This is a genomic window from Nocardiopsis alba (assembly GCF_000710955.1).
Taxonomy (GTDB): Bacteria; Actinomycetota; Actinomycetes; order Streptosporangiales; family Streptosporangiaceae; genus Nocardiopsis; species Nocardiopsis alba.
On record NZ_BAZE01000016.1, the window covers coordinates 1 to 115343 of the forward strand.

General features: G+C 70.5%; 96 protein-coding genes, 3 pseudogenes and 1 riboswitch (1 of these 100 running past the window's edge). Of the genes and pseudogenes, 38 read left to right on the forward strand and 61 right to left on the reverse strand.

Going from position 1 to position 115343, the window contains the following annotated elements:
* The 5 genes from TR33_RS23595 to nrfD all read left to right on the forward strand — a co-directional run.
* On the forward strand, positions 1–639 hold a 639-nt coding region (locus TR33_RS23595), incomplete at its 5' end, for an IS30 family transposase (RefSeq protein ID WP_042285619.1).
* 299 nt (positions 640–938) lie between these two features.
* Positions 939–1202 carry a PLDc N-terminal domain-containing protein gene (locus tag TR33_RS23600; RefSeq protein ID WP_014911446.1) on the forward strand — a complete coding sequence of 88 codons (264 nt, stop codon included), beginning with the start codon at positions 939–941 and terminating at the stop codon, positions 1200–1202.
* A gap of 193 nt (positions 1203–1395) precedes the next feature.
* A complete protein-coding gene (gene fdh / locus TR33_RS23605; protein WP_026125122.1) occupies positions 1396–4644 on the forward strand; it encodes a formate dehydrogenase in 3249 nt (1082 codons plus the stop codon).
* A 3-nt stretch (positions 4645–4647) separates the two neighbouring features.
* Entirely contained in the window at positions 4648–5532 is an 885-nt protein-coding gene (locus tag TR33_RS23610; protein ID WP_014913288.1) for a 4Fe-4S dicluster domain-containing protein, read from the forward strand.
* On the forward strand, positions 5529–6596 hold the full coding sequence (gene nrfD, locus TR33_RS23615; protein WP_042285621.1) for an NrfD/PsrC family molybdoenzyme membrane anchor subunit: 1068 nt from the start codon (positions 5529–5531) through the stop codon (positions 6594–6596). The genes TR33_RS23610 and nrfD overlap by 4 nt, the downstream gene beginning before the upstream one ends.
* Positions 6597–6650: 54 nt before the next feature.
* Here the strand turns inward: nrfD and TR33_RS23620 are convergent, their stop codons facing one another.
* From TR33_RS23620 to TR33_RS23630, 3 genes are all read right to left on the reverse strand, one after another.
* A complete protein-coding gene (locus tag TR33_RS23620) occupies positions 6651–8459 on the reverse strand; it encodes a thiamine pyrophosphate-requiring protein (RefSeq protein ID WP_017535222.1) in 1809 nt (602 codons plus the stop codon).
* A 39-nt stretch (positions 8460–8498) separates the two neighbouring features.
* Positions 8499–9683, reverse strand: a complete 1185-nt coding sequence (locus TR33_RS23625) for an alcohol dehydrogenase catalytic domain-containing protein (RefSeq protein WP_017535221.1) — start codon at positions 9681–9683, stop codon at positions 8499–8501.
* Between the two features lie 135 nt (positions 9684–9818).
* The gene (locus tag TR33_RS23630) at positions 9819–11909 is read right to left on the reverse strand and encodes a catalase (protein ID WP_042285623.1); all 2091 of its coding nucleotides are present in this window, start codon (positions 11907–11909) and stop codon (positions 9819–9821) included.
* A gap of 366 nt (positions 11910–12275) precedes the next feature.
* Between TR33_RS23630 and TR33_RS23635 the strand changes: the two genes are divergently transcribed.
* Positions 12276–13106, forward strand: coding sequence for a sigma-70 family RNA polymerase sigma factor (locus TR33_RS23635; RefSeq protein WP_042285707.1), 831 nt, complete (start codon positions 12276–12278; stop codon positions 13104–13106).
* 58 nt (positions 13107–13164) lie between these two features.
* Here TR33_RS23635 and TR33_RS23640 read toward each other — a convergent pair whose 3' ends face one another.
* Positions 13165–14127: a threonine ammonia-lyase gene (locus TR33_RS23640; RefSeq protein ID WP_042285625.1), complete on the reverse strand. Its 963-nt coding sequence runs from the start codon at positions 14125–14127 to the stop codon at positions 13165–13167.
* A 50-nt stretch (positions 14128–14177) separates the two neighbouring features.
* On the opposite strand from TR33_RS23640, the gene TR33_RS23645 reads away from it, so the two are divergent.
* The 4 genes from TR33_RS23645 (at position 14178) to TR33_RS23660 (ending at position 18284) form a co-directional block, all read left to right on the forward strand.
* The gene (locus TR33_RS23645; RefSeq protein WP_017535217.1) at positions 14178–14771 is read left to right on the forward strand and encodes a flavin reductase family protein; all 594 of its coding nucleotides are present in this window, start codon (positions 14178–14180) and stop codon (positions 14769–14771) included.
* 98 nt (positions 14772–14869) lie between these two features.
* Positions 14870–15050: riboswitch (cobalamin riboswitch) on the forward strand.
* 25 nt (positions 15051–15075) lie between these two features.
* On the forward strand, positions 15076–16122 hold the full coding sequence (locus tag TR33_RS23650) for an ABC transporter substrate-binding protein (RefSeq protein WP_017535216.1): 1047 nt from the start codon (positions 15076–15078) through the stop codon (positions 16120–16122).
* A gap of 6 nt (positions 16123–16128) precedes the next feature.
* Positions 16129–17226, forward strand: coding sequence for a FecCD family ABC transporter permease (locus TR33_RS23655; RefSeq protein ID WP_042285628.1), 1098 nt, complete (start codon positions 16129–16131; stop codon positions 17224–17226).
* On the forward strand, positions 17223–18284 hold the full coding sequence (locus TR33_RS23660) for a FecCD family ABC transporter permease (RefSeq protein WP_014910299.1): 1062 nt from the start codon (positions 17223–17225) through the stop codon (positions 18282–18284). The genes TR33_RS23655 and TR33_RS23660 overlap by 4 nt, the downstream gene beginning before the upstream one ends.
* A 55-nt stretch (positions 18285–18339) precedes the next feature.
* Here the strand turns inward: TR33_RS23660 and TR33_RS23665 are convergent, their stop codons facing one another.
* From TR33_RS23665 to TR33_RS23710, 10 genes and pseudogenes are all read right to left on the reverse strand, one after another.
* On the reverse strand, positions 18340–19008 hold the full coding sequence (locus TR33_RS23665) for a maleylpyruvate isomerase family mycothiol-dependent enzyme (protein WP_041562037.1): 669 nt from the start codon (positions 19006–19008) through the stop codon (positions 18340–18342).
* A 76-nt stretch (positions 19009–19084) separates the two neighbouring features.
* Positions 19085–19744: pseudogene (locus TR33_RS23670) on the reverse strand (lytic polysaccharide monooxygenase auxiliary activity family 9 protein); the annotation flags it as partial.
* An 85-nt stretch (positions 19745–19829) separates the two neighbouring features.
* Entirely contained in the window at positions 19830–20831 is a 1002-nt protein-coding gene (locus TR33_RS23675; protein ID WP_017535212.1) for a glycoside hydrolase family 5 protein, read from the reverse strand.
* Between the two features lie 79 nt (positions 20832–20910).
* Positions 20911–22293: a glycoside hydrolase family 6 protein gene (locus TR33_RS23680; RefSeq protein ID WP_017535211.1), complete on the reverse strand. Its 1383-nt coding sequence runs from the start codon at positions 22291–22293 to the stop codon at positions 20911–20913.
* A gap of 340 nt (positions 22294–22633) precedes the next feature.
* Positions 22634–23446, reverse strand: coding sequence for an IclR family transcriptional regulator (locus TR33_RS23685; protein WP_017535210.1), 813 nt, complete (start codon positions 23444–23446; stop codon positions 22634–22636).
* A 5-nt stretch (positions 23447–23451) separates the two neighbouring features.
* Positions 23452–24291 carry a carbohydrate ABC transporter permease gene (locus TR33_RS23690; protein ID WP_017535209.1) on the reverse strand — a complete coding sequence of 280 codons (840 nt, stop codon included), beginning with the start codon at positions 24289–24291 and terminating at the stop codon, positions 23452–23454.
* Positions 24288–25157, reverse strand: coding sequence for a carbohydrate ABC transporter permease (locus tag TR33_RS23695; RefSeq protein ID WP_014910452.1), 870 nt, complete (start codon positions 25155–25157; stop codon positions 24288–24290). Before TR33_RS23695 ends, TR33_RS23690 begins: the two co-directional genes overlap by 4 nt.
* A gap of 104 nt (positions 25158–25261) precedes the next feature.
* Positions 25262–26560: an extracellular solute-binding protein gene (locus TR33_RS23700; RefSeq protein WP_042285633.1), complete on the reverse strand. Its 1299-nt coding sequence runs from the start codon at positions 26558–26560 to the stop codon at positions 25262–25264.
* Between the two features lie 162 nt (positions 26561–26722).
* On the reverse strand, positions 26723–27340 hold the full coding sequence (locus TR33_RS23705) for an FMN reductase (protein WP_014911478.1): 618 nt from the start codon (positions 27338–27340) through the stop codon (positions 26723–26725).
* Positions 27337–28440: an LLM class flavin-dependent oxidoreductase gene (locus TR33_RS23710; RefSeq protein WP_014911891.1), complete on the reverse strand. Its 1104-nt coding sequence runs from the start codon at positions 28438–28440 to the stop codon at positions 27337–27339. Before TR33_RS23710 ends, TR33_RS23705 begins: the two co-directional genes overlap by 4 nt.
* Positions 28441–28701: 261 nt before the next feature.
* On the opposite strand from TR33_RS23710, the gene TR33_RS23715 reads away from it, so the two are divergent.
* A complete protein-coding gene (locus TR33_RS23715) occupies positions 28702–28917 on the forward strand; it encodes a hypothetical protein (protein WP_014909645.1) in 216 nt (71 codons plus the stop codon).
* A 99-nt stretch (positions 28918–29016) separates the two neighbouring features.
* Here the strand turns inward: TR33_RS23715 and TR33_RS27320 are convergent.
* Both TR33_RS27320 and TR33_RS23725 read right to left on the reverse strand, forming a co-directional pair.
* Positions 29017–29444 (reverse strand): annotated as a pseudogene (locus tag TR33_RS27320) (ADP-ribosylation/crystallin J1).
* A 724-nt stretch (positions 29445–30168) separates the two neighbouring features.
* The gene (locus tag TR33_RS23725; RefSeq protein ID WP_042285635.1) at positions 30169–32517 is read right to left on the reverse strand and encodes a serine/threonine-protein kinase; all 2349 of its coding nucleotides are present in this window, start codon (positions 32515–32517) and stop codon (positions 30169–30171) included.
* Between the two features lie 147 nt (positions 32518–32664).
* On the opposite strand from TR33_RS23725, the gene TR33_RS23730 reads away from it, so the two are divergent.
* Together TR33_RS23730 and TR33_RS23735 are read left to right on the forward strand one after the other, a co-directional pair.
* A complete protein-coding gene (locus TR33_RS23730) occupies positions 32665–33696 on the forward strand; it encodes a LacI family DNA-binding transcriptional regulator (protein ID WP_042285637.1) in 1032 nt (343 codons plus the stop codon).
* A 267-nt stretch (positions 33697–33963) separates the two neighbouring features.
* A complete protein-coding gene (locus TR33_RS23735; RefSeq protein WP_042285640.1) occupies positions 33964–35151 on the forward strand; it encodes an MFS transporter in 1188 nt (395 codons plus the stop codon).
* Positions 35152–35220: 69 nt separating this feature from the next.
* Here the strand turns inward: TR33_RS23735 and paaI are convergent, their stop codons facing one another.
* The 10 genes from paaI to TR33_RS23785 form a co-directional block, all read right to left on the reverse strand.
* Positions 35221–35640 carry a hydroxyphenylacetyl-CoA thioesterase PaaI gene (gene paaI, locus TR33_RS23740; protein WP_042285643.1) on the reverse strand — a complete coding sequence of 140 codons (420 nt, stop codon included), beginning with the start codon at positions 35638–35640 and terminating at the stop codon, positions 35221–35223.
* Positions 35637–36740, reverse strand: coding sequence for a 1,2-phenylacetyl-CoA epoxidase subunit PaaE (gene paaE, locus TR33_RS23745; protein ID WP_042285645.1), 1104 nt, complete (start codon positions 36738–36740; stop codon positions 35637–35639). Before paaE ends, paaI begins: the two co-directional genes overlap by 4 nt.
* Positions 36741–36742: 2 nt before the next feature.
* A complete protein-coding gene (gene paaD / locus TR33_RS23750; RefSeq protein WP_042285646.1) occupies positions 36743–37264 on the reverse strand; it encodes a 1,2-phenylacetyl-CoA epoxidase subunit PaaD in 522 nt (173 codons plus the stop codon).
* Positions 37258–38136, reverse strand: coding sequence for a 1,2-phenylacetyl-CoA epoxidase subunit PaaC (gene paaC, locus TR33_RS23755; protein ID WP_042285649.1), 879 nt, complete (start codon positions 38134–38136; stop codon positions 37258–37260). The genes paaD and paaC overlap by 7 nt, the downstream gene beginning before the upstream one ends.
* Before the next feature lie 23 nt (positions 38137–38159).
* Complete coding sequence (gene paaB / locus TR33_RS23760) at positions 38160–38468, reverse strand: 1,2-phenylacetyl-CoA epoxidase subunit PaaB (RefSeq protein WP_014909376.1); 309 nt, start codon at positions 38466–38468, stop codon at positions 38160–38162.
* Complete coding sequence (gene paaA / locus TR33_RS23765; protein ID WP_017535197.1) at positions 38465–39439, reverse strand: 1,2-phenylacetyl-CoA epoxidase subunit PaaA; 975 nt, start codon at positions 39437–39439, stop codon at positions 38465–38467. The genes paaB and paaA overlap by 4 nt, the downstream gene beginning before the upstream one ends.
* Before the next feature lie 164 nt (positions 39440–39603).
* The gene (locus TR33_RS23770) at positions 39604–40392 is read right to left on the reverse strand and encodes an enoyl-CoA hydratase/isomerase family protein (RefSeq protein WP_017535196.1); all 789 of its coding nucleotides are present in this window, start codon (positions 40390–40392) and stop codon (positions 39604–39606) included.
* A complete protein-coding gene (locus TR33_RS23775) occupies positions 40389–41276 on the reverse strand; it encodes a 3-hydroxyacyl-CoA dehydrogenase family protein (protein ID WP_017535195.1) in 888 nt (295 codons plus the stop codon). Before TR33_RS23775 ends, TR33_RS23770 begins: the two co-directional genes overlap by 4 nt.
* The gene (locus TR33_RS23780; RefSeq protein ID WP_014912975.1) at positions 41273–42016 is read right to left on the reverse strand and encodes an enoyl-CoA hydratase/isomerase family protein; all 744 of its coding nucleotides are present in this window, start codon (positions 42014–42016) and stop codon (positions 41273–41275) included. The genes TR33_RS23775 and TR33_RS23780 overlap by 4 nt, the downstream gene beginning before the upstream one ends.
* A gap of 26 nt (positions 42017–42042) precedes the next feature.
* Positions 42043–43278 carry a thiolase family protein gene (locus TR33_RS23785; RefSeq protein ID WP_017535194.1) on the reverse strand — a complete coding sequence of 412 codons (1236 nt, stop codon included), beginning with the start codon at positions 43276–43278 and terminating at the stop codon, positions 42043–42045.
* A 243-nt stretch (positions 43279–43521) separates the two neighbouring features.
* Here TR33_RS23785 and paaK point away from each other — a divergent pair, with 243 nt between their 5' ends.
* On the forward strand, positions 43522–44880 hold the full coding sequence (gene paaK / locus TR33_RS23790) for a phenylacetate--CoA ligase PaaK (protein ID WP_042285651.1): 1359 nt from the start codon (positions 43522–43524) through the stop codon (positions 44878–44880).
* Between the two features lie 57 nt (positions 44881–44937).
* On the opposite strand, the gene TR33_RS23795 is transcribed toward paaK, so the two are convergent.
* Positions 44938–45717, reverse strand: a complete 780-nt coding sequence (locus tag TR33_RS23795) for an AraC family transcriptional regulator (protein ID WP_042285652.1) — start codon at positions 45715–45717, stop codon at positions 44938–44940.
* A gap of 92 nt (positions 45718–45809) precedes the next feature.
* Between TR33_RS23795 and TR33_RS23800 the strand changes: the two genes are divergently transcribed.
* The gene (locus tag TR33_RS23800) at positions 45810–46616 is read left to right on the forward strand and encodes a sulfite exporter TauE/SafE family protein (RefSeq protein ID WP_042285654.1); all 807 of its coding nucleotides are present in this window, start codon (positions 45810–45812) and stop codon (positions 46614–46616) included.
* Here the strand turns inward: TR33_RS23800 and TR33_RS23805 are convergent.
* On the reverse strand, positions 46568–48040 hold the full coding sequence (locus TR33_RS23805; protein ID WP_042285656.1) for a serine hydrolase domain-containing protein: 1473 nt from the start codon (positions 48038–48040) through the stop codon (positions 46568–46570). The genes TR33_RS23800 and TR33_RS23805 overlap by 49 nt on opposite strands.
* A 239-nt stretch (positions 48041–48279) precedes the next feature.
* Between TR33_RS23805 and TR33_RS23810 the strand changes: the two genes are divergently transcribed.
* Both TR33_RS23810 and TR33_RS23815 read left to right on the forward strand, forming a co-directional pair.
* Positions 48280–49932 carry an amidohydrolase gene (locus TR33_RS23810; protein ID WP_017535190.1) on the forward strand — a complete coding sequence of 551 codons (1653 nt, stop codon included), beginning with the start codon at positions 48280–48282 and terminating at the stop codon, positions 49930–49932.
* A gap of 68 nt (positions 49933–50000) precedes the next feature.
* Positions 50001–51332 carry an MFS transporter gene (locus TR33_RS23815; protein WP_014909458.1) on the forward strand — a complete coding sequence of 444 codons (1332 nt, stop codon included), beginning with the start codon at positions 50001–50003 and terminating at the stop codon, positions 51330–51332.
* 75 nt (positions 51333–51407) lie between these two features.
* Here the strand turns inward: TR33_RS23815 and TR33_RS23820 are convergent, their stop codons facing one another.
* On the reverse strand, positions 51408–52715 hold the full coding sequence (locus tag TR33_RS23820) for a M20 family metallo-hydrolase (RefSeq protein WP_042285658.1): 1308 nt from the start codon (positions 52713–52715) through the stop codon (positions 51408–51410).
* Between the two features lie 233 nt (positions 52716–52948).
* Between TR33_RS23820 and TR33_RS23825 the strand changes: the two genes are divergently transcribed.
* From TR33_RS23825 to TR33_RS23835, 3 genes are all read left to right on the forward strand, one after another.
* A complete protein-coding gene (locus tag TR33_RS23825; protein WP_017535188.1) occupies positions 52949–54100 on the forward strand; it encodes a helix-turn-helix domain-containing protein in 1152 nt (383 codons plus the stop codon).
* Between the two features lie 95 nt (positions 54101–54195).
* Positions 54196–54969, forward strand: coding sequence for a nucleotidyltransferase domain-containing protein (locus TR33_RS23830; protein WP_014911295.1), 774 nt, complete (start codon positions 54196–54198; stop codon positions 54967–54969).
* A 997-nt stretch (positions 54970–55966) separates the two neighbouring features.
* Complete coding sequence (locus TR33_RS23835; protein ID WP_014910801.1) at positions 55967–56194, forward strand: hypothetical protein; 228 nt, start codon at positions 55967–55969, stop codon at positions 56192–56194.
* A gap of 7 nt (positions 56195–56201) precedes the next feature.
* Here the strand turns inward: TR33_RS23835 and TR33_RS23840 are convergent, their stop codons facing one another.
* Positions 56202–56768, reverse strand: coding sequence for a TetR/AcrR family transcriptional regulator (locus TR33_RS23840; protein ID WP_042285660.1), 567 nt, complete (start codon positions 56766–56768; stop codon positions 56202–56204).
* A gap of 362 nt (positions 56769–57130) precedes the next feature.
* On the opposite strand from TR33_RS23840, the gene TR33_RS23845 reads away from it, so the two are divergent.
* The gene (locus TR33_RS23845; protein ID WP_042285662.1) at positions 57131–58681 is read left to right on the forward strand and encodes a hypothetical protein; all 1551 of its coding nucleotides are present in this window, start codon (positions 57131–57133) and stop codon (positions 58679–58681) included.
* Positions 58682–58687: 6 nt separating this feature from the next.
* Here the strand turns inward: TR33_RS23845 and TR33_RS23850 are convergent, their stop codons facing one another.
* The 4 genes from TR33_RS23850 to TR33_RS23865 all read right to left on the reverse strand — a co-directional run bounded on the left by TR33_RS23850 (position 58688) and on the right by TR33_RS23865 (position 63483).
* Positions 58688–59773 (reverse strand): magnesium and cobalt transport protein CorA, encoded by a 1086-nt coding sequence (locus TR33_RS23850; RefSeq protein WP_017535185.1) that lies wholly within the window; start codon positions 59771–59773, stop codon positions 58688–58690.
* A gap of 71 nt (positions 59774–59844) precedes the next feature.
* Positions 59845–60492, reverse strand: a complete 648-nt coding sequence (locus TR33_RS23855; RefSeq protein WP_042285663.1) for an alpha-ketoglutarate-dependent dioxygenase AlkB family protein — start codon at positions 60490–60492, stop codon at positions 59845–59847.
* Between the two features lie 48 nt (positions 60493–60540).
* Positions 60541–62337, reverse strand: coding sequence for a hypothetical protein (locus tag TR33_RS23860; RefSeq protein ID WP_042285665.1), 1797 nt, complete (start codon positions 62335–62337; stop codon positions 60541–60543).
* A gap of 135 nt (positions 62338–62472) precedes the next feature.
* On the reverse strand, positions 62473–63483 hold the full coding sequence (locus tag TR33_RS23865) for an EamA family transporter (RefSeq protein WP_017535182.1): 1011 nt from the start codon (positions 63481–63483) through the stop codon (positions 62473–62475).
* 71 nt (positions 63484–63554) lie between these two features.
* On the opposite strand from TR33_RS23865, the gene TR33_RS23870 reads away from it, so the two are divergent.
* Positions 63555–64475: a LysR family transcriptional regulator gene (locus TR33_RS23870; RefSeq protein WP_017535181.1), complete on the forward strand. Its 921-nt coding sequence runs from the start codon at positions 63555–63557 to the stop codon at positions 64473–64475.
* 7 nt (positions 64476–64482) lie between these two features.
* Here the strand turns inward: TR33_RS23870 and TR33_RS23875 are convergent, their stop codons facing one another.
* Positions 64483–65412, reverse strand: a complete 930-nt coding sequence (locus tag TR33_RS23875) for a LysR family transcriptional regulator (RefSeq protein ID WP_014911988.1) — start codon at positions 65410–65412, stop codon at positions 64483–64485.
* Between the two features lie 315 nt (positions 65413–65727).
* On the opposite strand from TR33_RS23875, the gene TR33_RS23880 reads away from it, so the two are divergent.
* The 3 genes from TR33_RS23880 (at position 65728) to TR33_RS23890 (ending at position 69787) form a co-directional block, all read left to right on the forward strand.
* Positions 65728–66270, forward strand: coding sequence for a GNAT family N-acetyltransferase (locus tag TR33_RS23880; RefSeq protein WP_014912202.1), 543 nt, complete (start codon positions 65728–65730; stop codon positions 66268–66270).
* A gap of 134 nt (positions 66271–66404) precedes the next feature.
* Positions 66405–67613 (forward strand): coiled-coil domain-containing protein, encoded by a 1209-nt coding sequence (locus TR33_RS23885; RefSeq protein ID WP_042285668.1) that lies wholly within the window; start codon positions 66405–66407, stop codon positions 67611–67613.
* A 95-nt stretch (positions 67614–67708) separates the two neighbouring features.
* Entirely contained in the window at positions 67709–69787 is a 2079-nt protein-coding gene (locus TR33_RS23890) for an FUSC family protein (RefSeq protein ID WP_081536584.1), read from the forward strand.
* 58 nt (positions 69788–69845) lie between these two features.
* Here the strand turns inward: TR33_RS23890 and TR33_RS23895 are convergent, their stop codons facing one another.
* Complete coding sequence (locus TR33_RS23895; protein WP_042285670.1) at positions 69846–70499, reverse strand: cyclase family protein; 654 nt, start codon at positions 70497–70499, stop codon at positions 69846–69848.
* A gap of 234 nt (positions 70500–70733) precedes the next feature.
* Here TR33_RS23895 and TR33_RS23900 point away from each other — a divergent pair, with 234 nt between their 5' ends.
* The 3 genes from TR33_RS23900 (at position 70734) to TR33_RS27325 (ending at position 76434) form a co-directional block, all read left to right on the forward strand.
* Entirely contained in the window at positions 70734–71417 is a 684-nt protein-coding gene (locus TR33_RS23900) for a lysophospholipid acyltransferase family protein (RefSeq protein WP_014911110.1), read from the forward strand.
* Between the two features lie 282 nt (positions 71418–71699).
* Positions 71700–73046 (forward strand): FAD-dependent oxidoreductase, encoded by a 1347-nt coding sequence (locus TR33_RS23905; protein ID WP_017535178.1) that lies wholly within the window; start codon positions 71700–71702, stop codon positions 73044–73046.
* 385 nt (positions 73047–73431) lie between these two features.
* Entirely contained in the window at positions 73432–76434 is a 3003-nt protein-coding gene (locus tag TR33_RS27325) for a penicillin-binding transpeptidase domain-containing protein (protein ID WP_017535177.1), read from the forward strand.
* Positions 76435–76562: 128 nt separating this feature from the next.
* On the opposite strand, the gene TR33_RS23915 is transcribed toward TR33_RS27325, so the two are convergent.
* The 6 genes from TR33_RS23915 to TR33_RS23940 all read right to left on the reverse strand — a co-directional run bounded on the left by TR33_RS23915 (position 76563) and on the right by TR33_RS23940 (position 82018).
* Positions 76563–76907, reverse strand: coding sequence for a DUF3040 domain-containing protein (locus tag TR33_RS23915; RefSeq protein ID WP_042285672.1), 345 nt, complete (start codon positions 76905–76907; stop codon positions 76563–76565).
* A gap of 185 nt (positions 76908–77092) precedes the next feature.
* Positions 77093–78193, reverse strand: coding sequence for an ABC transporter ATP-binding protein (locus TR33_RS23920; protein WP_042285674.1), 1101 nt, complete (start codon positions 78191–78193; stop codon positions 77093–77095).
* Positions 78193–79017 carry an ABC transporter permease gene (locus TR33_RS23925; RefSeq protein WP_042285675.1) on the reverse strand — a complete coding sequence of 275 codons (825 nt, stop codon included), beginning with the start codon at positions 79015–79017 and terminating at the stop codon, positions 78193–78195. The genes TR33_RS23920 and TR33_RS23925 overlap by 1 nt, the downstream gene beginning before the upstream one ends.
* Entirely contained in the window at positions 79014–79835 is an 822-nt protein-coding gene (modA, locus tag TR33_RS23930) for a molybdate ABC transporter substrate-binding protein (protein ID WP_042285677.1), read from the reverse strand. The genes TR33_RS23925 and modA overlap by 4 nt, the downstream gene beginning before the upstream one ends.
* The gene (locus TR33_RS23935; RefSeq protein ID WP_014908847.1) at positions 79828–80229 is read right to left on the reverse strand and encodes a TOBE domain-containing protein; all 402 of its coding nucleotides are present in this window, start codon (positions 80227–80229) and stop codon (positions 79828–79830) included. The genes modA and TR33_RS23935 overlap by 8 nt, the downstream gene beginning before the upstream one ends.
* 157 nt (positions 80230–80386) lie before the next feature.
* On the reverse strand, positions 80387–82018 hold the full coding sequence (locus TR33_RS23940) for a glycoside hydrolase family 10-like protein (protein WP_042285679.1): 1632 nt from the start codon (positions 82016–82018) through the stop codon (positions 80387–80389).
* Positions 82019–82310: 292 nt separating this feature from the next.
* Here TR33_RS23940 and TR33_RS23945 point away from each other — a divergent pair, with 292 nt between their 5' ends.
* The gene (locus TR33_RS23945) at positions 82311–83594 is read left to right on the forward strand and encodes an isochorismate synthase (protein WP_042285681.1); all 1284 of its coding nucleotides are present in this window, start codon (positions 82311–82313) and stop codon (positions 83592–83594) included.
* Positions 83595–83653: 59 nt separating this feature from the next.
* Positions 83654–84103 carry a GNAT family N-acetyltransferase gene (locus tag TR33_RS23950; protein WP_014908975.1) on the forward strand — a complete coding sequence of 150 codons (450 nt, stop codon included), beginning with the start codon at positions 83654–83656 and terminating at the stop codon, positions 84101–84103.
* Between the two features lie 83 nt (positions 84104–84186).
* Here TR33_RS23950 and TR33_RS23955 read toward each other — a convergent pair whose 3' ends face one another.
* Both TR33_RS23955 and TR33_RS23960 read right to left on the reverse strand, forming a co-directional pair.
* Positions 84187–86211 carry a PhoX family protein gene (locus tag TR33_RS23955; RefSeq protein WP_026125114.1) on the reverse strand — a complete coding sequence of 675 codons (2025 nt, stop codon included), beginning with the start codon at positions 86209–86211 and terminating at the stop codon, positions 84187–84189.
* Between the two features lie 365 nt (positions 86212–86576).
* A complete protein-coding gene (locus tag TR33_RS23960; RefSeq protein ID WP_017535171.1) occupies positions 86577–87050 on the reverse strand; it encodes an NUDIX hydrolase in 474 nt (157 codons plus the stop codon).
* A gap of 172 nt (positions 87051–87222) precedes the next feature.
* On the opposite strand from TR33_RS23960, the gene TR33_RS23965 reads away from it, so the two are divergent.
* Positions 87223–87840, forward strand: coding sequence for a Uma2 family endonuclease (locus TR33_RS23965; RefSeq protein WP_026125113.1), 618 nt, complete (start codon positions 87223–87225; stop codon positions 87838–87840).
* 82 nt (positions 87841–87922) lie between these two features.
* Here the strand turns inward: TR33_RS23965 and menD are convergent, their stop codons facing one another.
* From menD to menB, 3 genes are all read right to left on the reverse strand, one after another.
* Positions 87923–89644: a 2-succinyl-5-enolpyruvyl-6-hydroxy-3-cyclohexene-1-carboxylic-acid synthase gene (gene menD, locus TR33_RS23970; protein ID WP_042285683.1), complete on the reverse strand. Its 1722-nt coding sequence runs from the start codon at positions 89642–89644 to the stop codon at positions 87923–87925.
* A 248-nt stretch (positions 89645–89892) separates the two neighbouring features.
* Positions 89893–90864: an o-succinylbenzoate synthase gene (locus tag TR33_RS23975; protein WP_042285685.1), complete on the reverse strand. Its 972-nt coding sequence runs from the start codon at positions 90862–90864 to the stop codon at positions 89893–89895.
* Complete coding sequence (menB, locus tag TR33_RS23980) at positions 90861–91700, reverse strand: 1,4-dihydroxy-2-naphthoyl-CoA synthase (RefSeq protein ID WP_017535168.1); 840 nt, start codon at positions 91698–91700, stop codon at positions 90861–90863. The genes TR33_RS23975 and menB overlap by 4 nt, the downstream gene beginning before the upstream one ends.
* Before the next feature lie 231 nt (positions 91701–91931).
* Here menB and TR33_RS23985 point away from each other — a divergent pair, with 231 nt between their 5' ends.
* From TR33_RS23985 to TR33_RS23995, 3 genes are all read left to right on the forward strand, one after another.
* Complete coding sequence (locus TR33_RS23985) at positions 91932–93185, forward strand: AMP-binding protein (protein ID WP_017535167.1); 1254 nt, start codon at positions 91932–91934, stop codon at positions 93183–93185.
* A gap of 602 nt (positions 93186–93787) precedes the next feature.
* Positions 93788–95200 carry an RNA polymerase sigma factor gene (locus TR33_RS23990; RefSeq protein ID WP_014908454.1) on the forward strand — a complete coding sequence of 471 codons (1413 nt, stop codon included), beginning with the start codon at positions 93788–93790 and terminating at the stop codon, positions 95198–95200.
* A 159-nt stretch (positions 95201–95359) separates the two neighbouring features.
* The gene (locus TR33_RS23995; protein WP_017535166.1) at positions 95360–95710 is read left to right on the forward strand and encodes a hypothetical protein; all 351 of its coding nucleotides are present in this window, start codon (positions 95360–95362) and stop codon (positions 95708–95710) included.
* Between the two features lie 74 nt (positions 95711–95784).
* On the opposite strand, the gene TR33_RS24000 is transcribed toward TR33_RS23995, so the two are convergent.
* The 3 genes from TR33_RS24000 to TR33_RS24010 form a co-directional block, all read right to left on the reverse strand.
* The gene (locus TR33_RS24000; RefSeq protein WP_017535165.1) at positions 95785–96201 is read right to left on the reverse strand and encodes a hypothetical protein; all 417 of its coding nucleotides are present in this window, start codon (positions 96199–96201) and stop codon (positions 95785–95787) included.
* A 723-nt stretch (positions 96202–96924) separates the two neighbouring features.
* Positions 96925–97287 carry a GntR family transcriptional regulator gene (locus TR33_RS24005; RefSeq protein WP_014913277.1) on the reverse strand — a complete coding sequence of 121 codons (363 nt, stop codon included), beginning with the start codon at positions 97285–97287 and terminating at the stop codon, positions 96925–96927.
* A 151-nt stretch (positions 97288–97438) separates the two neighbouring features.
* Positions 97439–97825 carry a hypothetical protein gene (locus TR33_RS24010; RefSeq protein ID WP_014912269.1) on the reverse strand — a complete coding sequence of 129 codons (387 nt, stop codon included), beginning with the start codon at positions 97823–97825 and terminating at the stop codon, positions 97439–97441.
* 191 nt (positions 97826–98016) lie between these two features.
* On the opposite strand from TR33_RS24010, the gene TR33_RS24015 reads away from it, so the two are divergent.
* Positions 98017–98646, forward strand: coding sequence for a TetR/AcrR family transcriptional regulator (locus TR33_RS24015; RefSeq protein WP_014911139.1), 630 nt, complete (start codon positions 98017–98019; stop codon positions 98644–98646).
* Between the two features lie 9 nt (positions 98647–98655).
* Here the strand turns inward: TR33_RS24015 and TR33_RS24020 are convergent, their stop codons facing one another.
* The 6 genes from TR33_RS24020 to TR33_RS24050 form a co-directional block, all read right to left on the reverse strand.
* Entirely contained in the window at positions 98656–100440 is a 1785-nt protein-coding gene (locus TR33_RS24020; RefSeq protein WP_042285687.1) for an ABC transporter ATP-binding protein, read from the reverse strand.
* Positions 100441–100455: 15 nt separating this feature from the next.
* Positions 100456–101469, reverse strand: coding sequence for an ABC transporter permease (locus TR33_RS24025; protein ID WP_014911492.1), 1014 nt, complete (start codon positions 101467–101469; stop codon positions 100456–100458).
* A gap of 251 nt (positions 101470–101720) precedes the next feature.
* Complete coding sequence (locus TR33_RS24035) at positions 101721–102578, reverse strand: carbohydrate ABC transporter permease (protein WP_376736990.1); 858 nt, start codon at positions 102576–102578, stop codon at positions 101721–101723.
* Between the two features lie 23 nt (positions 102579–102601).
* On the reverse strand, positions 102602–103558 hold the full coding sequence (locus tag TR33_RS24040; RefSeq protein WP_014911424.1) for a carbohydrate ABC transporter permease: 957 nt from the start codon (positions 103556–103558) through the stop codon (positions 102602–102604).
* Positions 103555–104889, reverse strand: a complete 1335-nt coding sequence (locus TR33_RS24045) for an ABC transporter substrate-binding protein (protein WP_017535770.1) — start codon at positions 104887–104889, stop codon at positions 103555–103557. The genes TR33_RS24040 and TR33_RS24045 overlap by 4 nt, the downstream gene beginning before the upstream one ends.
* A gap of 43 nt (positions 104890–104932) precedes the next feature.
* Positions 104933–105934, reverse strand: coding sequence for a zinc-dependent alcohol dehydrogenase family protein (locus TR33_RS24050; RefSeq protein ID WP_042285690.1), 1002 nt, complete (start codon positions 105932–105934; stop codon positions 104933–104935).
* Positions 105935–106116: 182 nt separating this feature from the next.
* On the opposite strand from TR33_RS24050, the gene TR33_RS24055 reads away from it, so the two are divergent.
* Positions 106117–107055 (forward strand): sugar-binding transcriptional regulator, encoded by a 939-nt coding sequence (locus tag TR33_RS24055; RefSeq protein ID WP_017535768.1) that lies wholly within the window; start codon positions 106117–106119, stop codon positions 107053–107055.
* A gap of 72 nt (positions 107056–107127) precedes the next feature.
* Here TR33_RS24055 and TR33_RS24060 read toward each other — a convergent pair.
* A pseudogene (locus TR33_RS24060) lies at positions 107128–107589 on the reverse strand (N-acetylmuramoyl-L-alanine amidase); the annotation flags it as partial.
* A gap of 599 nt (positions 107590–108188) precedes the next feature.
* Here TR33_RS24060 and TR33_RS24065 point away from each other — a divergent pair.
* Positions 108189–108665: a dihydrofolate reductase family protein gene (locus TR33_RS24065; protein WP_084570324.1), complete on the forward strand. Its 477-nt coding sequence runs from the start codon at positions 108189–108191 to the stop codon at positions 108663–108665.
* 61 nt (positions 108666–108726) lie between these two features.
* Here TR33_RS24065 and TR33_RS24070 read toward each other — a convergent pair whose 3' ends face one another.
* The 4 genes from TR33_RS24070 to TR33_RS24085 all read right to left on the reverse strand — a co-directional run bounded on the left by TR33_RS24070 (position 108727) and on the right by TR33_RS24085 (position 114461).
* Positions 108727–110535, reverse strand: a complete 1809-nt coding sequence (locus TR33_RS24070) for an ABC transporter substrate-binding protein (RefSeq protein WP_042285710.1) — start codon at positions 110533–110535, stop codon at positions 108727–108729.
* Positions 110536–110621: 86 nt separating this feature from the next.
* On the reverse strand, positions 110622–111647 hold the full coding sequence (locus TR33_RS24075; RefSeq protein WP_017535764.1) for an ABC transporter permease: 1026 nt from the start codon (positions 111645–111647) through the stop codon (positions 110622–110624).
* Between the two features lie 227 nt (positions 111648–111874).
* Positions 111875–113074: an amidohydrolase gene (locus TR33_RS24080; RefSeq protein WP_014910599.1), complete on the reverse strand. Its 1200-nt coding sequence runs from the start codon at positions 113072–113074 to the stop codon at positions 111875–111877.
* Positions 113075–113099: 25 nt separating this feature from the next.
* Positions 113100–114461 carry a DUF3100 domain-containing protein gene (locus tag TR33_RS24085; RefSeq protein ID WP_042285693.1) on the reverse strand — a complete coding sequence of 454 codons (1362 nt, stop codon included), beginning with the start codon at positions 114459–114461 and terminating at the stop codon, positions 113100–113102.
* 184 nt (positions 114462–114645) lie between these two features.
* Here TR33_RS24085 and TR33_RS24090 point away from each other — a divergent pair, with 184 nt between their 5' ends.
* Positions 114646–115343, forward strand: partial view of a chlorohydrolase family protein gene (locus TR33_RS24090; RefSeq protein WP_042285695.1) — the beginning only. 763 nt of this gene lie beyond the right edge of the window; only the first 698 of its 1461 coding nucleotides appear in the window; it begins with the start codon at positions 114646–114648; the stop codon falls past the right edge of the window.

Genomic DNA, 115343 nt, shown 5'->3' on the forward strand with positions numbered 1-115343 from the left:
GCCCTCTACATCCAGGGCCGCGGCCAACTGCGCCGCGACCTGGCCAAGCTGCTGCGCACCGGACGCACGATGCGCCGGCCCCAACGCCAGTCCACCCGGCGCCAGAAGAGGTTCACCGCACCGATGGTGATGATCAGCGAGCGCCCGCCCGAGGCCGCCGACCGGGCGGTGCCCGGCCATTGGGAAGGGGACCTGATCATCGGCAAGGCCCACAAGTCCGCGATCGGCACCCTGGTGGAGCGCTCCACCAGGTTCGTCACCCTGGTCCACCTGCCCCGGGGCTATCATCCCGAGCAGTTCCGCGACGCTCTGGTCCAGGTCGTGAGCGACCTGCCCGCTCAGTTGCGCAGGTCGCTGACCTGGGACCAGGGCTCGGAGATGGCCCGCCACGCGGAGTTCACCACCGCGACCGACATCCCGGTCTATTTCTGCGACCCGGCCAGCCCTTGGCAGCGTGGCTCCAACGAGAACACCAACGGCCTGCTGCGCCAGTACTTCCCCAAGGGCACGGACCTGGCGGCCCACTCCCGCGAGGACCTGGACGCGGTGGCCGCCGAGCTCAACTCCCGCCCACGCAAAACGCTCGGCTGGGAAACCCCAGCCGAGCGTCTGGCTAAGCTGCTCTCGGCGAGCAACTGACCTCACGTGTTGCGACGACTCCTAGAATCCGCCTTCGGCCCAGGGGGTCGTCCATTCGGACGACCCGACCCCACCTCCCGCGACCTGGAGCGTTCTCCCAGCTCAGCCGAAGGGCATCGACGAAAGTCGGCCCCTCCCCTCGACCATGGAGACGCGCCCGCCCGCCCGGCCGCCTTCGAAGGAGTGCGCGCATGGGGTCCCGCAGGCGGATGTGGCGGAGGGTGACGCGAACCTAACGTGGTCCACGTACCCGGCGGCCGAGATACGGACCGCCGATCGAACGGAGAAGGACCCCGAACATGACGACGGTCGTGAACATGCTGAGCGGCGCCACCGACGAGACCCTGATCGCCATCGTGCTGGGCGCTCTGGTGGTCCTGGGCTTCCTCGCGGTGGTCGGACTGGTCGTCGCCGCGGTCTTCAGCATCCTCTTCTCTCAGCTGGACGGGGGCATGAAGATCGTCTGGCTGATCCTGGTCATCCTCGCACCGGTGATCGGCGCGCTCCTGTGGTTCCTCATCGGCCGCAGTCGGAGCCGGAGCCGCCCCGCCTACTACCGCTGACCTCCCCCTCCCCTGAGCGGGGGCACGGCACGCCGAACGAGCGGCGGTCGGGACGATCCACGAGGATCGGCCGACCGCCGCTCGGCGTTTTCCCGTGCAAAGCTCCCCTTTCTGACGCACGGTGGAGATCCGTGCCCTGATCCGATCGGGGTGCGAACACATCGAGGGCCCGCGCGGGTCCGGGGGGTGTTCCATGAGTGTGTGGACGTGGCTCGCTTCGTGGCCGGTGTTGCGTCAGGCCACCGGTGAGGACAGAACGGGCCGGGGGGCGGCCGTCAGGTCGGAGGAGACCGAACGAAAACGCCCTCGTATCGCGGACGCCGACCGGGTGGTGAAGTCGGTCTGTCCCTACTGCGCGGTGGGCTGCGGGCAGAACGTCTACGTCCGCGACGAGAAGGTGATCCAGATCGAGGGGGACCCCGACTCCCCCATCAGTCGGGGTCGGCTGTGCCCCAAGGGGTCGGCGAGCCTCCAGCTGACCACGGGCCCGGCCCGCCGGGACCGGGTCCTGTACCGCCCGCCCCACGGCACCGACTGGGAGGAACTGGACCTGGAGACCGCCATGGACATGGTGGCCGACCGGGTCCTGCGCACCCGCGAGGAGACCTGGGAGGAGGAGTACGCCGGTCGGCGTGTGGCCCGCACCCTCGGCCTGGCCTCCCTGGGCGGCGCGACCCTCGACAACGAGGAGAACTACCTCATCAAGAAGCTCCTCACCGCCCTGGGCGTGGTCCAGGTGGAGAACCAGGCGCGGGTGTGCCACAGCTCCACGGTGGCGGGCCTGGGGACCTCCTTCGGTCGGGGCGGGGCGACCATGTTCCTCCAGGATCTCCAGAACTCCGACTGCATCGTGATCGAGGGCTCCAACTTCGCCGAGGCGCACCCGGTGGGGTTCCAGTGGGTGATGGAGGCCAAGGCGCGCGGGGCGGTGGTCATCCACGTCGACCCGCGCTTCAGCCGTACCAGCGCCCTGGCCGACCTGCACGTGCCCATTCGGGCCGGTACCGACATCGCCTTCCTCGGCGCGATCATCAACCACGTCCTCACCGAGGAGAAGTACTTCCACGACTACGTGCTGGAGTACACCAACGCGGCGACCATCATCGAGGAGGACTTCCGGGACACCGAGGACCTGGACGGGGTCTTCTCCGGATTCTCCGAGAAGGACCGCTCCTACGACGTCTCCTCCTGGGGGTACGAGAACGTGCGGGTGGCGGCCGCGGCCGGCGACCGCTCCCATCACGTCTGGGAGGGGGACGAACCCGCCGTCGGCCACGCGGGCCGGCCCGAACAGCACGGATCCGGCGGGGCCGTCCTGCACGAGGGGGCCCGCCAGGACCGTACCCTCACCGACCCGCGCTGCGTCTTCCAGATCCTCAAACGCCACTACTCCCGCTACACCCCGGAGATGGTGGAGGAGGTGTGCGGCATCCCCCGGGACGTGTTCCTGCGGGTGTGCGAGCACCTCACGGAGAACTCCGGCCCCGACCGCACCAGCGCCTTCTGCTACGCGGTGGGCTGGACCCAGCACACCGTCGGCTCCCAGTACATCCGCACCGCCTCCATCCTCCAACTGCTTCTGGGCAACATCGGCAGGCCCGGAGGCGGGATCCAGGCCCTGCGCGGCCATGCCAGCATCCAGGGTTCCAGCGACGTGCCGACCCTGTTCGACCTGTTGCCCGGCTATCTGCCCATGCCGCACGCCTACGAGGAGGAGACCCTCGACGACTACATCAGCGCGGCCGGCTACCCGCACAAGGGTTTCTGGGCGGGCATGAAGTCCTACACCGTCAGTCTGCTCAAGGCCTGGTGGGGCGAGCACGCCACCGCCGAGAACGACTTCTGTTTCGGCCACCTGCCCCGGCTGACCGGCTCCCACAGCACCTACGACACCGTCATGGCGCAGATCGAGGGCGCCTGCAAGGGGTACTTCCTCATGGGGGAGAACCCCGCCGTGGGTTCGGCCAACAGTCGGGCCCAGCGCTTCGGGATGGCGAACCTGGACTGGCTGGTGGTACGCGACTTCTCCCTCATCGAGAGCGCCACCTGGTGGAAGGACGGACCGGAGATCGAGTCCGGGGAGATGCGCACCGAGGACATCGGAACGGAGGTGTTCTTCTTTCCGGCCGCCGCGCACACCGAGAAGTCCGGCACCTTCACCAACACCAACCGCACGCTCCAGTGGCACGACCGCGCGGTGCTCCCCTCCGGGGACCGGCGCAGTGACCTGTGGTTCATGTACCACCTGGGGCTGCTGATCCGTGGCCGGCTGGCCGACTCCGAGGACCCCAAGGACCGGCCGGTCCTCGATCTGACCTGGGACTATCCCTTGGAGGAGGGCGACGAGCCCAGCGCCGAGGCGATCCTGCGCGAGATCAACGGCCACGACGCCGACGGGCGCCCGCTGAGCGGCTACACCCGGTTGAAGGACGACGGCTCCACGAGCTGCGGCTGCTGGATCTACTGCGGGGTCTTCCGGGACGGGGTCAACCAGGCCGCGCGCAAGAGACCCGGGAACGAACAGGACTGGATCGCCGCCGAGTGGGCCTGGTCCTGGCCGGACAACCGCCGGATCCTGTACAACCGGGCCTCCGCCGATCCCGAGGGACGACCCTGGAGCGACCGCAAGGCGCTGATCTGGTGGGACGAGGACAGCGGACGCTGGACCGGCTACGACGTGGCCGACTTCGAACCGGACAAGGCACCCGGCCACCGGCCCTCCGAGGAGGCCCGGGGCGTGGAGGCGCTCAGTGGGGTGGACCCGTTCATCATGCAGGCCGACGGCAAGGGGTGGCTGTTCGCCCCGGCCGGGCTCAACGACGGTCCGATGCCCACGCACTACGAGCCGCAGGACACACCGTTCGACAACCCGCTGTACGGGCGCAGGAGCAACCCCACCAGACTGCTCTACCCGCACGAGCTCAACCGCTACCACCCTGCGCCGAACACGCCCGGGGCGCTGGTGTACCCGTACGTGGTGACCACCTACCGGTTGACCGAGCACTTCACCGCGGGCGGTATGAGCCGTTGGACCCCGTACCTGGCCGAACTCCAGCCGGAGTTCTTCTGCGAGGTCGGCCCGGAGCTGGCCGAGGAGCGGGAGCTAGAGCACGGAGGGTGGGCCACCATCGTCACGGCGCGCAACGCCATCGAGGCCCGGGTCCTGGTCACCGACCGCATGCGGCCGCTGCGCATCCAGGGCAGGACCGTGCACCAGATCGGCATGCCCTACCACTGGGGGCCCAACGGCTACTCGACCGGTGACGCCGCCAACGAGCTGATGTCCATCGCGCTGGACCCGAACGTGCACATCCAGGAGGTCAAGGCACTGACCGCCGACATCCGGCCCGGACGACGACCGAGGGGCCCGGATCGGGTCGCTCTGGTCGAGGAGTACCGGCGCAGGGCCGGGGTCACCGAGCGGACCGGAACGGAGGGCTGAGCGATGACGACGGACGAACGGCCGCCGCGCAAGGGGTTCTTCACCGACACCAGCGTGTGCATCGGCTGCAAGGCCTGCGAGGTGGCCTGCAAGGAGTGGAACTCCGTGCCCGAGGACGGGCTCGACTTCCTGGCCTCCTCCTTCGACAACAGTGGGCGCCTGAGCGCCGACACCTGGCGTCACGTGGCCTTCATCGAGCAGCGCGCCCCGTTGGGGCATCAGGACTCCGGGGTGGGGCGACCCGAGGGCACGGCCGGCCCGGTGGACCTGGGCATGCCGGCCTTCGAGCCGCCGGGGGCGGGCGAGGGCGGCGGGCAGGGCGACTTCCGCTGGTTGATGTCCTCGGACGTGTGCAAGCACTGCACGCACGCCGCCTGTCTGGACGTATGCCCCACCGGCGCGCTCTTTCGGACCGAGTTCGACACCGTGGTGGTGCAGGACGACATCTGCAACGGGTGCGGCTACTGCGTTCCGGCCTGCCCTTACGGGGTGATCGACCGCCGCGAGGTCGACGGGCGGGCCTGGAAGTGCACCCTGTGCTACGACCGGATCGGCGACGGCCTCGAACCGGCCTGTGCCAAGGCCTGCCCCACCGACTCCATCCAGTTCGGCGACGTGGACGAGTTGCGCGAGCGGGCGAAGCGCCGTGTGGAGGACCTACACGAGGCGGGAGTGTCCTCGGCCCGGCTGTACGGGGAGGATCCCGAGGACGGCGTGGGCGGCGCGGGGGCGTTCTTCCTGCTCCTGGACGAGCCCGAGGTGTACGGTCTGCCGCCGGACCCGGTGGTGACCACGAGGGACCTGCCGTCGATGTGGCGGCACGCCGGCGCGGCCGCGGCGGTGCTGTTGGCGGGCGCGGCCGTCGCGTTCGCGGGGAGGCGTTCATGAGCAATCCGGACCGTACCGGCGAGGGCGCGGGCGAGGCGGGGCACGAGGCGATCACCGGATCCGTCGACGCGCTCCCCGAAGGACGGCGCGGCGGCCGTCGGGGGCGACGGCGTCGGGGCGAGGAGACCCGCGTACCCGACGCGGAGTTCCGCTCCTATCACGGCCGTCCGGTGCTCAACCAGATCGTGTGGGAGGCCCGCGACATCGGCGGCTACCTGTTCCTGGGCGGTCTGGCCGGGGCCTCGTCCGTGCTGGCGGCGGGGGCGCAGCTCACGGGCCGCCCGGCCCTGGCGCGTCCGCTCAAGTACACCGCGCTGGCCGCGATCTCCGGGTCGACTGCGGCGCTCATCCACGACCTGGGACGTCCCGAACGGTTCCTCAACATGCTGCGGGTGTTCAAACCGACCTCGCCGATGAGCATGGGCACGTGGATCCTGATGTGCTACGGCCCCCTGGCCGGAGCCGCGGCGGTGACCGAGGCCACCGGATGGTTCCCCCGGCTGGGGAGTGCCGCCACGATCGGCGCCGGTCTGACCGGTCCTCTGGTGGCCACCTACACGGCGCCGCTCATCTGCGACACCGCGGTGCCCGCCTGGCACGAGGGGTATCGGCAGATGCCCTTCGTGTTCGCCTCCTCGGCGGCGGCCGCCGCCGGCGGTATGGGGCTGGTGGCCGCCCCGATCGAACAGAGCGGCCCCGCCCGTCGGGCCGCGGTCTGCGGCGCCTTGGGCGAGGTCGCGACGTCCACGTTCATGGAGCGCCGTATGGGCTTGGCCGGCGAACCCTACGAGCGCGGCCGCGCCGGGGCGCTGACCCGGGCCGCCAAGGCGCTCTCCCTGGCGGGGGCGGTCGGCGCGGTCCTGGGGCGTCGGAGCCGCGCGGTGTCGGCCCTGAGCGGTGCCGCGCTGGTGGCGGGATCGGCCCTGACCAGGGCGGGGATCTTCCAGGCGGGGGTGCAGTCGGCGGCCGATCCCAAGTACACCGTGGTCCCGCAGCGGCGCCGGTTGGAGGAGCGCGCGGCCGAGGAGGCCCGCGAACCGGTCGGAGCGGGCACCTCCGGATGAGGTCCGCCCCCGCGTCCTTCGAGAAGGGCGCGGGGGCGGTGTCCGTTCGATCCCCTAACGACCGTGGGGAAGGAACTCCTGGAGCTTGGTGGCCAGCCCGCGGGCGGCCACGCCCCTGGCCTCGGGGTCTCCCGACAGGAGCGCCTTCACGGTGTCGGAGACCTGTTCCCACTCGGCCTGGGGCGGGATCGGCGGCACGTTCCCGTCACAGTGCACGTCGATGACCACCGGCCCCTGCGCCTCCAGCGCCCGGTCCCAGGCGGGACCGACCTCGTCGGGCCGTTCCACCGTGATCCCCACCAGCCCCACGGACTCGGCGAAGGCCGCGTACGACATGTCGGGCAGGTCCTGCGAGTAGGGCGTCTTGGGAGAGCCGCCCATCGCGCGCAACTCCCAGGTGACCTGGTTGAGGTCGTTGTTGTGCAGCACGCACACCACCAGCCTCGGATCGTCCCACAGCTCCTGGTAGCGGCGGGCGGTCAACAGTTCCATGAGCCCGTTCATCTGCATCGCGCCGTCGCCCACGAGCGCGATCACCGGGCGGGTGGGCGCCGCGAACTTGGCTCCGATCGCGTACGGCACCGCGCACCCCATCGTGGCCAGGGTGCCCGAGAGCGACCCCCGGTTGTCCTCCCCCATGTCCAGGAAGCGGGCGTACCAGTTGGTGACCGAACCCGAGTCCGCGGTGACCACGGCGTCCTCGGGCAACCGCCGTGAGAGCTCGCGGACGGCGAGCATCGGGTTGACGGGGGCGGCCGAGACCTCCGCCTGGGCGTCCAGGACCGATCTCCATCGCCGCACGTTCCGTTCGATCGTGGAACGCCACCGCTCCCGACGGCCGTGCCGGTCGTCGGGCGGGTCCAGCCGTTCCAGGAGCGCGCGCAACGTGCTCTTGGCGTCTCCCACCAGGTTGACCTCGGTCGGATAGCGCATGCCGATGAGACGCGGATCGATGTCGATCTCCACCGCGCGACGCCCGAACGGAGGCAGGAACTGGGTGTAGGGCATGTTGGAGCCCACGATGAGGAGCGTGTCGCAGTCGCGCATGAGCTCCCACGAGGGCCGGGTCCCCAACAGGCCGACCGCGCCGGTCACCTGGGACAGGGTGTCGGGGAGCACGTCCTTGCCCAGGAGCGCCTTGGCGATACCGGCCCCGGTGGCGTCCGCCAGGGCCAGCACCTCGGGGGCCGCGCCTCGGGCCCCCTGCCCCACCAGGATCGCCACCCGCTCCCCCGCGTCGATCACCTCGGCCGCGCGGTCGAGCTCGCTCTCGGGCGGCAGCACGCTTCCGGGGCCGACCACCCGGTCCGGGGCGCTGGAGGGCACGTGCTTGAAGGCGTGCTCGGGCGGCTCGTAATCGAGTTCCTGCACGTCGGCGGGGATGATCACGGTGGCCGGCGCCCGTTCGGACAGGGCCGCGCGCATGGCTCGGTCCAGCACGTTGGGCAGCTGCTGCGGCACGTTGACCGTCTCCAGGAACGCCGACGAGACGTCCTTGAAGAGACTGTGCAGGTCGATCTCCTGCTGGTAGGCGCCGCCGACGGCGCTCCGGGAGGCCTGGCCGATGATCGCCACCACCGGCACGTGGTCGAGCTTGGCATCGTAGAGGCCGTTGAGCAGATGGACCGCGCCCGGACCTCCGGTGGCCATGCACACCCCGGGCCGGTCGCCGAACACGGCCCTGCCGACCGCTTCGAAGGCGGCCATCTCCTCGTGCCTGCTCTGGACGAACCTCGGCCCGTCCTCGATCTCGGCCAGTTGAGCGACCAGCCCGTTGACGCTGTCCCCGGGGTAGCCGAAGATCTCGGTGACGCCCCATTGGGACAGTCGGCGCAGTAGATGGTCGGCGACGTTCCGCGTCATGTTCCGTTCCTTCCGTATCGGCTCCTCCCGCCCGGTCGCTCAGGGCCGGAAGAGCACCTTGAAGGTTCCGTCCCGCTTCTCCTGGAAGTTCCGGTAGGCCTCCGGAGCCTCCTCCAGGGACAGGTGGTGGGTGGCGAAGTCCTCCACCCCCAGCACGTCCTGTTCGTCCAGTAGCGGAAGGATGTCCGGAGCCCAGTGGCGGACGTTGGCCTGCCCCATCCGTAGCCGGATCTGTTTGTCGAAGAGCGTGAGCATGGGGAGCGGATCGGTCATGCCCCCGTAGACGCCGGACAGGGAGATGGTCCCGCCCCGACGGACCAGGTCGATGGCGATCTGGAAGGCCGCCAGACGGTCCACCCCCGCCGTCTCCATCAGCTTGGCCGCCGCTCCCTTGGGCATCCAGGAGACCGCGCGCTGGGCCAGCCGCGCCGTTCCGTGCCCCTGAGCCTCCATACCGACGGCGTCGATGACCGAGTCCGGACCCCGGCCGTCGGTGCGCTCCCGGATCTGCTCGACGAGCTCGTCGGTATCGCTCGGCAGATCGAACACCTCGACGCCGCGCGCCGCCGCGCGCGCACGTCGTTCCGGGACCGGATCGACCCCGAAGACGCGATCCGCTCCACGGTGCAGCGCCACCCGGCACGCCATCTCCCCGATCGGCCCCAACCCCAGGACCGCCACGGTGCCCCCTTCGGGGATGTCCGCGTACTCGACCCCCTGCCAGGCTGTGGGAAGTACGTCCGACAGGTACACATAGCGGTCGTCCGGCCCTTGGGAGGGGACCGGGATCACGTTGTCCTTCGCCCGCGGCACCCGCAGGTACTCCGCCTGCGCCCCGGGCACCGAGCCGTAGAGGGCGCTGTAGCCGTAGATGCTCGCCCCCATGCCCTGGCTCTCCACCCGCGTGTTGTCGCACTGGGTCTGGAACCCGGTCTCGCACATCGGACAGTGGCCGCAGGAGATCTGGAAGGGGACGACGACCCGCTGTCCGGGCGCCAGGCCCGTGGCGTCGGGCCCCACCTCCTCGACCACGCCCATGGGCTCGTGTCCGAGGACGTCCCCGGCGTTCATGAACGGCCCGAGCACCTCGTACAGGTGCAGGTCGGAGCCGCACAGCCCGGAGGAGGTGACCCGGATGACGGCGTCGTCGAGCCGTTCGATCCGAGGGTCGGGGACCGTCTCGGTCCTGACGTCGCGTGTACCGTTCCACACCACCGCGCGCATGCTTCCCCCTGGTCTCGAAGGTCCCTGAACGAGGGGCGCCCCGCCCGGCCCCCGAACCGGGCGGGGCCCTCTCTCCCTCTTCCTCGATGGTCCGTGGGCGACGGCCCCCTCGCGTGAGACCGTCGCCGTGACGTGTCAGGCCGAGACGGCGCCCGTGGGCCGCTCCCAGTGACGGTGCAGCCCGATGAGTCGCGCGAACTCCTCGATGAACTCCGTGTCCACCGCGGGCGAGCGCACCACCCCTTCGTGGGTCACCGTCTCCAACGGCGGGGTGGCCAGCTGACCGGACACCCCCGTGCCCGTGAGCAGCGCCGTCCCCTGGCCGAGGGCCGCGATCGTCTTGTTGTGCTTATAGGCCTCCAGCACGAAATGCCGGGCCTCCCCGTCCTCCTCCAGGGCGTCGACCGAGTCCGCGCCGCCGGGGATCGCCACCGCGTCGTACAGGACCGAGGAGACGGTCGTGTAGGAACGGTCCAGCGCCAGGTCTCCTCCGTCCCGGGTCCGCACGGATCCGTCGGCGCGCGCGAGGAGTTCGACCACCGCGCCCTTCGCCACGAGGGCGTCCCTGATCGCCTCGACGGCGTCGCCGTCCACCCCATCGCTCAAGAGCACCGCCACCTGGCGGCCGGTCAGGTCGCCGAAGGCCGTGTTCGCCTGGCTGAGCGCGGGCGAGGAGTTCTCGTGCCCTCGCGTCCCTGGATCCTCGGGCGGTTCCACCCCGATCCCCTCGGCGACGGCGACGGCGAGCCCGTGGTCCACCTCCACCAGGTTGGCCACCACCCGCTGCCGGATCGAGAGCTCCTCGCACTTGCCCAGTTCGAAGCGGAAGGCCGCCACCAGGTGCTCCCTCTCCCAGTCGGCGAGGCTGTTGAGGAACAGCCGGGCCTGGGAGTAGTGGTCCTTGAAGCTCTCCGCCCGGCGGCGGATCTTGTTCCCCTCGACCTTCTCCGTGTAGTGGTGGTACACGTTCTCGTCGGCCAGGGCCGGGCAGCCGCCGCCCAGCGAGTTCGGGTAGTAGGAGGTCCCGCCCCGGTGCACGCGGTGCTGGGCGAAGCCGTCACGCTGATTGTTGTCGACCCGGGCCACCGGTCGATTGACGGGGATCTGCTGGAAGTTGGAGCCGCCCAGCCGCAGCAGCTGCGTGTCCAGGTAGGAGAAGTTGCGGGCCTGGAGCAGGGGATCGTTGGTGAAGTCGATCCCCGGGACCACGTTGGCGGTGTGGAAGGCGATCTGCTCGGTCTCGGCGAAGAAGTTGTCCGGGTTGCGGTTCAGGACCATCCGACCGATGGGCCGTACGGGCACCTGCTCCTCGGGGATGATCTTCGTGGCGTCCAGCAGGTCGAACGAGAAGTCGTGCTCGTTCTCCTCGGGCACCAGCTGCACCCCCAGTTCCCATTCGGGGTACTGGCCGCGTTCGATGGCCTCCCACAGGTCGCGGCGGTTGTAGTCGGGGTCCTTGCCCTGGATGCGCTGGGCCTCGTCCCACACCAGAGAGTGGGTCCCCAGGATCGGCCTCCAGTGGAACTTGACGAAGGTGCCCCGCCCCCGCTCGTCGACGAATCGGAAGGTGTGCACGCCGAAGCCCTGCATGGTGCGGTAGCTGCGCGGGATCGCCCGGTCCGACATCAGCCACATGATCATGTGGGTGGTCTCCGGTTGCAGCCCCACGAAGTCCCACAGGGTGTCGTGAGCCGATTGCGCCTGGGGGATCTCGTTGTGCGGTTCGGGTTTGACCGCGTGCACGAAGTCGGGGAACTTGATCCCGTCCTGGATGAAGAAGACCGGCATGTTGTTGCCGACCAGGTCGTAGTTGCCCTGTTCGGTGTAGAACTTGACCGCGAAACCGCGTACGTCGCGCACCGTGTCGGCCGAGCCGCGTGAACCGGCCACCGTGGAGAAGCGGACGAAGACCGGGGTGGTGACGTCGGGGCCGCTCAGGAAGTGCGCGGCGGTGAGGTCGGACAGGTCCTCGTAGGGCGTGAAGTGTCCGTAGGCGCCCGCTCCCCTTGCGTGGACCACCCTCTCGGGGATGCGTTCGTGGTCGAAGTGGGTGATCTTCTCCCGGGCGTGGAAGTCCTCCAGCAGCGTCGGTCCGCGCTCACCGACGCTCAGGGAGTTGTCGGTGTCCTCGACCCTGACCCCGGTCTCGGTGGTCAGCGGTCCTCGCGACTCCGTGCGCTCCGCGTCGAGCTGCCGGTCCTTGGCGTCACGTTCGGCGTCTGCCATGGTCGAACCCTCCTGTCGGACGATGCTCGGGACGATGGGGGCCTCATGGTCCGCCCTGACCGGAGAGAGCGATCCGCAAACGTCCCGGGCGGCGACTCCTCGCCCTCCGTCCACTTCTCCCCCATGGGGCGCCAATACCTGACAGAGCGGGGTCAAGGTCGTGTTCCCGTGTTTTCCCAGCGTGCTGCCCCGGGCATCCCCAGGGGGATACCCGCGGGCGCGGAACCGCTCGACGCCCGCCGTTCCCGCCCCGTCCGGGGGCCACCTTCCGTCCGGGCCCACCCGGCCTCGGACCTCTCCACATCGAAAAACGCCCGTGTTCGCGGCGCTCCGACGTGACCGCGTCCCATGGACAGGAGGTTCACCATGCCGACTTCCCCCGCGACCACCACCCCCGTCGGGCGGGTGCCCGGTCCCCGTCGCGAGCCTCCGGAGGACACCTCCACCGAGGACCTGATCTCACTACTGAAGTCGCTGGAGCCGGAGGACCCTCTGGTCGGACGGCTGCGCGAGCGCATCACACGGCACTACCTGCCGCTCCTGAATCGCATCGCCCACCGTTACCGGGGGCGCGGCGAGCGGGTGGAGGACCTGCGACAGACCGCCCACGTCGGGCTGGCCAAGGCGATCCGCGGCTACTCGCCCGAACGCGGCCGGGAATTCGTCCGCTATCTCACGCCGACCGTGATCGGGGAGATCAAACGCCACTTCCGAGACCACACCTGGGCGGTGCACACCCCCAGGGACCCCCGCACCCGGCGGACCGAGATGAACCGGGTCCGTCGCGAGATGGAGCAGCGTCTGTCCCGTACCCCCACCCTCACCGAGGTCGCCCGCGAGATGGGGCTGACCGAGCGGGAGTTGGAAGAGGCCAGGCTGGTGTCGGAGGCCTACAACACCGTCTCGTTGAACGCCTCCGACCCCAGGGAGGAGGGGCCGACCACCGCGTTCGATCGGTACCTCGGGGTGGAGGATCCCGAACTCGACCTGGTCGTGGACCGCGCCGCCGTCCGTCCGGCGCTGCGGAGCCTGCCCCACCGGGAGCGGCTGATCCTCAAACGTCGGTACTTCGACGAGTGGACCCAGGCGCAGATCGCCGAGGAGATCGGCTGCTCCCAGATGCAGGTCTCCCGCCTGCTCGCGGGCGCCCTGCGCACACTTCGCGCGAGGCTGGGCGTGGGCCGCCGACCCGACTAGCGCCCGTGCCGGTGGGGGGACCCGCCCCCACCGGCACGACCGTTGACCGGGCTCCGGGTCAGTCCGGTTCCACCAGGCGGACGAACAGGTCCGGGTCGATGTTGCCGCCGGAGAGCACCGCGACCGTCGCCTCGGGCCGTCCCGGTATCGTCTCGACCTTCCCCGACAGCAGGGCGGCCGTCGACAGCGCGCCGCTGGGTTCGGCCACCAGCCGGGATCCGTGCGCCAGGGCCCGCACCCCCTCGGCGATCTCCTCCTCGGTCACGGTGACGATCGCGTCCAGCCGGTCCCGCAGATGGGCGAAGGTCAGGTCGGACAGGCACACGCGCACGCCGTCGGCCATGGTCCGGTAGGTGCGTTCGGGCTCCCAGGGGATCCGGCGCCCCTCCCGCAGGCTCTCGGCCGCGTCGGCGGCCAGCTCCGGTTCCACCCCCACGACACGGACCCGGCGCGGATGCACCGTCCACGCGGCCGTGACGACCCCCGAGGCCAGCCCGCCACCGCCGACCGGGACCACGATCGTGGTGACGTCGGGGGACTGTTCCAGGATCTCCAATCCCACGGTCCCCTGCCCGGCGATCACCCGACGGTCGTCGAAGGGCGAGACGAAGGTCGCCCCATCCTTCGCGACCAGGTCCTCCACCGCCGATTCCCGCTCCGCCGGAGGCACCACGACCACGCGGGCGCCCAGGGCACGGATCCGGTACACCTTGGTCTCGGGCGCCCCCTCCGGGACCACCACGGTGCAGGCCACCCCCTCGCGTACCGCCGCCAGGGTGAGCGCCAGCCCATGATTGCCCGAAGAGTGGGTGACGACCCCGCGTTCACGTCGATCCCCGTCGAGCAGGGCCAACGCGTTGGTGGCGCCGCGCAGTTTGAACGCCCCGGTCGGTTGCAGACTCTCGGGTTTGACCAGGAAGGGGCGGTCGGTGTCGGGGCCGACCGTCAGGGGGGTGCGCACCACGTGCCCTTGGATCCTGGTGGCGGCGTCGTGTACATCCTGTGCTGTGACCGGTTCCATCCGGCGAGTATGCCCATGGCGGCCCTCGGCACACGGGATAATCGGACCCGATGCGTACCGAATGGACACCCGCCGACCTCCCCGGCCGGGAATTCTACAAACTGCTGACGTCCGTGGTGGTCCCGCGCCCGATCGCGTGGGTCTCCACCACCTCCGAGGAGGGTGTGGACAACCTGGCTCCGCACTCCTTCTTCACGATCTCCTGTATCGAACCGCCGATCGTGCAGTTCACCTCGGTGGGCCGCAAGGACTCTCTGACCAACGTCGAGGCGACCCGCGAGTTCGTGGTCAACCTCGCCCCCGAACCCCTCCAGGACCGGGTGAACGCCACCGGCACCCGTTACCCGGCGGACGTGAGCGAGTTCGACGCGCTGGACATCGCCCGCGAACCGAGCGTCGAGGTCCGGCCTCCCCGGGTGGCCTCCTCCCCCGTGGCCCTGGAGTGCGCGCTGCACTCGACCCTGACCCTGGGCGACTCCACCGTGGTGTTCGGCCGTATCGTGCGGGCCGCCGTGGACAAGGGGTACCTCGACGGCGACCATCCCGACGTCGAACTGCTCCGGCCGCTGGCCCGATTGGGACGCAACGAATGGTCCACCCTGGGCGAGGTGCGTCGGATCGACCGCATCCCCTACACGCCCTGAGGGACCGAGGACATCGAACGCCCCCTCCTTCGCGACGGATCCGGAGGGAGTGGGGCGAACGGCATGTACTACGGTGTTCGCTGAATATCGACACAAGTTCATGTCGTCGACGTCGTAGTGCACGGGAAGCCGGTGAGATTCCGGCGCGGTCCTCGCCACTGTGACCGGAGGGCGCCTCCCATACGCCACTGGGCCGAACACGGCCCGGGAAGGGCGGAGAGCGCTGGACGAGAGTCCGACTCCGGGAGCCAGGAGACCGGCTGCGACCGTCCGCGTCATCAAACCACGAAGGATGGTTTGTTCGATGAAGCCCAGTGACGCGCGGGCTCTCCGCCGCCGTGTCCGTTCCGGTCTCGCCCTCGTTCTGGTGGCCGCCCTCACCGCCTGCGGCGGGGCGATCTCCCCCGACGCCGAGGAGGCCGCCGGGGAGACCCTCCGCAACTGCGACGTCGACGTCCCCGCCGACGCTCCGCCGGAGCGGGTCTTCGCCGCCTACCAACCCGCCATCGAGATGGCGCACGCGCTCGGTATCGGCGACCGTCTGGTGGGCACGGCCTTCCTGGACGCCGTGGTCCTGGACGACTACGTCGAGGCCCAGGCCGAGCAGAAGTACTACCCGAACCTGCCCAGCCGTGAGGAGCTGCTCGACGCCAGACCCGACTTCGTGCTGTCCGGCTTCACCGACGTGTTCACCGACGAGAGTCTGGGCACCCGGGCCTCCCTGCGCGAACTGGGCGTGGAGAGCTGGATCTTCTCGCCCCTGTGTCCCAGCGAGGACGGGCGCAGCGACGAGAGCATCGACCCGGCCGACGTGACCATGGACAACGTCTACGCCGACCTGCGGGACCTGGGGACGCTGTTCGACGTGAGCGAGCGCGCCGACGAGGTCATCGCGGAGATGCGGGCCACCGTCGACGGGGTCACCGAGACCCTGGAGGGTCGGGTCGACGAGGACGAGCGCCCCACGGTGATGATCGGCCGCCCCGGCGACCAGGGGTTCCACGTGGCGGGCGGCCCCGACTTCTCCACCGAGCTCATCGACCTGGCGGGAGGGGTCAACGCCTTCGCCGACCTCGACGGACGCCGTAACCACCAGGTCTCCGTCGAGGACGTCATCGAACGCGATCCGGACCACATCCTGATCGACGTGTGCTGCGACGCCGAGATGACCGCCGCCGACTCCGCCCCCGACATCGAGCGGATCATGGACAACCCGGCCCTGGCCAACCTGACCGCGGTCACCGAGGACCAGGTGTGGGAGTTCACCTTCGCCGACCGTTCCGCCGGGGTGCGCAGCGCGCCCGCCGTGGCGACGATCGCGGAGATCATCCACCCCGACCTGTTCGGGTAGGGCCCGGTGGCCGAACGTACGGCCGACGCGTCCCCCTCCCCCACCCGGGTCCTCCCGCTCCGGGGCCCCCGGAGCGACCCCGGCGGCCCCGGCCTGCTCCGGAGTCCCCGGGCCCGGGCCGTCGGGCTGGTGGTGGCCGTGGGGGCGCTCGCCGTGACCCTGCTGGCGTCGGTGCTGGTCGGTTACCGGTACCTGTCGCCGACCGAGGTGTACTCCGCCTACTGGAACTTCACCGGCAGCGACACCGACCTGGTCGTGCTGCATCTCCGGGTGCCGCGCGCCCTCGCCGGGGTGGCCGTGGGCGCCGCCCTGGGCGTGTCCGGGGTACTGGTCCAGGGGATCACCCGCAACCCTCTGGGCGACCCGGGCATCCTCGGCATCAACTCGGGCGCCTCCCTGGCCACGGTCGTCGCCATCGGGGTGCTCGGGATCTCCGCCCTGCCGGTGTACGTCCTCTTCGCCTTCGGCGGCGCCGCCCTGGCCGCCGTCATGGTCCACCTGGTGGGTTCCCTGGGCTCCGGCGGGGCCGACCCGATCAAGCTGACCCTCGCCGGGGCGGCGCTCTCGGCGCTCCTGGGCTCGGTCACCTCGGCCCTGGTGCTGAGCGACCGGGCGAGCCTGGAGGAGTACCGCTTCTGGGTGGTGGGCTCGCTCTCCGGTTCGGAGGGCATGGGCGCCGTCCTGGGGCAGGCCGCTCCGTTCCTGCTCCTGGGGATGCTCCTGGCCTTCGGTTCGACCCGCGCCCTGAACGCGGTGGCGCTCGGCGACGACCTGGCCCGTTCCCTGGGCACCCGGGTGTGGGCGGTGCGCGCGGTGAGCGCCCTGGCCGTGGTGCTCCTCGCCGGGACGGCGACGGCGGTGGCCGGACCGATCGGGTTCGTGGGGATCGCGGTGCCGCACATCGCGCGTCTGCTCGTGGGCCCCGACCACCGGTGGGTCCTGCCCTGGTCGGCGGTGCTGGCGCCGATCCTGCTGCTGACCGCGGACATGGTCGGTCGGGTGGTGGCCCGCCCGGAGGAGCTCCAGGTCGGCATCGTCACCGCGCTCATCGGCGCCCCCTTCTTCATCGTTCTGGTGCGTCGACGAAGGGTGGCGGGCCTGTGAACGGATCACTCCTCTCGCGCGGCCCCTCCTCGGGGGTACTGCGCCGCGGTTCCCTGTCGGTACGTGTGTCCTGGCCGTCGATCCTGCTCGGCGGGGCCCTGACCGGCCTCGCCGCGGCGGTCACGGTGCTCTCGCTGACCGTCGGAGACTTCACCGTGGGAGCCGGGGAGGTCGTCGAGGCGCTCACCGGCCGGGCCGGGACGATGGTGACGCACGTGGTGGTGGAGATGCGCCTGCCCCGGGTGCTCACGGCCACGGGTGTGGGAGCGGCGTTGGCGCTCTCGGGTTCGCTACTGCAACGGCTCGCCCGCAACCCCTTGGTCAGCCCGGACATCATCGGGGTCAGCGCCGGGGCCACGACCGCGGCGGTCCTGGCCATCGTGGTCTTCGGCGGCACCACCCTGACGGTGACCGTCGGCTCCCTGGTCGGTGCGGTCTGCGCCGTGTCGCTGCTGTACCTGCTCTCCTACCGGCGCGGGGTCGTCGGAAACCGGATGATCCTGGTGGGGATCGCGCTCTCGGCGATGGCGGGCTCGGTGACGTCGTACCTGTTGACCAGGACCGAACTCTCCTCGGCCCAGCGCGCCATGGTCTGGATCACCGGCAGTCTGGCCAACCGGGAATGGCCGCACGCGATCACGATCTGGGCGGCCCTGGCTCTGCTGGCCCCCATCGCCTTCATGCTGTCGCGGTCGCTGGCCCTGCTCCAGCTCGGCGACGACATGGCGACCGCGTTGGGCTCCCGTGTCCAGGTCGCCCGCGCCGCCCTGGTGTTCACCTCCGCCGCGCTCGCGGCGATGGCCGCGTCCGTGGCCGGTCCGGTCTCGTTCGTCGCCCTGGTGGCGCCGCAGATCGTCCGTCGCCTGCTCGGCGCGGGTCCGGCGGGGCTCTTCCCCACCATGGTCTGCGGGGCCGTGCTGGTGGCCTGCTCGGACCTGATCGCGCGGACCGCCTTCGGCGGGGCCGAACTGCCCGTGGGGGTGATCACCGGGATCCTGGGCGCGCCCTACCTGCTGTACCTGCTGACCCGGCGGAACCGGGCCGGGCGGGGCGGGTGAACGTCGCCGGAGAGGGGCACGGGCCCCTCTCCGGCACGTCGTCCCCGGGTACCGGTCAGACCTCCAGGTCGATCTCGGGGGCGGGCAGGGAGGGCAGCCGGCCCACCACGGCGGAGGGGTCGCCGCTCCAGTCCATCGCCCCGATCTGGGCGAGCGAACGTCGGCCGGTCACCGCGCGGGCCAGTTCGAAGACGGTCGCCTCCAGGGTGAGATCGGCGCCCTCCCCCAACGACCATGTGCGGTCCGTGTCGGTGGCCCGGACCCGCACCGAGGGCAGGTCGGACGACCAGGCCAGGGCGAGACCGCCCAGGACGAAGTCGGCGAGCTGATCGGCGTCCTCGGTCCGGGGCCCCATCCCCAGGGCGCCCCGGATGTCGTTCTCGTGGTGCCACACGTCCAGGGCCGGCAGGGCGTAGCGCCTCCGGCTCTGGGAACCGACCAGTTCGAGCAGGGCCGGGGTGTTCTCGGTCCACTCGGCGGCGATCTCGTCGAGACTCATGCCCGCTCGATCGGCGACCTGACGGGCGGTCTCCTCGTCCCGGGTCGGAGGGGTCACGAGCCCCTGGACCACCTCGACGCAGAGCCCCGCCATGTGGGCGTAGGTCTGACGCACGTCCCAGGCCGGGCAGGCCGGGACGAGGGTGGTCCGCGCGCTCTCGTCGAGGGTTGCGGCCAGGGCGGCGAGGCGCTCCTGCCCGTTCCGATAGATGCGAAGGGTGTCCATCACATCAATTTACCTAACAGCGTTAGGGGAGGGGAGGCCGCCCCGTGGCTCGGAGCGGCCTCCCCGGTCGTCACTCGAAGACGACGTCGGAGCAGTTGTAGAAGGCCTCGGGGCTGTCGGAGCGTTCCCAGACCGAGTAGACGACGTGGCGTCCCTCCCGGTCGGGGAGGTCCACGTCCCAGTAGTACTCGGCGCCCGCCACTCCCCCGCTGCGCAGCGGGGGGTCGACGACCTCGTCGATCAGCTCCAGGTCGTCCCAGTTCAACGGGGCGCTCGGGTCCCAGTCGTCCACCGTGACGTAGGTGTAGAAGGTCCCCGGGTGGGGCGCCCACGCGTTGTGGTGGAACTCCACCGTCGTGTTCGGCCGCAACGGGGTGGAGGGCCAGTCGGTACGGGCCGCGTTGAAGGCCGAGAACTGTTCGGTGGGACCGCACAGCTCTCCGTCGGCCACGAACTCCCGGTGCCGTCCGTCGGAGTCGCCGATCAGGTTGCCGAACCAGTTCCAGAAGGCGTACTCGCCGCCCTCGTCGAGGGCGTCGGCGCAGGCGTCGTTGATGGGCTGGAGGGCGCCCCCGGACCCGCCGGCGATGGCGTCCTCATAGCAGGCGTAGGTCCGGGAGGCGGGGTAGGTGAAGGCCCCGTGGGCCTCGGCGGGGCTGGGCGCGGCGACGACGGCGTAGCCGACGACCAGGCCTCCGAGCGCCATGGTGGCGGTAAGGGTCTGGCGTGATCGCACAGGTCTCTCCTCCTGTGTTCGTGGGGGGTGCCCGGCCGCGCACGGTACGCGGCCGGGGTTCTTACGTACGCGCGCGTGATTCGGGTCACCGCTCCGCGCCGTACACGGGGGCCCGCACCGAGGTCTCCACGATGCCGTCGGGCCCGTGGATGATCCGGTCGCCCCAGGGGGTCGGGGAGTCGACGTCGAAGTTCTCGACCATGTCCAGGTAGGCGACCTCGGCGCCGTTCCCGCTCCAGGACCAACCGATGTACCCGAGACCGAGCCGTTCGGCGTGGCGCATGATGGCGTCCTCGTCCGGATCGCCGTCACTGTGGTCGAACCCGAACTCACCGATGACGAGGGGCAGACCGCGGTCGGTGAAGGACTCCAGGTAGTCGACGATCACCGACTCCTGTTCGTAGACGCCGTACATATGGATGGAGAACACGGTGTTGGAGTGGGGGTCGGAGTCGAAGACCTCCTGGGCACCGTCGCGCATGGTGTGCGTCCAGTCCTGGCCCCAGTTCGGGGCGTCGACGACCAGGGTGTGGTCGAAACCGGCCGCGCGCAGGCGCCGGATCGCCTCCGAGGTCTCGGAGGCCCAGGAGGCGTTGGTCGCCTCGTCGTTGCCGAAGGGCTCGTTGGCGATGTTGACCAGGACGTGCTCCTCCTCTCCCTCGATCGCGTCCTGGATCCGCAGCCAGTGGTCGACGGCCTGCTCCAGCGTCGCGGCCTCGGGATCCTCCCCATAGCCGGTGGTGTCGTGCACCTCCAACATGCAGATGAGCAGGTTCTCCTTGCAGTCGGCGACGATCGCGGCGACCTCTTCGGCGCCGTTCTCCTGCCAGCGGTCGCCGCTGCTGAGGACCACTCGGACGGTGTTGGCTCCCAGCGAACCGATGTCGGCCAGGGCCCCGGTCTCGTGGGGGAACCAGGTGTGCGGGTGGCTGACCCCGCGGATGACGAAATCGTTCCCCGCCGCGTCGACGAGGCGCCCGTCGTCGACCCGGAACCCGCTGTCGGCGTGGGCGGGGACCGCGTGTGCGAACGGAGCGGCCACGAGTGCGAGGGCCATGGCGAGGGCGGGTATCGGGCGTTGCTTCACGAGGGCTCCCTTCGGAAGGGGCGGCCCTGCCGGGCGCCCGCCGCCGGGGGACGGCGGGCGCCCGATCCGGGAGGGCCTCCTACTGGACGGGCGGGTGCGCGTTGGCCAGCAGCTCCTGGAACTGTGCGGAGAACCAGTGGCCGGAGACGGGCGCGTCGGGCAGGGCGCCGCTCATGTTGTGGTTGTTGCGGGGGTTCCCCTCATAGGTGGGGTCGCACATACGGTCGAACCCCTTGCCCTCGTCGTTGGGGATCTCGGCGCTGGAGCCGTCGGACTCGCCCGGGGGCTTCATCCACACGTAGGCGTCGATCCCCGGTTCGGGTGCGGTGGTCGGCCGCTCGCCGAGTCCGGCGCCGGCCTGGTTGCACCAGTTCCCGTACTGGATGCGGCGGTCGAAGCGGCCACCGTCGACGTAGGCGTCGACATCGGTGGTCGGTCCGGCCGAGACGGGCCTGTCGGGGCCGCCCCAACCGTTGCGGGAGGTGTCGATGAGCATTCCGATCCCCGGGTCGAACCCCTGGGAGACCAGCTCGACGCGCAGGGCCTGGGCGAAGGAGAGCTCGTCGACGTAGTTGTTCCAGTCCACCCAGGAGGACTGGCGCACCGGCGTTCCGTTGATGGTCTCGCCGATCGCGAAGTGCTCCTCCTTCAGGGCCGAGTAGTTGGCGGTGTTGGAGATGAAACCGTGCACGTCGTCGGGGGTGGCCCCGTTGGCGTTGGCGGCCTCGTGGAACAGCGCCGCGGAGGCGGCGAAGTTGTCCTCCCAGCCGATCCAGCCGTGGTGACCGGCGTCCACGTAGTTGTAGACGTTGTCGATCGCGCCGAGCCGGGACAGCGCGTAGCCGACGCCGTTGACGTAGTTGCCGTTGGCCAGCATGACGTCGCACTCGGGGGTGGCGGTGTTGCGGGGGGACACATTGGTAATCAGATTGGGCAGCGAGTCGAGCTCGATCGTGGTGACGATCCGCAGGGAGGTGTCCTCGTAGTCGCTCAGGATGTCCGCGATCGGGTCGATGTACTCCGACTCGTAGCGGTCGATCTCCTCGGGGCCGAGCTCGCCGTTGGAGGCCAGAGCGGCGCAGTCGCGCCCCGGCAGGTTGTAGACGACCAGCTGGAAGACCAGCGGCTCTCCGGCGGCTTGGGCGACCGCCTCGTCGAGGTGGTCGCGCAGACCCATGTCACCGGTGGTGGGGCTGTCGTTGCCCTCGATGGCGCTGATCCGGTCCAGCCAGACGCCGGTGGGCTGGTCCGCGACGGCCTCGCCACCGGGTTCGGCCGCGGCGTTGGCGGACCAGATCGGGTTCACGTAGACGTCGGCGCCCACGTACGGGTTGTCCACCCGCTCGTCGGCGGCGGTCGCCGGGGCGGAGGCGGTGAGTGCGGTGGTCACGCCCAGCAGGAGGGCGGAGGCCACGGCGAGCGCGCGCCGCGGCCGGGTCGGGTGTGCGTTGGTTCTGCTCATCTTCGTTTCCTCGCGTAGGGGGGTGCCAAGGAGGGTGAGCTTGCGAAGGGCGTCGCACGGGTCCTCGAGGGACCGGAAGGGGCGACGCGGTGTGCGGACTCGGCGGGGTGGGGACTCTCGCCGGTCCGTCGTGCACCGGTCGGTCGAGGTGCGGTCCGGTCTGCGAACCGGAGGGCGCCCCGTATTCGGGAGCGCTCCCATATTCGCTTCCCAGAAAGTTAACACCATTGAAATCCCGCTGCAACGGGTGATGAGAGGAAAACTCCACGAAGTCTCCGCCCGGCCCGGGGAGGCCCCTGCCCCCGTCACGTGACCGGGTACGATCGCCGCGCCGGACGGCCTACCGGGCCCCGCGTCCTCCGTCCGTGGGACCCGGTGCCCGCCCGCCCAACTCGGCCGACACCCGCGCCGCCACGGCCGCGACCTCCGGCCCGAGACGGCGCACCCTGGCCACCGGCAACCTGCCGGCCAGGGAGGAGACGCTGATCGCCGCCACGGGGTCACGGTTGTGGTCGAAGATCGGGGCGGCCACGCACCGTACCTCGGGCTCGTTCTCCCGGTCGTCGATGGCGTAGCCCCGCTCCCGCACCCGCCGCAGCTCCTCGGCGAGGACCCGGGGGTCGGTCACCGTCCTGGAGGTGACGGCCGGCAGACCGGCCGCCACCACATCGGCCACCAGGTCCTCCGGACCGAACGCGAGGATCGCCCTCCCCACCGCCGTACGGTAGGCGGGCATCCGGGCCCCGATCCGCGAGGACATGCGCACGGTGGCGGTGTTCTCCACCTTGTCGATGTAGACGACGTCGTGACCGTCCAGCAGCACCAGATGGCAGGTGTGGCCGGTCGCGCGCATCAGACCCCGCAGATGCTCAGAGGCCACCGAACGCAGATCCAGATGGTCCAGGTAGGACTGCCACAACAACAGGGCCGCCGTCCCCACCCGGAACCGCCCGGTGCGCGGATCACGGGTGAGCAGGCCGTACTCCACCAGCGGCACCGAAAGACGCAGAACGGTGCTCTTGTGCACCCCCAGTTCCTCCGCCAGCTCGGTCAGACCGACACCGCCGCGTTCGGGCGGCGCGGAACGGACCCGCTCCACCACGGCCAGCGCCCGGCGCAGCGACGCCGAGGAGTTGCGTCGGGGTTCGGGCACCGCTCTCACCCCTTGACCGCCCCGCCCAGGCCGTTGGCGAGCCTGCGCTGCACGAACAGGAAGAACACCAGGACGGGAAGGGTCATCAGGACCGAGCCCGCCATGATCCCGCCCCAGTCGTTCTCGTCCGGCTTGAACAGGGAGAGCAGGGCGATGGGCAGGGTCTGGTTCTCCTGCGCGGAGATGATGAAGGTGCGGGCGAACAGGAAGTCGTTCCACGTCATGATGAACGAGAAGATACTGCACGCCACCACGCCGGGGGCGACCAGTGGGAACAGCACCCTGGTGACGAAGGTGAGACTGCCGGCGCCGTCCAGCCAGGCCGCCTCCTCCAGCTCCTTGGGCACCGCCGCGACGAAGCTGCGCAGCATCCAGACCGCCAGGGGGATGGCGAACGCCGTGTGCACGAGCATGAGCGAGCCCAGCTGGTTGAGGCCGATCCCCGGAAGTCCGTACCCCAGGGTGCGCATGAGGAAGAACAGCGGGATGGTCAGCGCCTCGACCGGCACCATCTGCGCGGTCAGGATCATGATCAGCAGGGTCGTCCGCAGCCGGAACCGGTAGCGCGTGAGCGCCACCGCCGCCAGGAAGGCGCACAGGGTGGAGACGGTGACGACCACGACCGCCACCAGCAGACTGTTGAACAGGTACTGCCCGAACCCGTCGAGGAGCAGCACCCGACGGAACGACTCCAGGGTCGGTTCCAGGGTGTAGGGGGTGGGGTCTCCGGCCTCCAGGGCCGCGCGCGGTTTGAGCGCCGAGAGCACCATCCAGTAGAGCGGCAGGGCGACGACCAGGGCCACCAGCAGCCCGGCGGCGTCGCTCCCGAGCCTGCGGAGCGTCACAGTTCCTCCCCTTGGCGGCGCAGAGCGCGCAGGTAGACGAGAGTGATCAGCAACAGGAGCAGGGTGGTGATCACTCCGATCGCCGAGCCCAGGCCGTACTGCCCGGAGGCGAACGCCTTCTGATACGCGTACACGTTGAGGACCAGGTTCTGGCCGGCGATACCGCCGCCCCCGGTCATGATGTAGATCTGGGTGAAGATCTTGAAGTCCCAGATGATGGACTGGATGGTGACGATGGCGACCGCCGGACGCAGCATCGGCAGCATCACCGACCAGGCGATCCGGGACGTGGAGGCGCCGTCCAACCGGGCGGCCTCCAGCACCTCTTCGGGGATGGCCTTGATCCCCGCGTAGAGCGTGACCATCACGAACGGGAACGAGCACCACACCACCTGGGCCCCGACCAGCGCGAACGCCGACCACTTGTCGTAGGTCCAGGAGTGTCCGGAGAAGTCGCCCAGGCCCAGCCAGGTCAGGGCCTGGTTCACCGGTCCCAGGGTGGGATCGAACAGGTGCAGCCACACGGCGCTGCCGGTGACGGCGGGGGTCGCCCAGGCCCCCAGCGCGGCCAGGAAGAGCAGGGTACGCACCCAGGGGGTGAGCCGGGTGGCCAGGACCGCCAGCGTGCCGCCCACGGCCAGGGTGCCGAGCACACAGGCCGCGGCGAAGCCGATCGTGTTGAGCAGCACCTCCCAGAACTGCGCGTCGGCCATCAGGGCGCGGTAGTTCGCCCAACCGACGAACTCCAGCGGCTCGGCGCCGGTGACCTGGGGCTGCCGGTAGTCGAAGAACGAGACCAGGATCAGCTGGTAGAGCGGATAGACCAGCATGACGCCCAGGACCAGCGCGGCCGGTACCAGGTACATCCAGGGTTCGATCCGGCGGCCGCGAGAACCCGGGGGCCGGCCGGTGGGGCGTCGTGTCGCGGGGGACGTGGGGGCGGGGGCGGGGGGTCTGACGTCCACGGGTCTCACCCTCTCCCGAACGCGTCGTCGAGGGCCCGGGCGGCCTCCTCGGCGGCCTGGTCGACCGTCGCGTTCCCGGCCGCCACCCGCTGCACCATGGTGGGCAGGACGCCCTCGGCGTCCACCGTCGCCCAGGCGCCGGTGATCGGCACGAAGCGGGTCCCGGCGTCGATGGTCTCGACGAACGGGGCGATCTCCTCGTCGGAGGCGGCCAGCTCCTCACGGACGTCGGTGTAGGCGGGGAGGTTCCCCATGGCCTCGTACATCTTCAGCTGGTACTCCTTGCCCGCCAGCAGTTTCACGAACTCCACCGCGAGGGTGCGGCGTTCGGTCCCGGCCAGGACACCGAGGTTGTTGCCTCCGGCGAAGGCCGGGGCGACGGTGCCGGGCTCGGTCCCGGGAAGGGGGACGACGGCGGCGTCCTCGGCGACGTCGCTGTCGTGCAGCGCGTTGAGGTTGAAGTTGCCGCCGATGGTCATGGCCGCGTTGCCCGCGAGAAAGTTCTGCACGGAGGCGTCCCCGGTCATCTGCGAACAGGTCTGCGGCGGACAGACGTCGTCGGAGAGGATGCTCCCGTACAGTTCCAGCCCCCGGCGGGACTCGGCGGAGTCGATGGTGGCGGTGTAGGTGCCCTCGTGGAGCTCGGCGATGTCGCCGCCGTGCGCCCATACGAACGGCATCATCGCGTAGGTGTAGGCGCCGCCGGTGGAGATCCCGAGCATGGCCGGGTCGTGCTCGCGCACCGCGCGCGCGGTCTCCACGACCTCCTCCAGGGTCCCGGGCACCTCCAGGTCGAGCTCCTCCAGAACGTCGGTGCGGTAGAAGAGGGCGCGGGCCCCGAGGAACCAGGGCACCCCGTAGTCGACCCCTTCGACCCGGGCCGTTGCCGCGACGTCCTCGGAGACGTCCTCGTAGGGCTCCCAGCCGGCCAGGTCGTCGGTGATGTCCGCGAAACCGGCGGACTCGACGTAGCCGGCCAGGTCGGTGTTGCCGTACTCGGCGACGTCGGGGGCGGAGGCGGGGTCGAGGAAGGCGCCTTGGAAGCGCTCGGCCCGTGTCTCCACCGGGATGTACTGGACCTGGACGTCGACACCGTCGTGCGCGGCCTCGAACTCCGCGACGGCCTCGTCGACGACCCGTTCCTTCGGGGCCTGGTCGACCTCGGAGAACAACCAGACGCGGAGCGTTCCCTCCCTCTCGTCCACGCCGGAGGCGGCGCCGGGGGTCTGTAGTGGTGCGCAGGCGGTGATCAGGGCCGCGAGTCCGAGGAGCGCGCAGGCGCGCGCGGGGGCTGTGAGTCGCATCGGGACTCCCCAGGTCGGAGGCGGGCAGAGCGGTAACCGACTCATCGGTGGGATGACTCTAGGGAGACGCCCGAACGGGACATAAGGGAGTGCGCGCAAAGTTGTGCCCCGCACAACGCGGGGTGCGCAGTGCAGGGCACGGGGATACGGATCGGGGCCGGGTCAGGTCCCCAGACCGGACATCAGATCGGCGAAGGGCGTGGGCTCCTCGTAGGGGTCCTCGGTCTTCGCGGAGTGCTCGGTGGCCAGCAGCGCCAGCTGGCGGGCCGCCCGGGCGATGCGCTCGGACAGCTCACGGCCGCCGCTCTCCCCCGCGCCCCAGTCCTCCGACGCGGCGTAGACGCCCGTGGGCACCACGACCGCGCGGCTGTAGGAGAACATGGGCCGCAGGGCGTGCTCCAGCACCAGGGAGTGGCGCGGGCTGCCGCCGGTGGCGGCGGCCAGGACCGGGGTGCCGTCCAAGGTCCCCGGCTCGACCACGTCGAAGAACGACTTGAACAGACCGCTGTAGGAGGCGTTGAAGACCGGGGTCACCGCGATGACCGCGTCGGCCTCGTCCATGTCCTTCAGGATCCCGGACAGGTCGCCGGTGGGTACCCGCGTGGTCATGGCGTTCATGATGTCGTGGGCGACCTCGCGCAGTTCCACGACACGGACGTCCACCGTCTCGCCCCGTTCGGCCAGGGCCTCCTCGGTGGCGTTGGTCAGCCGGTCGGCGAGCAACCGGGTCGAGGAAGGGTTGCTCAGGCCGGCGGTGACGGTCACCAGCTTCCGGGTCATCGGTCGTCCTCCGTGTTCGTGGCGGCCCGCTCCTTGGCTGCCAGGAGCGAGGCGTGGGTGGGCGCGTCGGGAACGTGGTCGGGCTTCTTGGCGGCGAACTCCCGACGCAGGACCGGAACGACCTCCTCGCCCAGGATGTCGAGCTGCTCCAGCACGGTCTTGAGCGGCAGGCCCGCGTGGTCCATCAGGAAGAGCTGACGCTGGTAGTCGCCGAACGTCTCCCGGAAGCCCAGGGTACGGTCGATGACCTCCTGGGGGCTGCCCACGGTCAGCGGGGTCTCGCGGGTGAACTCCTCCAGGGAGGGGCCGCCGCCGTAGACCGGCGCGTTGTCGAAGTAGGGACGGAACTCCTTCACCGCGTCCTGGGAGTTCTTGCGCATGAACACCTGACCTCCCAGACCGACGATGGCCTGGTCCGCCCGACCATGGCCGTAGTGCTCGAAACGGCGACGGTACAGGGAGATGAGCTTCCTGGTGTGGGTGGAGGGCCAGAAGATGTTGTTGTGGAAGAAGCCGTCACCGTAGTAGGCGGCCTGCTCCGCGATCTCCGGACTGCGGATCGAACCGTGCCACACGAACGGGGGCACGTCGTCCATCGGGCGAGGCGTGGAGGTGAAGCCCTGCAACGGGGTACGGAACTTGCCCTCCCAGTCGACCACGTCCTCGCGCCAGAGCCGGTGCAGGAGGTTGTAGTTCTCCAGCGCCAGAGGGATGCCCTGACGGATGTCCTGACCGAACCAGGGGTAGACCGGACCCGTGTTGCCGCGTCCCATCATCAGGTCCACCCGGCCGTCGGCCAGGTGCTGGAGCATCGCGTATTCCTCAGCCAAACGAACAGGGTCGTTGGTGGTGATCAGCGTGGTGGACGTGGACAGGATCAGCTTCTCGGTCCGGGCGGCGATGTAACCGAGCATGGTCGTGGGCGAGGAGGCCACGAACGGCGGGTTGTGGTGCTCGCCGGTGGCGAAGACGTCCAGGCCCACCTCCTCGGCCTTCAGCGCGATGGCGACCATCGCCTTGATGCGCTCACGCTCGGTGGGCGTACGCCCCGTGGTGGGGTCGGTCGTGACGTCACTGACCGTGAAGATTCCGAACTGCATGGCCGTTCCCCGATCGAAGTAGCTTCCCAGGAAAATGTTTTCTCCGAAACTATCATGCGGAACCCAGGACGCAAGACGGTTATTCCTCCGCGCCCCGGAGAGCCCGTGTTCATCCACAGGCACGCTCCGTATCCACCGAATGTCACTCTGACGTGTTATCTCTGGTAGGGCAGGCACCGACACCGTCACGTGGGCCGGCAGAGGCCGAACGAGCGAGGAAAAGGAGGAGGGCGCGGCGTCCAGAGCCCGCCCGACACCCCCATGGCCACAACCCTCGAACCCCGACGGAAGCCCCACCACCCCACCCCTCACCCGCGCGAGGCCGAGCCGAGGCCGCTGATCCCGGCCCCGCGTCCCCCGACGAGCGCCGACCGCGCCCGCGAGGCCGCACGGCGCGAACCGGTCGTGCTCGCCGACGCGCTGGGAGAGGTCCTGGACACCCTTCTGGAACGTTCCCCGGAACCCGACAGACCATGACCCGCCGGTAGTCGAAGAGAGCACGGAAAGGGGCCGGTGTGCCTCGCGCACGCCGACCCCTCGACCGACCATGTCCCTCACGAGCGCGGACCGAGGCGGTCAGACCGATCGACGTCCCTTGTTCACCCCTTCACCCCGCGCGTACGCGCGCGAGGGCGGAGACGAACGACCCTCCGATCGGTCCCCGGGCAGGAAGGAGCGCACCGACTCGATCGGACCGCGCAGATGGGCGTTGAACTCCGGTGGTTCCTCCGCGGGCACCCACAACTCCAGGATGGTCCTTCCGCCCGCCTGACCGGGTAACGGGCGACGAAGACGGGGTCCATGCGGAAGCGGGTGACATGCCCCTCCCCGTCACGTGGCAGGTTCCACTCCCGCGCGATCCGAACGGCGTGGTCCCCGTTCAGGACGGGATAGAAGATCGGCTGCTCCGGAAGACGCGGCGGCCAGGCCCGCCGACCGGAATCCCCGACCAGCGCGAGTTCCTCGGGCCCGGTGGGGCGCCAAAGGGTGGTCGTGTCGGACATGGTCTCCTCCCGTCCTCATGGGTCGACCCATGAGGATGGGCGGCGCGTGCCCCGTTCAACACCCGGTTTTTACCGGTGGACACGTGAATTCGTTCCAACGCGCGGGAACACCTGTCCCATACGAAGCGTTCTCACAGGTGAAGCACCCCGGACCGACCCCGACCCACCCACCAAGGTCTGTGAGAGGCTTCGAACATCATCTTCGAGACCATGCGCGGGCGCGAGCGTTCGTGTCGGCAATGGGGGTTTCCGACACGATATCTTCGCCGCGCCCGCCTTCCCAGCGGCCAGACCGCACTCAGTGCGCAGGCCGCGCGGTCGGGTCCTACGTTGGGGGACGTGGGACCCGGCCAGACCTGGCGAATACGAGTGTCCGTGTCGTAAATGGGGGTTTCCGACACGGAGCCATCACCGTATTCGCTTCCCAGCGGCCCCACCGCACTCGGTGCGCGGGCCGCGTGGCCGGTTCCACGTTGGGGGACGTGGAATCCGGCCGGACCCGGCGGGGGTGCGCCTCAGGGCGCGCCCCCGCTTCGTCTTTCCCCGTCCCGAACCCTCTCCGCCCGGCGGTCCGAGGCCGCACGAGGTAGGCCGAAGAGCCCCCGATCGACCGCGCCCCGCCCGGACCGTTCACCGGCCGTGCGCGCACCGCTCCGATACCGGCCCTTCTCCGACCGTCACCACGGCGGAGAGAGGGACCTTCCCGGCCTTCGTACCGTCACGGTCAGGCCCGTTGGTGGAAGTCGATCAGGGTCACCGGACCGAACTCGACCTCGGACACCGTGTAGAACTCGCTCAGGTCCTCCCGGGACAGCACCTCGGACTCCTGGCAGGGGCCGTACGCGTAGGAGGGGATGGAGAAGCCGTCGTCATCGATCACCGATTCCCAGAAAAGGCCGCATGCCACCCTGCCGTCGTACTGCGTGATGCCGCCCATACCGCCTCTGGCCCCGTACAGTCCTTCGAACCGTTCCGGGTCCCGGCTCGAGTCCTCCCTCAACGCCGCCACCTCCATCGCGTAATCGCAGTCCACGTCCCAACCGCTGGCCTGGACGTCCCACACCTTCTCCGCGTCCCGGTCCGCCGCCCAGCCCGGCAGACGCACGGTTCCACAGATCGGAGCCCGCACCACGGCCCAACCGAACCCGTCGTTCTCGGCCGCCCACACTTGAGGGTCCTCCAGCACCACCCCGCCACCGATCTCTTCGAAGTCGACCCGTGTCTCCCATCCGTCGCTCATGTACTCGACCCAGATCGGTGCGCCTTCCTCGTCGAGCCCGACACGTCCGGTCGCCTCCCGCTCCACGAGTTCACCCGCCTCCAGAAGCTCCAGCACCGTGGAGCCCTCGTAGACCCTCTCCCGCCCTTCCACGGCCTCGACCTCTCCCGATCCGGCGAGAGTCCGCAGCGGCCCGGTGACCAGGGCGGGAGAAAGGATCTCCGCGCTCATCTCGACGTCGGATCCCAGGGGCCGGGACGAATTCCGCCACAGTCCGTGGTCCCCCTCCTCACCGAAGTCGAGGGAGATGGACTCACCATCCGTCCACAACTCCTGAGGCGAGTCCTGCCACAGTCCGAGGTCCTCCTCGTGTGACGCGTACACGTACAGTTCGCCCTGATGGGAGGCCACGGCCGTGGTGCCCGGGCCCATGGCCGCCCCCCGGATCAGGAAACTCTCCCCGTCCGCCGAGTACAGGTACTCCTCGGTCACCGTCTCGCCACCGTCCACCGGGGTGCGCTCCACCGTGGCGGTGAATCCGGCGCTCTCCTCCACCATCGTGGCGGCCGAGGCCACCAGGTCCGCGGGAGAGTCGCTCACCAGGTCGTAGACCACGAAACCGCCCGCCGCCACACCGGCCGCGGCGAGCGCGCCGGCACCGATCATCGCCGCCTTGGAGCCGGCCAGGCCGCCCAGGACACCGCCGGAGGAGGATCCCCCACCGAAAGCCCCGGCAGCGGCCCCCGACGACGACGCACCGGAGGCGACCGTGCCCCCGCTCCCGGCGGCCGTCGCGCCGGCGGCGGAGCCCGCGGCCCCTCCAGCCGTCGCGCCACCGGCCCCCACGACACCGCCCAGCGTTCCCACGGCCCCCAACCCGACGGCGGAGGCCCCGCCGAGCCAGGCCGCCCAGCGGGCCGGGTCGTGTCCGGCCGCGTCCACCCCGCGCCAGTAGTCGCGGAGCATGCGACGCAGGGTGTCGGCGGTCGACACCGGGCCCATGCCCCCATCGTCGGATTCGGGCAGCAGAGCCTCGACCAGCTCCACCGACGTCGGCCTCGACCCCGGATCCACCGACAACGAGGCCTCGACCAGTGCCCTCAGCTCTTCGGGCACCCCGGTGACGTCGTACTCCCCCGTGCTCACGCGGCGCGCCAGTTCATCGGCGTCGCCGGTGCCGAACGGAGCCCTCCGCGTGGCGGCCAACGTGACCAGCCCGCCCCAGGCGAACACGTCGGCGGCCGGATCGGCGGCGGCACCGGTGTAGCGTTCGGGCGCGGTCCACCCCGGCGTTCCATAGGAGGCCGAGGCATCCTCGGAACGTTCGGTGCCGATCTCGACCGCGATACCGAAGTCCACGAGTTTCGGCCCGTCCGGCGCCAGGATCACGTTGCCCGGTTTGACGTCGCGGTGGGCCACCCCCGCCGTGTGCAGGGCCGAGAGCCCCTCCGCCATACCCAGGGCGAACACGCGCAGCATCTCGCCCTCCAACGGACCGAACTCGCGCACATGGGCACGCAGGTCCCGACCGGGCACGTGGTCGAAGGCCAACCACGGCACCTCCGCCTCGGTGTCATGGGCGTGCAGCCGAGCGGTACCGACCCCGTCGACCCGGGCCAACATCGCGACCTCGTGCGCGAAGGCCTCACGGAACTCGGGCCGTCGGGCGAAGCGGGCGTGCACGGTCTTGACCGCCACGCACCGGCCATAGGTGTCCAGGGCGCCGTAGACGGCGCCCATACCTCCGGCGCCGATCCTCCCCACCAATCGGTAGGGACCGATGTCGGTCGGATCGTCCTCCTTCAACGGTGACAGCCCGACGGGCGGTTGGGCGAGCATAGGGGATGTGGACATCGGGGCCCTTCGAGGAGATGGGATGCGCGCGGTGAACGTCCGCTCGGAGCTTCTGACGCCCCGAGGGATCCGAAGGTTCTCGGGTCGGTCCACCGGCGGGGCGGGCGTCCGCGACGATACGATGCGCCTGCGTGAGAGGGGGCCACGATGACGAGCGACGGCGGGGACGGTGGGGCGTCCGGGGGGCGGCCGACGATGGCCGACGTGGCGGCGCGCCTGGGGGTCTCCCGCCAGTTGGTCTCCCTGGTCCTGGGCGACCGGCCCGGTCCGAGCGCGGCCACCCGCGAACGTGTACTGCGCGCCGCCGAGGAGCTCGGCTACCGCGCCGACACCGCCGCCCAGTTGCTGCGCCGTGCCCGTAGTCGTCAGGTGGGGGTGCTCTTCACCATGGAGCATCCGATGGACGCCGATCTGGTCGAGGCCCTGTATCCGGCGGCGGCGCGGCTCGGCTACGGCCTGGCCCTGAGCGCGATGCTCGCCAACCGCACCGAACGTCAGGCGATCGACGAGCTCGTGGGGTTGCGCTGCGAGGCGCTGGTGCTGATCGGGATGTCGGCCCAGGCCCCGGAGGATCTGGCCGAGGTGGCGCGTCGGGTGCCGGTGGTGGAGATCGGTCAGCGCACCGACTCGGCCGGGACCGACAGCGTCCGCACCGACGCCGTGTCCGGGGTCCGGCTGGCCGTCGACCACCTGGTCTCCTTGGGCCACCGGAGCATCGCCCACGTGGACGGTGGCGGGCTGCCCAGCGCGCCCGAGCGCCGGGCCGGATATCTGGAGGGCATGCGCGAGCACGGGCTGGACGCGTACGTGGACCTGGTCCCGGGCGCCTACACCGAGGAGGCCGGGGCCCGGGCCGCGCGCGTGTTCCTGGATCGGGACGTCCTGCCCACGGCCGTGGTGTGCTGCAACGACCAGTCCGCGCGGGGTCTTCTGGAGACGCTGGTCCGCGCGGGCCGTTCCGTGCCCGGCGAGGTCTCCGTGGTGGGGTACGACGACAGTCGCGCCGCCCGGCTCTCGTTTCTGAGTCTGACCTCGGTCCGTCAGGACGTGGAGCGGATCGCCGAGGCGACCCTCGAAGCGGTCGCGGAGCGTCTGGAGCGGGGAAGGATCGAGAGCACTCACGTGTTGCTACCGACCACGCTCACCGTACGGGAGAGCACCGCTCCCCCGCGCACCTGAGTCGAGCGGGGCCTTCCGTGCCGCCGGCGCGGGGTGGTGGGGGCGACGCGAGCCAGATCACGCGGCCGATCGTTGGAAAACCTCGGGCACGGGTGTCATCCTTGATTTAGCACGTGCTAAATCACCCTGTCCGGATCCCGTACACGACGGCCGGCACGGTCCTCTCGGCACCACCGGACCTCCGGTGCCGCTCACACCTCCCCACCACCTCGAAGCACACCTCGCCTTCTCCTGCCGCCGTCCACCTCCTGGAAAGGGGCAATCGCCATGCCCTTGGCCCTCCTCGCCCTGGCCCTCGGGGCCTTCGCCATCGGGACCACGGAATTCGTGATCATGGGGCTGCTCCCCGAGGTCGCCGCCGACCTCGGGATCCCCATCCCCACCGCGGGGCATCTGATCTCCGCCTACGCCCTGGGCGTGGTGGTGGGCGCTCCCCTGCTCACCGCGCTGAGCACACGTCTGCCCCGCAAGACCGCCCTGCTGTTGTTCATGGGCGTCTTCCTGCTGGGCAACCTGCTCACCGTGATCGCCCCCTCGCACACTCTGGTCCTGGCCTCCCGCTTCCTGGCCGGACTGCCGCACGGCGCCTACCTCGGGGTGGCCGCCCTGGTCGCCGCCCATCTGGCCGGCCCCGCCCGCCGGGCCACCGCCGTGGCGCGGGTGATGTTGGGCCTGACCATCGCCAACATCGTGGGGGTGCCCGCCGGAACCCTTCTGGGCCAGCTCACCGGTTGGCGCACCGCGTTCCTGGTGGTGGCCGGGATCGCGGCGCTGACCCTGCTCGGCGTGGCCCGCTGGGTACCGCACGTCTCGATCGCCACCAGCGGCGGGCTGCGCGGGGAGTTCTCCGCCCTGGCCCGCTCCCAGGTCGTGCTGGGCCTGCTCACCGCGGTGTTCGGGTTCGCGGGGGTCTTCGCCGTCTACAGCTACATCTCGCCGATGATGACCGAACTGGCGGGCATGCCCACCACCGCCGTACCCGTGGTGCTGGCGCTGTTCGGGGTGGGGATGACCCTGGGGTCGCTCGTGGTGGGCCCGTTGGCCGACCGGTGGCTGCGACCCACCATCTACGGTTCGTTGGCGGCCCTGGCCGCCGTGCTGGCCCTGTTCACCCTCGCCGTGCACAACCCCTGGACGGCGGCGATCGGCGTGGTGGTGCTGGGCGCCGTCGGGTTCGGCGTGACGGCCCCGCTCCAGGTGCTGGTGATGAGCCGTGCGGGCGCGGCGCCGAGTCTGGCCTCGGCCTCCAACCACTCGGCCTTCAACCTGGCCAACGCCGGAGGCGCCTGGGTGGGCGGCGTGGGCATCGCGATGGGGCTGGGCTACGCCTCCCCCGCCGCGATCGGCGCGGTCCTGGCCGTGGTCGGTCTGGGGATCGCGGTGACGGCCGGTCTCATCGACCGCTCCCCCACGTCGGACGGCGCCCCGGCCGAGGAGCCCGCCCGCGTGGGCTGAGTACGGCGACGCCGCGTTCGACGGAACGAGGGGCCGGGGCATGCCGCCCCGGCCCCTCTCATCTCCGCCTCATCGGGAGAGGGTACGGCTGCGTCCCCGGAACTCGGCGACGACCTCCTCGCCCCTCCTGACGGTGACGTCGTAGACGCCACTGCGACCGTAAACGACCCGTTCCACGGCGGTGGCCACCAGGACGTCGCCCTCACGGGCGGAGGTCACGAAGGTGATGTCGCCCCCCGCCGCGACGGTCACCCCGCCGCCCTCCACGTTGCAGGCGCAGGCGAAGGCGGTGTCGGCGAGGGTGAACACGAACCCTCCGTGGGCGATGGCGTGGCCGTTGACCATGAGCGGCCCCACGGTCATCTCCACGACGGCGGTGCCCTCTCCGGCCTCGAGCAGCCGCATGCCCAGGTTCCGGGAGGCCTTGTCGGCCTCGAACATCCGCCAGGCGGTCTCGTTGCGCGCCTCGGGCGCCCGTTCGTCGCTCATGAGTCGAAGTCCACGGTCAGGGTGTCGGTCTCGGGCAGGGACTGGCAGGCCAACGCGTACCCGGCCTCGACCTCGGCGGGGGTGAGCGCGTAGTTGCGGCGCATCGCGACCTCGCCGTCGCACACCTTCACCCGACAGGTACCGCAGACACCGCCCTTGCAGGCGAAGGGCAGGTCGGGGCGGTAACGCTGGGCGGCGTCCAGGACCGGCACCCCCCGGGGCAGGGTCAGGGTGGTGGTGCGGCCGTCCAGGACGACGGTGACCTCGCTGGAGGGGCCTTCGACCTCGGGGTCCTCGTGCCGGGCCTGGGGCGGCGGCTCGGCGCCCTCCACGAAGAACAGCTCCTGGTGGACCCGTGCGCCGTCCACCCCATGTTCGGCCAGGACCCTCCGCGCGTCGGTGACCATCCCGTAGGGGCCGCACAGCCACCAGTGGTCGACCGCGTCGGGGGCCACGATGGTGGACAACAGCGCCGCCAGCTTCTCGGCGTCCAACCGCCCGGTGAGCAGTTCGGACTCGCGCGGCTCCCGGGACAGGACGTGGACCAGCTCCAGGCGCGGCCCGAAGACGTCCTTGAGGTCGGCCAGCTCGTCGGCGAACATCACGGTGTCGCTGCGGCGGTTGCCGTAGAGCAGGGTGACGTGGGAGCCGGTACGGCGCAGCAGCGAGGCGGCCATGGACAGCATCGGAGTGATGCCGGAGCCGGCGGCCACCAGCACGTGGCGCGCGGCCACGGTCAGGTCGGGGCTGAAACGGCCGGTGGGCACGCCCACCTCGATCTCGTCGCCGGGGCGAACCTCGCGGACCAGCCAGGTGGAGAAGAGGCCGTCGGCGACCAGGCGGACCCCGACGCGGGGCGCCTCTCCGACCGGGGCGCAGATGGAGTAGCTGCGACGCTCCTCCACGCCGTCGACCTCGCGGCGCAGGGTCAGGGACTGTCCCGCAGCGAAGTCGAACACCTCGGCCAGGTGCTCGGGGACGTCGAAGGCGACCGCGACGGCGTCCTCGCACAGGCGCTCGACGGAGGCCACGCGCAGCCGGTGGAACGCGGCCCGGCCGCGCGCGGCGGCGGGGGCGGTCTCGGTGACGGGTGTGGTCACGGTCAGATCTCCTTGACGTGCTCGAACGGTTCGAGGCAGGACCGGCAGCGGTGCAGCGACTTGCAGGAGGTCGAACCGAAGCGGGACAGTTCCTCGGTGTCGGCCGTCGCGCAGCGCGGACAGCGCGGCGCGGTCCGGGTGGGCAGCAGGGTCAGGGGCACCGGCCCCGAGGGGCGGGCGGGGGCGCGGCCGGGCGCCGAGATCCCGTGTTCGGTGAGCTTGCGCCGACCCTCCTCGGTGATCCAGTCGGTGGTCCAGGCCGGGGAGAGGGCGGTGCGCACCTCGACGTCGTCGAACCCGACCGCGCGCAGGGCGCGGTCCACGTCCACGCGCATCTCGGCCAACGCGGGACAGCCCGAGTAGGTGGGGGTGATCCACACCGCCACGGCGCCCTTCTCCGAGACCTCGACCTCGCGCAGGATGCCCAGGTCGGCGAGGGTGAGCATGGGGAGTTCGGGGTCGGTGACCGCGGCGGCCGCCTCCCAGGCCCGTCGCCGCGTCTCGTTCGGCGTGGTGGTCACCATGTCGCCTCCGGGTGTTCGCGCGCCACCCGCTGGAGTTCCTCCACCAGGGGCGCCAGCTCGTCGGTATGCCGCCCCTCGCGTCCGGAGACCTCCCCGTCGGGGAAGGCTCCGGGGGCGTCCAGGGTGGCGGCGGTCAGGACCTGGTCGAGCACCTCGCGGACCTCCTCTCGGACCGAGGCCGGGTCCACGCCCGCCCCGAGTCCGGCCAGGGAGGTCTCCACCGGGTGGGCGGCGAAGAGCTCGCCGGTCAGCGGCCACACGTCGGCGACCGCCGCGCGCATGCGCTCGTGGGAGTAGGGGGTGCCGTCCCCCAGGCGCAGCGCCCAGGAGACGGCGTACTCGCGGTGGTAGGCCAGTTCGTTGACGCCCTTGGCGGCGATGGCGGCCAGAACCGGGTCCACGCTGTGCGCCAGTCGGGTGAACAGGGCCAGACGCCAGGAGGAGAGCACGAGGAGCGTGACGATACAGCGGGCGAAGTCGCCGCGCGGGGCCTCGGTCAGGCGCACGTTGCGGAACTCCGAGGCGTCCCGACGGTAGGCGAAGGCGTCCTCGTCCCGTCCGGTGCCGTCGGCCTGGCCGGCGCGGGCCAGCAGCAGGCGGGCCTGGCCCAACAGGTCGAGGGCGATGTTGGCCAGGGCCACCTCCTCCTCCAGTTCGGGGGCGTCGGTCACCCAGTGGACGAGCCGTTGCGCCTGGACGAGGGCGTCGTCGCCGAGCATCTGGCAGTACTCCGCCAGGGCCGGGCCGTCCACGCCCTCGGGCAGGGTGGTGTCCACACCCGCGAGCGCCTCGGTGAAGCCGGTGCCGAAGGCCCAGCGGGCGTCGCCGTCGTGCTCCTCGACCAGGCCGGTGAAGATGTTGTCGCCGCTCATGTGCTTCCTTTGCAGCCTTACCGCTAGATGTGCGGGACGTCCTCGGGGATGGGATAGAAGGTCGGGTGCCGGTAGACCTTGTCGCCGCTGGGCTCGAAGTAGGGGTCCTTCTCGTCCGGGCTGGAGGCGGTGACGGCGTCGGCCGGCACGACCCAGATGCTCACGCCCTCGTTGCGCCGGGTGTAGAGGTTGCGGGCGTTGTGCAGGGCCATCTCGTCGTCCGGGGCGTGCAGGGAGCCCACGTGCACGTGGTTCAGGCCGCGCTTGCCGCGCACGAAGACCTCGTAGAGGGGCCATTCGGGGCGGGCCGGGCCCGTGGTCCGATCACTCATACCGTGACCTCCTCGGTGTTACGTCGTTTGGCCGCGTAGGCGGTGGCGGCCTCGCGTACCCAGGCGCCCTTCTCGTGGGCGGCCCGGCGGCGTGCGACGCGTTCGGCGTTCTTGGGACCGTCTCCGGAGATGACCCGCTTGAGCTCGTCCCAGTCGGGCGTGCCGAAGTCGTAGTGTCCGCGTTCGTCGTTCCAGGACAGTTCGGGGTCGGGCAGGGTGACGCCCAGCTTCTCCGCCTGGGGGACGGTCATATCGACGAACTTCTGCCGGAGCTCGTCGTTGGTGTCGATCTTGATGCCCCAGTCCATGGAGCGTCGGGTGTTGGGCGAGTCGGCGTCGGGCGGGCCGAACATCATCAGGGACGGCCACCACCAGCGGTCGACGGCGTCCTGGACCATGGCCCGCTGCCCCTCGGTGCCCTCCATCATGCGCATGAGCAGCTCGTAGCCCTGCCGCTGGTGGAAGGACTCCTCCTTGCAGATGCGCACCATGGCGCGGGCGTAGGGGCCGTAGGAGGTGCGGCAGAGCGGGACCTGGTTGCAGATCGCGGCGCCGTCGACCAGCCAGCCGATCACGCCGACGTCGGCGTAGCCGAGCGAGGGGTAGTTGAAGATCGAGGAGTACTTCTGACGGCCCTCGATCAGCCTCTCGGTGAGGTCGGCGCGGTCCACGCCGAGGGTCTCGGCCGCCGCGTACAGGTACAGGCCGTGTCCGGCCTCGTCCTGCACCTTGGCCAGCAGGATCGCCTTGCGCCGCAGGCTGGGCGCGGACGCGATCCAGTCCCCTTCGGGCTGCATGCCGATGATCTCGGAGTGGGCGTGCTGGGAGACCTGGCGAACGAGGGTCCTGCGGTAGGCCTCGGGCATCCAGTCACGCGGTTCGATCCGCCGGTTGGCCGCGATCCTGGCGTCGAAGTGCGCTTGGAGAGCCTCGTCGGCGCCGGGTGACGCCTCCTGGGCCGTGGTCGACATTGATCATTCCCCATTCATAACCGAACGTTCGGTCAGTAATTAGTATCTCCGGATCCGCCCGCCCGACGCAAGCCCCTCCCCGGCGGTTTCACCCGTCACCCCCGGTGAGGACCTCCTCGGGCGGAGGCGGTGCGCGCCGTCCGTGCGGCGCGCACCGCGTGTTCCTACCGGCCGGTGAAGGTCGGCTTCTCCTTGTTCAGGAAGGAGCGCACCGCGCCGACGTGGTCCTCGGTGACGCCGAGCCGGTTCTGGAGGTCGGCCTCCTCCTCCAGGAGCTCGGGCAGGTCGCTCTGGCCCTCGGCCGCCGCCCGCACCTCGTGCTTGGCCGCGACGAACGCCGCCGTGGGGCCCGAGGCCAGACCGACCGCGACCTCACGGGCGCGTGTCTCCCAGTCCGCGTCGTCCACCACCTCGGTGACCAGACCCAGCTCCAACGCGCGGTCCGCCGTGAGCATGGTGCCCAGCAGCATCAGCTCCATGGCGCGCGCCTGACCGAGCGCGCGCACCAGACGCAGCGCCAGCCCCGAGTCCGAGGCCAGGCCGATCCCGGTGAAGGCGGTCCCCAGCTTGGCCCTGCGCGCGGCCACCCGGACGTCACCGGCCAGGGCCAGCCCCAGCCCGGCGCCCACGCAGGCCCCGCCGATCCCGACCACGACCGGGACCTGGACGCTCTCCAGACCGAGCACGACCGGGTTGTAGTGCTCGCGCACCGTGGACAGCGCCTGTTCGGGGGTCTCCTCCAGGATCCGGGCGTGCTCGACCAGGTCCTGGCCCACGCAGAACGCCTTGTCCGACCCCAGGAACAGCACCGCCCGCGCGGTGGTGGACTCCGCGGCGCTTCGCACCGCGACCAGCAACTCCTCCTTGACCCGCCGGGTCAGAGCCGGCCGATTCAGCCGGATCGTGGCCACCCCGTCGGCCTCGGTGAACTCCACCGCCTGCGCGTCACTCACGCCTTGTCTCCCTTGTCCCAGGTATGAAAGCCCTCGCCGCTCTTGCGGCCGAGCCTGCCCTCGGCGACCTTACGACGCAGGAGGTCCGGCGGCGAGAACCGGTCCCCCAGTTCGGCGGCCAGATGCTCGGCGATGGCCAGGCGCACGTCGAGTCCGACCAGGTCGGTGAGCTTGAGCGGCCCCATCGGATGGCGGTAGCCCAACTCCATGGCGGTGTCGATGTCGGCGGGGGAGGCGACCCCCTCCTCCACCATGCGGATGGCCTCCAGGCCCAGCATGACGCCCAGCCGGCTGGTGGCGAAGCCCGGGGAGTCGCGCACCACGATCTCGGTCTTGCCCAGGGCCGTCACCCAACCGCGCACCGTCTCCAGGACCTCCGGATCGGTCTCGGGCGCGGTGACCAGCTCCACCAGCCGGGAGGCCGGGACCGGGTTGAAGAAGTGGGTGCCCAGGAAGCGGCCGGGGCGGCTCAGCGCGGCGGCCAGGTCGGTGACCGACAGCGAGCTGGTGTTGGAGGCCAGGACGGTGTCGGGCCCCACGGCCGCCTCGGCCGCGACCAGCACCGCGATCTTGAGGTCGGGCCGCTCGGGGACGGCCTCGACGACGAGTCCGACGTCGGAGGGCAGGTCGGCCACATCGGTGACGGTGTCCAGTCGGGCCAGGTAGGAGGCGGGTTCGGCGTCGATCCTGCCGCGCTCACGAGCCCGTTCCAACCCGGCCACGACACGTCCGCGTCCGGCCTCGGCCGCCTCGGCGGTGACCTCGGCCAACACCACCCGGGAACCGGTGGTGAGGAACTGCTGGACGATACCGGCGCCCATCGTGCCGCCGCCGACGACGGCCACGACCTCGGGCACGCCCTGAGGGGAGATCTCGGAGGTCAACGCTTCTTCCTCTCCAGGAAACGGGTCATCCGCTCGTGCTTGTCGGCGCTCTCGAAGAGCACCGCCTGTGTCAGGTCGTCGGCCAACGGGTGGGGACCGTCGGCGTCCAGGACCATCTTGGTCATCCGCAGGGCCGTCGCGGAGGAGGCGGCCATCCGGTCCAACAGGGCGTGGGCGCTCTCGCGCAGTTCCTCCGAGGGCACGATCCGGGCGACCAGGCCATGACGCAGCGCGGCCTCGGCGTCCAAACGCATGCCGCCCAACAGCACCTGTTTGGCCACCGAGACGCCCACCAACTCCTTGAGCCGCCAGCAGGCGCCGGCCCCCGCGATGATCCCCAGCCCCGGCTCGGGCTGGGCGAAGACCGCCTCGGGGGTGGCGATCCGGATGTCGCAGGCGTAGGAGAGCTCGGCCCCGCCGCCCAGCGCCCACCCGTCGATCGCGGCCACCGTGGGCGCGCGCAGACGGTGCAGGCGTTCGAACAGGCGGCTGTTGATCCCGGCCAGGGCCTCGTCACGGCCGCGTTCGCGCAGTTCCGCGATGTCGGCTCCCCCGGCGAAGACCGTTCCGTGCCCGGTCAGCAGCAGCGGCCGGGGGGCCTCCTCCAGTTCGGCGCACACCCGGTGCAGCTCGGCGATCATCCGCGCGTTGATGGCGTTGCGGGCCTCGGGGCGGTACAGCTCGACCACCGTCCGGTCCTCTCGCCGCTCGACCCGGAGGGTCTCGAAGTCCTCGTCCACGCCGGCTCCGTTCTCCCTAGCGCCGTTCACACGCGCTCCACCGTCAGCGCCACGCCCTGGCCCACGCCCACGCACAGGGTGGCCAGACCACGACGGGCGTCCTCGCGCTCCATGCGGTTGATCAGGGTGACCAGGACACGGGAGCCCGAGGACCCCAGCGGGTGGCCCAGGGCGATGGCGCCGCCGTCGGCGTTGACCCGCTCCTCCTTCAGCCCCAGGCGACGCATCACCCCCAGGGACTGGGCGGCGAAGGCCTCGTTGAGCTCCACCGCGCCGATCTCGTCCAACGTCCAACCGGAGCGGTCCAGGACCTTCTCGACGGCGGGGACCGGGCCCAGTCCCATGATCTGGGGGGCGACCCCGGCCGAGGCCGAGGCGACCACCCGTGCCCGAGGGGTGAGACCGTACCGGCGTACGGCCTCGGCGCCGGCCAACAGCAGGGCCGAGGCTCCGTCGGAGAGCGAGGAGGAGTTGCCCGCGGTGACGATCCCGCCCTGGCGGAAGACCGGCCGCAGGCGGGCCAGCCCCTCCATGGTGGAGCCGGCTCGCGGCCCCTCGTCGGCGGTGACCTCGTGGGTGGCGCCCTTGCGTCCGTGCACGGTGACCGGGACGATCTCGCCGTCGAAGCGACCGGCCGCGGCGGCGGCCAGGGCCCTTTCGTGGCTGCGCAGAGCGAAGGCGTCGCACTCCTCGCGGGTCAGCCCCTCAAGGGTCGCGACCTCCTCCGCCGTCTCCCCCATCGACAGGGTGTAGCGCAGGTCCTCGGGGGAGGCGTCGTCCGGGACGCGGGCGTCGGCCTCGGCGAAGCGGGGGTTGGTGAAACGCCAGCCCAGGGAGGTGTCGGCGACCTCGCCGGGCTTGGCCCAGGGGGTTCCGGGCTTGGCCATGACCCAGGGGGCCCGGGTCATCGACTCCACACCGCCGGCGACCACGATGTCGGCGTCACCGGCGCGGACGGCCTGGGCGGCGGAGGCGACGGCGGTCAGGCCGCTGGCGCACAGACGGTTGACGGTGTAGCCGGGCACCGAGGGGTCGAGTCCACCGAGCAGGGCCGCCATGCGCGCCACGTTGCGGTTGTCCTCCCCCGCCTGGTTGGCGGCGCCGAGGATCACCTCGTCGACGGCCTCGCCCGGCACGCCGGTCCGGCGGACCACCTCGGAGACGACCCGGGCGGCGAGATCGTCGGGGCGGACGGACGCCAGGGCGCCCCCGTAACGGCCCTGAGGGGTGCGAACCCCGTCGACCACGTAGACGTCGCTCACGTACGGCCTCCTGTTTCGAGGGCGGTGGCGTGGGCCACCGCGGGGTGTGAACTCATCGACACTTCTCCTTGACACCGCGGGTCGGAGACTGAGTAAATGCATTAGTAACCGAACGTTCGGTCAGTAAGCAAGTCGACCCTCCCTCTCGAAGGCCGACCACGATCCGCCATCGCGCGACGACGCCGAAGACCCGCCCCCGCGCCCGGCCCGGCGACACACCGCGCACCGTACCCGGAGAGGCCCATGGCAAGCCAGGACACCACCACTCATTCGGCCGGTACCGAACTCCGGAGGCGTCTGGGGCCGACGCCCGAGCCCGGGACCCTGGACCCGGCCGAACGCATGAGCGTCGACGAACTCCGCGCCCTCCAGTTCGACCGTCTGCGTCGGACGTTGGAGCACGCCTACACCAACGTGCCCCTGTACCGGCGCAGGTTCGACGAGGCGGGTGTCCGCCCCGAGGACCTCCGGACGCTGGAGGACCTGGCCCTCTTCCCCCACACCACCAAGGACGATCTGCGGGCCAACTACCCCTTCGGGATGTTCGCCGTCCCCCAGGAACGGGTCAGCCGGATCCACGCCTCCAGCGGCACCACCGGCAAGCCCACCGTGGTCGGCTACACCAAGGAGGACATCGACGTCTGGGCCGACGTCGTCGCCCGTTCCATCCGCGCCGCGGGCGGCCGGCCCGGGGACAAGGTCCACGTCTCCTACGGTTACGGCCTGTTCACCGGCGGCCTGGGCGCCCACTACGGCGCGGAGCGGCTCGGCTGCACGGTCATCCCCGCCTCCGGCGGCCAGACCGCCAAGCAGGTGCAGCTCATCCAGGACTTCCGCCCCGAGATCATCATGGTCACGCCCAGCTACATGCTGACGCTGCTGGACGAGTTCGAACGCCAGGGCATCGACCCGCGGAGCACCTCGCTGAGAATCGGGATCTTCGGCGCCGAACCGTGGACCGAGCGGATGCGTCTGGAGATCGAGGAGCGCTTCGACATCAACGCCGTGGACATCTACGGGTTGTCCGAGGTCATGGGCCCCGGCGTGGCCAACGAGTGCGTGGAGACCAAGGACGGACTGCACATCTGGGAGGACCACTTCTATCCCGAGGTGCTGGACCCGATCACCCGGGAGGCGCTGCCGGACGGCGAGAACGGCGAGTTGGTCTTCACCTCCCTGACCAAGCAGGCCATGCCGGTCATCCGCTACCGCACCCGTGACCTGACCACCCTGCGTCCGGGCACCGCCCGCCCCATGCGCCGCATGGACAAGGTCACCGGCCGCAGCGACGACATGATCATCCTGCGCGGCGTGAACGTCTTCCCCACCCAGATCGAGGAGATCGTGCTCGGCCTGGACGGGCTCGCCCCCCACTTCCAGCTGGTCCTGACCAAGGAGGGCCGTCTGGACCGGATGGAGGTACGCGTGGAGGCCGCCCCGGACTGCACGGCCGACCGGCGTGTGGCCCTGTGCCGGGAGATCACCGCGACCGTCAAGGACCGGGTCGGGGTCAGCGTGACCGTGGAGGTCGTCGACCCCGAACGGATCGAACGCTCCGTCGGCAAGTTCCGCCGCGTCATCGACCGACGCCCCCGCGACTGACCGGCCCCGTCGTCCGTTCCCGCGCCGCCCCGGCCATGGGCGCGGGAACGGACGGCCTCACCCCGCTCCCGAGGCCGCGGCGCGATACCCCCTGGGCGAGGTGCCCATCATCCGGGAGAAGGCCGCCGAGAAGGCGGCGGGACTGTCGTACCCCAGATCGGCTGCCACGCGGGTGACCCTCTCCCCTCGGGCCAGGGGCGGCAGGGAACGCAGAACGCAGGCCCGACGCCGCCACTGCGCGAACCCCATCCCGACCTCGGCCCGGAAGAGACGGTTCACCGTGCGCTCGCCGACGTGGAGCGCCCGCGCCCACCGCGCGAGCGGATCGTGCACGTCGGGCGCCTCCAGGAACTCCTCGCACAGCGCGCGCAACCCCTCGTGGCGCGGCAACGGCAGATCCAGCGGCAGGGGCACCAACCCCCTCAGCTCGTGCAGGACCAGCTCCATGAGGGTCGCGTCCCTGCCGTGCCGTTCGTGGCGCGGATCGACGTCGACCGCGGCCGAGACCAGGGCCCGCAGCAGCGGCGAGACCTCCACCACCCGGCAGTGTTCGGGGAACCAGGGGACCGCGGCCGGTTCGAGGTACAGGCTGCGGGTGCTCACACCCTCCATCGTGACCTGGTGGTCCACCCCCGCCGGGATCAGCACCGCGCGCTGCGGAGGGACCGTCCACGCGCCGTCCTCGGCGACCACCCGCATCACGCCGGTGACCCCGTACAGGAACTGGGCCCGCCGGTGTCGGTGGCGGGCCAGCACGAAACCGGGCGGGTAGTCGGTGCCGATCGCCAGGACCGGCCGGTCGATGTCGTCCACCTCGTCGACGTGGATGTTGCGCACGGGTACCGACGCTACCCGAGATGTCCGCTGCGCGATCGTTCCTGTCGTCCGCCCGAATGCGCGCCGGCCCCGGCGCTTCTAGCGTGGTGCGGGTGCTCTCCTCGACCCTGACGCTCCTGGCCCTGGGCTGTCTGACCGGCGTCACCACGATCGTGTTCGGTTTCGGCGGCGGTTTCGTGACCGTGCCGGTCGTCTACGCCTTCACCCTGGCCCGCGCCGAACCCGGTGTGGACGCCATGGCCGTGGCCGTGGCCACCTCCACCGCCGTGATGGTGGTCAACTCCCTGAGCGCCACCCTGGCCCAGTACCGGGCCGGTCGGCTGCGCCGCGACCTCCTGTGGCCCTTGGGCGCCTACATCGGTCTGGGCACGGCCGGGGGCGCCCTGATCGCCACCGTGGTCGGCGGTGCCGTCCAGCACGTGTTGTTCGTCGTCTACCTGGCCGCCACCATCGTCGACAGCCTGCTCCGCAAGGGGTTCCTCACCCGTGCCACGGACGTGGACCCCGCCCCCTTGAGACGGGGGCCGACCCGGGTGATCGGGGTGGGCATCGGCGCGGTCACCGGTTTCCTGGGCGTGGGCGGCAGCGTCATGACCGTCCCCCTGCTCCGACGCCGCGGCCTGTCCATGGCCGAGGCCACGGCGGCGGCCAACCCGCTCACCGTGCCGGTGGCCCTGGTGGGGACCCTGGTCTACGCCCTGTGGGGCACCGCCGGGGCCGGGGTCGGTCAGGGCCATCTGGGCTCGGTCGACCTGGTGACCGGGGCGCTGCTGTTGGCCGGTTCCCTGCCCACCATCGCCCTGACCCGACGCCACCTGAGGCGTATCCCCGACCGGGCCCACGCGGTGGCCTACGTGGCTCTGTTGGGCGTCGTTCTGGTCGCGGTGCTGCTGATCTGATCCGTGCCCTCCCCGCCGGCCTCGGGCACCGCGCGCCCGCCGAGGTGGAGGTGGCGCTCCCCCGTCGCCAGGGTGTGGAAGGTGACCGGGGTCCAGGTCCACCGCTCCTTCGCCCGGAACACGTAGAGCCCGTCGTCGATCGGGGTCAGCGGGTGTTCCGCGACCGGGTCGGGGTCCACCCCGCCCAACGCTCCCAGGTCGATCACGCGCAGTCCCCGTCGAGCGCCGTCGCGCCCCAGGACCTCCAGGCGTTGGGAGGTGTTCTCGTACACCTCGGAGACGGAGGCGCGATCCTCTTCGCTCAGGTCCTCGGGATCGTGGTCGGGGGCGGGCGGCGCCGGAACCCGCATCCCGGCCACCCTCTCGAACACCTCTCCGTACAGCTCCTGGTACAGGTCCCTGGCCCGACCGCCGTTGGTCAGCAGGGCCACCGCGATCCCGGCGTCGGGCAACAGCCGCAGGAAGGCCGACTGGCCGATGGTGTTGCCGTCGTGCCCCACCAGACGCCGCCCGCCCCACCCGTAGCGGATCCAGCCCAGCCCCCAGGAGTCCCCCAGGGTGTAGGGGTCGGGCAGCGTCACCCGCGACCGGGTCATCATCTCGACCGTCTCCTCCGACAGGATCCGCTCCCCGGAGTCGGTACGGCCCCCGCGCAGGTGCGCCTCGGCGAAACGCAGGAGGTCTCCGGCGTTGGCGGTGACGCCGCCCGCCGGCCCCATGGACCGGGGCAGCCCCCATACCGGAGCGCGCTCCGGGTCGGGGTACCCGCGCACGTGCCCCATGGCCGCCCCGTGCGGGATCGCCTCCTCGGGCAGGGTGCCCGCGCGAGTCAGCCCCAGAGGGGCGAACAGCCGCTCCCGCATCGCCTCGTCCCAGGTCAGCCCGGTCGCCTTCTCGATGATCCGTCCCAGCAGGACGAACCCCGAGTTGCAGTAGGAGAACCCGGCCCCCGGCGGGTGGATCGTGGCCGCCTCGGCCAGCGTGCCCACGTACCGTTCCAGGGCGTCATCGCCCCTTCCCGTGTCGGTGAACAGGTCTCCGTCGATCCCGCTCGTGTGGTCGAGCAGTCTCCCCACGGTGATCGGGGCGGCGCGCCCGGGGTCGTCGGGGAAGGCCTCGGGAACCGCCTCGGCGACGGAGGTGTCGAGCGACAGCAGCCCCTCCTCCACCAGGCCCATGACCACCGTGGCGGTCCAGACCTTGGTGATCGAACCGATCTGGAACACCGATCCGGTGTCGACCGCGTGGCCGGTCGCGACGTCGAGCACCCCATGGGCCGCCTCCACCCTCGCGGCCGGCCGATCCGGACCGGGGGTCCGCACGATCCCCAGCTGAGCCCCGGGCACCCCGTGCCGTCCCGCGAGAACGGCCAACCGCTCGCGCCAGTACTCGATGTCGATGGGTGTGCTCGAACCGTCGGACAAGACGTCTCCCCTCGTTCGGACCCGGTCAGGGGCTCTCCTCGCCCCCCTGGCCACGGGTTCCCACGATCCCACCCCGGCCCGGGTTCCGCACCCCCGGCCCCTTCGTCCTGTGGACACCGGTTGTGCATCTGCCCACCTCAAAGGCGTCAACTCGCGTTAAATCGTCATTGAGTCGGGGCTCACACCGGCTGCAACCTGGAAAGGTACGGAAAGACACACCCGCCCAGGAGCCCTGCCGCATGCTCGACCTCAAACTGACCCGTGCGCGCGTACGCACCCTCGACGACGACCGCCCCCACGCCACCACCGTGGGCATCGTCGGAGGCCGGATCCTCGGCTTCGACGACGACGTCGCCGACCTGCCCGCGCGCACCGTGGTCGACTGCCAGGGCGCCGCGGTCGTCCCCGGCTTCGGGGACGCGCACAACCACATGGCCTGGTTCGGTCAGTCCCTCTCCGAGCTGCCCTTGGAGGACGTCACCACCCTGGAGGGGATCTACGACGCGGTCGCCGCCAAGGCCCGCACCCTTCCCGAGGACGCCTGGATCGTCGGCTCCGGCTACGACGACACGGTCATGGGGGCCCACCCCGACCGGAACGGCCTCGACCGGGCGGGCGGCGGCCGCCCCGTCTGGCTCAAGCACCGTTCCGGGCACATGTGCGCCGTCAGCGGCGCCGTCCTCCGTCTCTCCGGCGCCGAGAACGCCCCCGACCCCGAGGGCGGGGTCATCGTCCGCGACAGCCACGGGGACGCCACCGGCCTGCTCCAGGAACGCGCCCAAGAGCTGGTCACCGCCCTGGTCATGCCCTACCCCGTCGCCGAGCTCGCCGACGCCCTGGGCCGCGCCTCGCGCGTCTACGCCTCCGAGGGGCTCACCCACGTGGTCGAGGCCGGCATCGGTCACGGCCTGGTCGGCCGCTCCCCCGTGGAGGTCGCCGCCTACCAGCTCGCCCGCGACCGGGGAGAGCTCCTGCCCCGTGTGGAGCTCATGGTGGCCGCCGACAACATGCACCCCCTGGACGCCCACGCCGACGACGGCATCACCACCGGCATCGACCTGGGGCTGCGGTCCGGCTTCGGCGACGACCGTCTGCGTCTGGGCCCGATGAAGATCTGGCTGGACGGCTCCCTCATCGGCCGGACCGCCGCCGTCACCGAACCCCTCTGCGGACACGGGCACGGCGTCTACCAGAACCCGCCCGAGCAGATGCGCGCCCTGGTCGTGGCCGCCCACCGCGCCGGGTGGCGCGTGGCGGCCCACGCCATCGGCGACGACGCGATCGACCTGGCCCTGGACGCCATCGAAGAGGCCCAGCGCGCCCACCCCCGGCCCGACATGCGCCACCGCATCGAACACGCCGGGGTCGTGCGGCCCGATCAGCTTCCCCGCATCGCCGCGCTCGGGGCCGTCCCGGTCCCCCAGCCCCGTTTCCTGTACACCGTCGGCGACGCCATGGCCGCCTCCCTGGGCCCGGACCGGGTCCCGTGGCTCTACCGACACCGTTCCTTCCTCGACCACGGCATCCGCGTCCCGGGCAGTTCCGACCGCCCGGTCGCGCCCGGGGCACCGCTCCAGGGCATGGAGTCGATGGTCGAGCGCACCAGCTCCGGGGGCGCCGTCCTCGCCCCCGGCGAACGCGTCACAGCCGAACAGGCCCTGCGGGCCTACACCATCGACACCGCATGGGTCGGCCATGACGAACACCGGCGCGGCAGCCTCACACCGGGCAAGCTCGCCGACATCGTGGTCCTGGACCGCGACCCGGTGGACACCGCGGAGCAGGGCATCGGCTCGATCCGGGTTCTGGCGACCCTGGTCGGCGGTGTCCCCGTGCACGGCGCCGACACCCTCGGCATCGCGGACACGAGCACCGCGCTTCACCACACCTGACGGGCGCCCCCGTCAGCATCCCCACCCGCGCCCCAGGGCGCGGATCCCGGATTGGAGAAACCCGACCCATGCGTGACCTCGATTCAGGGGACGCCCAGGAGCAGCCGAACACGTCTGCGGTGGTCAAGGAACGTGAGGCCGGCAAGATCGCCTTCGCCGCCTTCGTCGGCACCGCGCTGGAGTGGTACGACTACTTCCTCTTCGGCACCGCCGCGGCCCTGGTGTTCAACCGGCTCTACTTCACGACGCTGAGCGCGACCGCCGCCACCCTGGCCGCCTTCGCGACCTTCGGTGTCGGTTTCGTCGCCCGCCCCGTGGGCGCCGTCCTGTTCGGCTGGATGGGCGACAGGATGGGCAGACGACCCGCTCTGCTGCTCACCGTCGTCTGTATCGGCGTGGCCACCGGCCTCATCGGTCTGCTGCCCGACTACGCCGCCATCGGTGTGGCCGCTCCGCTGCTGTTGGCGCTGCTGCGACTGCTCCAGGGCGTCGCCGTCGGCGGCGAGTGGGGCGGCGCGGTGACCATCGCCGTCGAGCACGCCCCGCCCGAGAAGCGCGGTCGTTACGCGGCGCTGCCGCAGATCGGTTCCCCGGTGGGCACCCTGCTCTCCTCCGGAGCCTTCTCCCTGGTCCTTCTTCTGCCTCCGGACCAGTTCGACTCCTGGGGATGGCGCCTGCCGTTCCTGGCCGCGTTCCCGCTGCTGCTGGTGGCGGTCTACATCCGCCGCAAGGTGGAGGAGTCCCCCGTCTTCGAGGAGATGGAGAAGCAGGAGAAGCGTTCCAAGGTCCCGGCCCTGGACGTGTTCCGCAAGGCCTGGGGACGTCTGCTCGTGGCCATCGCCTCGGCCCTGCTCGGCGTGGGCGGCTTCTACGTCATGACCACCTTCGCCATCAGCTACGGCACCGGAACCCTGGGGCTGTCGCGTGGGCTCATGGTCAACTCGACCCTGGTCGCGGCCGTCGCGCAGATCGCCGTCATCATCGTCTTCGGCCGGCTGGCCGAGCGTCTGGGCCCGGGCCGGGTCACCATGTGGGGCGGTCTGGCCACCGCGGTGATCGCCTTCCCGGTGTTCTGGCTGATCGACACCCGTTCGCCGATCCTGGTGGTCCTGGCCATCACCGCCGGTGTGGCCATCCTGTCCACCGCCTACGCGGTCTCCGGAGCGCTGCTCGCCGAGCTGTTCCCGGCCGACCTCCGCTACAGCGGTGTGGCGCTGGCCTACAACCTCGCCGGCGCGCTCAGCGGCTTCCTGCCCTTCGTGGCGACCGCTCTGCTGGACAGCACGGGCGGCGGTTCGTGGGTGGCCTCGCTGCTGTTCATGGGCATCGCCCTGATCACCGCCGTCGGTGGTCTGTACGGTGAACGGCTGCGCGTGCGCGACGAGGTCGTCGTGCGCTGACCCGGCCCCGTCACACGAGCGGGCCCCGTAGGGAGACGTTCCCTACGGGGCCCGCACTCGTACGTGCCCTCGGGCTCAGCCCTGAGCGGCCGGGTCGTAGACGCCGGTGGAGGGGAGCTCCCCCGCGCCCAACCGGCGGACCACCTCGGTGAGCATCGCCAGTCCGGCCAGCATGTCGCCGTCCTCGGTGTACTCGCCCTCGTTGTGGGAGATCCCCTCCACCGAGGGGACGAAGAGCATCACCGTGGGCACGTGGCCCTTCATGTTGACCGAGTCGTGTCCGGCCACGGTCCTGATCCTCTGGTGGCTCAGGCCCAGACGCTCGGCCCCGGACCTGGCCAGGCTCACCCCCTCGGGCTGATAGGGGTCGATCCCCCAGGCGTGGGAGAGGTGCAGGTCCACCGACACCTTCGCGGTCTCCTCGACCCGGATGACCTGTTCCCGCAGGATCCGGTCGGCCTCGGCCAGCACCTCCTCGTCGTCGGCCCGCAGGTCCAGCAGGAGCTCGACCTTGGAGGCCACCACGACCGGGGAGTTGGGGTAGACGTCCATGCTGCCCACGGCGGTGTGCAGCACGCCGGGGAAACGGTCGGCCAGTTCGCGCGCGGCGACCACGAGGAGGGAGGCTCCCAGCAGGGCGTCACGCCGGTCCTCCATCACCGTCGCCCCCGAGTGCGCCTGTTCGCCGTTGACGACGACCCGGTACTTGCGGGCCGCCCAGCAGGCCTCGACCAGACCGATCGTGGTACCGGAACGCTCCAGGACGCGTCCCTGCTCGATGTGGATCTCCGCGCAGAAGGCGGCCTCGGGTCCGTCGGTCTCGCCCAGGAAGCCGGTGGGGGCCAGCGCCTCGCCCACCGACACCCCGGCCCGGTCCCGTACGGCCAGGGCCGTCTCCAGCGGGAGCTTTCCGGTGTAGACGGCGCTGCCCATCATGGACGGGGCGAAGCGCGACCCCTCCTCGTTGAACCAGTTGACGACCGCGAGGTTGTACTCGGGGGAGGTCCCCTCGGCCTCGTCGCTCCGGGCGGCGCGATCCACCGCGTGGGCCGCTGCCAGCACACCGTAGGCACCGTCGAAGCGACCCGCCGTGGGCTGGGAGTCCATGTGGGAGCCGACCACCACGTACGGGGCGCCGGGGACCCGCTCCACCAGCCCGAACTGGTTGCCGATGCGGTCGTAGACCACCCGCATCCCCTTCTCCTCCAGCAGCTCCGCCAACCAGCGGCGCTGGGCGATGTCGGGTTCGGTGGCCGCCTGGCGGTCGACCCCTCCCGAAGGGGTGGCGCCGAAGGCGCTCATGGACCGGAAGTCCTCCAGGAAACGGGTGTCGGCGTCCGAACCTTCGGTCGACGACGGCACTTCCCGCGCGGACGAGGTCATGGGTATTCCTCTCAGAAGGGAACGGTGGTGTCCGGTGGTCGGCGACCGCCGGACGGGCCCGGGGCCTCTTCCCATGGTCTGCTCGTCCACCCGTACCGCTCAATCGACATCCACACACGTTTTCCAGCGGCCGCTGTGCACATGACCAGGTCCGGGGCCCGGGCCTTCCGGAACATGACACCATCGGAGGTGAAGGCCGGTCCGGCCCGCGTGGAAGACCGAGGAGGTGCGTCGTGACCGACCCCGGACAGGAGGGGCCGCGTTCCTGGCCCGGCATGCTCGAACTGCTGGCCCGTGACCGCGACGGACTGGTGGAGGACTTCCTGGAGCGGCTCCGCTCCATGGGCCGTTACGACGACGGCGTCATCCCCGCCGACGACCTGCGCCAGACCGCCGTCGACACGTTCGACCTGCTCACCCACCGGATCGCCGGTCTGCCCGTGCCCGAACGGCTGCGCGATCTGTCGACCCGGCTCGGGGTACGTCGGGCCCGCCAGGGCGTGGCCCGCGAGGATCTGCTGGAGGCGGTGCGGCTGGACTTCCGGGTCCTGTGGGCCGGCCTAGTACGCGCCGGCGGCGCCGACTCGGCCCCCACCCTCGTCCTGCACGTGGAGGAGGTCCTGGAGACGGTCGAGCAGTACATCAGCGACGTCCAGGCCGCCTTCCTCGAAGAACGCGCCTCCTTGGAGCACGACTCCCGGGCCGCGGCCACCCGGGCCTTCGCCCGTCTGCTCAGCGCCGGGGAGCGCGCGCCGCAGGTCGCGGTCGAGGTCGCCCCGGTGCTGGGGCTGCCCCTGGACGGGGTCTTCGAGGTGTCCTTCGTCCGGCTGCCGCCGGAGCGCGTCCATCGCACCGACGCCCTCGACCTCTCCCGCAACGGGTGCCTGGCCTGGGAGTTCGACGACGGGGTGGCCCTGGTCCTGGAACCGGGCCGTGTACGCCGTCCCGTCCTGCCGGCCGACACCACCGGAGCGACGATCACCGGTACGCGGGGGCTCGCCGAGGTTCCGGCGGCGGTCGAGGCGACGCGGATCATGGCCCGCTACGCCCGTCGGAACGAGGGGATGGTCCGGCAGGAGGACGTGTGGACCGCCCTGGCCCGCGATCAGGTGGGCGCCCTGCTGCCCGGGTTCGGGCGGGAGCCGGTCGAACGGATGGCGGCCCTCGAACCCGACGCGCGCGCACGGTTGTTGGAGACCCTCGCCCACTACACGGCCACGGGGTCGGTCAAGGCCGCCGCGGCCTCCCTGTACTGCCACCGCAACACCGTGGTCAACCGGCTCCAGACCTTCCGCGAGGTCACCGGGCTGGATCTGACCGTTCCGTCGCAGGCCGCGCGGGCCCTGGTCCTGTTCGCCGACCACCGGGCCGCCCCGGAACGGTGACCCCGGGCGGGCGCCCCACGACCGAAAACCGGTCGTCTCCGGCGTCCCGACCCCGGTAGGTTGCGAACACCGTGACACGCCCGTGGAGGAGGCCCATGAGACATTCGAGCGAGGAGTTCGCCCGTATCGCCGCCCAGGGGACCGTCCTGCGCTGTCAGGTCGGTTCGGCCGCCCACGGCCTGAACCTCGACGGGGTCTCCGACCGTGACGAGATGGGCATCTGCGTGGAACCGCCCGAGTACGTCATCGGTCTGCGCTCCTTCGAGCAGTACATCCACCACAGCCGTCCCGAGCACACCCGCTCCGGCGAGGGCGACCTGGATCTGACCGTCTACTCGCTGCGCAAGTGGACCCGTCTGGCGTTGGAGGGCAACCCGACCGTCCTGCTGCCGCTGTTCGTTCCCGAGGACGAGATCGTCACCATCACCTCCGTGGGGCGCGAACTGCGGGCCGAGGGCCACCGGCTGCTGTCCCGCAGGGCCGGGGAACGGTTCCTGGGCTACCTGCGGGCCCAGAGGGAACGCATGGAGGGGGTGCGGGGCGGCCGGCACACCAACCGTCCCGAACTCGTCGAGGTCCACGGGTTCGACACCAAGTACGCGTACCACATGGTGCGTCTCGGGCTCCAGGGCGTCGAGTTGATGGAGACCGGCTCCATCACCCTGCCCATGCCCGAGCCCGAGCGTTCCTGGTTGTTGGAGCTGCGACGCGGCGAACGCACCCGTACCGAGGCCCTGGAGCGCACGCGAGAACTGGAGGAGCGTCTGGTCGACCTGTGCCGCACCTCCGACCTGCCCGCCTCGCCGGACACCGACCGTGTCGACCGTTGGCTCTGCGACACCTACCGGCGGTTCTGGGACGAGACCTGAACCACGCTGGTCAGGGCGGTACCCGACATGGTGTCCCGGTGGCGGCGAGATAGGGTGAACCACCGAAGAGGTAACGCCGCGCCCGAGACCCCGGGTGGCCCGGTGTGCCGGGCGCCGGGGAACGGCCCACGGCGCGCGGGGACGACAAGTGAAGGAAACACCATGATCGGAACCATCGGGTTCGTGCTCATGATCATCAGCCTTTCGATGATGATCATCTCCGGCCTCATCGCGACCGTCGTCAAGACCCGCTAGACGACGCCGAGGGCCGTCGGCGGGTGCCGGCCCAGAACGCGCCCGCCGACGTCCCGCCCCGTTCCTCCGGGCGGTGCCGCGCGCCGCCCCGCCGTCCCCCACGGCCTCTTCCCGGTCCGACCACGTCGTGTCCCTCCGACGGTCCTCACCGGGCCCTCCCCCGCTCACGCGGATCCCCGCTCCCCCCGTTCCGTACGCCCTCGCCCGTCTTCGGGCCGGGCTCTCCCATGCCCGGACGTCGGGCCGGTGCGGGGCACCCGTCCACCGCGTCCCGCACCGGCGTTCGCGCGGATCCGCGCGGGGACCACCCTACGGAACTCCACGCCCTCGAAGCGTCGACTCCGGGGAATCCCAGACGTTTTCACCCCTCCTGCATGGTCTTTTCAAAGAAAGGGCGACCATGCGAAGTTACGCGTCTTTTGTGGTGTAGATTCCCTTCTTGTGACGTCCCGGTCGCCCCGTTCCCCGGGCCGAGCCGTCCACCCGGGAAGCCGGGCCGAATCGGGCCTGTATGGCCGGATCCGGCCATACACACATGAACATGCACGTGCAACTGCACCGCCGGTGATATCACTGGAAAACGCGGTCGCCACCTCGAATCCGGGTACGACGGACGAAGACGAAGCGGGAATTCCAGGTCGGGTTCGCTTTGTCATGGAACCGCCGACCGTTCACACCTCGTCCGGCCTCCCGACAAGGTCGGCTCCGCCTTCGGCCCCCACACCGTAGTTAGGGTGAACGTATGTCGATATGGGCGCGGGGAGACCGTACCGGGCGGGTCGGTGAGGCCCTCCTCATGCTGGAGGGCCAGGGCATCATCGACGGCCTGGAGATCCTCCCTCAGGAGGACAAGCCCTACCGGGTCCGGGTGCCCGCCGGCATCGTCCACATGGACGAGGAGGAGGCCTCCATGTTCGCCCTCGGCGCGGTGGTCGGCGCCTTCGGAGAGGTGGCCCGCACCCGCGGCTGAGCGACCCTCACCTACGACCCATGGTCCGCAGAATCGCGTCCAGGAGAAGGTCCCGGACCATCACTCGGCGCTCGTCGGTGTGCTCCACGGCCAGCTCGTTGTTGAAGGTCGACAGGCACAGGCCCACCGTCATCTCCGCCAGAGGCTCGGCCGGACGCCCGTCCTTGGGCAGCTCCTCCACGAAACGGGCGACCTCGATCGCCTCCCGGACCGCTTCGATCCACGGCCCGATCCGTTCACGCCACCAGTCGCGCTGGGGTCCGGGCTCGACCCCGAGCCCGGAGGCCGCGGCCAGCAGACCCCCCGAGTCCTCCCACAACGCGATCCAGGAGTCCACCAGACGCCCCATGTAGCCGTCGATCGACTCCATCCGCCCGAAGGTCAGGTCCACCTGGGAGGCGAAGGCCGTCAGACGTACGTCCACCGCGGCCCGCAACACCTGGTTCTTGTGGTTGTAGTAGCGGTAGACGGTGGAACGGTCGATGTCGACGCCCTCGGTGATCTCCTTGTAGGTGATCTGACCGAAGGGCTTGGTCCGCAGTAGCTCCACCAGACTGTTCTGCAACTGGAGCATCCTCTGCGTGGCACGCAGACTCCCGCTGGTTCCCGCGTTCGAACCGCCAGGCGCCGCCATACCCGTTCCGTCCGTCATGAGCCCTCACAGCCCTTGTGTGTCCGACTCCCCCAGCTTGCCGCAGAACGGCATGTATGCCAACACGACGTTGGCGTCAGAAGCAGACCTGTGGAGGCCGAAAGACCCTTTCGGCCCGCTCTCGAGGGCGCAAGGGCCCCGCCACCGGCCCCTTCTCCCCCACCACCGCCACGATCACGACTGGACGACGACCACGCCACCGGAGAACCTTCCCGACCCTCCCGTACGTCACAGTCACCGGCGCGCCCCCTCCCTCAGGCGCGCGAAGAAAGGCGATACCGGGCATGAGTTGGATCGATTACTCGCAGAACGTGCGGATCAGGGACCTGGAGGAGAGTCTGGGTTCCGCGTATTCGCAGATGACCCAGGACCGCAAACGCATGCGGTCGGAACTGAGTCATCTCAAGGGCGATCTGGGACAACGGCTGGACCGGGTCTCGGCCACCCTGGACGCCTTCATCGAACTCAGCGACCTGCGCGTCACCCTCTCCCTGTTCGACGGTATGGCCATCACCCGCCATCGCACCCTCCAGATGCTCGACGGCGCCTTCCTCGGAGAACTGCGTCTGGACGACGTCCCGGGCTACTGGCTGGTCCCGGCCGCCCGCGGGCTGCACCACCTGCTCAACGGCGACCTGCCCCGGGCACAGGCGCGTTTCGCCGAGGCCGCCGAGATCGACCGGGAACGGGCCCTGGGTTTCACCGCCCTGGCCACCGCGCTCACCAGCTCGGAGAACGCCCACCTGCTCGGTTCGGGCGCCGCGACCGAACTCCTGCCCCACCTGCCCCTCCCCGAGGTGCGCCCCACCCGGGTTCAGCGGGCCCTGTGGCTGTTGAGCGCGGACGGCTCCTTCGGCGACGACGCCCGCGAACACCTCCTGTTGTCGACCCTGCGCCACTGGTCCGCCGAGGACGCGCGGGTCGCGACCGTCGAGGCCTGGTCCGCCACCGCACCCTCCACCTCCGGGGGCCGGGGTCGCACCCCCTCCAAGGACCCCTTCGCCGTACGTTCTCGTACGGCGAAGGCCCTGGGCCGGCTACGGGAGCAGGTCTCCCACGTCACCGGGCCGAACGGCGAGGACGAACCCGATCGGGTGCTCGCCCCCGATCAGGCCAGCGTCGACTTCCTCAAGGAGACCCTGCGGCTGCTGGTGGAGGAGGGCGGACCGGAGGAGGCCCCTCTGCTGGCCGAGGCACGCGCGCTCCGGGCCACCATCGAGAACGGCGGCGAGAAGGTGGAACCGCCCCATTGGAACGAGGGGACCCACGACGTCGCCACCCTGATCCAGCGCGACCTCACCTCGACGGACACGCCGCTGCGCCGCCGCACCTTCGCCCTGGTCGTCCAGCGGACCACGGTGTTGGAGGACGCCGAACGTCTGGCGGCCGACCTGAACGCCCCTCTCCCCGAGACGACGACGGTGTCCACGCAGGGCGTCGACGTCACCATCGACGCCGCCGGAGCCGACCAGGGGCAGATCGAACGGGTGCGCGGGCTCATCTCCGAACGCCACACCGCGGGAGGCGACGCGCGGAGCATGGTGTGGGTGACCCTGGGCATCGCCGCCGTGCTGGGACTCCTGGCGCTGTTCACGATGAACGGGTTCCTGTGGTTCCTGACCCTGGTCTCGCTCGGCGGATCCGTCCTGGCCCACCACTCCTCGACCAAGGGACGGGGCGAGGGAGAGGCCGCGATCGCGGAGGCGCGCCGCAGGACGGACGAGCGGATCGCCGGCGCCGTCGAGGAGTGGCGGCGCCGACGTCTCCAGGCCGAGGAGGAGACCGACGCCGCCCGACGGGACCTTCGAGAGATCCGGCGGATGCTCTCCGTCTGATCCGGCTCAGAGCCAGTCGTTGCGTTTGAAGACCAGATACAGCGTGAGGCTGGCCAACGCCATGCCCGCCAGGGTGAGCGGCCAACTGAACATCCAGTGGAAGCCGCTCTGGGGGGCGATGTTCATGCCGTAGATCGAGGAGATGAGGGTCGGTACCACCAGGATGCCTCCCCAGGAGGAGACCTTCTTCATCGCCTCGTTCTGCGCCCTGTCGACGAGGCTGCTCTCCACCGACATGATGTTCTGCAACAACTGGCGGAAGCCGTCCACGTGCTCACGGGCGACCGTCACGTGGTCGGCCACGTCGCGCAGGTGCTCGCGCAGCTCGTCGCGCATCCCGGCGTGCGGCCCCCGGATCACGGGACCACCGTGTCCGGTCCGGTCCAGAGGGACCATGAGCTCGTCCAGGACCCGGCCGAGCGGATCGACCGCGCGTTGCAGGAGGATGAGCTCGCGGGCCAACCGGTACGTGCGCCGGGAGGCCCCCTTCTCCCCCGCGAAGACCTGGCTCTCCACCTCGTCGACGTCGTCCTGAAGCCCCGCGATGGTGGGGGCGTAGTCGTCCACCACCCGGTCCAGGACCGCGTAGACCACCCCGAGGACCCCGTGTCCGGCCATCCGGGGATCGTCGCGCAGGCGGGTCCGGATCCCTTCGAAGTCGGTCCGGGTGTCGTGTCGGATGGTGATGACGAGGTCGTGGGTGGCGAAGACGTGGATCTCGCCGATCCGCACCGATTCCCGGTCCTCGTCGTACTCGGCCGGACGCAGGACCAGGAACAGCACCTCCCCGTAGGTCTCCGCCTTGGGCCGCTGGTGGGCGACGATCGCGTCCTCCACCGCCAGGAGCGGCAGGTCGAACAGCCGGGAGGCCTCCAACAACTGGGACCGGTCGGGCTCGGTCATCTCGATCCAGACCATCGGACGGTCGTCGCCGTCCAGCGCCGCGCGGGCCTCGGCGAGGGTGGAGGCGCTCCGCACCGTCTCGCCCTCCCGGTAGAGCCCGATCCGGCACTCTCCGGGCGGAGCGTCCACGGGCAGGGCCGCCCCGTCCCTGCCCAGGGCCATGGTGCGCTCGGGCGCGGACTCGTCCACGGTCGTCCTCCCTGCTCTCCCCTGCCCACGATCCTGGCCCGGACCGTGCCCGGGAGCGAGCGGACACGCCCTCAGTGGGAGAGTCCGGAGGCCCGGATCGTGATGTTGAGCCGCCCCTTGAGCCCCAGGGCGGGGTCGGCCGTGCCCGGACGGACACGGGGGACCCCGTGGTAGGCCAGCCGCGAGGGGCCGCCGAAGACGAACACGTCGCCGTCGCGCAGTTCGACGTCGGTGTAGGGACGACCCCGGTGCTCGGTACCTCCGAAACGGAAGACACAGGTGTCACCGAGGCTGATGGAGACCACCGGGGCCGGGGAGCGTTCGTCCCGGTCCTGGTGCATGCCCATACGGGCGTCGGCGTCGTAGAAGTTGACCAGGGCGACGTCATGGGCGTCGCCCTCGTAGGGCTCACCGTAGGCGGCCTCCACGGAACGCACCGCCAACGTGCCGAGCAGGTCGGGGAAGGGCCGGACCGGGGTGCCGTCGGGCAGGGTCCGGCTATAGGTGTAGGGGCGCCAATGCCATCCGAGGGCGACCATGTCGACGCTCATGACCCCGCCGCTCGGCATGGTGTGCCTGCGCATCCCGGCGGGCCCGCGTGCCCATTCACGGCAGCGTCGCACCAGATCGATCCGGGTCTCCAACGGCAGCAGACCGGGCAGGTGGACCGCTCCCGGGGCCACCATGACCGGTGGCGCGTCGAACAGGGCGTCGTCCATACCCCCATTGTGCCCCGGAGCGACGACGCTCCGGGGCACGAGGGGACGTCAGCGGCGCATCAGGTCGCGGATGTTGACCACCAGCAGCACCACGACGATGAGCACGATCGGCACCGTGACGGCGATACGCCAGTCCGCGATGAAGGCGACCACCACCCCCACGATCAACCCGATGGCCACCGCGGCGATCGCCAGCCCCGTGAGGTACTGGAGGAAACGGCGACGGGCCACGGAGTCGATCGCGGCGAACAGCAGCACCACGCCGAGCATCGCCCACAGCGTCATCTGCCCGCTGAGCAGGAAGAGGGTGAGCGCGAGGGAGAGCAGGAGCAGGGGCGTGCTCAGCGCCACCCACAGGTGCAGGAACCGGGTGCTGCGCTGCTCGCCCGAGGCGTAGGGCATGTGCGGCGCCTTGAGGTGCCCGGTCGGCGAGGGCACCAGCGGAACGTCGCTCGCGAGGGCCCGCAGGTGGGCGTCTCGCTCGTCCGTGGTCAACGCCCGCCTCTCGTAGATCTCGGCGAGCTCCCCCTCCAGGTTCTCGATCTCCTCGGAGTACTCGCGGGCGCGGGGACGGGAGGAGGCCTCACGGGCCAGCACCAGGCGCGCGGACTCCAACCTTCGGATCCGGTCCCGTCGCTCGACGATCTCGGATTCGTACTCGCCGATCCGTTCGTCGAGGGCCCCCACATGGGAGCGCAGCTCGGCCCGCGCCGCGGCCTCGGTCGGCGCGACCTTCTGGAGACCGACCCAGGCCAGCGGGTCGGCCCAGGAACGACGGATGGTGCCGTCCCGCTCGTAGCGGGGGCCGCTGGGCGCGCGTTCTCCGTCGAAGAAGTCACGGGTGTCGCGCCCCCACAGTCCGCGGAAACCGTGGACCCAGGGGGTGTCGTCGTCGATGAGGACGGCGTTCCACTCCCGGTCGCCGCCCGGGCCCAGGCGTTCCCCGTCACCGCGCGCGTAGTCCACGAAGGGGACGCCGATCCCGTGCATGGCGCTGTCCGCGCGGAAGAGCCGCCGGCCGAGGCTGCGCCAGGCGCTGACCAGGCCCCGTAGGAAGGAAGGGTCGACCTGGATGAGGTAGTCGCCGGGGAGCATCTGGTGGGAGTGCGAGCCCGCGCCGACGTAGATCATCGGGTGCTCGCCGTCCCGGTGCAGGTCCGGGTCCTCCCAGGAGCGGCGCAGGTCGTCGCCGTGGTATTCGTGCGAGGAGGCCCCCACCCAGACCGGCCGGGTGGTGCCGTCGGGGTTCTCCACCACGTAGACGGTGACGCGTTCCCAGTCGGCCTCGTGGTCGTTGACCCCGCCGTAGATGGTGCGCCAGTCGTTCATCGCGTAGAAGAACCAGTACTGGAGGACGATGTAGCCGCCCTCGCGGGTGACCCGCCCGTAGTAGGTGGCCCCGCCGTTGTCGACCCGCTCGCGGTAGCGGGTGACCGCCGCGAAGGTGACCCCGCCCGGGACCGCCCCTCGGACGAGCAGCGAGATCTTCATCAGGATGTCGAGGACGCGGCCGAGGACGCCGACGGCGGCCAGACGGCCGCTCTTGGGGATGACCGAACGCGCCATGCCCTTGAAGCGGCGGGCCTCCTCGCGCAGGGTCTCCTCCTGCACGAACCTCAGGTGCTTGTGACGGTGGGGCCACTCCTCCTCGGCCCGCGCCAGACGGTCCAGGGTGAGCTCCCCCGCGGGGACGATGACACTCTCACCTCCGCCGGGCTCCTCGATCCAGAGACTGCAATTGCGTACGTAGGCGTCCACGTCGGTGGGGAAGAAGAGCTCTCCCTTGGTGCACATGAGCACCGGCTCGTGGGCGCGCAGAAGTTCGAGGTTGGTTTTCGCCGCCATGATTGGCACCAAGCTAGTACATACACGGGCCCGAACGCGTTGCGCGGGGGTGTGTCCGGGGCGTGGGCCGGCTCATGTCCACGTGTTCTCCGCCCCTCGTCCCTTCCGCTCCACGGACCCTTCACGAGGGACGGGTCAGGCCGCCTCCACGGTCGGTTCCCGGAGCGTCCCCGGAGGGGGAACGGGGTCGGAGGCGCCGTCCTTCGCCCCCGAACCCGTTCCGGTGCGGTATTCGCGCACCACCTTCCTCTCTGGGACGGCGGGGCCGCGGGCCTGGTCCCCTCGGGCAGCGCCGATCCCGGCGACCACCACCAGCCCCATGCCCACGAGCTGGACCGCGACCGGGGCCTGGCCGATCACGATCATGCCCATCACCAGGGCGACCGCCGGCTCCAGACTGGAGAAGGTGCTGTAGGCGGTACGGCTCATCCGCTGGAGGGCGATCATCTCCAGCAGGAACGGCACCATCGGGAAGAGCAGCGCGATGAGCAGCGTGAAACCGATCAGACCGAGGTCGGGGTCGACCAGCGCCCCCGGAGCCCCCAGCGGCGCGGTCACCACCGCGCCCACGGTCATGGCCAGGGCCAGCCCGTGCACGGCGCCGAACCCGGCCCCCACCCGCTGGGTGAGGACGATGTAGCCGATCACGCAGACCGCTCCGGCCAGCGCGAACCCCAGACCCACCAGGTCCAGGTCACCCTGCCAGGGACGGGTCAGGCAGATCACGCCCACGACGGCGGCGACGATCCACACCAGTTCCCTACGACGGCGCATCGCGGCCACGGCGACCACGAGGGTGCCGAGGAATTCGATGGAGGTGGCGGTGCCGAGTTCGATCCGCGCCGTCGCCTCGGAGTAGAACAGCATCATCCCCGCGCTCGCTGTGCCCAGGATCACCACGGCGCCCAGCTCACGGCGGCTCGCGGCGCGTACGGCACGCCACAGGGAGCGGCCGCCGAAGGCCGTCAGGAGCAGCGCGGCCCACGTCAGACGCAGCCAGGTGACGGTGGCGGGGCTCGCGTGTTCGAAGGCGGTGACCGCCAGGGAGCTGCCCGTGTGCAGCGTGAACATGCCGATGAGCAGCATCATCGGCGCCGGGATCTGGAATCGGGCACGGCCGAGGGAGGGGAGGTATGAGCGGATCACCCGACCATTGGATTGCAGTCCTCCGTTTCTGTCCACGAACCGATGGTGGATGAACCGTGTAGTTTCGGTTGATGGACTTCACTCGGCTGCGTCTACTCGTGGAACTGGAACGACTCGGCACCATGGCGGCCGTGTCCGAGGTCACAGGCATGAGCACCTCGGCGGTCTCCAAACACTTCTCCGTCCTGGAGAAGGAGGCCGGGGTGCCCCTCCTGGCGCCCGACGGCCGCCGCGTCCGGCTCACCCCGGCGGGGCGGAGGCTGGCCGAGCACGCCGTGGACATCCTGGCCCGGGTGGAGGCGGCCCAGGCCGAGTTCGAGGGGGAGGGAGCCCCTGTCGGCCGCGTCGACCTGGTCATGTACACCTCGGCCGCGCCGATCGTTCTGCCCGCCCTGCGCCGTTTGAGGAACGACCACCCCGGGATCGACATCCATCTGACCGAGTACGAATCGGAACAGGCGCTGGATCTGTTGCAGGACGGGGAGGCCGATCTGGGGGTGGTGTACCAGTACAGTCTTCTCCCCCGACGTTTCCCGGGAATACTGACGGTATATCCGATGGGCACGGAGAGTCTCCTGCTCTCCCAGCCCTCACGAGGGGCGGACAGCCGCATCCTCACCCGGCGCCGCCTGCGCGAACTGTCCGACGCGGCGTGGATCGCCAGCCCCTTCCGAGGGGACGAGGAGGCATTGGTGCACCGGATGTGCGCCGACGCCGGCTTCACCCCGCGCATCGTGCACCGGATCGACACCCTGGAGCTGTTCGAGGAACTGGTGGCCACCGGCATGGGTGTGGGGGTGGTGCCCAGGCTGTCCACCACCACCCGGCGCGGGATCGCCCACGCCCCCGTGGGGGAACTGGGCGGGGTCCGACAGGTGTACCTGGCCGGGCGCACCGGCGGCTGGGCCTGGCGTCCGATCCGGGTGGTGGCCTCCTACCTTCGAAGGGCGGCCGAGGACGTGCTCGACGACGTGCCCCCGCTGCCGTTCTGAGGCGCGGTCAGCCCGCTATCGCGAAGGGTCCCACCGAGGGGACCGGCACCTTGCTGGCGGCCTCTCGGACCGCGGTGAGCAGGGGTTCGGGCGTGGCGCCCGCACGGGAGAGCACGAGGATGTGGCGTCGGGCGGTCTCGCGTACCCCGCGCACCACGATCTGGGGAAGGTTGAGCCCGGTCCAGGCCAACCGGGGCATCAGGGCCACGCCCAGCCCCGACTGGACCATCGCGAAGACGGCGCTGAAGTCGTCGACGGTGTGCACGACGCGCGGCTGGAAGCCGGCCTGGTTGGCCGCGGCGGTCACACAGGCGTTCCACGCGGTGCCCGGAGCGGACATGATCCAGTCCTCGTCCGCGAGGTCGTCGGCCAGGTGCAGGCTGGTCCGGGTCGCCAGGGGGTGCTGGTAGGGCAGGATCGCGTCGAAGAGCTCGACCATGACCGGGTCGCTGCGAAAATCCGGGTCCCCGGCCGGGGGCAGGTGGCTGGTGGACATGGTGACGGCCACGTCCAGACGGCCCGAGCGCACCATCTCGGCGCTCTCCTCGGGCTCGGCCTGGACGACCTCGAAGCTCCAACCCGGGTGGCTGTCGCGCAGTCGGGCCAGGGCGGGGGCCACCAGGTCGCTGATGCCGGTGGAGAAGGAGCCCACGCGCACCACGCCCCGGTCGCCGTCGGCGTACTCGGCCAGGTCGGCGGTGGCGCGTTCCATCTCCGCGAAGATCACGTGGGCGCGTTTGAGCAGCACGCGCGCGGCACCGGTCAGCAGGAAGCGGCGCCCCTGGCGCTCGACGAGGGGGACACCGGCCTCCTTGGCCAGGGCGGCGAGCTGTTGGGAGACCGCCGACGGCGTGACATTGAGCGCCTCCGCGGTGGCGGCCACCGTGCGATGGTGGTCGAGGGCCTGAAGAAGCTGCAAGCGCCGAACGTCGATCATGTGTCCCAATTTATGACAGAACGCCTGAATATCGACGTGGTTTCGGTCCGATGACGACTTCTTTGCGGGTGATTCCCTGCACATCGCCCGACCACCCCCACCACCACGGGCTTTGGGGACACCAGGAAGAAAGATTGCACTTTCTTCTCCTTTAGTGATCACATGCCGGGTTTTCTCCGTGTCATGGCCCCCAGCGCCTTCCCCGACACGTACAGTCGGACGCACAGCTCAACCACGGATCCGCTTCGAGCGGCATCCTGGGAGACCAGTGCCCAAGTCGGTGGAACGGGTGAGAAGAAAATGCAAAATTCGCTGATGACCAAACCTCGACCTGGCAGCGTCGACGTTCTCGGTTTCCGCTACCTCGGTGCTCACGAGGTGGAGGAGCTCGCCGACCTGTGGGGCGCCCTCCACCAGCAGCACACGATGACCAACCCCCACCTCGAGGACATCATCAGCTCCGTCGGCCTGGACGAGTCCTGGCGACGACGCCGCGCCCAGTACAAGGCGTGGCTGGCCGACCCCGAGACCATGGCGATCCTCGCCGAGCACGACGGAGACCTCGCCGGCTACGCGATGGTCACCATTCGAGAGAGCTCCCAGGGCAGCTGGGACCGGGGCGAACGCATCGCGGTGGTGCAGACCTTCGCGATCGACCCCGAGTACACCGGCACCGGGGTGGGCTCCAAGCTCCTGGAGGAGATCCGTAGGCAGCTCGCCTCCATGGGCGTCCGGGACATCGAGTTCTCCGCCCTGGCCACCGCCTCCGAGGACATCGACTTCCTGGAGCAGGAGGGCTTCCGTCCCTTCGTCACCACCATGGTCTGCCGCGTGGACGGTTTCGGCGCCCACGACTGACCCTCTCGGTACAGGCCCACAGAACCGGCCCCCGCGCGGTCTCACCCACGTCCCGCGCGGGGGCTTTCCCATGCCCCGGCGACGCCCCGCGACACACCCCGGCACGTCGAGGCCGAAAACGCTACGCTCGCCCCGTGGCCTCCTCCGACTCCAGCACCTGTGTCTTTCCCGGCTGTACCCGACCGGTACCCCGCGGTTCCTCCCCTGGGCGCCCGCCGCAATACTGCGACCTGCCAGAACACACGCGTTGGCGGGCCTGGAAGGAACGCCAGCGGCTCGCCCAGGAGGCCGAGAGCGCCGAGAACGACGCCCGCGCCGAACGCGAGGAGCGCTCCCCGGCCGCCCCGCCCCGCGACGCCGAACCGGTCACCACGGCACGTCTGCGCGCCGACGACCTGCTCACCCGCTTCGCCGTCCAGACCGAACAGCTGGAGACGACCCTGAAGGCCGCCACCGAGGCCTTCGCCACGATGTCCGACCCGGCCGCCGCCGAGGCACAGGTGGAGGCGGCCCGTCTGGAGGCCTCCCGCCGGATCTCGGAGGCCGACTCGGCCCGTCTGGAGGCGGAGAACCGCCGCCGCGAGGCCGAATCGGCCCGCAGATCGGCAGAGGAGGCCACCGAAGCGGCCGTCGCCGCCACCCAGGACGCCGAACGCATGACCGAGGAGGCCCTGCTCCGCCGGGACGCCGCCGAGGCCGAACGCGACCGTCACGAGGAGGCCGCCCGAACCGCGCTCCTGGAACGGGACGCCGCGACGGCCGAGGCCAACGCCGGTCTGGCCGCCGCCGAACGCCGGATCTCCGAGACCGTCGAACGGGCAAGGGCCGAGGCCGAACGCGAACGCGCCGAGGCCGCGCGGACCCTGGACCGGGCCCGGAAGGAGGCCGAGGTCCTGCGCGAGGAGCTCGCCGAACGGTCCCGCCTGCTCGACCAGGCCGAACGGGCCGCCCGTGACGCCCTGGCCCGCGCCGAACGGGCCGAGGATCTGGCCCACCGGGCCGCCCGGGAGCTGGAGACCGAACGCGAACGTCTGGGCGCCGAACTGGACCGGGCCCGACGGAGTCTCGAATCGGACCGTGCCGCCGCCGAGGCCGAACGCGAACGCCTCACCGCCGAACTGGACCGCTCCGCCGCGGACCGGGAACGGCTGTCCTCCGAACTGGAGGGGCAACGTCGCCAGGCCGAGATCACCCTGGCCGAGGCCCGAGAGGCGGGGGCCGCGCGGCTCTCCACCGCCGAGGAGGCCCGTGACCTGGCCTTGGAGCGGGCGGAACGGGCCGAGGCCGAACTCCGGGCCCTACGTGAGAAGGAGCACGAAGAGGCCGCTCCCCGGTCCGGCTGACCCGGCCTCCCACCCGAGAAGTCCCGTTCGTACCGATATCTCGGCTTAGGATGGGGGCCGTGCGAGATCTGGGAACCACTGGTGAGACCGGCCCGATGCCTCTGGGCGAGGGCGGGTCCGACCGGGGACCCGAACGCGCGACCGTGGGCGAACGCCCCCGCCCGCGCGTGGACCTCAAGGCGCTCTTCGGGCTGGAGACCGGCCACTGGGCCTGGACCACCGCCGTCCAGGCCGCCATCGCGATGACCGTCTCCTTCGCCCTGGCCTCGCTCCTCTTCGGAGCCCAGGTCGGCACCCTGGCCGCGCTGGGCTCCATGACCGTCCTGTACGAGAAGAAGACGCCCTACGCCTACCGCGCCGCCGCCCTGGCCCTGGTCGGGCTCGGCTTCGTCGCCGCGGTGGCCGTCAACTCCCTGGCCGCCTCGCTGTCGCCCTGGGCCGCCGTGGCCTCCATCGGCCTGACCGCCGGACTCGCCACCTGGGTGTGCGCCGCCTGGCGGGTCGACAAGCCCGGCCCGATGTTCTTCGTCCTGGTCGCCACCATCTCCACCATCGCGCCCAGCGGCGTCGCCGACGTGCCCCTGCACGCGCTGATCGCCGCCCTGGGCGCCGCGGTCGGCTGGACGGTGTCGATGTCCGGCGCCCCCTTCCGCGCCCGCCACCCCGAGTACCAGGCGGTCGCCGGGGCCTACCGGGCGCTGGCCACCCTGCTCCGCGCCGTGGGCACCCCCGAACTCGACCACGCCCAACACCAGGCGTCGGTGGCCGTGGCCGACTCCTGGCGGATCGTGCTGCTGGGCCAGACCCGCGGCTACCGCACCACCGCCGAGGCGGCCCGGCTCCGCGCCCTGCTGCGCTGGGTCTCCGACATCCACCTGTCCGCCACCCAGGTGTGCATGGCCCGCCCCACGCCCCTTCCCGACCAGGCCGCCGAGTTCGCCGACCGGATGGCCGTCGCCGTCGCCGACCCCTCCCGCGCCCCCGACCCGGAGTCCCTGGACGAACTGCGCCGCGGCATGCGCCCCCGATCCCTGGAGGCGCGTCTATACAACCTGCTCTCCCGCGCCGCCCAAGCGGCCCGACGCAGCGCCCAGGAGGAGGACGAACGCCGCACCGCCACCCTGCACGACGAGCGCTACCCGGCCCTGTGGTCGGCACTGCGCTCCAGCCTGAGCCGCGACTCCCTCATCCGCCCCACCGCCATGCGCATGTGGCTGACCGTCACCGCCGCGGGGGCGTTCGGTCTGTGGCTCGGCCTGGACCACTACTACTGGGTCGCGCTGACCACCACGTCGGTGCTCCAGGCCGGAAACGTGGTCCTCACCCTGAACCGGTCCGTGCAACGCTCGCTCGGCACCCTGCTGGGGGTCCTCGCCGGAGCCGCGCTGATCATGTCGCACCCGCCGCTGTTCGTGGTGATCGTGCTGGCCGGACTGTTGCAGGGAGCCACCCAGCTGGTGGTCGCCCGCAACTTCTTCTACGCCTCCGTGCTACTGACCCCGATGGCGCTGATGCTGTCCTACACCGCCAACCCCTACCCGGTGAGCGACCTCGTGGTGTCCAGGATCATCGACACCCTGGTCGGGTCCGCCTTCGGTCTGGCCGGGTCACTGCTGCTGTGGCGCAAGGCCTCCGCGACCCGGCTCCCCCAGGCCATCGCGAACGTCCTGGAGAAGACCCGCCAGTGCATGCAGGCGGTACTGGACCCGGACGTGGAGATCACCGAGGAGCGCCGCTACCGGCTGCGCCGCGACATGCGGGCCGCCGCCGTCAGCCTCCGCGGAGTGTACGAGAGCGCCATCGGCGATGCCCCCAAGGCCGCCTCCACCCGCCCCCTGTGGCCCGTGGTGGTGGCCACCCAGCGCATCGGCTACCTGGCACTGGCCGCGCTCTCCCAGGACCGCAACCCCGAACCTGCGGGCGCCATCACCCTCCAACGGGTGGACCTGGCCTTCCAGGAACTCATCGTGGCCATGGAGGAACGCCGGACCCCACGTCTGGGCGCCCTCCCCCGCCTGCCCGCCTACCCCAGGATCAACATGGAGCTGCGGGCGCTGGCCAACTCGATGACCAGCGCCGTCGCCCAGGACGAGCGCGCCGCCCAACAAGAGGCCGAACGCCGCGCCCGCCGCGAACGCCGCCGCGCCCAAGACGACACCGACGCCGACCTGTAGGTGCCCGTCCGGGCGCCGAGGGAGGCTGGAACCGGCCCCGGGTGGTGAGCCCCCTCCCCTACTCCACGAGGGCGAAGGCCCGGACGGGGAAGGCGGCCATGCCGCGGACCTTGGCGGGGACCGCGTAGAAGGTGAACCCTTCGGCGGGCAGCCGGTCGAGGAGGCACAGGTGGGTGACCACGGGGATCCCGCCCGCGAGGAGGACCGCCTGGACGGGGCGTGAGCCCTCGGTGATCGGCGAGGTGTCGTCGACGCTGGTGGAGTCGATGCCGACCAGGGTGACACCGGCCTCGACGAGGGCCTTGGCGGCGGTCTCGGTCAGGTGGGGGTGCTCGTAGGTCCCGTAGGTCTCGGTGCGCCAGTGTCGGTCCCAGCCGGTGCGGAACAGGACGGCGCGGCCTTCGAGGTCGCGTCCGGCGAAGGCCTCCGGGCCGATCTGTCGACCGTCGGTGGCGTCGACCACGATGCCGGGCAGGTCGGCGACGCGTTCCAGGTCCAGGTCGGCCGGGTCGGCGGCGTCCCGGTAGGGGTGGGCGGGGATCTGGATGTGGGTGCCGGTGGCTCCGGGCAGGGTGACGTGGCCGCCACCGTCTCCGTGGCCGGGGCTCTGGCCCGCGAAGGCCGAGCTCTCGCGGATCTCCGGTCGGGGGATGCCGGGGACCGTGACCATTCCGTCGGTGATCTGGTGGCTGACGTCGACCGGTTTCGGCATGGCTGTGTTTCCTCACTCGCATCAGGAAGAGGCCCTCTGACCCTGGCCAGAGGTCTAGACCATCAGCCTAGCGCGGGTGGCCTGGATCACGACAGTGCCACGAGGCGGTCTTCGACCACCACGCTCCCGCTCCGACCACCGCTAAGCTCGATGGAGTCGTCGCGGGCCACCGCTCCTCCCGGCCCCGCCACCTCCACAGCACACCCTCACCCACCGAGAAGGGGCGACTCCATCGTGTCACTTTACGGAGCGGCCAAGGCCGTCGTCACACCCGCCACGCGCGTGATGTGGCCTCAGCGTGTGGAGGGGCGTGAACACATCCCCGCGAGCGGACCGGTGATCCTGGCCGCCAACCACCTCTCGGTGATCGACCCTCTCTTCATCGGTGTGGCCTGCCCCCGCCAGGTGCGCTTCATCGCCAAGCGCGAACTGTTCGACGAGAGCACCTGGGCGAAGAGGCTTCTGGCTCGGGGCCTGCGCGCCCTGGGCCCCCTGTCCGTGGACCGGCGCCCCGGCCAGAGCGCCCAGGAGGCCATGGACAACAGCCTGGGCGTCCTGGAGAGCGGTGAGGTGTTCGGCATCTTCCCCGAGGGCACCCGCTCCCCCGACGGCCGCCTCTACCGGGGCCAGACCGGGCTGGCCTGGCTGGCCCTGACCACCGGCGCCCCGGTGGTCCCGGTCGCACTGGCGGGCACCGGACGCATCCTGCCGCCCGGACGCAAGATGCCCTCGTTCAATCGGGTGGGCGTGCGCTTCGGCGAACCGGTGGACCTGTCCCCGTGGAAGGGCCAGGCGGGTCGGGCCCGTCCGCGCCGCGAGGCGACCGACGCCATCATGGACGCGATCGCCAAGCTGTCCGGGCAGGAGCGGGTGCCCAGGTTCGCCGCCTCGGTCAAGGCGGAACTGGAGCAGCGGTGACTTTCCCCACACCGACCTCGGGGCTCATTCTCCCTTGAAGGAGCGTTGACCACAGACCGAAGGGCCTTTAACCCGGCCCCCATCCGGCCTCTGGCCTGCGATCCCGCCCCGGGAGAGCACACGGGGCGTCACCGACGCCCCCGCGGGAGTGAGCAGAATTCCCCACCTTTATAGTGGGGTATGCCGGTGAAGGCACCGGATAGATTAGGCAAGCCTTACCTTGAGATGGCGTCCGACCCTGGCGCGAAGACTTGGAGTTGTGCGATGACGCGACCACTGCGAGTGGGAATCGTGGGTGCGGGCCCGGCGGGAATCTACGCCGCGGACCTGCTCACCAAGGACGAGTCCCTATCCGCGAGCGGCACGTCCGTCAGCATCGACATCCTCGACAAGCTGCCCTCCCCCTACGGACTGGTCCGCTACGGCGTGGCCCCCGACCACCCCCGGATCAAGCAGATCCAGGGAGCCCTGCACAAGATCCTCGACAAGCCGGAGATCACCTTCTACGGCAACGTCGAGTACGGCGTCGACCTCAAACTGGAGGATCTGCGCCACCACTACGACGCCGTCGTCTTCGCCACCGGCAGCGATCGGGACCGTCCTCTGGACATCCCCGGCGTCGACCTGCCCGGTAGCCACGGCGCCGCCGACTTCGTCTTCTGGTACGACTCCCACCCCGACGTCGACCCGTCCTGGCACGTCGACGGCACGAGCGTCGCCGTGATCGGCGCCGGCAACGTCGCCGTGGACGTCGCCCGCATCCTGGCCAAGGACGCCGACGACCTGCTGTCGACCGACATCACCGACAACGTCTACGAGGGCCTGCGCGCCAAGAAGATCACCGACGTGCATGTGTTCGCCCGTCGCGGTATCGCCCAGTGCAAGGCCACCCCGATGGAGCTGCGCGAGCTGGACAAGCAGCCCGGCGTCGAGGTCCTGGTCTACGCCGAGGACTTCGACATGGACGAGGGCAGCCTCGCCGCCTGCGAGGAGTCCAACCAGGTCAAGACCAACGTCAAGGTCCTCCAGAACTGGGCCATCCGAGACCCGCGCGGGGCCGAGCGCCGCCTGCACCTGCACTTCCTGCACTCCCCGGTCGAGATCCTGGGCGAGGACAAGGTCACCGGCCTGCGCACCGAGCGCATGGAACTGGCCGGCGACGGAAGCGTCAAGGGCACCGGCGAGTACGTCGACACCGAGGTCCAGGCCGTCTACCGTGCCATCGGCTACCTGGGCTCGCCCCTGGTGGACCTGCCCTTCGACGAGGACCGCGGTGTGGTCCCCAACGACGGCGGCCGGGTCCTGGACCTGGACGAGAAGCCCGTCGACGGGGTCTACGCCACCGGCTGGATCAAGCGCGGTCCTGTGGGCCTCATCGGCCATACCAAGGGCGACGCCCTGGAGACCGTCACCAACCTGGTCTCCGACCGCGACTCCTTCACCCCCGCGGTGGAGCCCGACCCGGCGGCCTTCCGGGCCCTGCTGACCGAACGCGGCGTCGAATACACCACCTGGGAAGGGTGGCAGCGTATCGAGGCCCGTGAGGAGGAGCTGGGCGCCGAGCGCGGGCGCAAGCGCCTGAAGCTGCTCACCCGTGAGGAACAGACCAACGTCGCACGTCAGGCCTAGCCACGTGTGAGTTCCCGGCCGGCCCCGCGCCCCTCTGCGGGGCCGGCCCTCTTCTTCCCACCCGTTCCGCGTCCGCCCGGCACCGTGAGATAGCGCATGCGTCTCTCCCGAAGTTCGTGGAACAAGACCCCGCGTCGATGGGTTAGAGTCACTGTTGGTCGGTGTGGTAGCAAGTGTCCCCCGGGCCTCAACTATTGCCTTCGCGGAATACCGCGTTCGGCTCCCGCCCTTCGGGGCGGGCCGACCGAACGGCCAGGAGCCCCGTTGTGCCCCGCGCCGAGAGGCGACCGCCATGCCGACCATCAACCTCGTGCCCCGCTCCCACCGAGGTGGGAGTGGGGCATCGTGTTGTCTCCAGGAAACGTAACGAAGGACGGTCACAGGCGTGGACGAACGGTCCCCCCGGCAGCCGGATTCCTCCGGACCACCCGACTACACGGGTGGTTCCGAGGCAGGTCGGCCGCGCCCGGAGAACCCTTACCGCATCCCCCAGCGGCCACCGGGGGCTCGCCCCACGGACACCGGCGACTTCGGCCTCGAGCATCCGCGTCCCGCGGACCCCGTCGTCCCGCCCTCGTCCGAGCCGAGCCTCCCCGCCGCCGAGTCGTGGGACCCCCGCCCCGGTCGACACGACCCCATCACCGAGCCCTGGGAACTGCCCAGGGAACCGGACGGCCCCGACCAGCGCCCCGAGCGGATCGATCTGGACGACGTCGCGCCCGAGCGCGAGGAGCGTCGTTGGGACCCTCCGCTTCCGCCGGAGCCCGCCCGCTGGGAGCCGCCCTCGTTCCAGGGCGAGTCCTCGATGGGCGAACGGCCCGCGCCGGCCGGGGGCGACGGCCCCTCCGAGCCTCCTCTCTGGGAGGCGTCCTCTCACCGGGACGCTGTCTCGACCGACGCGTGGCCCGCGTCCACCGAGGAGAGCGCCTCCTCCGAGACCACCGGATGGGAACCGGCCCCCTACCGGAGCGAGGCCCCGACCGGCGAATGGGACACCGCTCCGACAGAGGAGAACGACGCCCCCTCCGAGCCCTCTCTCTGGGAGACACCCTCCTACCGGAGCGAGCCCTCGACCGGTGAACGGGGCACCGCCCCGACAGAGGAGAGCCACTCCCCGGAGCCCCTCCGTTGGGAGACACCCTCGTTCCAGAGCGAGCCCCCGACCGGTGAACGGCCCGCGCAGGCCGAGGAGCCCACCGGATGGGAACCGGACCCCTACCGGAGCGAGCCCTCGACCGGCGAATGGGGCACCGCCCCGACCGAGGAGAACGCCTCCTCCCCGTCCGCCTTCGACGACCGTCCCTACCCGGACGCGGTGTCCAACGAGCATCAGGCCGCTCACGAGACGGCGTACTCCCCTTCGGCCCCCCACTACTCCGAGCCCGGGGAGCCCTCCTTCTATGAGGAGCGTTCCGACGGGCACGACCCGGTGCCCGTACCGGTCCCGGTCGGCCACGGAGAGACGCCCTACGGCGGACAGCCCGCCTACAACGGCGACACCCCCTATCCCGGATCGGTCCCTCCACCCGCCGAGGACGACGGGTCCACCGCGGCCGAGCCGCCGCGGAGAGAGGGCTATGAGTTCCTCTACAGCGGCCAGGGGCCGGGCGGGGCACAGGGCCCCGGCGGCCCCCAGGGTCCGGACGGACCCGGAGGACCGTACGGGCCGGACGAGGACCCCTACGACGGTGACGCCTACGACCCGGGGCCGCCTCCGGCGAAGAGGAAGTCCCGCCGTGGCCTGCTCATCGGCGTGATCTCGGCCGTGGTCGTGCTGGCGCTGATCGGCGGCGGCGTGTCCTGGTACATCTACACCATGCCGCAGCCCGAGGAGGCGGTCGCCGCCTACGAGTCCGCCTGGGAGGAACGCGACTACGCGGCCCTGGCCCAGGTGACCACCGGTGCCGACGCCGAGGAGATCCTCGGCGGGATCGACGCCGGTCTCGGTGTGGACGGCGTCGACGTGGAGATCGGCGCCCCGGTCGTCGACGGTGGCGCCGGTACCGCCTCCTACGAGGTGACCCTCTCGCTCACCAACGCCGACGACTGGGGTTGGGAGGGCGAACTGCCGCTCGTGCGCGAGGACGGCGAGTGGCTGATCGACTTCTCGCCCGAGGTCGCCTATCCGGGGCTGGGCGAGGACCAGGTGCTGGTCCGCACCACGGTGTGGGGCGAGCGCGGTCAGATCCTGGCCGCCGACGGCACCCGTCTGGACGCCCCCGACGTGTCCGGTTCGCTCCAGATGATCGCGGGTTCGGTCGGCGAGGCCGACGAGGACGACGTGGAGCGTCTGGGCCCGGCCTACAGTGTGGGCGACATCGTGGGCAAGAGCGGGCTCCAGCGCACCTACGAGGAGCGGCTGGCCGGCGAGGCGGCGACCACCATCCTGATGGTCGGTTCCGCCGAGGCCGAGGACCCCGACTCGTTGGAGGCGACCGAGGACAACACCGTGGCGACGTTGGACGGCTCCGATGGCGAGTCCATCACCACCAGCATCGACATGGGTGTCCAGAGCGCGGCCGCGAGCGCCATCATCGGCGCCGACGATCCGGCCGGTCTGGTGGCGGTGCGTCCGTCGACCGGGGAGATCCTGGCCGCGGTGAACGTCCCCGGTGGGTTCAACCGGGCGTTCGAGGGTCAGTACCCGCCCGGTTCCTCGTTCAAGATCATCACCTACAGCGCGCTGTTGGAGAACGGTCTGTCCATGGACACGACCATGGACTGTCCCGAGGAGTACGACCTGGGCGGCTGGCCGTTCCGTAACGCGGGCGGCGCCGAATACGGCGACCAGACGGTGACGGAGGCGTTCGCGACCTCCTGCAACACCTCCCTCGTTCAGGAGGTGGAGCGCTACCTGTCGTCCGACTCGTTGCAGGCGGCCGCCGAGCGGTTCGGGATGAACGCCCCGCTGGACATCGGCGTGCCCGTCCAGGAGCCGAGCTTCCCGCCCGTGGACAGCGCCACCATGCTGGGCGCGCAGAGCATCGGCCAGGGCCAGATCCTCACCTCGCCGCTGCACATGGCCACGGTGCCTGCGGCGATCGCGGACGGTTCCTGGCGGCACCCGGTGCTGGTCACCGAACCGGCCCGGGAGGACCTGCCGGAGCCGAACGCCATCGGTAACGCGGAAACGCTGCGTCCGATGATGCGCGCGGTGATCACCGAGGGAAGCGCCAAGAGCGTCGACTTCCAGGGTGAGGTGTACGGCAAGACCGGTACCGCCGAGTTCGGTACCGCCGACGACGCCGACGAGGACGACGAGCTGCCCAGCCACGCGTGGATGGTGGGTTACAAGGGCGACGTCGCCTTCGCCCTGGTGGTCGAGGGCGGCGGTGGCGGTTCGGCCGTGGCCGGCCCGCTGGCCGCCAAGTTCACCAACGCGCTGTAGTCGAGTGCGCGATGGGCCCCGGCGATCTCCGGATCGTCGGGGCCTTCGTCATCCCCGGTGGGCGGCCGCGAGGGCGCGCGCGGCCGCCCGACGCCCGGAAGGGGCTTCGGTGTTCGTGCCCCGTCCGGTCAGTCGGCCGGGTGGACCGGCGCGGAGGAGCCGCCGGTGGCGACGGCCTCCGCGGCGAGATCCCCGCCCGTCTCGGTGCTCTCCGTGGCGCTCCCCGCCCGCGGGGTGTCCGGTCCGGGAACACTCGGTGTGAGGACGAACAGAGCGATCAGGAGCCCCACGGTGACCGCCGCGATCAGACCGCAGGCCACCCAGGGCTTCCAACTCCGCAGCCCGGGATCGACCGGGGCGTCGGGATCATCGCTCTCGAAGGACGACAACCGGTCGGCGAGCCTGGGAGCCTCCTCACTGAGCTGTCGCTCGATCTCGGCGAGAATTCTCCGCTCGTGCTCTCTCAGGGACATGGCACCCTCCTCGGCCGCCGGGGGAAGGACTGTCGTCACCGGGTGTCCTACAGTCTCCCCCGAGTGAGATCCGCTTATCCGAACACCCCCAGGTTCTGCATGCCCGTTTTCAGCGCTCTGACCTCGTATGAGATGTATTTTCGCGATTCGAGAGGTTTGTATCGCCCAGCGAGAGGAAGGGCTCCTCAGTCCGGGTAGCACTCGACCTCGGAGGCCTTCACCACGGCCCACACCTCGCTCCCCCTGGTCAGCGCCAACTCGGCCAGGGCCGCCGGGGTGATGTCGGCGGCCAGGGAGAGCCCGCCCTCCAGAAGCACCCGGACCTGATCCCCGAAGCGTTCGACCCCGGCCACCGTCAGCCGCCACGCGTTGCGCGGGCTTCCCCCCGGACTCTCCCGGTACAGGGCCACCGCCCGGGGTGGGAAGGCGACCAGGGCCGGCCCCCGGTGTCCGTCACCCGCCTCGACGCGCACGGGCCCCCTCCCGTCCTCGCCCTCCAGGGTCACGGTGGTCCCGGAAGCCTCGCCCCGGAAGAGGTTGAGCCCCACCAGCCTGGCGACGTAGGAGGTACGGGGGCGGCGGGCGACCTCCGCGGGGCTCCCCTCCTGCACCAGACGGCCGTCCTCGATGACGGCGATCCGGTCGGCCATCACCATGGCGTCGAGAGGGTCGTGGGTCACCAGGACGGTCGCCCCCTCGAACCCCTCCACCAGATGTCGCAGCCGTGAACGCACCGTCGCCCGGGTGCCGATGTCCAGGGCGGCCATGGGTTCGTCCAGCAACAGCAGCCCGGGACGGACCGCCAGGGCACGGGCCAGGGCCACCCGCTGCGCCTGCCCTCCGGAGAGACGTCGGGGTCTGGCCGAGGCGTACTCGGCCAACCCCATCTGCTCCAGGAGGTCCATCGCCAGCCTTCGCGCCTCGGTCCTCCCCGCCCCCTGGCAGCGAGGACCGAAGGCGACGTTGTCCAACGCGCTCAGGTGCGGCAGGAGCAGGTAGTCCTGGAAGACGACGCCGACGGGGCGATGCTCGACGGCGGTGGTGGTCAGATCCTCCCCGGCCAGGAACACGTGCCCGTCGGAGAGCGGGGTCAGCCCCGCCAGGGCCCGCAGGACCGAGGTCTTACCGGCCCCGTTGGGCCCGAGCAGGGCCAGGACCTCCCCCGGCGGACAGGTGAGACGGACATCGAGGGTGAACGTCCCCCTGCTCAGCCTGAGGTCGGCGTCGAGTCCTCCGACGGACGTCGGGGCGGGGTCGAGTGGGGTTCGGGGTTCCCGTGCGGCCATCAGACGCTCATCCACCTCTCTCGCAGGGTGGCCAGGACGGCCAGGGAGACCAGGAGCAGGACCAGGCTGAGGACGATGGCGGCCTCGGGGTCGCGCTGCATGGCCATGTAGACCGCCAGCGGCATGGTCTGTGTGGTGCCGGGAAAGTTCCCGGCGAAGGTGATGGTGGCGCCGAACTCGCCCAGGGCCCGAGCCCAGCACAGCACCGCCCCCGCGCCGATCCCCGGCAGGATCATGGGCAGGGTGACGCGGGTGAAGACGGTGACGCGCCCCGCCCCCAGGGTGGCGGCGGCCTCCTCGTAACGGCGGTCGGCGCCGCGCAGGGCCCCCTCGACACCGATCACCAGGAAGGGCATGGCCACGAACACCTGGGCCACGACGACGGCCGCGGGGGTGAAGGGCAGGGTGAGCCCGAACCAGGAGTACAGGTACTGGCCGACGATGCCGTTGCGCCCCAGCACCAGCAGCAGCGCCACGCCGCCCACCACCGGCGGGATCACCAGGGGGACGGTGACCAGGGCCCGGACCAGTCGGCGTCCGGGGAACTCCGTGCGGGCCAGCGACCAGGCCAGGGGCACCCCCAGGACCAGGGAGACGAGGGTGGCCGCGGTGGAGGTGGACAGCGACAGCCACAGTGCGGTCAGCACGTCGGGGTCGACGATCCTGCGCCCCATGGTGGCCCAGGGCGCGCGGACCAGCAGGCCGACGAGGGGCAGGAGCAGGAAGAGGAGCCCTATCAGGGCGGGCAGGACGAGGACCCAGGGGACCCGTGCGCTCCCGTTGCCGGAGGGGCCGCGACCGACTCGGGGCGTTGGAGCGGTCACGGCGTGCCGAACCCCGCTTCCCGCATGATCGGAGCCCCCTGTCCGGTGACGAAGTCGACCCAGGCCGCGGCCCGCTCGGGCGACTCGGAGTTCGCGAGCACGCCGATGGGGTACTCGTTGAGGGCCTCCTTCGCCTCGGGGAACCCGATCCCCTCGACCCGGTCCCCGGCGGAGATGACGTCGGTCTCGTAGACGAGTCCGGCGTCGACCTCGCCGAGTTCGACCTTGGTCAGGACCGCGCGCACGTCCTCCTCCAGGGTGACGGGGGCGACCTCCAGCCCGGCGGCCTCCAGAGCGATTCCGGTGGCGGTCCCACAGGGCACCTCGTCGGCGCAGAAGGCCGTCGAGACGTCCTCGGACGTCAGATCGTGGAGGGAGGAGACCCCGGCCGGGTTGCCCGGCGGCACGGCGATCATGAGGGTGTTGGTGGCGAACACCAGCCCCTCCTCTCCGTGTTCGGCGGCCCAGTCCGTGTCCAGGTCGCCGGCCTCGACGACCCTTTCCATCGTGGTGGTGTCGGCCGAGGCGAAGACGTCGGCGGGGGCTCCGGAGGCGATCTGCTGGGCCAGTTCGCCGCTGCCCGCGAAGTTGAGGACGACCGTCACCTCGGGGTGCTCCTCCTCGAAGGACTCCGCGATCTCGGTGAAGACGTCGGTGAGGGAGGCGGCGGCCATGACGGTGAGCTCGACGTTCTCCGTCCTCTCCCCGCCCCCGTCGCCGGAGCAGGCGGTGAGTCCCAGGGCCAGGGCGGCCGCGACGGCGCACGCCCGGTACACGCCCGTTCCGGCGCGGCGGGTTCTCGGGGGGATCTCAGGCATGCCGTCCTCCGGTGGACTCGACGATGACGTTGGTGGACTTGACGACCGCGGTGGCCGCGGCCCCGACCTCCAGTCCGAGTTCGTCGGCGGCCTCGCGGCTCATCAGCGAGACCACCCGGTGCGGCCCGGCCTGGATCTCGACCGAGGCCATCACCCGGTCCCGGACGATGCCGGTGACCAGACCCTTGAAACGGTTGCGGGCGGAGGAGACCCGGAGCGCGGGGTCCTCGTCGGTTCCGGAGCGCATGAAGTCGGCGAGTACGGCGCCGTCGAGGGTGCGGCGCCCGGAGGCGTCGCGCTCGGCGGCCAGTCGACCGGAGTCGACCCAACGGCGCACCGTGTCGGCGCTGACGCCGAGCAGTTCGGCGGCCTCACTGATCTGGAAGGTCGGCATGGAGGAGACCCTACTAGTCGCAGATGCAAGGATTTCAGGGATTTTCCCCTAGCAGATCCTAGCTTTCAGCGCCGATATCTGTCGCTTATACCAAGAGGGAACATGACAGGAGGGCCCGCCCCCTTGGGAACGGGCCCTCCTGTTCTCGCTCGTGGTCTCAGCCGCGAACGTCGACGATCTCGCCGACCGGCCCCTCCGCCCGGAAGTCGTCCAGGGCGGTGACCACGTAACCGGCCCCCTCCTCCAGGGGCTCGGTGTCGGTCAACGTGGGTTCACCGGTCATGCCGACCAGGTTCGCCGTGTCCAGAGCCGCGCAGTAGGCGTCGTCGTCGCCGTCCTCCAGCGCCCGGACCGCGTCGGCCGACAGGCGGTAGAGCGCGTAGAAGCGGGCCCCCTCGATCTCGTCCCACTCCACCTCGACGTTCCCGTCGACGAGTCGGGCGTCGACGTCGTCGACCGAGCCGACCCTGGGCCCCTCGCCCTCGGGGTCGGTCATCGTCGGAGGCAGCGCGGGGTCGGCGTAGTGGGTCTCCAGCAGGTGATCCACCGCGCCGGGGTTGTCGCGCATGCTCTTGATGGAGAAGTAGATGTCGCCGGCGACCTGGTCGAGTTCGCCCGAGTAGTCGAGCTGCGTGCTCAGCGCGTCGTCACCGGTCCATCCGCTCTCGCCGAGCCGGTAGGCGCCCTGGCCGACGTAGAGGTCGACGTCGGTGCCCTCGACCTCGTTCGCCCACCAGTCGGTCAGCGCCTCGTAGTCGGCGGTGGCGAAACCTCGCTCCCAGTAGAGCTGCGGGGCCACGTAGTCGACGGTCCCCTCCTGGATCCAGGTGCGGGTGTCGGCGTACTGGGCGTCGTAGGACTGTAGGCCCGAGCCGGGCGAACCGGACGGGTCGGTGGAGTCGTTGCGCCAGATGCCGAACGGGGAGACGCCGAAGCTCACCCACGGTTTGCTCTCCTGGATCCCACCGTGGACGTCGCGCATGAGCTGATCGACGTTGTCGCGCCGCCAGTCGCCCCGATCGTCGAAGTCGCCGCCGTACTCCTCCCAGGTGGCGTCGTCGTCGAAGGTCGCGCCCTCCTGCGGGTACGGGTAGAAGAAGTCGTCGAAGTGGATCCCGTCGACGTCGTAGCGGTCGACCACGTCCATGATCACGGAGGTCACCCACTCGCGGACCTCGGGGTTCCCGGGGTCGACGTAGGCCTCGGTGCCGAAGTCGACCAGCCAGTCGGGGTTGCGCTTGACGGGGTGGTCGTCGGAGAGGTTCTCCACGTCGGGGTCCTGAAGACCCACACGGTAGGGGTTGAACCAGGCGTGCAGTTCGAGGCCGCGCTTGTGGGCCTCCTCCACCGCGTACTCCAGCGGGTCGTAGCCGGGGTCGCCGCCCTGCTCGCCGGTGAGGTAGCGGGCCCAGGGCTCCAGCTCGGAGTCGTAGACGGCGTCGGCGGTGGGCCTGGTGTGCAGGAAGACCGCGTTCAGTCCCATATCGACGGAGTCGTCGAGCCACTCGTCGAGTTCGGCCTTCTGCTCGTCCGCGGACAGGCCGGGCTCCGAGGGCCAGTCGATGTTGCGCACGGTGGTGAGCCATGCTCCGCGCATCTGACGCTTGTCGTCGTCCGCCGGGCAGACCGCAGGGGCGGCGATGCCCTCTCCGCCCGGTGCGCGCGGGTCGTCGGAGGCCGGGTCATCGCCGGCGGAGCAGCCCGCCAGCAGTACCGTCGCCGTGGCGGCGGCCGCGGCCCACCGGCCTCCGGCGCGCGGCTTGGTCAGGGCCCGTGCCATGGAACGCATCGACCATCTCCTCAAAGGTGTTCGCGCGCCGCCGTCCCATGACGCCACGCCGCGAACCAGATTAGGACAAGATGTCAATTTTCAGACACGATTCGGCCAAGGTGTGGACAACGTCGCACCTTGGAGGGAACGGGAATGTCACCGAGGGTCAACGGGACACCCCGGTCCGGGCACGAGTCCTCGACCACGTCCCCTCACCGGTGATGCCTCGTTCCCGGCTCTCACCCCGCCCCTCCCCACCTGCGAGGAGCCGTGATCCGGACACGATGGCGACGTCCTAGACTCGATCCCTGTGAACGCCGCGTTGACCCCACCGAAACTGTTCGTCCGCACCGTCCCTCTGCGCGATCGCGCGGACGGCCTCGTCCGGCGGTTGCCGGAGGGGGCTCCCCTGGCCTGGCTGACCGGGGACGAAGGCATCGTCGGCTGGGGTGAGGCGGCGCGGTTCGACCCCGAGCCCTCCCCCGAGGGGACCCCGCCCACCGACATCACCCGTTTCACCACGGCCGCGCGCCGGTTCGCCGAACTCCTCGAACACGCCGAGGTGGAGGACGAGGTCGGCCTGCCCGGCACCGGCCCGGTCGCCTTCGGCACCTTCGCCTTCGCCCCCACCTCCGGCGGCTCCGCGCTGATCGTGCCCCGCGTGATCGTGGGACGGCGCGAAGGACGGTCCTGGCTGACCACCATCACCGACGCCCCCGGGGACCATCCGCGCGAACTGCTGTGGCCGGTCACCGAACCCCGCCCCGTCGGTCCGGTCGACTGGAGACCCGGCTCCCTCACCGACGTCGTGTGGATGGACACGGTCGCCTCGACCGTCGCCCGCATCCGGTCCGGCGAACTCGACAAGGCCGTCCTGGCGCGCGACGCCCACGCCGAGGCCCACTCCCCCATCGACGTACGCGTCCTCCTGGAGCGGCTGCGCACCCGCTTCCCCGGCTGCTTCACCTTCTCCGTCGCCGGCATGGTCGGCGCCACGCCCGAACTCCTCCTGCGACTGGAGGGGGACGAGTTCACCTCTCTGGTCCTGGCCGGGACCCGCCCCCGAGGCGTGGACGAGGAGGACGACCACCGTCTGGGGCGGGAGATGATGTCCTCCGCCAAGGACGTGGAGGAGCACGGCCTGGCCGTGGACTCCCTGCGCGCCGCCATGGAGCCCCTCACCGAGGAGCTCACCGTTCCGGCCTGGCCGCACCTGCTCAAACTCGCCAACGTCCAGCACCTGGCCACTCGGGCCCACGCGCGTATGTCCCCCGGGGTCGGAGCCCTGGAGGCGGTGGCCGCCCTGCACCCCACCGCCGCCGTGGGAGGGACCCCCACCGAGACCGCCATGCGATTGATCGCCGAGGTCGAGGGCATGGACCGGGGCGGCTACGCGGGCCCCGTCGGATGGGTCGACGGCGCGGGCAACGCCGAATGGGGCATCGCCCTGCGCGGTGCCCACGTGGAGGGCTCCCGGGCACGTCTGTACGCGGGCTGCGGGATCGTGGCCGGTTCGGACCCCGCCTCCGAGCTCGCCGAGACCGAGTCCAAGTTCCGGGTGATGCGCGAGGCCCTCACCGACCCCGAAACCTGAGACCCGCGCTCGGGCACGCGGTTCACACGCGTGAAACACGAGCACGACAGAATTCGGACATGAACGTCGAAAGCATCCCCTGGGACCATCCCGAGGCGTCCGCGCTGCGCGAAGGGCAGCGTCGGGAGATCGCCGTCCGCTACGGCACCCCCGACTCCGAAGCGGGCACCCCTCCCTCCGCCGCCGACATCACCGTGTTCGTGGTGGTGCGGGACGAGGACGGCACCGCCGTGGGCTGCGGAGGCCTGCGCGACCTGGGCGACGGTTCGGGTGAGCTCAAACGGATGTTCGTGCTGCCGGAGCGTCGAGGGAGCGGGGCCGCCCCCGCCCTCCTGCGCGACCTGGAGGGCCGGGCCCGCGAGTTCGGCTGGAGACGGCTGCTCCTGGAGACCGGAGACCGGCAGCCGGACGCGGTGCGCTTCTACACCCGGGAGGGCTACTCTCCCGTCCCCGCCTTCGGCTCCTACGCGGACGCGCCCGGCTGCCTGTGCTTCGGGCGGGACCTCTGACACGAACCGGCCCCGGTCCTCCCCCACGACGGAGGGACCGGGGCCGGTGGTCTCGGCTCGGGAACGGATCCCGAGGCGAAGGATCAGGTGCCGACGTCGCGGCCGCCCTTGTGCCAGGCGCACACCACCGAAGGACGCGGGAAGTCCCCGTCGGGCCAGAGGCTGGTCGGCTCCTCGGCCGTACCGTTCTCGCCCGGGTGCTGCGGCGCGAGGAAGACCGTCTTCTGGTCCTTCGTGACCAGCGGGCCGCAGGTCTCCGCCTCGACCGGGACGGTCGCGAAGGTCCGCAGCTCACCGCGGAAACGACCCTCCACCGGGACCACGTGCAGGGAGTCGTTCATCCCCAGGCTGCCCGGCTGACCGTCGGTGGAAATCCACAGGTTGCCGTGCTTGTCGAAGGTCAGGTTGTCGGGCGCCGAGATCGGCATGACCTTCGACTTGTCGAAGCCCGCGTAGTAGGTGCTGTCGTCCTCGGGGTCGCCGCACACGATCGGGACGATCCAGGAGAACGTGGTGGCCGCCGAGTCGGCGCCGTCCTCGATGATCTCCAGGATGTGGCCGTACTTGTTGGGGCCCCGCGGGTTCGGCTCGTCGGCCTGGCCCGGCTCGCGCGCGCTGTTGTTGGTCAGGGCGCAGTAGACCTTGCCGGTGACCGGGCTCGGCTCGAAGTCCTCGGGACGGTCCATCTTGGTGGCGCCGACCTTGTCGGCCGCCAGACGGGTGTGGATCAGCACCTCGGCGACGGAGAAGCCCTCGACGAAGCTCTCGGTGTCGGAGCACAGCGGCAGCCACTCGCCGGTGCCGTCGAACTCGCCGTCGGAGGGCAGGGCGCCGGTGCCGTCGATCTCCTCCGCGGGGCTGTTGCCCTCCAGGCGGGCCACGTAGAGCGTGCCGGTGTCCAGCAGCGTCATGTTGTGCTTGTGGGAGCCCTCGACGTACTTCTTGGCGCTGACGAACTTGTAGATGTAGTCGAAGCGCTCGTCATCGCCCATGTAGGCGGCCACCCGGCCGTCCTCGGTGAGGTTGACGTTGGCGCCCTCGTGCTTGAAACGGCCCAGCATCGTGCGCTTGACCGGGGTGGAGTCCGGGTCGTGCGGGTCGATCTCCACGATGTAGCCGAAGCGGTTCACCTCGTTGGGGTGTCTGGCCAGGTCGAAACGCTCGTCGACCCGATCCCAGCGGCGACCCGAGTACCCGGTGGACAGCCCGTAACGGGAGGTCGCCTCGTTGTCGGGGGCGCCCACGAAGTACTGGTGGAAGTTCTCCTCACCGCTGAGGACGGTGCCCCAGGGCGTCATACCGCCGGCGCAGTTGTTGATCGTGCCCCGGGCCAGGACGCCCTCGGGGTCGGCCTCGGTGCGCAGCAGTTCGTGGCCTGCCGCCGGGCCGGCGATCCGGAAGGGGGTGTCGGCGGTGATGCGGCGGTTGAAGGGTCGCTCGCCCTCGGTCACGAGCCTCCACTGCCCGGTGCCGCCGACGCGCTCCAACTCGACGATCGAACCGCCGTGGGCGGCCATGGCCACCCGGATCCATTCGAGGTCGGCCTCGGCGCCGCCGGAGTATCCGGCGAACATCAGCTCCTCGTTGGTGTACTCGTGGTTGACCCACAGCAGGCCGCGCTCGTCGTCGAGCGTGAAGAAGCCGACGTAGTCGCAGTTGTAGCCGAACTGCTTCGCCTGCGCCTCGGCCGTCTGGTTCTCGAAGTCGAACTCGGGGGCGTCGGGCAGGACGGGGTCGCCCCAACGGACGATGACGTGGTGGTCGTAGCCCTCGGGGACGCTCACCTCGTCCCGGTTGTTGGGCAGGACGTTCTTGAAGGTGGGGCGAGGTGAGGGGTGGGGGCGTCCGGGACCTCTGTCCGCCGCCGCCGGGCTCAGCGCCGCCAACCCCAGGGCTCCGGCACCACCGCCGACCAGGGCGCCCTTGAGGGCGCTACGGCGGGAGAGCACCCCCTGGAAGATGTCGCCGAAGTAGGCGTTGTCGCTCTTGTTCGGCTCGGGGTGGAAGCAGGCGTTGCCGCAGCGGTACAGGCAGGTCTTCGCGGATCGACCACCGCCGACGCCGCCGATCAGGGGCAGCATCCGACGACGGGGCGCGGATTCGGGCACGCGTTCTCCTCGGGAATCGTGTCTGCTCCGCACCTTCCCGAGGGGGCTGCGGGGCTCCGCTCGGGGGGGCACGGAGTAGTGCGGGCAGTGGGGTCCTGCCGGTCGATCTCGACCTTGGCCGAGATTCCACACGCTCGGGTGAAACCGGGGTGAACTCACCCTCAACTCCCGCGCACGACTGTGGTGATCGCACGCTGAGCGGTCACACGAACACGTACCGTCGGACCTCTTGGTGATCCTCGCCTACCCCACCGCGCACTTCCACAAGCCTCGCCCAGGTGAGGCCGGGTGTTTTCGAGGAGAGGGTCGGAGCCCCCGTGCCGTAGGGCCCCGAACGCCTCCGGAGACCGATGTCCCGAAAGACGTCACCGACCTCGCGCTCGTCCGTCACGATCTCGAGGAGGGTCGTACAGCCGCCCCAGCAGAGCCCCCTGTCCGGACTGCAACACGTGCCCGGCGGACAGGGGGATCCAGAGGCATTCGAAGCGGGTCGGCTCCCCCACCCCGTCGTGCTCCTCGAACGAGGTCCACCGCTCGGGGACCGGGCCGTCCACCTCCATGTGGAAGACGTGACGCCGCTGGACCTCGAATCGATAGGGGGTGATGTCGTACTCGACCACCCCGAGCGGGCGTACGACGCGCAGCCCGGTCAGCCCGGTCTCCTCCCGTCCCTCGCACAGCGCTGCGGCCTCGGGCGTCTCTCCGGGACGTACGCTCCCCGCCGGAACCTGGAGCCCCACCTCCTCGGGGGAGGCGTCCACGTGCCGGAACACCAGCAGCCGTCCGTCGCGCACCACGTAGCACAACGCCTTGTCCCGTACCTCGCGCACATCGCTCATCCCGCCGTCCCGCCCTTCCGGCGCTCCGCCGGTTCCCTCACGGCCTCGCCGGGGAACATCCACCGGTACCGAATCCGACCCCGATGGGAGAATCCTCGGAAAAGCACCCGGCGGAGCGAGGGAAATGACTAGATTGAGCGCTGAGAACGATCCGTCGACCGAAGGCAGTCGCATGTCCGCTCCGACAGTGGCCGAGCAGCAAGCGTCAGAGTTCGACGACCGCGTGGTCCTCCCCATGCCACCGCAGGACGGCTTCACCGCCGACGACCTCGACCGCATCCCGGATCTTCCGCCGCACACCGAACTCATCGACGGAAACCTGGTACTGGTGAGCCCGCAGAAACTCTTCCACATGCTCGTCCTCGAACTCTTGGGGGACTCACTGAAGGCCCAGGCCCCCGAGGGCCTTCGGGTGGCGAGAGAGTTCTCGATCAGGCTCGGCGCGCGGCAGCGGCCGGAACCGGACCTGATGCTCGTCCATGCGGACGCCTTCAGGGAACTGGCCCAGACCTGGTTCGCCCCGGAGGCGGTGGAGTTGGCGGTCGAGATCGTCTCCCCGGAATCGGAGGTCCGGGACCGGGAGCGCAAACCCCAGCTCTACGCTCGTGCGGGTATCCGTTTCTTCTGGAGGGTGGAGCAGGACGGGGACGACGCCGTGCTCTACGAGTACGAGAAGGATCCCGCCAGTCCTTCCGGTGACTACGGCAAGCCGACCGTCCACCGCGAGACGCTCAAGACCTCGGTCCCGGTGAGGATGGAAGTGGATCTCACGAACATCCTGCGCCGCTGACCGAACGCCATCACCGGAACGGCGCTCGGGGGTACCCCGGTGACGGGGCGCGGGGCCGTGGGGACGGCCCCGCGGGAGAGCCTCAGGCGAGGGAGGCGACGGCCTCGTCGACGGCGTCCTGGAGGCGCCTGCGCCACGAGGCGCTGCCCGACCTGGTCGTGCGCACCTCGACGATCCGCAGGCCCTCGCCCAGGAGGGCCTTGGGTAGATCGGTGGCCCATTCCACCCGGGTGTAGGGCAGATCGGCCACGGCGGCGACCCGCTCCATCGACACCCCGTGCGGGGTGCCGAAGACGCGTTCGAAGTCCGGGTGGCCGGCCTGTTCCAGACCGGAGAAGATCCCGCCGCCGTCGTTGTTGACCACCACGATCGCCAGATCGGGTCGGGGCTCGCCCGGGCCGATGATCAGCCCGTTCTGGTCGTGCAGCATCGCCAGGTCGCCGAGCAGGGCGTAGGCGCGGCCCTCGCTCTCGCTCCGGTGGGCCATGGCCGCGCCGATCGCCGTGGAGACGGTCCCGTCGATCCCGCTCACACCCCGGTTGCCCACCAGACGCACGCCGCAGCGGGCCCGCATGGTGGCGTCCAGGTCTCGGATGGGCATGCTCGACCCGGCGAACAGCAGGGAACCGGTCGGCAGTTGAGCGGCCAGGTCCCGCGCCAGTCGCGGTTCGGAGAGCCCGTCCTCGGAGTCGAGCACCCCGTCCACGGCCCGGCGCGCCGCGGCCTCGGCGCGCTCCCAGGAGCGCGACCAGTCGGTGCGGACCGGGTTCTCCCAGTCCGCCTCCGTGGGCGGGGCCACCGCGGACACCACGTCGGTGGCGGTGCGGGCGGGGTCGGAGAAGGCGTTGGCCAGGCTCGCATCGGGGTCGCCGACGGAACCGGCCGTGACCACCACGTGGCGTTCGGCGCCGCGCAGGAAGGCCAGGATCTGCCGGGAGAGGTTGGGGCGGCCCACGCTCACCACGAGCTCGGGGACGTGCTCCTCGGCGAAGCCCGGCGCGGCCAGAAGCTGCCGGTAGGTGGAGATCGCTCCCCCGCGTCGCGCGTTGGAGGTGGGCTCGGCCAGCAGGGGCCATCCGGTCAGCTCGGACAGGGCGAGGAAGGGCGCCGGGTCGTAGTCGCCGTCACCGCAGACGATGACCCCGCGCTCCACGAGGGGAAGGCGGTAGGGGGCGGCTTCGGAACGGGGTCCGGGGCGTCCGATCCACGGGCCGCCGTCGGACCGCCCGTCCAGGGGCGCCGTCCATTCGGGGCCGTCGCCGGAGGACTGGTCGGGGGTGAGGGGGTCGCGGAAGGCCACGTTGAGATGGACCGGTCCGGGGCGCCCGCCCAGCGCCGAACCCCAGGCGCGGCAGACCAGGGAGCGCCAGTAGGCGACCATCCCCGGAGCGGGGTCGGGGGTGCCGACCTCGGCGAACATGCGCACGGCCCCGCCGTAGAGACCGATCTGGTCGACGGTCTGATTGGCGCCGGTACGGCGCAGTTCCGGGGGCCGGTCCGCGGTCAGGACCAGCAGGGGCACCCCGCTCTCGTCGGCCTCCATCACGGCCGGATGGAAATTGGCGGCGGCGGTGCCGGAGGTGCACACGATCGCCACCGGGCGGCGGGAGACCCGGGCCATGCCCAGGGCGAGGAAGGAGGCGGATCGCTCGTCCACCCGCACATGGACCCGGATCCCGGGGTGTGCGACCAGGGCCAGCGCCAGGGGGGTCGAGCGCGACCCGGGCGCGATGACGGCCTCGGCCAGCCCGCAGCGGGCCAGTTCGTCGACGAGGACCCGCGCCAGGGCGGTAGACGGATTCATCCAGAGTCTTTCGTTCGTCACGGTGTTCACCAAGTATCGCCGTGCGGCCCCACCGCATCGCACGACGCCTCCTCGCTCCGGCGGCCGCGCTCCAGAACGCGCGCGAGACACCGAAGCCCCCCTCCAGTGAACCCCGTTCGGTCGTCATCGGCGACCGAACGGGGTTGTGATCTCTTGCCCATCCCGTCTCATCCCGCCACGGGCCATGATCGTCGTCACGGTTCGGGCGGGCCGCCCCGAGCGCCGTCTCAGGCGTTCGCGGCCTCCGCCGCGGCCGCGGCGCGCGCGAGCCAGGGGGCGGCGTCGATCTCGACCGCCTCCAGGGAACGCTCGTCGACCTCGACCCGTCGGACCGGCAGATATCCGTCGACCGGGGTCAGCGGTTCCGCCGCCACGTCGGCGGTCAGCATCTGCATGGTCGCGAGCCCGCAGGCGTAGGGGAGCTCCGGCAGCGCGGCGGCCAGGGCCACGCCCGCCGCCAGGCCCACGGAGCTCTCCACGGCGCTGGAGACCACGACCGGGAGTCCGCAGGCCTCGGCCACCCGGAGGGCGGCGCGTACGCCGCCCAGAGGCTGCACCTTGAGCACGACGATGTCGGCGGCCTCGGCCGCGCGCACCCTCAGCGGATCCTCGGCGCGCCGGATCGACTCGTCGGCGGCCACCGGGACGTCCACGCGTCGGCGGACCTCGCCCAGTTCCTCCAGGGTCGCGGAGGGCTGCTCGACGTACTCCAGGTCGAACCGGTCGAGTTCGCGGATCATCCGCACCGCGGTGTCCACGTCCCAGGCGCCGTTGGCGTCGACCCGGATCCGACCCTCGGGACCGATCGCGGCACGCACGGCCTCGACCCGGTCGACGTCCTCACGCCGGTCCCGGCCCTTCTCGGCGACCTTGACCTTGGCCGTGGCGCATCCCCCGGAGGCCACGATCTCGGTGGCCCGTTCGGGGCCGACGGCGGGCACGGTGACGTTGACCGGGATCCGCTCGCGCAGCGGTTCCGGCCACCCCTGGTGGGCCGCCTCAAGACAGGCGGCCCACCAGCGGGAGGACTCGCGCGGACCGTACTCGGCGAAGGGCGAGAACTCGCCCCACCCGGCGGGACCGCGCACCAGCAGCCCCTCGCGCACGGTGATGCCGCGGAAGCGGTTGCGCAGGCCGATCGCGAAGGCCCGCCCCTCGGCGGACCCCCGCTCCGGGTCGAGGCGTTCCTCGGCGGTCACGGGCGACGCGGGAACTTGTCGAACTCCGGACGACGCTTCTCCTTGAAGGCGTCCCGCCCCTCCTGGGCCTCCTCGCTCATGTAGTAGAGCATGGTGGCGTCACCGGCGAACTGCTGCATGCCGGCGGCCCCGTCGCTGACGGAGTTGATCGCGCCCTTGAGCATGCGCAGCGCCAGCGGCGACTTCTCCAGGAGCTCACGCGCCCACTGGACGGTCTCCTTCTCCAGGTCGGCCAGGGGCACCACGGTGTTGATCATGCCCATGTCCAGCGCCTCCTGGGCGCTGTACTGGCGGCACAGGTACCAGATCTCGCGGGCCTTCTTCAGGCCGACGGTCTCGGCCAGCAGCCAGGAGCCGTAGCCGCCGTCGAAGGAGCCGACCTTGGGGCCGGTCTGGCCGAACTTGGCGTTGTCGGCCGCGATCGTCAGGTCGCAGCAGACCTGGAGGACGTTGCCGCCGCCGATGGACCAGCCGGCGACCATGCAGATCACGGGCTTGGGCAGGCGACGGATCTGCACCTGGAGGTCGAGGACGTTGAGGCGGCCGATGCCCTGGCGGGCCACGGCGTCGTCGCCGATGTAGCCGTCGTCGCCACGGATCTTCTGGTCGCCACCGGAGCAGAACGCCTGGTCACCGGCGCCGGTGAAGATGATCACACCGACCTCGGAGTCATCGCGCGCGATGTTGAACGCCTGCTGGAGTTCGAACAGGGTCTGCGGCCGGAAGGCGTTGTGCCGCTCAGGGCGATTGATCGTGATCTTGGCGATGCCCTCCGCGGTCTCGTAGATGATGTCGGAATACTCGCCCGACCGCTGCCAGTCGATCACGCTGCTCACGGCTACTACTTCTCCTCACGCGGACTTCAGGGGACGACCCGGACACGAAACGGCCCGAAGACCTCCGCGTCCAAGTGTCGACCCTACGCATTCTGCCAGGCGGGCCGGGACCAACGGCACGCGCCCGACCCTCGGACGTCGCGCGGCCCGACCCGAAGGGTCTCGGTCACGCGCGACGCGTCGTCACGCGGCGGATCCGTCATCCTTCCACCGGGCGTACCCTGGGGCACCGTGGCAGCAGCAGCGAGTGAACACCGGTCCCCTTCCTCTTCCTCCCTCGAAGGAGCGCGTCCCCTTCAGGCGGTACGCGGTATGTCCCCGAAGGCTCTGAACCGCCTGCTCGCCGAGGCTCTGGAGGGCACGGGGCCGGCTCTGCTGCCGATCCCCGACGGCACCCCCGACGCCCGGGTCCGAGGGCTCCTGGAGGCGATGCGTCCCTCCTCCCTGCGCACTCCGGACGGTGTGGTCCCGCTCGCCGACGCCCTTCCCGTGGGCGACGACGCCGCGCTGGTCGTCACCACCTCCGGGTCCACCGGCACGCCCAAGGGGGTGGAGCTGTCGGCCGGGGCCCTCACCGCCTCGGCGCGCGCCTCCCTGGACCGGATCGGCGCGAAGGACGGGGACACCTGGTTGTGCGTCCTTCCGGCCGGTCACATCTCCGGGATCCAGGTCATGGTCCGGGCCCTGGTCGGGGGGACGGAGGCGGTGCACGCGCGTTTCGACACCGACACCTTCCCCGGCCTCGTCGAGGCCTCCCCCACCCATGTCTCCCTGGTCCCCACCCAGTTGCGCAGGCTTCTGTCCGCCGGTGTCGACCTGTCCGGTCTCGGGGCGATCCTGCTGGGCGGAGCGGCGGCCGAACCGGAGCTGTTGGAGCGGGCCCGTTCGGCGGGCGGGCGTGTGTTCACCACCTACGGCATGAGCGAGACCTGTGGTGGTTGCGTCTACGACGGCGTCCCCTTGGACGGTGTACGGATCCAGGTCGACTCCGAGACACCCGGTGAGCCCGGCCGTGTCCTGATCGGCGGCCCCACCCTGCTCACCGACTACCGCCTGCCTCCGGGCGTGGCCCCGGATCCCGGCGCTCTGAGCGACGGTTCCTCCGGTCCGCGTCTTCTGCGCACCAACGACCTGGGGCGGCTCGACGAGGAGGGGCGGCTGCGGATCCTGGGCCGGATGGACGAGGTGATCAACACCGGCGGCCACAAGGTCGTGCCGGGGCCGGTCTCCGAGATCCTGTCGGGGCATCCGAAGGTGGCCGAGGTCGTGGTCGTGGGTCGCCCCGACCCGGAGTGGGGCGAGCGGGTCAGCGCCGTCGTGGTCCCCGTGGACCCTGCCGACCCGCCGGTGTTGACCGAACTTCGGGACATGGTGCGCGCGCACCTGCCCTCCTACGCGGCGCCGCGGGAGTTGGACCTGCGTCCGGAGCTTCCGATGCTCGCCTCCGGAAAACCGGATCTGCTCTCTCTTCGCGCCTCCTCCTGAGAGGTCCGTCCCTCCACCACCTCGTGTTCGTCCTCGGGGAAGGGCCTGCCGCCCCCTCTCCCGGGCTCTCGATAACGGCCCGGACGAAGCGGGGTTACCGGTGTGGACCGAACCCATGGGACCCTGGCCGCGGCGGGTGTCGTTCCCGATGGCGCGAACACCCGCCGACACGGGACCGTCCGGGGGCCGAACACGCCCCCGGCCTCCTTTCGACCACGGTCGCTCCCGGACCGGTCCGAAAAGGCGGGGAACTTCCCAAAGCTCCCTGACGTCTACCCGAGTACCCGGTTCCTTCGGCCCCCGCCCAGAGGAGGTCCGCAGTTGGCGACAGTCATGGTTCCACCCGTCCACGTACGCGCGGCCTCTCGAACGCCCGGGCGGCCTCGGGTCGAACGTTCGGAACACCGGCGCGGAGTCGTCTCCTCTACCCGCACGACCCCGCTCACCGCCACTCACGGAGCAGTGATCTATGCCACCCTCTCCGATATCCAATCGAGACAGGGAACATTTGACTCGCCGACACGTTGGACATATTGGCGCGTCCAGCCGGCGGTGACCCTCCGCCACGTGCCACACGTCTTGGAAGGGAGGGAGGTGCCCCGATGACGAGCACTACCCTGGCGGCCTCCGGCCGAACGGTCGAGGCCGACGACGGAACCGCTCAGAACCCGGCCCCCGAGGCCCACGCGGCCCTGTCCGACCTGCTCGCCCAGGGACGTGCTCAGGGACATCTGTCCCTCCCCGAACTACGTACCGCTCTCACCGCGGCCGGAGTCACCTCCAGTGACGGCCGCTCCATCCTGCGTGAACTCACCGAGAACGGGGTCCGACTCGCCGACGGGGGCGAGGATTCCGCGAAGGTGGCCGACCCTGACGCCGAGGACGACGTGCTGGAAAACACTCTCATCGCGACGGTGCCCGACACCGACGAGGCACCCAAGGCCGCATCCGGCAAGGTCGCGACGCGCAAGAAGACCGCCTCCCCACGGAGGAAGGCCCGCTCCACGCGCCGCACCAAGAAGACCGAGACCACCCAGGCCACCACCGACCCGGAGACCGGTGAGGCCGACCTCGACGACCAGTCACCCGCCATGGGCGACTCGGTCCACACCTACCTCAAGGCGATCGGACGTCGCCAGCTGCTCACCGCCGAGCAGGAGGTCGACCTGGCCAAGCGTGTGGAGGCCGGACTCTACGCCGAGTACCGCCTGGGTCTGCACGGCGAGATCGACGAGTCCGTCCCCATGGCCGACGTCGAGCGCGAGGAGCTCGAGTGGGTGGCCGAGGACGGTCGCAAGGCCAAGTCCCACATGCTGGAGGCCAACCTCCGCCTGGTCGTGTCCGTGGCCAAGAAGTACAGCGACCGGGGGATGTCCCTGCTGGACGTGGTCCAGGAGGGCAACCTGGGGCTGATCCGCGCGGTCGAGAAGTTCGACTACACCAAGGGCTTCAAGTTCTCCACATACGCCATGTGGTGGATCCGTCAGGCCATCCAGCGAGGGTTCGCCGACTCCGCGCGCACCATCCGTCTCCCCGTGCACGTGCTGGAGCTGCTCAGCAAGGTGAGCAGGCTGGAGCGCGACATGCACCAGGCGCTGGGCCGTGAGCCCACGCCGGAGGAGCTGGCGCTGGAGCTGGACAAGACCCCGGCCCAGATCGAGGAGCTGCTGCGGGTCACCCGTCAGCCCATCAGCCTCGACTCGACGATCGGCGAGGACGGCGAGACCCGTATCGGCGACCTGATCGAGGACGTGGACGCCTCGGAGGCCTCCGAGGTGGTCGACCGTCAGCTCATGGCGGACCAGCTCCGTAACGCGCTGTCCGACCTGGAGCCGCGCGAGGCGACCATCATGTCGCTGCGGTTCGGACTGATGGACGGGCGTCCGCGCACCCTGGACGAGATCGGCAAGCACCTGGGGCTGACCCGCGAGCGGATCCGGCAGCTGGAGAAGCAGTCGCTGTCCAAGCTGCGTCACCCGAGCCGGGCCCAGCAGCTGCTGGACTTCGCCAGCTAGAAGAGTACGACGCGTTCGGAGCCGCTCTCCCTCGGGAGGGCGGCTCCGTCGTCTTCGGAGCGCCCTCGTGCGCCCTCCCGTATCGGGGTTCCCCCGATCTTCCCCCGGGTTCCGCCGAAGGCCTCCCCCTTGCCCGGATTCCGGTGGAATGATGGTCCGATGACCAAAGATCCCGGTACCAACAGGGACGAGATCGCCGCCGCCCTGCGCGCGGGCCGTGAGCTGGGCCCCGAGTACGACGACGCGATCGCCGCCTCCCTCGTCGAACGTGTCGACGATTCCATCGACGAGCGCATCCGACACCATGTGGAACGCCGTATGGGCGAGGATCGGGGCCGTCGAGGGCTGCCCTCCAACAACGTGCGTATGGTCCTGTCACTGGTGTGCCTGGGCGTCAGCATCCCCCTGACCGCCATGTCCGCCGCGATGATCGGGGTGGGCGGCGTGTTCGTCACCTGGCTGGGGCTGATCGTCTTCTACCTGGTCTCGATCACGGGGCTGCGTCGCTGAGAGCCCCTCCCCCGGCCACACGCGAGAAGGCGGGGCGGGACCGATGTCGGTCCCGCCCCGCCTGCTCGTCGTCCTCAGAAGCCGCAGGCCGCCAGGATCGTGTCATGGGTGTCGGCGGTCCAGGTCAGGGCGTCGGCCAGACCGGCCTCGTCGCCTTGGTCCAGCTCGTCGAGGATCGCGTAGACGGCGTCCGCGCGCTCGGCGGCGTCGGCCTCCAGACTCCCCCTGGCCGCCTCCTCCAGACGTTCCACGTCCGCCAGGTGGGCCTCCAGTTCCTCGGCGTGCTGGTCCTGGTAGGGCACGCCGTCCACCAGCAGGTCCTGCTCGATGCTGGAGGCCGCCATGTCGACGGCGCTGATGTTGCTCTGGATGTCGGCGCAGGCCGCCTCGATCTCGGCCTTGTTCCCGGAACAGGCGGTCAGCAGCAGGGGAAGCGCCAGCGCGCCCGCGGTGAGGGCGAGGGCACGGGCGGGGGTTCGAGGGTGGGACACGGGTGAAGCTCGTTCCTTCTCGTGGTTCTACAGGGGGACGGCCCTGGGGCCGGAGAGGGGAAGGGGAAGAAAGATGGGGACGGGGGATCAGAGGAGGAAGAGGGCGAAAAGCCCGAACACTCCCGCGATGACGACGATCGCCGCGACGAAGACACAGCCCAGGACCGCGCCCACTCCCCCGGTGCGCGGGGAGAAGCGGGGACCGTCGTGGTAGTGATGCCGGTGTTCCTGGTGGTGGTAACGGTTCCGGCGTCCCGACGAGGACGGGGGAACGTACGAGCGCCCCGTCCCCCTCGACCTTCCGGAGGACCGCGCGGGGCGTCCGCTCCGCGAGTTGAAACCGCCACCGGGGCGGGACGCGCCGCCCCCGGAGGAGAAGCCGCCCGACCGGGAGGAACCACCGCGCCCACCACCGCGCGAGGAGAAACCTCCACCCTTCCGGGAGGCGCCGCCACCCGATCGCCCGCCACCCGATCGTCCTCCGCCGGAACGTCCGCCCGACGAACGTCCTCCGCCGGATCTCCTACTCATCGGAGCCTCCTTGGGGTTGTCGTTCGAAGCCGCCGAGGAGACGGCCCTCCGACCATAACGGGACGGATCGACCTCTCGGATCACCGGAGTCACAGCCGGCCACTTGAGGCCGACTTCGACGTGGGAGGGAACCGACGAGGCCCCTCCCGCGTCCGGGGGTCCGTCCGCGGAAGGGGCCCGTGGCCGGCGGGGTCATCCCTCCAGCGCGGCCCGCAGGATCTCGACGGCCTCCTCGTGGTCCAACCCCACCCGGTTGATGACCTCGGCGTACTCTCTGGCCGAGGCCAGGGCCTCGGCGCGTTGGTCGTCGCCCGCCGCGGCGATGAAGGTCCCCGAGCGCCCTCGGGTCTCCACCACCCCGGCCTGTTCGAGCTCACGGTAGGCGCGGGCGACGGTGTTCACCGCCACCGAGAGCCGGCCCGCCAGGGCCCGGACGGTCGGCAGTCGGTAGCCGACCGGCAGCTCGCCGTTGGCCGCCGCGATCGCGACCAGAGCCCTGATCTGTTCGTAGGGCGGTACCTTCGACGTTGGATCGATGCGGATGAACTCCGCCATGCCCTTCTTCGCTCCCCACGTGGCTCGCCTGTCTACGCTCCGGAATCGATCCGGACGCCTCACCAACCTATCGTCCGCCGTTCGCCCCTAGGGCGTGTCCACGACGGACGAGCCCCACGACCGCGGGTCGTGGGGCTCGTGTCACCGGTGATCAGGCCACGGGACGGGGCACTCCCTGGATGCCGTGCAGGCGGTGGGTCTCCCGCGCGGTCAGCAGACGCTCGGCGACACCGGTCGCCTGCTTGACCCGGGGGTGGGCCAGGCGCTTACGGCGCTGGATCCGGTCCATGTAGCCCTTCGGGCCGACCAGGACCCGCTCGTGGGCGTAGGCGGCGCGCATGGCCTCGGTGAGCAGCGTGTCCAGAGCCACCCCGAGTTCGTGGAGTTCCTCCGCCGGGGCGCCTCCGTCCCGGGCGGCGTCCAGGGCGTCCTCGGCGGCCGCCACCTCCGCGAGGAGCCCGGGAAGACGGTCGGCCGCCTCCCGGTCGTGCGCGAGCCTCTCCTCGGCCCGGGCCCTGGTCTCCTTGGCGACTCCCATCGCGTTCTCCTTCGGTCGTCACATCAGCCGTGTGGGGCCACTCTAGACATGACGGGGATCACTTTCCTCCCTCCGCCGAGATCGACACCTTAGGGAGATCCGAGCCTTGGTGGGGCGGGTCGATGGTGGTGTTCTCCGCGTGGAACTGTCACCTTACTTAGTAGATCCAGCCCCTCCCCTTGGAAGGACCCATGCGAAGCAGGAACAACGCGGGACTCAACCGTGAACGCATCATCGTGGAGGCCCTGCACATCATCGAAGGGCGTGGGCTGGGCGGCCTGTCCATGCGGCGGCTGGGCGACGCCCTGGAGGTGGAGGCCATGGCCGTCTACCACCACTTCCCGAAGGGGAAGGAGCAGCTCTTCAACGCCATCGCCGCCTACGTCACCACCGCGCGCGTGGTCAACGGCCTCTCCGAGGACGAGGGCCCCGAGGACGAGGAGCTCCCGGCCGCGGGCACCTCGGAGGAGGACGTCGAGAGGATCGAGGAACTCCCCTGGGAACAGAGGATCACCCTGTGGGCCGAGGGGTACCGCGCCCGGCTGCTGACCTATTCGGGCGCGCTGTCCCTGCTCATGCACCGCGCCCCGCGCACCCTCGCCGAACGCAGGACCGCCGCCCTCCTGGACGGCGCCCTTCTCGACGCGGGCCTGACCGGAGGGGACGTGGCCGCGACACGGGACGCGCTCTTGGGATATTGCCTGGGGTCCGTGGGACATCAGGTGCGTCACGCGGGCCGTGAGGACGCCCCGAGCGAGGACGAGGCCCTGTCCCGTTTCCGTTTCGGGCTGCGCGCGCTCCTTCGCGGGGCGACCTCCTGACGTCCCCCTTCAGCCCTCGCTCCCGGCCCGGGCCCGTTCCGCGCGCAGGCGGCGGGCCTCGTCCGGGTCCAGGACCGGGGCCGCGGTGAGGAGTCGACGGGTGTAGTCGCTCCGCGGGTTCTCGTAGATGCCGTCGCTGTCGCCCATCTCGACGACCTCGCCCTTGCACATCACCGCGACCCGGTCGCTGACCTGGCGCACCACCGCCAGGTCGTGGGCCACGAAGATGTAGGTCAGACCGAAGTCGTCCTGCAACTCCGACAGCAGCCGCAGCACCTGGTCCTGCGTGGACACGTCCAGCGCCGAGACCGGCTCGTCGCAGATGATCAGCTTCGGCTTGAGGATCAACGCCCGGGCGATCGCGATCCGCTGCCGCTGACCCCCCGAGAACGCGTGCGGGAACCGGTTGTAGTGATCGGGTTCGAGCCCGACCCGCTCCAACAGTTCCTGGACCCGGACCCGGTTGCGCCTGCCATCGCGCTCGCCCTGGACCTTCAGGGCGGTGCCGATGCTCTGGCCGATGGTCAGACGCGGGTTGAGCGAGGAGTAGGGGTTCTGGAACACCATCTGCACCTCGTTGCGCAGAGGACGCATGCGGCGATCGGACAGGTGGGTGATGTCCTGGCCCTCGAACTCCACGGTGCCCTCGGTGGGCTCCAGCAGCCGCATGATCATGCGCGAGAGCGTGCTCTTGCCCGACCCGGACTCGCCGACCACGCCCAGGGTCTCACCCTTGTACAGATCGAAACTGACCCCCTTGACCGCCCAGAAGTCCGTCGAACGACCCCACAGACCACCGCGGACCTTGAAACTCTGCGAGACGTCGCGCACCCGCAGCAGGGGTTCCTCGTCACGGCTCCGCGAGGGCGGCGTGAACGCGTCGAACCCCTCCTCCGAACCCGCACGCGCCTCCGTCGCCGCCGTGGCCTCTCCCTTCTCCTCACGGGCCTTACGGGCACGGTCGGCGCGGTCCTGGGCGCGACGTTGGGCCCGGGAGACCTCCACGCGCGGGACCGCGTCCAGCAGCGCCTGCGTGTAGGGGTGCTCGGGGTGGGAGAGGACTCGGCGCACGTCGCCGCGTTCGACGGCCTGGCCGTGGCGCATGACGACGACCTCGTCCACGGAACCGGCCACCACGGCCAGGTCGTGGGAGACCAGGATCAACGCCATCCCCAGATCACGACGGAGCTCGTCGAGCAGATCCAGGATCCTCGCCTGCACGGTGACGTCCAAGGCGGTGGTCGGCTCGTCGGCCAACAACACCTTGGGATCGCACATCAACCCCATCGCGATGACCACACGCTGACGCATACCACCCGAGAACTCGTGCGGATACGAATTGATCCGCTTCTCCGGCTCGTGGATCCCCACCCGCTCCAAGGACTCCACGGCCCGGGAGCGCGCCTGTGCCCGCGAGATCTGTGGACGATGGACGCGCAACGCCTCGATGAGCTGGTTGCCGATGGTGTACTGCGGGTGCAGCGACTGCATCGGGTCCTGGAAGACCATCGCGATGTCGTTACCGCGCATCCGACGCAGCCGCTTGTCGGTGGCAGTGACCACGTCCTGACCGGCCACCTCGATGGAGCCGGTGATCTGCGCCCGACTTCCCCGGTGCAGACCCATCAGGGCCAGCGAGGTCACGCTCTTACCCGAACCCGACTCGCCCACGATCCCCAGGGCGCCTCCGGCGGGCACCTCGAAGGAGAGACCCTTCACCGCGTGGACGTCACCGTCCATCATCGGGAACGTCACCCGCAGATCGTCCACACGCACGACAGGGGACCGACTCATGGAGGACGCCTCTCTTTAGCCGTGGATGCGCACGCGCGGGTCGACGAGCGGGTACACGAGATCCACGATCAGGTTGCTGATGACGATGAAGAACGCGCCGAACAGGGTCACGCCGAGAATCACCGGCAGGTCGCTCTGGGTGATGGCCTGGACGGCGTAGCGGCCGATGCCGTTGAGGGAGAAGACCTGTTCGGTGAGGACCGCGCCGCCCAGGACCAGCCCGAGGTCCAGACCGAAGATGGTGATGATGGGGGTCAGGGTGGGACGCAGCGCGTGTTTGAGCACGACCTTGCGCTCACTCAACCCCTTGGCCCTGGCGGTGCGGATGTAGTCCTCGTTGAGGGTCTCCAGCATGCCCGCGCGGGTCTGCCGGGCGTACATGGCGGCGTGCAGGAACGCCAGGGTGAGCCAGGGCAGGACCAGCCCCTGGGCCCAGGCGAGCGGGTCCTCGGTCAGAGGTACGTAGCGCGGGGTGGTGAACAGCCCCCAGGAGTGCACCAGGAAGGCCAGGGACAGCAGCCCCGTGAAGAAGATCGGCAGCGAGACGCCGGCCAGGGCCACGCCCATGGCCAGACGGTCGAACAGGCTGCCCTTCCAGACCGCGGAGATCACCCCGACGGCGACACCGCCGACCAACCAGATGATCCCGGCCCCCAGGGCCAGCGAGGCCGTCACGGGAAGCCGGGCGATGATCTCGGGAAAGACCTCCTGGTAGGTCTGGAACGAGTACCCGAAGCAGGGGGCGGAGCACTCGATGGTGTCCCGGCCGAACTGGTACTGGGCACCGAAGAGGATGCCCCGGACGAACTCCCCGAACTGCACCGCGATCGGCTGGTCCAGGCCCAGCCGTTCGATGGTCGCCTGGATCGCCTCCGGTGTAGGGGCCCGCCCCACGTACATCGTGGCGAGCTGCTCGGTGGTGCGGCCGGCCCAGCGGGGCACCACGTAGAAGATGGCGAAGGTGACCATGGTGACCACGGCCAGGAGCAACAGACCGGCGCCGAGGCGGCGCAGGATGTAGGTCGTCAAGGCGCGTGCTTTCTGTCGTCGAGACCATGGCCCCGGGGTCCGGAACCGGACCGGGGAGAACTCCACCCCGGAGCCAAACCGTAACCCACTGAAATCAGCCGATCACGTCTCGTGTTCGGCGTGTACAAGGCTTCGCCCCACGCGCCACGCCGAGCCCGGGTACGGGTCGGGCCCCGCGCCGCCCCTCACCGGGGTGCGACACGGGGCCCGAGGTCCCGTCGGAACGCGGATCGGTCGGATCCGCCGAGGGTCTACTTCACGGCGCCCATCGACAGGCCCCGCACCAGCTGACGCTGCGCCGTCCAGCCGATCACCACGATGGGCAGGCTCGCCATCACCACCGCGGCCGAGAGCTGGGCCACGAACAGCCCCTCACTGGTGATGAACCCGGTCAGGAACACCGGGACGGTGGCCGCCTGGGCCGCCGTCAGGTTCACCGCGAAGAAGAACTCGTTCCACGAGAAGATCATGCAGATGAGGGCCGTGGCCGCGATGCCCGGAGCCATGATCGGCATCATCACCGACCACAGGATCCTCGGCAGCCCCGCCCCCTCCATCCGGGCGGCCTCCACGATCGCCGTGGGGACCTCCAGGAAGAAGGAGCGCAGCATCCACACCGCGATGGGCAGGTTCATCGCCGTGTACAGCACCACCAGGGTCCACACGTTGTCCAACATCGACAGGTGCGCGGCCGCGACGTAGATCGGGACGACGACCGCCACCACCGGCAGCATCTTGGTGGAGATGAAGAAGAACAGGACGTCCTGGGTGCGCTTGACCGGGGCGATCGACAGCGCGTACGCCGCCGGCAGACCCAGCGCCAGCACCAGCAGAGTGGAGGCCAGGGTCGCGATCGCCGAATTCCCCAGATAGGGCAGGAAGTCGGCGCCCAGCACGGCCGCGAAACGGTCGAGCGTGGGCTGGAAGAAGAGCGTCGGCGGGTTGGTCGCCGCCTGGTTCTCCTGCTTGAACGCGGTCAGCACCAACCACAGCACCGGGGCGACGAACACCAGGCCGATCACCCAGGTGAACACGGTCAGGGCGGCTCCGGGCAGACGGGTCGCGACCGACGAGGGACGCGGCCGCCGCGTTCCCGCCGTGGTGGACACCGCTCGTTCGGGGGCTCGGGCGGTCACGATCTCGCCTCCTGTGCGTTCATGAACGTGCGGAAGATCAGCCGGAGGGCCAGCATCGCCACGATGATGGTGCCGACCACCACCACGACGCCCATCGCCGCGGACTGTCCGATGTCGAACCCGAGGAAGGTCCGCTGATAGATGTAGAAGGGCAGGTTGGCGCTGGCCGTGCCGGGGCCGCCCTGGGTCATCATGTAGATCGTGTCGAAGGTGTTCACCACGTACACCGAACCCAGCAGCACACCGAGCTCGATGTAGCGGCGCAGGTGCGGCAGGGTGATCCACACGAAGCTCTGCCAGGAACTGGCGCCGTCGACCTGTCCGGCCTCCAGCACGTCACCGCCCTGGCTCTGGAGCCCGGCCAGCACCAGCAGCATCATGAACGGCGTCCACTGCCAGACCAGCGCGACCACCACGGACAGCACCGGCGCCTGGGAGACCCAGTCGAAGGTCTCCACGCCGAACGGGGACAGCACGAAGTTCACCAGACCGAAGACCGGTTCGAACATGATGTGCTTCCACAGCAGCGCCGTGGCCACCGGCAGGATCAGGAACGGGGTGATGACGAGTGTGCGCACCACGCCCCGGCCCGGGAACCTGCGGTCCAACAGCAGGGCCAGACCGATACCGAGCAGCATCGCCACCACCACGCAGGAGGCGGTGATGAGGATCGTGTTGGCGGCGGCCCCGAGGAACTGGCGGTCGGTGAAGACCGCGGCGTAGTTGGCCACGCCCACCCACGCCTGGGAGTCCGGCCGCAACAGGTTCCAGGAACGGAACGAGTACACGACGGTCGCCAGGAACGGAAGCTGGGTGACGACCAGCATGAACACGAGGGCGGGGAGCAGCGGGGCCCTGCGCGCCCACCCCGAGACACGGGCACGTCCGCGGGCGGGGGTGGAGGGCGAGGGCGTCGCGGTCGCCTCGCGCGGCGGTGCGGTCGCGGCGCTCATCGGCCGTCCTCCTTATAGGTCTCGCCGACGGTCTCGGCGTACTCCTGACTCTGTTCGAGGGCCTGCTCGACGGTGATCCGGCCGGCCACGGCCGCGCTGAGCTGCTGGCTGACCCGGGTGCCCAGGTCCTGGAACTCGGGGATGGCGAGGAAACCGATGCCCTCGTAGGGGACCGGACGCGTACCCGGGTTCTGCGGATCGGCCTTCTCGATGCCGTCCAGCATGGGACCGGCGTAGGCCCCGGCGACCTCCTGGTACTCGGGCACCTCGAAGGTCGAGAGTCGGTTGCCCGGGGGGACCCGCTGCCAGCCGTACTCCTCGGCGACCGTGCGGACGTACTCCTGGTCGGTCATCCACTCCAGGAACGCCCACGCCTCCTCCTTGTGCTCGGAGGTGGAGGGGATCCCCAGCGTCCAGGCGTACAGCCAGCCGCCGTAGTCGGTCTCGGAGACCGGAGCCGGAGCGTAGCCGTTGAGACCGGCCACCGTTCCGGCGTTCTCGTCCTCGATGGTGCTGACCATGGAGGTGGAGTCGTAGAACATGGCGGCCCGACCCTGGGCGTAGCGGTTCAGGCAGTCGCCGAAGCCGCTGTTGGCGGCGCCCGGCTGGCCGTGCTCACGGACCAGGTCGACGTAGAACGAGGCGGCCTCGTGGAACTCCGGGGAGTCCAGTTCGGCGTTCCAGTCCTCGTCGTACCAGCGACCGCCGAAGGTGTTGAGCATGCTGTTGAACGGGCTGAGCACCTCGCCCCAACCGGCGAGGCCGCGCATGCAGATCCCCGCGACCCCGGGCTCGACGCCGTCGAGTTCGGCGGCCAGCGCGGCGATCTCGTCCCAGGTGGGGTTCTCCGGCATCTCCACGCCGGCCTCTTCGAAGAGGTCCTCGCGGTAGGCCACGAAGGAGGACTCACCGTAGAAGGGGACCGAGTACATGTCGCCCTCGTGGGACAGGTCCTCGCGCAGCGAGGGGATGAAGTCCTCGTGGTCGTACCCGTCGGAGGCGTCGATGAAGGGCTGAAGGTTCTCCAGCCATCCGTACTCGGCCCACTGTCGGGTCTCGTAGTTGCTGATCATGACGGCGTCGAACTCGCCCCCGCCGGTCGCCACCGAGGTGGTGATCTTGGCGCGGGCCTCGTTCTCGGGGAGCGACACGAAGTCGACCTCGATGCCGGGGTTGTCCTCTCGGAAGCGATCCTGGAGGGAGATCGCGTCCTGCATCTGGGGGTTGGACACGATCGCGACGGTCAGTCGGGTGCCCCCGTCCCCGGAGGCCACGGCCCCCGCTCCGGCACAGCCGGTGAGCAGGGCCCCGGCGGCGACCACGGCGATCATGGCCGCCGTTCTGGTGGTGGCTCGCACGTTGGCTCTCCTCCGATCAGGCGGACGCGTCGGGGACGACCTGGATCTTCACGCCGGTACCCGCGCGCATCATGTCCAGCGCCTCGGGGAAGCGTTCCAGGGGCAGGGCGTCGGTGAGCAGCGGAGCCGTCTCGATCGCGCCGGAGGCCATGAGGTCCAGGGCCGCGCCGTAGCTGTTCAGCACGGCCATGGAGCCCACGATGGTGATCTCGTCGTTGTAGACGCGGAAGGGCGACAGCGACATCCGGGCGGCCTCGTCGGCCACCCCGAAGATGAGCAGCCGTCCGCCGCGCCGGAGCGAGGAGAAGGCCGCCTCGATCGCCTGGGGCACGCCGGTGACGTCCACCGCGGCGTCGAAGTCCGCCTCCTTCAGGTCGTCGGCGTCGGTCGCGGTGGCGTGGGCGCCCAGTTCCTCGGCGATGGCCAGCCGTCGGGTGTTGCGGTCGACCATGGTGACCTGGGCCCCGGAGCGCTGGAGGAGCTGCTGGAGCAGCAGGCCCATGGTGCCGGCGCCCACCAGTAGGAAGCGCTCGCCGGCCTCGACGCCGATGCGTCGGACTCCGTGGACCGCGCAGGACAGGGGCTCCACCAGGGCGCCCTCCCGCATGCTCATCGAGTCGGGCATGCGGTAGCAGTTGGCCGCGGGGACGGCCACGTACTCGGCGAAGGCCCCGTCGACGGTGTCGCCGATCGCCCCCCAGTTGCCGCACAGGTTGCCGCGTCCGGCGCGACAGTACTCGCAGTGTCCGCAGAACAGCGAGGGGTCGACGGCGACCCGGTCCCCGGGGGCCAGCCCCGTGGTGACGTTCTCCCCGACCGCGGTCACCGTGCCGGCGAACTCGTGCCCGGGGACGAGCGGGTAGGGGCTGGGCGGGAACTCGCCGTCGGCGATGTGGAGGTCGGTGCCGCAGATCCCGCAGGCGCCGACCCGGACCACGACACCGTCCGGGGCGGGGGTGGGGTCCGGGCGATCGTCCACGATGAGGGATCCCGGTTCGGTGATGATGGCGGCGCGCACGTCTGGTTTACTCCCGGATGCTCGGTTCGCTCTTTTGAGCGACCTTTGTCACAGATGTTTCGAACATTGAACGCCCGTGTGACGCCTGTGTCAACGTGGTTCGCCCATTCGAGTAGACTCCTGCACATATGAGCGAGCGGCGGCAGGAAGTTCAGGAAACGGCCCCGAACGGGCCCGCGGAGTTGGTGCGACTCGCCGCGATCGCCCGCAGGTTCTACCTGGAGGGCCGGTCGAAGGTGGAGATCGCCGAGGAGTTCGGCCTGAGTCGATTCAAGGTCGCGCGCGACCTCGACGCCGCCCGCTCCTACGGGATCGTGCACATCGACATCCGCCTACCGGAGCGGCTGGACGCGGAACGCTCCGAGCTCCTACGCGAACGGTTCGGCCTGCGGCGGGCGATAGTGGTCGACACCCTGGACGATCACCTGGACACCCGCCGGGCCCTGGGTTCGGTGGCGGCCCGTCTCCTGTCCGAGATCGTACGCCCCGACGAGATCCTGGGGCTGGCCTGGAGCCGGGGCCTACAGGCGATGGGCGCCGACATGGTCGAACTGCCGCGCTGCACCGTCGTCCAGCTCAACGGCGTCCTGTCCGAGCACACCGAGGCCGGAGGATCGGTCGAGACCGTGCGTCGCGTGGCCACACTGGCCGGCGGCCAGGCGTACCCGATCTACGCCCCGCTCATCCTTCCCGACGCGGCCACGGCGGCCACCCTGCGCGCCGACCCCGGTATCGCCGCCGCGTTCGCGCACTTCGACCGGCTGACCACCGCCGTGGTGGCCATCGGCGGCTGGGACGAGCGCAACTCCACCGTCTTCCAGGCGCTGACCCCGGAGGACCGGGAGCGCTACACCGCGATGGGCGTGTGCGGGGAGATGTCAGCCCAGCTCTTCGACATCGACGGGAACCAGGTCCACAGCGACCTGGACGAGCGGGTCATCAGCGTGAGCGCGGACCAGTTGCGGCGGGTGCCCGAGGTGGTGGCGGTCGCGGGGGCCGGCGACGAGTCCAAGGCGCGGGCGGTCGGCGCCGTGCTCCGCAGCGGTCTGGTCTCCACCCTGGTGACGGACGACGCCGTGGCCCGCGTCCTGTTGGACGACGGCTCCCCCGACCAGGACTGAGCGTCGGGGCCCCTCCCTCGGGCGCGGAGGGGCCCCGCCCCTCGATCGGGGCACGGGTCCGGCTCAGGCGGAGGGCATTCCGTCCTCGACCCACCCGCGAAGGTCCGCGCCCGGGCAATCGGTCGAGTTGCCGGACAGACCGCCGTGCCAGGTCTTGCTCAGTTTCTTTCCGGCTTTCTTCACGGCCTCGTCGTACAGGCTTCGGATGGCGTTCTTCGCGGCCTTGCCGGCGTCGCCGTCGCGGCCGATGAAACAGACCCCGATATGGCTGGTGTTGTGCGGAGCGGCGTGGGCCCCGACCACCGTCCAGCCACGCCCCTCATAGATTTTCCCGGAACGGTCGACCAGGAAGTTGTAGCCGATGTCGGCCCAGCCGTTGGAGTCCATGTGGAAGTCCTGGATCTGACGCGGGGTCTGGCTCGTCGGACCCGCGGAATAGTGCACGGTGAACCCGGTGCGCTGACTCCAGGAGACCGTGGTCCTGTCCCGCGGGGAACGCGCTCCCCAGTCCGACCTGCCGATGATGCTGACCAAAGGTTCCTCCTACGTGAGAGGGCCCCTTCCGGTGGGACCGGTCCGGTGTTCGGTCCGGGGCCCGAGAGCGACGGTGACGGCGAGGGCGACGCGTGCGGGAGATGGGTCCCGCCGTCGTGAATTCGAGATGATGACCATGGTCATCAAGAGGATATCCGGGAGACGCGGAATTACACCTTCCACATTCGGAATAATCGAACACGACCGACCCCCGACGACGCGAATAAGAGCGAACGCCGAGCACCCTTCTAATCACATCGGAAACGCACGCAACATACGCACCGCGAACACGAAAATGAAACACTCTGAGGAATTTCCATTCCTCCACATATCCGACTTTTCATGACTCAAAAAAGAGCCGCCCTCGAACACGGAACGCGCGAAGCCCGGGGCCGACGACCGGGCCACCTGGCTGGCCCTCTCCCCGGGCCCGCCCCCTCCCCCGTCCCGTCCGAAAAAAGATTCCGTCCCCGTGTCGATCCACGCCCGCCCCGGTCGTCGTGAGGGCGAGAGACACCGAGAGATACCGGAGTGGACATGCGCAAGCTGATCGAGTCGACCTTCGTCACCATCGATGGAGTCTTCTCCTCGCCCGAGAGATGGGGGCACCGTACTGGGACGAGGAGCACTCCTCCTACGCGACCTCCCTGTTGGGCCAGGCGGACGCGCTCCTCCTCGGCCGGGAGACCTACGAGGGCTTCGCCGCGACCTGGCCCTCGCGGAGCGGGAACGACTACGCCGACCGCATCAACGCGATGCCCAAGTACGTGGCCTCCCGGACCCTGACCGGCACCGAAGCCGAGTGGAACGCCACGATCATCCGAGGCGACATCGCGGAGCGGGTCGCGGGGCTCAAGAGGGAGCCCGGCGGGAACCTCCTGAAGTTCGGCACGGGGGAGCCGGACCACACGTTGATCGAGCACGGACTCGTGGACGAACTGCACCTGTGGGTGTTCCCCGTGATCGCCGGAGGCGGCGAACGTCTGTTGGACGGCCTGGACATCACGCACTTCGAACGTCTGAGGACCGTGGAGTTCGCGAGCGGCCTCACCGTGATGGTCCTCGGTTCGAAGTAGTGGACACGGAGCGGGGCGATGACCGGTCCTCCGGCCACCGCCCCGCTCGATACGGCGTTCCCTAATCCCTCGTCGTACCCAAGGACATGTAGTCGTACATCGAGTAGCCCGCGTGGTAGTAGACGTTGGTCAGGCTCGTGGGGCGGTAGAGGACGGTGCGTTCGAACACCGCCGGCAGGATGGCGGCCTCCTCCATCGCCCTCTCATCGATGCGCGAGTAGATGTCCGCCCGCTCGTCGGCGTCCGTGATGGCCACGACCTCGTCGAACCACGTGTTGATCTGTTCGTCGTCGATCTCCGAGACGTTGACGTTGCCCGCCTGCTGGATCGCGTCTCCGTCCAGGATCTTGCTCATGAACCCGTAGCCGCTGGCCCAGTCCGGGGCCCAGCCGTACACGGTGAGACCCAGGTCGTTGTCGTGCACGAAGTCCGGGGACCCGGCCTGCGTGTTGGTGTAGCTGTCGGACGGGTACTGCTTGATCTCCGTCTCGATGCCCACCCGGGCCAGGGCCTGCTGAAGCGCCTCGGCCGTGCCCACGTCGGAGGGCCGGTCGGCGCGGGCCCCGATCGCGGTGGAGAACCCGTCCGGGTGACCGCACTCCTCCAGCTTCTCGCGGGCCTTGTCGAGGTCGCCCTTGCCCTCCGGGGACGGGTACAGGTCCATCTCCGGGTCGGCCCCCGGAAGCGCGCTCGGCATGATCTGGCTGGCGACGTCGCCACCGGTGTCGCCGCCCCAGGCCCGCTGAAGGGCGTCCCGGTCCGCCGCGAAGAGGATCGCCTCTCGGCAGGCCTTGTCATCGAGGGGCTCGATGACGGTGTTGACGTTGACGTAGCGCAGGGTGTTGGTCTGCGGATTGTCGACGTTGTGGCGCTGCGCCTCATCGGTGATGAGGGTGCCCTTCATGGCCGGCCCCACCCCGGCCCCGCCCAGGTCGACGTCGAGTTCGCCGTTGACCAGCCGCTGGTCGATCTCGTTCTGGTCGACCCCCAACTGCACCTCGATCCGGTCCGGCAGCGCCTTGCGGGTCGGGTCGGTGGAGGCGTCCCACTCCTCGTTGCGCTCCAGGTTCAGGGAGACCCCCGGACGGTAGTCCCCGTCGAACTTGTACGGCCCGGAGGAGAGCACCCGGGTCTGGTACTGCTCGCCGCGGTCGACCTCGGCCGGCACCGGCGCGGTCTGCGGCTGGATGAGCACGTACGGGAACTCGGAGAAGCTCGTGTTCAGGTGGAAGACGAGGGTGTGGTCGTCGGGGGTCTCGATCCCGTCGAAACCGGCGAGCGGTTCGTCGTCCTCGGCGTAGGGGCCCTCGTACTCCTCGCTGTCGGCCAGCAGCTCCTGGAAGTACTTGGGGCCGTTGGGCAGGGCCTGGGAGCCGAAGTTGCTGCGCGCGATGGCGTACTTGACGTCCTCGGCGACGATCTCGGAGCCGTCCTCGTACTTGAGGCCCTTCTTGAGCTTGACGGTCCACTCGGTGGCGTCGTCGTTGCTCTCGGGCATCTCCTCGGCGAGGTCGGGCTGGAGTTCCACCCCCTCCTCGCCCGGGGCTCCGACGTAGGTGAGCAGGGTCCGCGCGTAGTAGCGGGAGAAGTTCCAGCTGTACGCGTAGTAGGTGTTACCGGGGTCGGGAGAGTCGAAGTCGGACGAGACGGCGTAGCGCAGGGTTCCGCCGGTCTGGTCCGAGGGGTTGACGACGGTGGTCTCCCCTTCGTTGAAGTCGGCGTCGGACTGCTCTCCCCCGCCCCCGCCACCACCGCCACAGGCGGCGAGGAGCAGGGCCAGGGCGGTGCCGACGGCGGCCGGAGCGGTCGCCCTGCGGGGTGCGCGGGACCGCCGGGGCGGTTTCCCGCGCGTGGAGTGATGGATGCTCACCTTGGCCTCCTGGTCGGATTCGCTGGGTGCGTACGGGCGGGGCACGGCCCGTCGGGCGGCCGATCCGGTCGATCGGCACGGGGCCGTCAGTCGGAGGAACGGGGGTCGAAGGCGTCGCGCAGACCATCGCCGAACAGGTTGAAGGCGAGGACGGTGACGAAGATGGCCAGACCCGGGATGATCACGAAGTGCGGCGAGGTGGTGTAGAAGCGCAGCGCGTTCTCCAACATTCCGCCCCAGGTCGCCATGGGCGGGTTGATGCCCACGCCCAGGAAGCTCAGCGCCGCCTCGAACAGGATGTTCGTGGGGATGAGCAGGGTGGAGTAGACGAGGATCGGGGTGATCAGATTGGGCAGGATCTCCCGGAAGACGATGTGGCCGCTGCTCGCCCCGAGGCTGCGGGAGGCCTCGACGAACTCGCGTTCCTTGAGAGTGAGGGTCTGTCCGCGCACGATGCGGCCGATGTAGGGCCAGTTGAAGAACCCGATGATGAACACCAGGACACCGATGCGCAGGTTGTTGCCGGACAGGCCGAAGGCCCCGTCGGGGATGACGCCGACCAGGGCGATGGCGAACAGCAGCAGCGGGAAGGCCAGGAAGATGTCCATGGTCCGGCTGATGATGGTGTCGACCCAGCCGCCGAAGTAGCCGGCGAGGATCCCCAGGACGGTGCCGATGACCACGCACACGAGGGTGGCGACCGTGGCGACCAGCAGTGAGGTGCGGGCGCCGTAGACGATGCGGCTGAACAGGTCGCGACCGTTGACCGGTTCCACGCCCAGGAGGTGCTGGGCGCTGATCCCGCCCCAGGGGTCCAGCCCCTTGGAGGGGTCGTCGGGGTCCTTGAGCACTCCCCCGGTGAGCGGGTCGACGAGCCCTTGGTCGAACTGGTTGGGCGGGTGGCCGAACCAGGCGGTGAGCAGAGGTGCGAAGACCGCCACGAGAATGAGCAGAAGGACGACGATCCCGCCGGCCATGCCCACCTTGTCCTTGCGAAAGCGCCTCCAGGCGATCTGGCGCAGGGACCTGCCCGCCGCGTTCCGGGCCCCCGCCGCCACGGCCTCCGGGTCGGCGTGCTGGGACGATTCGGGCACGTCCATCGGCGTGGTCATGTACCCCTTGCCCCGCTCTCTATGTGTGACTACATCACTACGCAGAGTTTGCACGAGGGGTGCGGGGGTTTCCAGCGCCCGCGCCGTTCGAGAACGGTCGGGGCCTCATATCGGAAGTGGTGGCACGAATCCGCGTGTCGTGCCCCGGGGCGGAGACCCGAGCCGGGAGGACCCGCCCACGCGTACGGCCGTCGAAGGGGCCTCCCCTCGACGGCCGTACGGTACCGTCAGCCGGCCACCAGGGCGCCGTCACGGGCGACGACGGTTCCGGCCCGCATCACGAGGCGGCGCGGCGGGACCTGGGCGACGGCCTGCGCCACCGTCCGGGCCTCGACCATCACCAGGTCGGCGGGCCCGCCCACGTGGAGACCGTGGTCCTCGACACCGAGCACACGGGCGGCGTTGGAGGTCACCGTGTCCAGCGCCAGCAGCAGTTCCTCATCGCTTCGGCCGGAGTTCCGATAGGCGATGAGCATGGCCCTGCGCAACATGTCCCCATCACCGAAGGGGCCCCACAGATCGTTGATGCCGTCCGTTCCCCCGGCCAGGAGCACGCCCTGCTCCGCGCACGCCCTCAGCGGCGGCACCGGGGAGTCGTAGACCGCCGCGTTCACGAGGGCCACCCCGGCCTCGGCGAACCGTTCGAGGAGCCGTGCCTGTGTGGGCGGGTGCGCGATCCCGAAGGCGTGGGAGATCGCCACCCTGCCGGCGAGCCCGTACTCCTCCGTCATACGCGCGATGAGCCCCATCTCCCAGGCACCGAGGGATCCACCGTCGTGGAGGTGGATGTCGATGGCGGTCCCCGTGGACGCGGCCAGGTCGAAGACGGCCTCGAGGTGGGCGTTGGGGGCGTCGTCGAACCCCGCGGGGTCGAGTCCTCCGATCACCGAGGCCCCGGCGTCCACGGCCTCGCGCAGGAGGTCGAGGGTGCCCGGGTTGGTGATGAGGCCGCCCTGGGGGAAGGCGACCTGCTGGATGTCGATCACGCCCTCGTAGTGGCGGGCGACCTCCGCGACGGCGGCGATCCCTCGCAGTCCGACCCCGGGGTCGACGTCGGTGTGCGTCCGAAGGTGGGTGGTGCCCGCCGCGATCATCGTCTCCACCAACGACGAGATGTACTCGTGCGCGGGCAGACCGTGGGAGTCCCGGTGGCGTCGCTCGTGGGCGACGCGTTCGGCGACGGTCTCGACCCTCGGCGCCGAGACCCACGGTCCGCCGTAGAGGGTCTTGTCGATGTGGGCGTGGGCGTTGATCAGCCCGGGCAGGACGACCCGGCCCGCCGCGTCGATGACCTCGAGCCCTTCGTGGGCCTCGGTCGGCCCTCCACCCGCGGAGGTCTCCTCGATCGCGGTGATCCGGCCGTCCTCGACGACGATGGTGGCCGGTTCGGCCCTGCGGGGCAGGACGGCGTTGATGACGCGCGGCATGTGGGTGCTTCCCCTCTCCCGGGGCTCAGTGGTGGATGAACAGTTCCGCGAGCGTGGCGGAGGCGACGATGGTGGTGGTGAACGTCAGCACGGCCGCGACGACGATCTTCCAGCTCAGCTGCATGAACGCCGTGCGGTCCCGGCCCATGGTCATACCGACGAGGGCGAGCTGGGGCAGACCGATCAGGAGGACGTCCAGGTCCTGGACGAGGTCGGCGATCACCCCGGCGACCGGCGAGATCGGCGTGGTCACGAGCGTGGCGAGGGCCAGGACCCAGACCGTGGCGGGGATGGCCTTGACCTTGCCGGCCAGGAAGATCGCGATGCCCGTCATCAGCAGCAGGACCGCCATGCCCGCGGCGTCGCGCGGGTGGAAGCCGCCGGTCCCCAGCCAGTTGAGGAGCAGACCGGCCGCACCGGCGAAGAGGTAGGCGGTGACGCCCGGACGCCACCCCTTGGGGATGTCGGGGTCCTGTGGACGTTCGACCTCCGCCCGCCCGGCCGCTTCCTCCTTCACCCTCACCGAGGCGTCCCCCTCGGGGACCCGCCCTCGGGCGACCAGGCGCGCCTCCTCGATCTCGGGGGCGGGGCGTCGGAAGACGCGGCACCAGAAGGAGTAGAGACGCCGGGCCGAGGGGAGGCCGATGAAGACGCCCGCGTAGAAGCCGACGATGTTGGTGACCAGGTTGGACAGGGCCGCGAGCGCGGCGATCTCGACCGCCTGGTCCGGGTAGAGCAGGGACAGCGCGCCGACGCCGCCGAGCATCATCGACGTGGATCCGACGCCCAGCGCCAGGGCCAGGGAGAGCGGGTGGTACCAGCCCGTGCCGCCGAGGACGCTCGTGATCAGGGAGATGAAGACGGCGCCGAACATCGACCCGAGGATCCAGACGCCGAACACGCCCCGGTACTCCGGCGAGGAGGTGCCGAACCTGTCGATGGCGTAGGCCAGGTAGGACTCGCGGTCGATCGCCCACGTGGCGCCGATCGCGGCCCGCCCCATGCCGAGCAGGACCGCGATGGGGAGCGCGAGGATGATCGTCCCGAAGAGCTGGCCCACCTCCTGCATCAGCAGGGCGGGGCCGACCTCCTCGACCATGCCGATCGACGGGCCGATCCCGGTGCCGAGCAGTGCGAGGAAGAGGACCATGCCGACCGGGATCAGGGCCTCGCCCGCGGAGCGGGTGCTCCCGCGCAGCGGCAGCCACCGTTGGAGGCCGACGACGGCGCCCATCAGGACCACCCAGACCAGGGGGAACAGCACGATCGCGGCGGGCCCGACGCGGAACTTGTGCTCTCCGACCAGGACGGCCAGGGCGCTGACGAGCACGCTCACCCCGATGGCGACGACCCAGTCGCCACGGCCTACCGATCCGCGGTTCGACACGTTCTCGTGTTTCTCCGCCTGCTGTCTTCTTGCCCGCATCTGGGATACCAATCGGTGAGCCGCTGAATATTCGAGGAGCCTATGGTTGGCGCAAAACCGCTGTCAAGAGCGGTGTAACTCGAAATTCGGCCCCTTTGATACACGACCCCAAGAGGCCTCAGAAGGCCCGTGGTATACAAGCTTCATGGATCAGGTCATCAGAGCAAGGTACGTACTGGCGCATTCCGAGGGCTCCCACGTCTGGTTGGAGGACGGCTACGTGGCGCACTCCGACGGGGTCGTCACCGAAGTGGGGACCGGCACCCCGAATTCGACCGCCCCCGTCCTGGACCTGGGGAACACGGTCCTGACCCCCGGCCTGATCGACCTGGACGCCCTGGTCGACATCGACCACCTCATCCTCGACGCCCACCACGAGCCCGCGCACGCCCGCGAACTGGTCGGTTCCGTCGACTACTGGAGCGACCGTCCGCGCGACATCCTGACCCCCGAACAGCGCGACGTCCTGCGCCGGTTCGGGCTCGCGCAGCTCGCCCTGCACGGGGTCACCACCTACATGCCGATCGCCTCGGAGATCCACCTCGGGTGGAACGAGTCCGCCGACGAGCTGCGTCACCTGGCCGACCTGACCCGGGAATGGGGCCTGCGCGGCTACCTGGGCCCCTCGTACAGGTCCGCGGTCGGCGCCGTCGCCGACGGTGAACGCACCTTCGTCGAGAACGCCGAGCTCGGCGAGGCCGGTCTGGACGAGGCCCTGCGCTTCGCGGACGAGCTCGCCGAACAGGACGACGATCTGGTCCGACCGGTCCTCCTCCCCTGCCGGATCGAGACGCTCACGCCCCGTCTCATGGAGCGCACGGCCGAGGAGGCCGGACGCCGCGA

What these genes read in the sequence shown, in the direction of transcription:
- TR33_RS23600 (WP_014911446.1), top strand. Translation starts at nt 939, where the DNA reads ATGACGACGGTCGTGAACATGCTGAGCGGCGCCACCGACGAGACCCTG.
- fdh (WP_026125122.1), top strand. Translation starts at nt 1,396, where the DNA reads ATGAGTGTGTGGACGTGGCTCGCTTCGTGGCCGGTGTTGCGTCAGGCC.
- TR33_RS23610 (WP_014913288.1), top strand. Translation starts at nt 4,648, where the DNA reads ATGACGACGGACGAACGGCCGCCGCGCAAGGGGTTCTTCACCGACACC.
- nrfD (WP_042285621.1), top strand. Translation starts at nt 5,529, where the DNA reads ATGAGCAATCCGGACCGTACCGGCGAGGGCGCGGGCGAGGCGGGGCAC.
- TR33_RS23620 (WP_017535222.1), bottom strand. Translation starts at nt 8,459, where the DNA reads ATGACGCGGAACGTCGCCGACCATCTACTGCGCCGACTGTCCCAATGG.
- TR33_RS23625 (WP_017535221.1), bottom strand. Translation starts at nt 9,683, where the DNA reads ATGCGCGCGGTGGTGTGGAACGGTACACGCGACGTCAGGACCGAGACG.
- TR33_RS23630 (WP_042285623.1), bottom strand. Translation starts at nt 11,909, where the DNA reads ATGGCAGACGCCGAACGTGACGCCAAGGACCGGCAGCTCGACGCGGAG.
- TR33_RS23635 (WP_042285707.1), top strand. Translation starts at nt 12,276, where the DNA reads ATGCCGACTTCCCCCGCGACCACCACCCCCGTCGGGCGGGTGCCCGGT.
- TR33_RS23640 (WP_042285625.1), bottom strand. Translation starts at nt 14,127, where the DNA reads ATGGAACCGGTCACAGCACAGGATGTACACGACGCCGCCACCAGGATC.
- TR33_RS23645 (WP_017535217.1), top strand. Translation starts at nt 14,178, where the DNA reads ATGCGTACCGAATGGACACCCGCCGACCTCCCCGGCCGGGAATTCTAC.
- TR33_RS23650 (WP_017535216.1), top strand. Translation starts at nt 15,076, where the DNA reads ATGAAGCCCAGTGACGCGCGGGCTCTCCGCCGCCGTGTCCGTTCCGGT.
- TR33_RS23665 (WP_041562037.1), bottom strand. Translation starts at nt 19,008, where the DNA reads ATGGACACCCTTCGCATCTATCGGAACGGGCAGGAGCGCCTCGCCGCC.
- TR33_RS23680 (WP_017535211.1), bottom strand. Translation starts at nt 22,293, where the DNA reads ATGAGCAGAACCAACGCACACCCGACCCGGCCGCGGCGCGCGCTCGCC.
- TR33_RS23695 (WP_014910452.1), bottom strand. Translation starts at nt 25,157, where the DNA reads ATGTACCTGGTACCGGCCGCGCTGGTCCTGGGCGTCATGCTGGTCTAT.
- TR33_RS23700 (WP_042285633.1), bottom strand. Translation starts at nt 26,560, where the DNA reads ATGCGACTCACAGCCCCCGCGCGCGCCTGCGCGCTCCTCGGACTCGCG.
- TR33_RS23705 (WP_014911478.1), bottom strand. Translation starts at nt 27,340, where the DNA reads ATGACCCGGAAGCTGGTGACCGTCACCGCCGGCCTGAGCAACCCTTCC.
- TR33_RS23710 (WP_014911891.1), bottom strand. Translation starts at nt 28,440, where the DNA reads ATGCAGTTCGGAATCTTCACGGTCAGTGACGTCACGACCGACCCCACC.
- TR33_RS23715 (WP_014909645.1), top strand. Translation starts at nt 28,702, where the DNA reads ATGGCCACAACCCTCGAACCCCGACGGAAGCCCCACCACCCCACCCCT.
- TR33_RS23725 (WP_042285635.1), bottom strand. Translation starts at nt 32,517, where the DNA reads ATGTCCACATCCCCTATGCTCGCCCAACCGCCCGTCGGGCTGTCACCG.
- TR33_RS23730 (WP_042285637.1), top strand. Translation starts at nt 32,665, where the DNA reads ATGACGAGCGACGGCGGGGACGGTGGGGCGTCCGGGGGGCGGCCGACG.
- TR33_RS23735 (WP_042285640.1), top strand. Translation starts at nt 33,964, where the DNA reads ATGCCCTTGGCCCTCCTCGCCCTGGCCCTCGGGGCCTTCGCCATCGGG.
- paaI (WP_042285643.1), bottom strand. Translation starts at nt 35,640, where the DNA reads ATGAGCGACGAACGGGCGCCCGAGGCGCGCAACGAGACCGCCTGGCGG.
- paaD (WP_042285646.1), bottom strand. Translation starts at nt 37,264, where the DNA reads ATGGTGACCACCACGCCGAACGAGACGCGGCGACGGGCCTGGGAGGCG.
- paaC (WP_042285649.1), bottom strand. Translation starts at nt 38,136, where the DNA reads ATGAGCGGCGACAACATCTTCACCGGCCTGGTCGAGGAGCACGACGGC.
- paaB (WP_014909376.1), bottom strand. Translation starts at nt 38,468, where the DNA reads ATGAGTGATCGGACCACGGGCCCGGCCCGCCCCGAATGGCCCCTCTAC.
- paaA (WP_017535197.1), bottom strand. Translation starts at nt 39,439, where the DNA reads ATGTCGACCACGGCCCAGGAGGCGTCACCCGGCGCCGACGAGGCTCTC.
- paaK (WP_042285651.1), top strand. Translation starts at nt 43,522, where the DNA reads ATGGCAAGCCAGGACACCACCACTCATTCGGCCGGTACCGAACTCCGG.
- TR33_RS23810 (WP_017535190.1), top strand. Translation starts at nt 48,280, where the DNA reads ATGCTCGACCTCAAACTGACCCGTGCGCGCGTACGCACCCTCGACGAC.
- TR33_RS23815 (WP_014909458.1), top strand. Translation starts at nt 50,001, where the DNA reads ATGCGTGACCTCGATTCAGGGGACGCCCAGGAGCAGCCGAACACGTCT.
- TR33_RS23820 (WP_042285658.1), bottom strand. Translation starts at nt 52,715, where the DNA reads ATGACCTCGTCCGCGCGGGAAGTGCCGTCGTCGACCGAAGGTTCGGAC.
- TR33_RS23830 (WP_014911295.1), top strand. Translation starts at nt 54,196, where the DNA reads ATGAGACATTCGAGCGAGGAGTTCGCCCGTATCGCCGCCCAGGGGACC.
- TR33_RS23835 (WP_014910801.1), top strand. Translation starts at nt 55,967, where the DNA reads ATGTCGATATGGGCGCGGGGAGACCGTACCGGGCGGGTCGGTGAGGCC.
- TR33_RS23840 (WP_042285660.1), bottom strand. Translation starts at nt 56,768, where the DNA reads ATGCTCCAGTTGCAGAACAGTCTGGTGGAGCTACTGCGGACCAAGCCC.
- TR33_RS23845 (WP_042285662.1), top strand. Translation starts at nt 57,131, where the DNA reads ATGAGTTGGATCGATTACTCGCAGAACGTGCGGATCAGGGACCTGGAG.
- TR33_RS23855 (WP_042285663.1), bottom strand. Translation starts at nt 60,492, where the DNA reads ATGGACGACGCCCTGTTCGACGCGCCACCGGTCATGGTGGCCCCGGGA.
- TR33_RS23860 (WP_042285665.1), bottom strand. Translation starts at nt 62,337, where the DNA reads ATGGCGGCGAAAACCAACCTCGAACTTCTGCGCGCCCACGAGCCGGTG.
- TR33_RS23870 (WP_017535181.1), top strand. Translation starts at nt 63,555, where the DNA reads ATGGACTTCACTCGGCTGCGTCTACTCGTGGAACTGGAACGACTCGGC.
- TR33_RS23875 (WP_014911988.1), bottom strand. Translation starts at nt 65,412, where the DNA reads ATGATCGACGTTCGGCGCTTGCAGCTTCTTCAGGCCCTCGACCACCAT.
- TR33_RS23880 (WP_014912202.1), top strand. Translation starts at nt 65,728, where the DNA reads ATGACCAAACCTCGACCTGGCAGCGTCGACGTTCTCGGTTTCCGCTAC.
- TR33_RS23890 (WP_081536584.1), top strand. Translation starts at nt 67,709, where the DNA reads ATGCCTCTGGGCGAGGGCGGGTCCGACCGGGGACCCGAACGCGCGACC.
- TR33_RS23895 (WP_042285670.1), bottom strand. Translation starts at nt 70,499, where the DNA reads ATGCCGAAACCGGTCGACGTCAGCCACCAGATCACCGACGGAATGGTC.
- TR33_RS23915 (WP_042285672.1), bottom strand. Translation starts at nt 76,907, where the DNA reads ATGTCCCTGAGAGAGCACGAGCGGAGAATTCTCGCCGAGATCGAGCGA.
- TR33_RS23920 (WP_042285674.1), bottom strand. Translation starts at nt 78,193, where the DNA reads ATGGCCGCACGGGAACCCCGAACCCCACTCGACCCCGCCCCGACGTCC.
- modA (WP_042285677.1), bottom strand. Translation starts at nt 79,835, where the DNA reads ATGCCTGAGATCCCCCCGAGAACCCGCCGCGCCGGAACGGGCGTGTAC.
- TR33_RS23935 (WP_014908847.1), bottom strand. Translation starts at nt 80,229, where the DNA reads ATGCCGACCTTCCAGATCAGTGAGGCCGCCGAACTGCTCGGCGTCAGC.
- TR33_RS23940 (WP_042285679.1), bottom strand. Translation starts at nt 82,018, where the DNA reads ATGCGTTCCATGGCACGGGCCCTGACCAAGCCGCGCGCCGGAGGCCGG.
- TR33_RS23950 (WP_014908975.1), top strand. Translation starts at nt 83,654, where the DNA reads ATGAACGTCGAAAGCATCCCCTGGGACCATCCCGAGGCGTCCGCGCTG.
- TR33_RS23960 (WP_017535171.1), bottom strand. Translation starts at nt 87,050, where the DNA reads ATGAGCGATGTGCGCGAGGTACGGGACAAGGCGTTGTGCTACGTGGTG.
- TR33_RS23965 (WP_026125113.1), top strand. Translation starts at nt 87,223, where the DNA reads ATGTCCGCTCCGACAGTGGCCGAGCAGCAAGCGTCAGAGTTCGACGAC.
- menD (WP_042285683.1), bottom strand. Translation starts at nt 89,644, where the DNA reads ATGAATCCGTCTACCGCCCTGGCGCGGGTCCTCGTCGACGAACTGGCC.
- TR33_RS23990 (WP_014908454.1), top strand. Translation starts at nt 93,788, where the DNA reads ATGACGAGCACTACCCTGGCGGCCTCCGGCCGAACGGTCGAGGCCGAC.
- TR33_RS23995 (WP_017535166.1), top strand. Translation starts at nt 95,360, where the DNA reads ATGACCAAAGATCCCGGTACCAACAGGGACGAGATCGCCGCCGCCCTG.
- TR33_RS24005 (WP_014913277.1), bottom strand. Translation starts at nt 97,287, where the DNA reads ATGGCGGAGTTCATCCGCATCGATCCAACGTCGAAGGTACCGCCCTAC.
- TR33_RS24010 (WP_014912269.1), bottom strand. Translation starts at nt 97,825, where the DNA reads ATGGGAGTCGCCAAGGAGACCAGGGCCCGGGCCGAGGAGAGGCTCGCG.
- TR33_RS24015 (WP_014911139.1), top strand. Translation starts at nt 98,017, where the DNA reads ATGCGAAGCAGGAACAACGCGGGACTCAACCGTGAACGCATCATCGTG.
- TR33_RS24020 (WP_042285687.1), bottom strand. Translation starts at nt 100,440, where the DNA reads ATGAGTCGGTCCCCTGTCGTGCGTGTGGACGATCTGCGGGTGACGTTC.
- TR33_RS24040 (WP_014911424.1), bottom strand. Translation starts at nt 103,558, where the DNA reads ATGAGCGCCGCGACCGCACCGCCGCGCGAGGCGACCGCGACGCCCTCG.
- TR33_RS24045 (WP_017535770.1), bottom strand. Translation starts at nt 104,889, where the DNA reads ATGATCGCCGTGGTCGCCGCCGGGGCCCTGCTCACCGGCTGTGCCGGA.
- TR33_RS24065 (WP_084570324.1), top strand. Translation starts at nt 108,189, where the DNA reads ATGGGGGCACCGTACTGGGACGAGGAGCACTCCTCCTACGCGACCTCC.
- TR33_RS24075 (WP_017535764.1), bottom strand. Translation starts at nt 111,647, where the DNA reads ATGACCACGCCGATGGACGTGCCCGAATCGTCCCAGCACGCCGACCCG.
- TR33_RS24080 (WP_014910599.1), bottom strand. Translation starts at nt 113,074, where the DNA reads ATGCCGCGCGTCATCAACGCCGTCCTGCCCCGCAGGGCCGAACCGGCC.